General features: G+C 66.0%; 113 protein-coding genes, 1 tRNA gene, 2 pseudogenes and 1 other annotated feature (2 of these 117 only partly in view). Of the genes and pseudogenes, 95 read left to right on the forward strand and 21 right to left on the reverse strand.

All coding sequences use genetic code 11. The features are described from left to right. Nucleotides 1–105: the beginning of a transporter substrate-binding domain-containing protein gene (locus E3C22_RS16410; RefSeq protein ID WP_134763140.1), read on the reverse strand. 1,053 nt of this gene lie to the left of the window's left edge; 105 of the gene's 1,158 nt are visible here — the first part of the coding sequence; its start codon is at nt 103–105; its stop codon lies beyond the left edge, outside the window. Nucleotides 106–393: 288 nt separating this feature from the next. Here E3C22_RS16410 and E3C22_RS16415 point away from each other — a divergent pair, with 288 nt between their 5' ends. Further along, entirely contained in the window at nt 394–1,155 is a 762-nt protein-coding gene (locus E3C22_RS16415; protein ID WP_134763141.1) for an SDR family NAD(P)-dependent oxidoreductase, read from the forward strand. 19 nt (nt 1,156–1,174) lie between these two features. Here E3C22_RS16415 and E3C22_RS16420 read toward each other — a convergent pair whose 3' ends face one another. Further along, nucleotides 1,175–1,675, reverse strand: a complete 501-nt coding sequence (locus E3C22_RS16420; RefSeq protein WP_134763142.1) for a tRNA (cytidine(34)-2'-O)-methyltransferase — start codon at nt 1,673–1,675, stop codon at nt 1,175–1,177. Nucleotides 1,676–2,110: 435 nt separating this feature from the next. Between E3C22_RS16420 and E3C22_RS16425 the strand changes: the two genes are divergently transcribed. Beyond that, complete coding sequence (locus E3C22_RS16425) at nt 2,111–3,178, forward strand: DUF6030 family protein (RefSeq protein WP_134763143.1); 1,068 nt, start codon at nt 2,111–2,113, stop codon at nt 3,176–3,178. On the opposite strand, the gene E3C22_RS16430 is transcribed toward E3C22_RS16425, so the two are convergent. Next, complete coding sequence (locus tag E3C22_RS16430; protein ID WP_167591803.1) at nt 3,143–4,180, reverse strand: hypothetical protein; 1,038 nt, start codon at nt 4,178–4,180, stop codon at nt 3,143–3,145. The two genes, E3C22_RS16425 and E3C22_RS16430, sit on opposite strands and share 36 nt — an antisense overlap. A 267-nt stretch (nt 4,181–4,447) precedes the next feature. Between E3C22_RS16430 and E3C22_RS16435 the strand changes: the two genes are divergently transcribed. Continuing rightward, nucleotides 4,448–4,666, forward strand: a complete 219-nt coding sequence (locus E3C22_RS16435; protein WP_134763145.1) for a hypothetical protein — start codon at nt 4,448–4,450, stop codon at nt 4,664–4,666. A gap of 76 nt (nt 4,667–4,742) precedes the next feature. Here E3C22_RS16435 and E3C22_RS16440 read toward each other — a convergent pair whose 3' ends face one another. From E3C22_RS16440 to E3C22_RS16450, 3 genes are all read right to left on the reverse strand, one after another. Further along, nucleotides 4,743–5,378, reverse strand: coding sequence for a DUF1254 domain-containing protein (locus E3C22_RS16440; protein ID WP_134763146.1), 636 nt, complete (start codon nt 5,376–5,378; stop codon nt 4,743–4,745). After that, nucleotides 5,371–5,955 (reverse strand): DUF1214 domain-containing protein, encoded by a 585-nt coding sequence (locus tag E3C22_RS16445; RefSeq protein WP_134763147.1) that lies wholly within the window; start codon nt 5,953–5,955, stop codon nt 5,371–5,373. Before E3C22_RS16445 ends, E3C22_RS16440 begins: the two co-directional genes overlap by 8 nt. Before the next feature lie 231 nt (nt 5,956–6,186). Then, on the reverse strand, nt 6,187–8,352 hold the full coding sequence (locus E3C22_RS16450) for a transglycosylase domain-containing protein (protein ID WP_134763148.1): 2,166 nt from the start codon (nt 8,350–8,352) through the stop codon (nt 6,187–6,189). Nucleotides 8,353–8,536: 184 nt separating this feature from the next. Between E3C22_RS16450 and E3C22_RS16455 the strand changes: the two genes are divergently transcribed. From E3C22_RS16455 to E3C22_RS16470, 4 genes are all read left to right on the forward strand, one after another. Then, complete coding sequence (locus E3C22_RS16455; RefSeq protein WP_134763149.1) at nt 8,537–9,061, forward strand: YcgN family cysteine cluster protein; 525 nt, start codon at nt 8,537–8,539, stop codon at nt 9,059–9,061. 156 nt (nt 9,062–9,217) lie between these two features. Next, nucleotides 9,218–9,823: a hypothetical protein gene (locus E3C22_RS16460; RefSeq protein ID WP_134763150.1), complete on the forward strand. Its 606-nt coding sequence runs from the start codon at nt 9,218–9,220 to the stop codon at nt 9,821–9,823. Continuing rightward, nucleotides 9,810–11,252 (forward strand): DNA-packaging protein, encoded by a 1,443-nt coding sequence (locus E3C22_RS16465; protein ID WP_134763151.1) that lies wholly within the window; start codon nt 9,810–9,812, stop codon nt 11,250–11,252. Before E3C22_RS16460 ends, E3C22_RS16465 begins: the two co-directional genes overlap by 14 nt. Before the next feature lie 305 nt (nt 11,253–11,557). Continuing rightward, complete coding sequence (locus E3C22_RS16470) at nt 11,558–12,376, forward strand: phage portal protein (protein ID WP_134763152.1); 819 nt, start codon at nt 11,558–11,560, stop codon at nt 12,374–12,376. Nucleotides 12,377–12,620: 244 nt separating this feature from the next. Here E3C22_RS16470 and E3C22_RS16475 read toward each other — a convergent pair whose 3' ends face one another. From E3C22_RS16475 to E3C22_RS16485, 3 genes are all read right to left on the reverse strand, one after another. Further along, nucleotides 12,621–13,727: a DUF2971 domain-containing protein gene (locus tag E3C22_RS16475; RefSeq protein ID WP_134763153.1), complete on the reverse strand. Its 1,107-nt coding sequence runs from the start codon at nt 13,725–13,727 to the stop codon at nt 12,621–12,623. 207 nt (nt 13,728–13,934) lie between these two features. Further along, nucleotides 13,935–14,180, reverse strand: coding sequence for a hypothetical protein (locus E3C22_RS16480; RefSeq protein ID WP_134763154.1), 246 nt, complete (start codon nt 14,178–14,180; stop codon nt 13,935–13,937). Nucleotides 14,181–14,190: 10 nt separating this feature from the next. After that, nucleotides 14,191–14,883 carry an XRE family transcriptional regulator gene (locus E3C22_RS16485; protein WP_167591804.1) on the reverse strand — a complete coding sequence of 231 codons (693 nt, stop codon included), beginning with the start codon at nt 14,881–14,883 and terminating at the stop codon, nt 14,191–14,193. 270 nt (nt 14,884–15,153) lie between these two features. Between E3C22_RS16485 and E3C22_RS16490 the strand changes: the two genes are divergently transcribed. The 22 genes from E3C22_RS16490 to E3C22_RS16590 all read left to right on the forward strand — a co-directional run bounded on the left by E3C22_RS16490 (nt 15,154) and on the right by E3C22_RS16590 (nt 28,305). Next, complete coding sequence (locus E3C22_RS16490; protein WP_134763156.1) at nt 15,154–15,477, forward strand: helix-turn-helix domain-containing protein; 324 nt, start codon at nt 15,154–15,156, stop codon at nt 15,475–15,477. A gap of 112 nt (nt 15,478–15,589) precedes the next feature. Continuing rightward, nucleotides 15,590–15,841 (forward strand): hypothetical protein, encoded by a 252-nt coding sequence (locus E3C22_RS16495; RefSeq protein WP_134763157.1) that lies wholly within the window; start codon nt 15,590–15,592, stop codon nt 15,839–15,841. Next, complete coding sequence (locus E3C22_RS16500) at nt 15,838–16,683, forward strand: ParB/RepB/Spo0J family partition protein (RefSeq protein WP_134763158.1); 846 nt, start codon at nt 15,838–15,840, stop codon at nt 16,681–16,683. Before E3C22_RS16495 ends, E3C22_RS16500 begins: the two co-directional genes overlap by 4 nt. Next, nucleotides 16,683–17,147 carry a hypothetical protein gene (locus E3C22_RS16505; protein ID WP_134763159.1) on the forward strand — a complete coding sequence of 155 codons (465 nt, stop codon included), beginning with the start codon at nt 16,683–16,685 and terminating at the stop codon, nt 17,145–17,147. Before E3C22_RS16500 ends, E3C22_RS16505 begins: the two co-directional genes overlap by 1 nt. Further along, nucleotides 17,144–19,408, forward strand: a complete 2,265-nt coding sequence (locus E3C22_RS16510) for a DDE-type integrase/transposase/recombinase (RefSeq protein WP_134763160.1) — start codon at nt 17,144–17,146, stop codon at nt 19,406–19,408. Before E3C22_RS16505 ends, E3C22_RS16510 begins: the two co-directional genes overlap by 4 nt. Nucleotides 19,409–19,491: 83 nt before the next feature. Further along, nucleotides 19,492–20,250 carry an AAA family ATPase gene (locus tag E3C22_RS16515; protein ID WP_245515043.1) on the forward strand — a complete coding sequence of 253 codons (759 nt, stop codon included), beginning with the start codon at nt 19,492–19,494 and terminating at the stop codon, nt 20,248–20,250. Next, a complete protein-coding gene (locus tag E3C22_RS16520) occupies nt 20,247–20,864 on the forward strand; it encodes a hypothetical protein (protein WP_134763162.1) in 618 nt (205 codons plus the stop codon). The genes E3C22_RS16515 and E3C22_RS16520 overlap by 4 nt, the downstream gene beginning before the upstream one ends. Continuing rightward, complete coding sequence (locus tag E3C22_RS16525; protein WP_134763163.1) at nt 20,861–21,247, forward strand: transcriptional regulator; 387 nt, start codon at nt 20,861–20,863, stop codon at nt 21,245–21,247. Before E3C22_RS16520 ends, E3C22_RS16525 begins: the two co-directional genes overlap by 4 nt. After that, entirely contained in the window at nt 21,240–21,491 is a 252-nt protein-coding gene (locus E3C22_RS16530; RefSeq protein WP_134763164.1) for a hypothetical protein, read from the forward strand. Before E3C22_RS16525 ends, E3C22_RS16530 begins: the two co-directional genes overlap by 8 nt. Before the next feature lie 74 nt (nt 21,492–21,565). Continuing rightward, on the forward strand, nt 21,566–21,715 hold the full coding sequence (locus E3C22_RS24515; protein ID WP_167591805.1) for a hypothetical protein: 150 nt from the start codon (nt 21,566–21,568) through the stop codon (nt 21,713–21,715). Further along, nucleotides 21,712–22,416: a helix-turn-helix domain-containing protein gene (locus tag E3C22_RS24965; protein WP_134763165.1), complete on the forward strand. Its 705-nt coding sequence runs from the start codon at nt 21,712–21,714 to the stop codon at nt 22,414–22,416. The genes E3C22_RS24515 and E3C22_RS24965 overlap by 4 nt, the downstream gene beginning before the upstream one ends. Continuing rightward, nucleotides 22,413–23,084, forward strand: coding sequence for a DUF3164 family protein (locus tag E3C22_RS16540; RefSeq protein WP_134763166.1), 672 nt, complete (start codon nt 22,413–22,415; stop codon nt 23,082–23,084). Before E3C22_RS24965 ends, E3C22_RS16540 begins: the two co-directional genes overlap by 4 nt. 5 nt (nt 23,085–23,089) lie before the next feature. Further along, the gene (locus tag E3C22_RS16545) at nt 23,090–23,362 is read left to right on the forward strand and encodes a hypothetical protein (protein WP_134763167.1); all 273 of its coding nucleotides are present in this window, start codon (nt 23,090–23,092) and stop codon (nt 23,360–23,362) included. Beyond that, on the forward strand, nt 23,359–24,000 hold the full coding sequence (locus E3C22_RS16550; RefSeq protein WP_134763168.1) for a gp16 family protein: 642 nt from the start codon (nt 23,359–23,361) through the stop codon (nt 23,998–24,000). The genes E3C22_RS16545 and E3C22_RS16550 overlap by 4 nt, the downstream gene beginning before the upstream one ends. After that, the gene (locus E3C22_RS16555) at nt 24,000–24,227 is read left to right on the forward strand and encodes a hypothetical protein (RefSeq protein ID WP_134763169.1); all 228 of its coding nucleotides are present in this window, start codon (nt 24,000–24,002) and stop codon (nt 24,225–24,227) included. Before E3C22_RS16550 ends, E3C22_RS16555 begins: the two co-directional genes overlap by 1 nt. Continuing rightward, the gene (locus E3C22_RS16560; protein WP_134763170.1) at nt 24,224–24,937 is read left to right on the forward strand and encodes an N-6 DNA methylase family protein; all 714 of its coding nucleotides are present in this window, start codon (nt 24,224–24,226) and stop codon (nt 24,935–24,937) included. Before E3C22_RS16555 ends, E3C22_RS16560 begins: the two co-directional genes overlap by 4 nt. Further along, nucleotides 24,934–25,305, forward strand: a complete 372-nt coding sequence (locus E3C22_RS16565) for a response regulator transcription factor (RefSeq protein WP_134763171.1) — start codon at nt 24,934–24,936, stop codon at nt 25,303–25,305. The genes E3C22_RS16560 and E3C22_RS16565 overlap by 4 nt, the downstream gene beginning before the upstream one ends. 93 nt (nt 25,306–25,398) lie before the next feature. Further along, on the forward strand, nt 25,399–26,139 hold the full coding sequence (locus tag E3C22_RS16570) for a peptidoglycan-binding protein (protein ID WP_134763172.1): 741 nt from the start codon (nt 25,399–25,401) through the stop codon (nt 26,137–26,139). 42 nt (nt 26,140–26,181) lie between these two features. Then, nucleotides 26,182–26,832: a hypothetical protein gene (locus tag E3C22_RS16575; RefSeq protein WP_134763173.1), complete on the forward strand. Its 651-nt coding sequence runs from the start codon at nt 26,182–26,184 to the stop codon at nt 26,830–26,832. A gap of 15 nt (nt 26,833–26,847) precedes the next feature. Then, entirely contained in the window at nt 26,848–27,444 is a 597-nt protein-coding gene (locus E3C22_RS16580) for a hypothetical protein (RefSeq protein ID WP_134763174.1), read from the forward strand. After that, nucleotides 27,444–27,737, forward strand: coding sequence for a VpaChn25_0724 family phage protein (locus E3C22_RS16585; protein ID WP_134763175.1), 294 nt, complete (start codon nt 27,444–27,446; stop codon nt 27,735–27,737). The genes E3C22_RS16580 and E3C22_RS16585 overlap by 1 nt, the downstream gene beginning before the upstream one ends. A 1-nt stretch (nt 27,738) precedes the next feature. Next, nucleotides 27,739–28,305, forward strand: a complete 567-nt coding sequence (locus tag E3C22_RS16590) for a DUF3486 family protein (RefSeq protein ID WP_134763176.1) — start codon at nt 27,739–27,741, stop codon at nt 28,303–28,305. A 20-nt stretch (nt 28,306–28,325) separates the two neighbouring features. Here E3C22_RS16590 and E3C22_RS16595 read toward each other — a convergent pair whose 3' ends face one another. After that, the gene (locus E3C22_RS16595; protein WP_134763177.1) at nt 28,326–29,489 is read right to left on the reverse strand and encodes a pentapeptide repeat-containing protein; all 1,164 of its coding nucleotides are present in this window, start codon (nt 29,487–29,489) and stop codon (nt 28,326–28,328) included. 68 nt (nt 29,490–29,557) lie between these two features. On the opposite strand from E3C22_RS16595, the gene E3C22_RS16600 reads away from it, so the two are divergent. The 21 genes from E3C22_RS16600 (at nt 29,558) to E3C22_RS16700 (ending at nt 46,793) form a co-directional block, all read left to right on the forward strand. Continuing rightward, complete coding sequence (locus E3C22_RS16600; protein ID WP_206026984.1) at nt 29,558–31,165, forward strand: hypothetical protein; 1,608 nt, start codon at nt 29,558–29,560, stop codon at nt 31,163–31,165. After that, nucleotides 31,159–32,772 carry a DUF935 domain-containing protein gene (locus E3C22_RS16605; RefSeq protein WP_134763178.1) on the forward strand — a complete coding sequence of 538 codons (1,614 nt, stop codon included), beginning with the start codon at nt 31,159–31,161 and terminating at the stop codon, nt 32,770–32,772. The genes E3C22_RS16600 and E3C22_RS16605 overlap by 7 nt, the downstream gene beginning before the upstream one ends. A gap of 4 nt (nt 32,773–32,776) precedes the next feature. Next, on the forward strand, nt 32,777–33,988 hold the full coding sequence (locus E3C22_RS16610; protein WP_134763179.1) for a phage head morphogenesis protein: 1,212 nt from the start codon (nt 32,777–32,779) through the stop codon (nt 33,986–33,988). Nucleotides 33,989–34,137: 149 nt separating this feature from the next. Beyond that, nucleotides 34,138–34,461 carry a hypothetical protein gene (locus E3C22_RS16615; RefSeq protein WP_134763180.1) on the forward strand — a complete coding sequence of 108 codons (324 nt, stop codon included), beginning with the start codon at nt 34,138–34,140 and terminating at the stop codon, nt 34,459–34,461. Nucleotides 34,462–34,688: 227 nt separating this feature from the next. Then, complete coding sequence (locus tag E3C22_RS16620; RefSeq protein ID WP_167591806.1) at nt 34,689–35,822, forward strand: phage protease; 1,134 nt, start codon at nt 34,689–34,691, stop codon at nt 35,820–35,822. Then, nucleotides 35,819–36,199, forward strand: a complete 381-nt coding sequence (locus tag E3C22_RS16625; RefSeq protein ID WP_134763182.1) for a hypothetical protein — start codon at nt 35,819–35,821, stop codon at nt 36,197–36,199. The genes E3C22_RS16620 and E3C22_RS16625 overlap by 4 nt, the downstream gene beginning before the upstream one ends. A gap of 80 nt (nt 36,200–36,279) precedes the next feature. Beyond that, nucleotides 36,280–37,251: a capsid protein gene (locus tag E3C22_RS16630; RefSeq protein WP_134763183.1), complete on the forward strand. Its 972-nt coding sequence runs from the start codon at nt 36,280–36,282 to the stop codon at nt 37,249–37,251. A 74-nt stretch (nt 37,252–37,325) separates the two neighbouring features. After that, nucleotides 37,326–37,910, forward strand: a complete 585-nt coding sequence (locus tag E3C22_RS16635; protein WP_134763184.1) for a hypothetical protein — start codon at nt 37,326–37,328, stop codon at nt 37,908–37,910. After that, nucleotides 37,901–37,972, forward strand: a tRNA-Ile gene (locus tag E3C22_RS16640). Before E3C22_RS16635 ends, E3C22_RS16640 begins: the two co-directional genes overlap by 10 nt. Nucleotides 37,973–38,266: 294 nt before the next feature. After that, nucleotides 38,267–38,518 carry an acyl carrier protein gene (locus E3C22_RS16645; RefSeq protein ID WP_134763185.1) on the forward strand — a complete coding sequence of 84 codons (252 nt, stop codon included), beginning with the start codon at nt 38,267–38,269 and terminating at the stop codon, nt 38,516–38,518. Beyond that, entirely contained in the window at nt 38,515–38,949 is a 435-nt protein-coding gene (locus E3C22_RS16650; protein WP_134763186.1) for a gp436 family protein, read from the forward strand. Before E3C22_RS16645 ends, E3C22_RS16650 begins: the two co-directional genes overlap by 4 nt. Nucleotides 38,950–38,951: 2 nt before the next feature. Next, the gene (locus E3C22_RS16655) at nt 38,952–39,536 is read left to right on the forward strand and encodes a phage virion morphogenesis protein (protein ID WP_134763187.1); all 585 of its coding nucleotides are present in this window, start codon (nt 38,952–38,954) and stop codon (nt 39,534–39,536) included. Continuing rightward, the gene (locus tag E3C22_RS16660; RefSeq protein ID WP_134763188.1) at nt 39,533–39,961 is read left to right on the forward strand and encodes a phage tail terminator protein; all 429 of its coding nucleotides are present in this window, start codon (nt 39,533–39,535) and stop codon (nt 39,959–39,961) included. Before E3C22_RS16655 ends, E3C22_RS16660 begins: the two co-directional genes overlap by 4 nt. Before the next feature lies 1 nt (nt 39,962). Beyond that, nucleotides 39,963–40,199, forward strand: a complete 237-nt coding sequence (locus tag E3C22_RS16665) for a hypothetical protein (protein WP_134763189.1) — start codon at nt 39,963–39,965, stop codon at nt 40,197–40,199. A 3-nt stretch (nt 40,200–40,202) separates the two neighbouring features. Continuing rightward, a complete protein-coding gene (locus E3C22_RS16670; protein WP_134763190.1) occupies nt 40,203–41,132 on the forward strand; it encodes a phage tail tube protein in 930 nt (309 codons plus the stop codon). Between the two features lie 66 nt (nt 41,133–41,198). Continuing rightward, nucleotides 41,199–41,573: a hypothetical protein gene (locus E3C22_RS16675; RefSeq protein ID WP_134763191.1), complete on the forward strand. Its 375-nt coding sequence runs from the start codon at nt 41,199–41,201 to the stop codon at nt 41,571–41,573. A 77-nt stretch (nt 41,574–41,650) separates the two neighbouring features. Then, on the forward strand, nt 41,651–41,950 hold the full coding sequence (locus E3C22_RS16680; protein ID WP_134763192.1) for a DUF1799 domain-containing protein: 300 nt from the start codon (nt 41,651–41,653) through the stop codon (nt 41,948–41,950). Then, entirely contained in the window at nt 41,950–45,714 is a 3,765-nt protein-coding gene (locus E3C22_RS16685) for a phage tail length tape measure family protein (protein WP_134763193.1), read from the forward strand. Before E3C22_RS16680 ends, E3C22_RS16685 begins: the two co-directional genes overlap by 1 nt. Further along, entirely contained in the window at nt 45,711–46,064 is a 354-nt protein-coding gene (locus tag E3C22_RS16690) for a hypothetical protein (protein ID WP_134763194.1), read from the forward strand. Before E3C22_RS16685 ends, E3C22_RS16690 begins: the two co-directional genes overlap by 4 nt. After that, entirely contained in the window at nt 46,061–46,573 is a 513-nt protein-coding gene (locus E3C22_RS16695) for a DUF1833 family protein (protein WP_134763195.1), read from the forward strand. The genes E3C22_RS16690 and E3C22_RS16695 overlap by 4 nt, the downstream gene beginning before the upstream one ends. A gap of 25 nt (nt 46,574–46,598) precedes the next feature. Next, nucleotides 46,599–46,793, forward strand: a complete 195-nt coding sequence (locus E3C22_RS16700) for a hypothetical protein (protein ID WP_134763196.1) — start codon at nt 46,599–46,601, stop codon at nt 46,791–46,793. Between the two features lie 226 nt (nt 46,794–47,019). Here E3C22_RS16700 and E3C22_RS16705 read toward each other — a convergent pair whose 3' ends face one another. Beyond that, nucleotides 47,020–47,292, reverse strand: coding sequence for a hypothetical protein (locus tag E3C22_RS16705; RefSeq protein WP_134763197.1), 273 nt, complete (start codon nt 47,290–47,292; stop codon nt 47,020–47,022). A 26-nt stretch (nt 47,293–47,318) separates the two neighbouring features. Here E3C22_RS16705 and E3C22_RS16710 point away from each other — a divergent pair, with 26 nt between their 5' ends. The 36 genes and pseudogenes from E3C22_RS16710 to E3C22_RS16885 all read left to right on the forward strand — a co-directional run bounded on the left by E3C22_RS16710 (nt 47,319) and on the right by E3C22_RS16885 (nt 88,775). After that, nucleotides 47,319–47,663: a hypothetical protein gene (locus E3C22_RS16710; RefSeq protein ID WP_134763198.1), complete on the forward strand. Its 345-nt coding sequence runs from the start codon at nt 47,319–47,321 to the stop codon at nt 47,661–47,663. Nucleotides 47,664–47,673: 10 nt separating this feature from the next. Continuing rightward, complete coding sequence (locus E3C22_RS16715) at nt 47,674–47,925, forward strand: hypothetical protein (protein ID WP_134763199.1); 252 nt, start codon at nt 47,674–47,676, stop codon at nt 47,923–47,925. Beyond that, nucleotides 47,925–48,299: an NlpC/P60 family protein gene (locus tag E3C22_RS16720; RefSeq protein WP_134763200.1), complete on the forward strand. Its 375-nt coding sequence runs from the start codon at nt 47,925–47,927 to the stop codon at nt 48,297–48,299. Before E3C22_RS16715 ends, E3C22_RS16720 begins: the two co-directional genes overlap by 1 nt. 124 nt (nt 48,300–48,423) lie before the next feature. Beyond that, nucleotides 48,424–58,266: a host specificity factor TipJ family phage tail protein gene (locus E3C22_RS16725; protein ID WP_167591807.1), complete on the forward strand. Its 9,843-nt coding sequence runs from the start codon at nt 48,424–48,426 to the stop codon at nt 58,264–58,266. Then, nucleotides 58,263–58,664, forward strand: a complete 402-nt coding sequence (locus E3C22_RS16730; protein WP_134763202.1) for a hypothetical protein — start codon at nt 58,263–58,265, stop codon at nt 58,662–58,664. The genes E3C22_RS16725 and E3C22_RS16730 overlap by 4 nt, the downstream gene beginning before the upstream one ends. Before the next feature lies 1 nt (nt 58,665). Then, nucleotides 58,666–59,094, forward strand: coding sequence for a DUF4376 domain-containing protein (locus E3C22_RS16735; RefSeq protein WP_134763203.1), 429 nt, complete (start codon nt 58,666–58,668; stop codon nt 59,092–59,094). Continuing rightward, nucleotides 59,091–59,438 (forward strand): DUF1353 domain-containing protein, encoded by a 348-nt coding sequence (locus tag E3C22_RS16740; protein ID WP_167591808.1) that lies wholly within the window; start codon nt 59,091–59,093, stop codon nt 59,436–59,438. Before E3C22_RS16735 ends, E3C22_RS16740 begins: the two co-directional genes overlap by 4 nt. Nucleotides 59,439–59,574: 136 nt before the next feature. Next, nucleotides 59,575–61,179 (forward strand): hypothetical protein, encoded by a 1,605-nt coding sequence (locus E3C22_RS16745; protein WP_134763205.1) that lies wholly within the window; start codon nt 59,575–59,577, stop codon nt 61,177–61,179. A gap of 367 nt (nt 61,180–61,546) precedes the next feature. After that, nucleotides 61,547–61,981: pseudogene (locus E3C22_RS16750) on the forward strand (phage portal protein); the annotation flags it as partial. After that, nucleotides 61,965–62,462: an HK97 family phage prohead protease gene (locus E3C22_RS16755; protein WP_245515044.1), complete on the forward strand. Its 498-nt coding sequence runs from the start codon at nt 61,965–61,967 to the stop codon at nt 62,460–62,462. The pseudogene E3C22_RS16750 and the gene E3C22_RS16755, both read left to right, overlap by 17 nt. 41 nt (nt 62,463–62,503) lie before the next feature. After that, on the forward strand, nt 62,504–63,754 hold the full coding sequence (locus E3C22_RS16760) for a phage major capsid protein (protein WP_134763206.1): 1,251 nt from the start codon (nt 62,504–62,506) through the stop codon (nt 63,752–63,754). A gap of 71 nt (nt 63,755–63,825) precedes the next feature. Beyond that, nucleotides 63,826–64,383: a head-tail connector protein gene (locus E3C22_RS16765; RefSeq protein WP_134763207.1), complete on the forward strand. Its 558-nt coding sequence runs from the start codon at nt 63,826–63,828 to the stop codon at nt 64,381–64,383. Then, complete coding sequence (locus E3C22_RS16770; RefSeq protein WP_134763208.1) at nt 64,383–64,715, forward strand: phage head closure protein; 333 nt, start codon at nt 64,383–64,385, stop codon at nt 64,713–64,715. The genes E3C22_RS16765 and E3C22_RS16770 overlap by 1 nt, the downstream gene beginning before the upstream one ends. Before the next feature lie 3 nt (nt 64,716–64,718). Then, nucleotides 64,719–64,946, forward strand: a complete 228-nt coding sequence (locus E3C22_RS16775) for a hypothetical protein (protein ID WP_134763209.1) — start codon at nt 64,719–64,721, stop codon at nt 64,944–64,946. A gap of 110 nt (nt 64,947–65,056) precedes the next feature. Further along, nucleotides 65,057–65,467, forward strand: coding sequence for a DUF3168 domain-containing protein (locus tag E3C22_RS16780; RefSeq protein WP_134763210.1), 411 nt, complete (start codon nt 65,057–65,059; stop codon nt 65,465–65,467). Between the two features lies 1 nt (nt 65,468). Beyond that, nucleotides 65,469–65,822: a DUF2200 domain-containing protein gene (locus tag E3C22_RS16785; protein ID WP_134763211.1), complete on the forward strand. Its 354-nt coding sequence runs from the start codon at nt 65,469–65,471 to the stop codon at nt 65,820–65,822. A gap of 269 nt (nt 65,823–66,091) precedes the next feature. Next, nucleotides 66,092–66,505 carry a phage major tail protein, TP901-1 family gene (locus E3C22_RS16790; RefSeq protein WP_134763212.1) on the forward strand — a complete coding sequence of 138 codons (414 nt, stop codon included), beginning with the start codon at nt 66,092–66,094 and terminating at the stop codon, nt 66,503–66,505. Nucleotides 66,506–66,507: 2 nt separating this feature from the next. Then, nucleotides 66,508–66,873 carry a gene transfer agent family protein gene (locus E3C22_RS16795; RefSeq protein WP_134763213.1) on the forward strand — a complete coding sequence of 122 codons (366 nt, stop codon included), beginning with the start codon at nt 66,508–66,510 and terminating at the stop codon, nt 66,871–66,873. Nucleotides 66,874–66,917: 44 nt separating this feature from the next. Further along, on the forward strand, nt 66,918–67,112 hold the full coding sequence (locus E3C22_RS16800; RefSeq protein ID WP_134763333.1) for a rcc01693 family protein: 195 nt from the start codon (nt 66,918–66,920) through the stop codon (nt 67,110–67,112). 33 nt (nt 67,113–67,145) lie between these two features. Further along, nucleotides 67,146–67,715 carry a phage tail tape measure protein gene (locus E3C22_RS16805; RefSeq protein WP_134763214.1) on the forward strand — a complete coding sequence of 190 codons (570 nt, stop codon included), beginning with the start codon at nt 67,146–67,148 and terminating at the stop codon, nt 67,713–67,715. Between the two features lie 2 nt (nt 67,716–67,717). Continuing rightward, nucleotides 67,718–68,347 (forward strand): DUF2460 domain-containing protein, encoded by a 630-nt coding sequence (locus E3C22_RS16810; protein WP_134763215.1) that lies wholly within the window; start codon nt 67,718–67,720, stop codon nt 68,345–68,347. Next, on the forward strand, nt 68,344–69,234 hold the full coding sequence (locus E3C22_RS16815) for a DUF2163 domain-containing protein (RefSeq protein WP_134763216.1): 891 nt from the start codon (nt 68,344–68,346) through the stop codon (nt 69,232–69,234). The genes E3C22_RS16810 and E3C22_RS16815 overlap by 4 nt, the downstream gene beginning before the upstream one ends. Further along, a complete protein-coding gene (locus tag E3C22_RS16820) occupies nt 69,231–69,677 on the forward strand; it encodes an NlpC/P60 family protein (protein WP_134763217.1) in 447 nt (148 codons plus the stop codon). The genes E3C22_RS16815 and E3C22_RS16820 overlap by 4 nt, the downstream gene beginning before the upstream one ends. 3 nt (nt 69,678–69,680) lie before the next feature. Continuing rightward, the gene (locus E3C22_RS16825) at nt 69,681–73,562 is read left to right on the forward strand and encodes a baseplate multidomain protein megatron (protein WP_134763218.1); all 3,882 of its coding nucleotides are present in this window, start codon (nt 69,681–69,683) and stop codon (nt 73,560–73,562) included. Between the two features lie 389 nt (nt 73,563–73,951). Then, nucleotides 73,952–74,281: a hypothetical protein gene (locus tag E3C22_RS16830; protein WP_245515046.1), complete on the forward strand. Its 330-nt coding sequence runs from the start codon at nt 73,952–73,954 to the stop codon at nt 74,279–74,281. A gap of 79 nt (nt 74,282–74,360) precedes the next feature. Continuing rightward, complete coding sequence (locus E3C22_RS16835) at nt 74,361–75,032, forward strand: response regulator transcription factor (RefSeq protein WP_134763219.1); 672 nt, start codon at nt 74,361–74,363, stop codon at nt 75,030–75,032. Nucleotides 75,033–75,109: 77 nt separating this feature from the next. Then, nucleotides 75,110–76,471 (forward strand): ATP-binding protein, encoded by a 1,362-nt coding sequence (locus E3C22_RS16840; protein WP_245515062.1) that lies wholly within the window; start codon nt 75,110–75,112, stop codon nt 76,469–76,471. A gap of 297 nt (nt 76,472–76,768) precedes the next feature. Beyond that, nucleotides 76,769–77,167, forward strand: coding sequence for a hypothetical protein (locus tag E3C22_RS16845; RefSeq protein WP_134763220.1), 399 nt, complete (start codon nt 76,769–76,771; stop codon nt 77,165–77,167). A gap of 266 nt (nt 77,168–77,433) precedes the next feature. Next, on the forward strand, nt 77,434–78,669 hold the full coding sequence (gene ccmI, locus E3C22_RS16850) for a c-type cytochrome biogenesis protein CcmI (RefSeq protein ID WP_134763221.1): 1,236 nt from the start codon (nt 77,434–77,436) through the stop codon (nt 78,667–78,669). Continuing rightward, nucleotides 78,666–79,160 (forward strand): cytochrome c maturation protein CcmE, encoded by a 495-nt coding sequence (ccmE, locus tag E3C22_RS16855; RefSeq protein ID WP_134763222.1) that lies wholly within the window; start codon nt 78,666–78,668, stop codon nt 79,158–79,160. Before ccmI ends, ccmE begins: the two co-directional genes overlap by 4 nt. Then, nucleotides 79,157–81,142 (forward strand): heme lyase CcmF/NrfE family subunit, encoded by a 1,986-nt coding sequence (locus E3C22_RS16860; protein WP_134763223.1) that lies wholly within the window; start codon nt 79,157–79,159, stop codon nt 81,140–81,142. Before ccmE ends, E3C22_RS16860 begins: the two co-directional genes overlap by 4 nt. 4 nt (nt 81,143–81,146) lie before the next feature. Then, nucleotides 81,147–81,644 (forward strand): cytochrome c-type biogenesis protein, encoded by a 498-nt coding sequence (locus E3C22_RS16865; RefSeq protein ID WP_134763224.1) that lies wholly within the window; start codon nt 81,147–81,149, stop codon nt 81,642–81,644. Nucleotides 81,645–81,900: 256 nt separating this feature from the next. Continuing rightward, nucleotides 81,901–83,433, forward strand: a complete 1,533-nt coding sequence (locus E3C22_RS16870; RefSeq protein ID WP_134763225.1) for a Do family serine endopeptidase — start codon at nt 81,901–81,903, stop codon at nt 83,431–83,433. Between the two features lie 168 nt (nt 83,434–83,601). After that, a complete protein-coding gene (locus tag E3C22_RS16875; RefSeq protein ID WP_134763226.1) occupies nt 83,602–84,318 on the forward strand; it encodes a response regulator transcription factor in 717 nt (238 codons plus the stop codon). 76 nt (nt 84,319–84,394) lie between these two features. Then, on the forward strand, nt 84,395–85,813 hold the full coding sequence (locus E3C22_RS16880; RefSeq protein WP_134763227.1) for a sensor histidine kinase: 1,419 nt from the start codon (nt 84,395–84,397) through the stop codon (nt 85,811–85,813). Beyond that, nucleotides 85,806–88,775: a bifunctional [glutamine synthetase] adenylyltransferase/[glutamine synthetase]-adenylyl-L-tyrosine phosphorylase gene (locus E3C22_RS16885; RefSeq protein WP_134763228.1), complete on the forward strand. Its 2,970-nt coding sequence runs from the start codon at nt 85,806–85,808 to the stop codon at nt 88,773–88,775. Before E3C22_RS16880 ends, E3C22_RS16885 begins: the two co-directional genes overlap by 8 nt. 51 nt (nt 88,776–88,826) lie before the next feature. On the opposite strand, the gene E3C22_RS16890 is transcribed toward E3C22_RS16885, so the two are convergent. Continuing rightward, nucleotides 88,827–91,088, reverse strand: a complete 2,262-nt coding sequence (locus tag E3C22_RS16890) for a sensor histidine kinase (RefSeq protein ID WP_245515047.1) — start codon at nt 91,086–91,088, stop codon at nt 88,827–88,829. A 278-nt stretch (nt 91,089–91,366) separates the two neighbouring features. After that, on the reverse strand, nt 91,367–94,021 hold the full coding sequence (gene pepN, locus E3C22_RS16895; RefSeq protein WP_134763230.1) for an aminopeptidase N: 2,655 nt from the start codon (nt 94,019–94,021) through the stop codon (nt 91,367–91,369). 284 nt (nt 94,022–94,305) lie between these two features. Here pepN and E3C22_RS16900 point away from each other — a divergent pair, with 284 nt between their 5' ends. The 7 genes from E3C22_RS16900 (at nt 94,306) to E3C22_RS16930 (ending at nt 102,614) form a co-directional block, all read left to right on the forward strand. Further along, a complete protein-coding gene (locus tag E3C22_RS16900) occupies nt 94,306–96,612 on the forward strand; it encodes a xanthine dehydrogenase family protein molybdopterin-binding subunit (protein ID WP_134763231.1) in 2,307 nt (768 codons plus the stop codon). Nucleotides 96,613–96,826: 214 nt separating this feature from the next. After that, on the forward strand, nt 96,827–97,777 hold the full coding sequence (locus E3C22_RS16905) for a DMT family transporter (protein WP_245515048.1): 951 nt from the start codon (nt 96,827–96,829) through the stop codon (nt 97,775–97,777). 160 nt (nt 97,778–97,937) lie between these two features. Further along, on the forward strand, nt 97,938–99,512 hold the full coding sequence (locus E3C22_RS16910) for an alkaline phosphatase (RefSeq protein ID WP_134763232.1): 1,575 nt from the start codon (nt 97,938–97,940) through the stop codon (nt 99,510–99,512). Nucleotides 99,513–99,630: 118 nt separating this feature from the next. Then, nucleotides 99,631–100,056, forward strand: a complete 426-nt coding sequence (locus tag E3C22_RS16915; protein WP_134763233.1) for a hypothetical protein — start codon at nt 99,631–99,633, stop codon at nt 100,054–100,056. A 1-nt stretch (nt 100,057) separates the two neighbouring features. After that, nucleotides 100,058–100,726, forward strand: coding sequence for an ABC transporter ATP-binding protein (locus tag E3C22_RS16920; protein ID WP_245515049.1), 669 nt, complete (start codon nt 100,058–100,060; stop codon nt 100,724–100,726). A 32-nt stretch (nt 100,727–100,758) separates the two neighbouring features. Then, on the forward strand, nt 100,759–102,084 hold the full coding sequence (locus tag E3C22_RS16925; protein ID WP_134763235.1) for an ABC transporter permease: 1,326 nt from the start codon (nt 100,759–100,761) through the stop codon (nt 102,082–102,084). 14 nt (nt 102,085–102,098) lie between these two features. Next, complete coding sequence (locus E3C22_RS16930; RefSeq protein WP_134763236.1) at nt 102,099–102,614, forward strand: copper chaperone PCu(A)C; 516 nt, start codon at nt 102,099–102,101, stop codon at nt 102,612–102,614. Between the two features lie 57 nt (nt 102,615–102,671). Here the strand turns inward: E3C22_RS16930 and E3C22_RS16935 are convergent, their stop codons facing one another. From E3C22_RS16935 to E3C22_RS16955, 5 genes and pseudogenes are all read right to left on the reverse strand, one after another. Continuing rightward, the gene (locus E3C22_RS16935) at nt 102,672–103,202 is read right to left on the reverse strand and encodes a TlpA family protein disulfide reductase (protein WP_134763237.1); all 531 of its coding nucleotides are present in this window, start codon (nt 103,200–103,202) and stop codon (nt 102,672–102,674) included. Between the two features lie 51 nt (nt 103,203–103,253). Beyond that, complete coding sequence (locus E3C22_RS16940) at nt 103,254–104,108, reverse strand: universal stress protein (protein WP_134763238.1); 855 nt, start codon at nt 104,106–104,108, stop codon at nt 103,254–103,256. Nucleotides 104,109–104,223: 115 nt separating this feature from the next. Beyond that, nucleotides 104,224–105,708 (reverse strand): annotated as a pseudogene (locus tag E3C22_RS16945) (SulP family inorganic anion transporter). Nucleotides 105,709–105,769: 61 nt separating this feature from the next. Next, nucleotides 105,770–105,822, reverse strand: a sequence feature (sul1 is cis-regulatory element that is thought to sense ions involved in sulfur or methionine metabolism; They are found in Alphaproteobacteria). A gap of 233 nt (nt 105,823–106,055) precedes the next feature. Beyond that, nucleotides 106,056–106,265 (reverse strand): tautomerase family protein, encoded by a 210-nt coding sequence (locus tag E3C22_RS16950; RefSeq protein ID WP_134763239.1) that lies wholly within the window; start codon nt 106,263–106,265, stop codon nt 106,056–106,058. A gap of 54 nt (nt 106,266–106,319) precedes the next feature. Beyond that, entirely contained in the window at nt 106,320–107,060 is a 741-nt protein-coding gene (locus E3C22_RS16955) for an SDR family oxidoreductase (RefSeq protein WP_134763240.1), read from the reverse strand. 104 nt (nt 107,061–107,164) lie between these two features. Here E3C22_RS16955 and E3C22_RS16960 point away from each other — a divergent pair, with 104 nt between their 5' ends. After that, nucleotides 107,165–108,058, forward strand: coding sequence for a LysR family transcriptional regulator (locus tag E3C22_RS16960; RefSeq protein ID WP_134763241.1), 894 nt, complete (start codon nt 107,165–107,167; stop codon nt 108,056–108,058). Nucleotides 108,059–108,101: 43 nt separating this feature from the next. On the opposite strand, the gene E3C22_RS16965 is transcribed toward E3C22_RS16960, so the two are convergent. The 3 genes from E3C22_RS16965 to E3C22_RS16975 all read right to left on the reverse strand — a co-directional run bounded on the left by E3C22_RS16965 (nt 108,102) and on the right by E3C22_RS16975 (nt 111,040). After that, nucleotides 108,102–109,412: an MFS transporter gene (locus E3C22_RS16965; RefSeq protein ID WP_134763242.1), complete on the reverse strand. Its 1,311-nt coding sequence runs from the start codon at nt 109,410–109,412 to the stop codon at nt 108,102–108,104. A 306-nt stretch (nt 109,413–109,718) separates the two neighbouring features. Then, a complete protein-coding gene (locus E3C22_RS16970) occupies nt 109,719–110,657 on the reverse strand; it encodes a uracil-DNA glycosylase (RefSeq protein WP_134763243.1) in 939 nt (312 codons plus the stop codon). Nucleotides 110,658–110,710: 53 nt separating this feature from the next. After that, nucleotides 110,711–111,040 (reverse strand): DMT family transporter, encoded by a 330-nt coding sequence (locus E3C22_RS16975; protein ID WP_134763244.1) that lies wholly within the window; start codon nt 111,038–111,040, stop codon nt 110,711–110,713. A 232-nt stretch (nt 111,041–111,272) separates the two neighbouring features. Here E3C22_RS16975 and E3C22_RS16980 point away from each other — a divergent pair, with 232 nt between their 5' ends. Then, nucleotides 111,273–112,379, forward strand: partial view of an electron transfer flavoprotein-ubiquinone oxidoreductase gene (locus tag E3C22_RS16980; protein ID WP_134763245.1) — the 5' portion only. It continues 564 nt past the right edge of the window; 1,107 of the gene's 1,671 nt are visible here — the first part of the coding sequence; the start codon lies at nt 111,273–111,275; its stop codon lies beyond the right edge, outside the window.

The following is a 112,379-nucleotide window of genomic DNA, read 5'->3' on the forward strand; positions in this document are numbered from 1 at the left end:
TTCCCGGCAGGCCATCAGCGCGCCGTGCAGCATGGTCCGCCCGACGGTGCCGTAGGAGCCGCTCGTCGAGAACAGGATGCCGATCGGGAAGCGGGGTTTCACCAAGCCAGTTCCTCAACGCAAATAGCCCGTCAGCACGGTGGGGTGCTGTCCGGGCGGCACTGCCGAAAGATGCGGGAAAACGTCACATTGGGCGCAATCTGAGCAACGCTGCTCTGCGCACAGGAAATAGGCTGACGGGTTTCCCGCAGCTTGTCAAGCGGCCGTCATTTGCCGATTCGAATTCCGCAAAACCCGCTTGCCAGACGCCGGGAAAGCTGTCCCGCTATACGCGTGTGGGCGTGCGACGAGCCGCCCGTTTCGCCGAGGCGCAACGACAGGAAAGGGCGTGACATGGACCTCAAGTTGCAGGGAAAGAAGGCCGTCGTCACCGGCGGCACCAAGGGCATCGGGCTGGCGATCGTCCAGGCGCTCGTTGCCGAAGGAGCCGCCGTGGCGTTCTGCGCCCGCAGCAAGGACGGTGTCGAGGCAGCAGTCGCCGGGCTGAAGGCTCAGGGAGCCACGGCCTATGGCGAGGCGGTCGACGTTTCCGACAAGGCGGCGCTCGCCGGTTTCGTCGAGAATGCCGCCAAGGCCCTCGGCGGGATCGACATCGTGGTCGCCAATGTCAGCGCGCTCGCGGTCGGCGGCGACGAGGAGAGCTGGAAGGCCGGCTTCCAGACCGACATGATGGGCACCGTGCGGCTCGTCGACGCTGCGATGCCCTACCTCGAAAAAAGTGGGGCGGCGTCCATCATCACCATTTCGAGCGTCTCGGGCCGCGAGATCGACTTTGCCGCAGGACCCTATGGGGCGTTCAAGGCGGCGATCATCCACTACACGCAGGGGTTGGCCTATCAACTTGCCGGCAAGAACATCCGCGCCAATAGCGTCTCGCCCGGCAACACCTATTTCGAAGGCGGGGTGTGGAACCAGATCGAGACCGGCAATCCCGACCTCTACAAGGATTCGCTGGCGCTCAATCCGACCGGCCGCATGGCGACGCCGCAGGAGATCGCCAATGGCGCGGTGTTCCTCGCGAGCCCTGCCGCGAGCTTCATCACCGGGACCAACCTCGTCATCGACGGGGCGCTGACCCGCGGCGTGCAGTTCTGAGTGGCATCGCCGCGGCGGCTCAGGGCGTGGGGGCGGCCCGTAGTTGCCGCAGCGCCTCCGCTGCGACGATGCCGGCGGCGACGGCGAGATTGAGCGATCTCGCGCCCTCGACCATCGGGATTTTCAGCCTTGCATCGGCGAGCGCGTGGACCTGTTCCCGCACGCCGGCGCTCTCGCGGCCGAACAGCAGACGGTCCGAGGGGCGGAAGGTGAAATCCGTATAGGCGGTCTCGGCCCGCGTGGTGAGCAGCACGATGCGCCCCGGGCGATCCTGTCGATCGGACAGGAAGGCGCTGAAATCCGCGTGGCGGCGGAGCGATGCCATGGCGAGATAGTCCATGCCGGCACGCTTCAGCGCGCGGTCGGAGGCGTCGAAGCCGGCGGGCTCGACGAGCTCCACCGTGATGCCGAGGCAGGCGGCGAGCCTGAGGACGGTGCCGGTGTTGCCGGCGATGTCCGGCTGATAGAGGACGATCGACGGCCGGCTCGCGGCTGATGCCCTTTCCCCTTCGAATTTCATGGATTTTGCCATAATCTGCCGTCAGAGCATACGACACGGTTGCGGACAGACGAACGATCATCCGACATGCCCTTCGCGGCTTTTTTCGGCAAGGCAGGATTTGATCCGGCGCGCGCAAAGCGGGCGCTGGCGACAGCTTGGCAGGTCGTCGTCGCTAGGGCGGCTCGGCCTGCTGCCGGCGCCGTCACCGGCCTGGCCGGCCGGGCTGCGGGAAGAGCCAGAACGCTGCGGCAGAGGCTGACCGCCGTGTCGGCGCACCGGCGGGCCGGCCAAGCGCCACGACGTGGCGGGAGCGAGGGTGCTCGGCCTCGCCGGCTGACGAAGGTCCTGATCGCTGCTCGCGGGCAGGTCTCGCGTGGTGCCGCCAGTGCCCGAACGGCTGGCGCCGTGACCGCTGTCGCCATCCGAGCCAGGCTCGCTGCGGCGAGGCGATGGGTGCCCCGTCCGAGAGGGCGCCCGCGCTTCGATGTTGCCAGATGGTTCAAGCGATCGTCGCGGGCGCCTCAGCTTGCCGGGCCCGCCTGGGAGGCCCCCGAAGCAGCGGCGCGCAAAGCTTCGACCGGCAAGGGACAAGGGTCCGGCTTTGCCGGGGCGCTGGGGCTCGCCACACGGCTCGGCCTCGTCGCTTTGTTCGTCGGCGGCGGGCTGGTCGCGATCTTCCTCAACACCGATGCCGGCGAAACGCTCGGCGAGCGGCTGAAGCGGGCGGCGGAGACCGGCGCCGTCTTCGGCGAGCCTTTTGCGGAGCGCTTTGGCAACGCGGCGCCAGCCGCAGATGAGGGCCAAGGCGGGGCAGGCGAGATCGGCAACAAGACACCGGCAGTGGCGCCGATCGCCTCGTCGCGGCTGCTGACACCGCCTTCGCCGGCGACGGCCGAGGATTTCGTGCGGCTGGCGATGGTCAGTCCGAAGCGGCTCTGCAAGGCGATCGACCCCGGCGAGGACTTCATGGCCTGGCGCCAGAGCACGCTCCTTCAGGGCCAGTGGGAATGCTTTGCGACGGCGACAGCGGCCGGCGAGCGGGTGGAGCGCCAGCCCGACCTCGAGGACGGTGCCGTCACCGAGGAGGACCCGGATGCGGTCGTCGAGCCGGCACTGCCGGACGCGCCGCAGCTCTTCGTGATGGCACGGGGTCTCGATCGCGACGCACTGACGACGGTGCGGATCAAGCTGGTCGCCAATGGCGAGGCGAAGGCGAAACGGGGCGGCAAGCGGCTCGCCGAGCTGACCGCTGCGCTGTTTTCGGCGCTGCAATGGAGCCCGCCGGCGGGCCTCCTCGACAAGCTTCAGGCACTTCAGGATTTCGACATCGTCCAGGCCGGGACGCGGCTTCGCTTCAAGCGCGAACTCAGCGACGGCTGGCAGTACAATCTGATCGTGATGTTCCCGAACTACCGGAAATATCGCGAGGCCTCGAGCTTCCGCGAGCCGGAGGCGGCGCGGCCGGAGCCGACGAATCCCGGCCCGTCAGAGGCGGCCGCCACCGCTGTCGGCGAGCCGTGACGGAGCATTGCGGCGCCGCCCGAAGGTGACCTGCCGGGCCGGGCTCTCGGACCGGTAGCCGGCGCCCTCGGCGTGCAGCGGGCGATGCTGCGGCCTTCCAAGGGGCTGGTTCGCAACGGCTCGGGGCGCCGGCTCGATGCCGAGGAGAGACCGGCACTCATCCGGTGACGCCGCATCGAAAAAACCGGTCAGCCTGTCGAAAACCGTGACGTCTCGGCCAGCGGTTTCGTGGACCATCAGGACCACGGTCATTGCATCGGCGCGGGAATGGCCGAGCAGCTTGAGCGCGGCGACGAGAGGGCGCCCATCAGCCTCGGCCGACAGCCCTGCCGCAATGTCGGGGGCAAGGCCGAGTGCTGCCGCGATGATGTCGAGGGCGCGGACCGGCCGACCCCGGCGCGCTTCCTGCAGCGCCGCCGCGGCGGGCGAGGCAGGGGCGGCGTCCGTGACGGGCGGAATCACCGCTTCGGCAATCCGGGAGGGTGCGCGGCGGGAGCCGGGGCGGGCGAGGGCGCGGAGGGCGTCGCGGGCAGCCGCTGCACTCTTGATCGGCGGTTCCGACGGGCCGCCCTCGGCACGGCGCGCGGGCCGAAAGTGCTGCGGCGCTTCGTCGCGCTGCGGATGCTGCTGAAGCTCGGCGGCGGTGTCCTGCGGGGCCTGTTCCTCGCGCGCTGCGAGGCGGACGGCATCCTCACGCGTGATGCAGGGGCTGGAAAACAGGAAGGGGGCGGAAATCTCGGTGGAGGACGAAAGGAGAAGCTCGACCAGCGGGCGCGGCACATGCGGCGTGGTGGACAAGGAGAGGGCGAGCTGGCGCTTCGCTTCGAGGGAAAGCCGCGACCACATCGACGCGACAAGCCGGGAAAAATCAGCGGAATGAGCTGCGGACGGCCGGGATATCCGGAGAAAATCCGCGACGGCCGCCTCGACGATGGTGTCGAAGGCATTCTGCCCGTTGCGGGTCTCGAGGGATCGGAAGATGCGCGGCATCCGGTCGGCCATGGGCTCCGCTGACATTGTTTCGACGCTTGCCGTGGCGCGGCCCAAACCGGTCGCCGATCCTGCCGGACCGCCGCCGTCTGATGACGGTAACCTGGATGTACCGAGCGTGACCGCTGTGTCACGAAAGGACGATTTCGAAGACTTTGGATAGGTTTACGCAAGATTTCTTAGCAAGCTGTTAACCCTCGGACAGTGTTCTCTGAGCATGTTGGATCCGCAGCCGGTTTCGACGCCGGACGGCTTTGAGAGAGGGGGAAGTGTGTCAAAATGGGAACGGTGGTGGGTTTCGATCCGCGGCGACGACGGGTCGGTTCTTGGCGGCGGCAGGACGCCTTCGCTGAGGTCGCAGATAATGTCGTGATCCTGCCCTGCGTGCGCTACGAGCGCAGCGAAACGCGCATGGAAACGACGGGCGAGACGGTAGCGCGGACTGCGAAACCGCTCGGCCGGGCCGGTCGTATCGAGGGCGACAAGGCCGTCGGCTGAGGCCCAAGGTTCGCGGCTGGTGGCCATGGGCCGCTGGTCGAAGCAGGCGCTCCGTCGGACCCTGAGCCCGGGGAAGTCAGCCGCCCTGGCGGCTCGCCCCGCCCGCGATCGAATTGGTCGACACGGCGTCATCCACCGGCGAGGGCTGGCATTTCATCGAGGAGACGAAGGCGTCGACATTCGGCCGCTTGCTCTCCTCGTCGACCAGAACGCGGATGGTCATGTAGCCCTCGGTCATCTCGACCTCGACCGGGATCTGGGTTTCTGGCGCATCCTCGGCAGCGGACTTATCGACCAGCTGGTCGTGGGTTCCGACGAGAAGGTCGAAGGCGTTGGCGACGGCCGAGCGGTCGTTGATGCTGTACAGATTGTCGCCGCGACGATTGTAGATCGATGCCGACCAGAAGGCCGGATCGTTCTGTGTCGCATGGATGCGCACCGGGCCTTCGGTGAGCGAGAAGCGGCATCCGGCGGTGACGAAAGCGGGATCGACGAAGGCAAATTCGCCGGCCGCCGCATCGGCCGAGGCGAGCACCGAATCCGGCGTGCTGTCGAGCGCCTCGACCCGCACCAGTTCGGTCGGCTTGCCGAGATCCGCAAGCCGGCTCCAGCCGTTGCGCCGCGCGACGTCCGGCATGGCGAAGATGACGGCGATATGGACGAGGCCGGCCCCGACGACGCCGATCATCAGGGCGAGAAAGAGCCTAGCCATTGTCGCAGGACTCCCGCCGGACGGTCGGAAGGGAGAGGCTCGAGGCGCCGCTCGCAGCGCTCGCCGGCGTATCGTAGAGCGACAGGACGAGGGTCATGCGGCCGCTACCGGAGGTCGCCAGCCAGTTGCCGGATCTCGCCCGCGAACCGACGGTGATCTCGAAGGAATTGTCGTCCTGGCGCATGAGATTGTTGGAGGTCAGCCAGCCGGGCCGGCCGGCGCTCGGCCGCAGAAGCTGGCCTTCGGGGAGATAGGCGGCAAGGGTGAAGATGCGGGCCGGCGGCGTGGTACCCTCGATCACATAGGTGCATTCGCGGCGCAGCGGCCGGCCGGCACCGTCGCTGTCGCTGCGGAACTGGATGCCTTCGCCGATGCCGAGAGTGAGGTTGCCGAGCATCGCCAGCCGCGCCTTGGAATAGGGATCGGCGTCGGGTGCGCCGGCAAAGGGCGTCGCCTGCCATTGCCCGACGACGACGGTGCCGATCTCCGAGGAGTGCTCGACCGCCCATCTGGCAGACCAGCCACCGAGATAAAGGGCGATGCCGACCGCAATCATAACGAGAACTGTGAAACGCATCGGTCGGGCTTCAACCGGCTGTGGATGCGGCGTGGAACGGGATGCGTTCGGGCCGATCGGGCCGGATTTTCTCCATCTTGATTGGCAGCGACTTTCCGGAAGGACCCGATGCCATCATTTGCGACCTTGCGCCAGAGCGGGAGCGCCCGGGAACGAAATTCGTCGTCGCACGAAGGCCTTGGCAAAGGGCGGTCGCGGCGCACGACCCGATCTCGCAGCGTGCCTCACCCGTTATCGGCTGCGCCCCGCAGTGGCGTCGGCGGCGGCCGCCGAGGCCTCTGCCGAGGCCAGCTGCTCCGGCTCCAGCGGCTTCATCGCCTCCAGCCGGTCGGCAATGTCGTTGAGGACGTCCTGGGTCTTCCTGTTGAGCGTTTCGGGCGCCGCCGGCCGGGTGCCGTCATCGTTGGCCGCCGCCACCTTGCCGCTCGAAGCCGGGAAGGGATCGTCGATATAGGGGATCGGCTTCAGCTCGATATTGTGATGGGCGGCTTCCATGAAGCGCTGCCAGGTGAGCGCCGGGAGCGAGCCGCCGGTCAGCCGGTTGGTCGGCTTGAAGCTGTCATTGCCGAACCAGACGGCGCCGACATAGTTGCCGGTGAAGCCGACGAACCAGCCGTCGCGATAGGACTGGGTGGTGCCGGTCTTGCCGCCGACCCGGGTCATCGACAGCTGCGCCTTGCGAGCCGTGCCGTGCTCGGAGACGCCGACCAGCATCTCGTTCATGGATTTGGTCGCCTCTTCGGACAGCACGCGGTGGCGCTCCGGCATGTCGCGGCGGGCATCCCACTCGATCTTGCCATCGGCATCCATCAGTTGCTGGATGGCATGGCGGTTGGAGTTCATGCCGCCATTGGCAAAGACGGTGTAGGCCGTCGCCTGGTCGAGAACGGTGACCTCGCTGGTGCCGAGCGCCATGGTCTTGTCGCCGCGAAGGGGCGACTCGATGCCCATCGCCTTGGCGGTCTTCACCGTGTTTTCGAAGCCGACCTTCACATAGAGCTTGACCGCGGGGACGTTGAGCGAGCGGGCGAGGGCGTTGGCGAGGGTGACGCGGCCGGCGAAGGAACGGCCGTAATTCTGCGGCGACCAGCGGCCGATGGTGATCGGGCTGTCGACGATGGTGTCCGTCGGCTTCATGCCCTGCTGCATCGCCGTCGCATAGACATAGACCTTGAAGGACGAGCCCGGCTGGCGCAGTGCCCGCGTCGCGCGGTTGAACTGCGAGACGCCGTAGTCGCGCCCGCCGACGATGGCGCGCACGCTGCCGTCGGAGGAAAGCACGACCATCGCGGCTTCGCCGACATTGTAGGTCTTGCCGAACTGGCGGAGATTGTATTCGACGGCCTCGTCGGCGAGCTTCTGCAGATCGAGGTCGATGGTCGTGCGGGCGACGAAATTGTGCTGTTTCAGCCCCTTCTGCTCGGCGATGCGCTGCACCTCGTCGAAGGCATAGTCGAGGAAGTAGTCCGGGGAGGGGGTGGACGAACGGTCGATCGCCGTCGCCGGATTGCGCCTCGCGGCAATCACCTGGCCCTCAGTGAGGAAATTCGCCTGCACCATGTTGGTGAGGACCTCGTTGGCGCGGGCACGCGCCGCCGGCAGGTTGATGTGCGGGGCGTATTTCGCCGGCGCCTTGAACAGGCCGGCGAGCATCGCCGCCTCAGCCAGCGAGACGTCGCGGATGTTCTTGCCGAAATAGAATTCCGCGGCGGCCGCCGCGCCGAATGTGCCGCCGCCCATATAGGCGCGGTCGAGATACATCGCGAGGATCTGGCGCTTGGTGTAGTGCGACTCCAGCCACAGCGACAGGAAGGCTTCCTTGATCTTGCGGTCGAGGCTGCGCTCGTTGGACAGGAAGATGTTCTTGGCGAGCTGCTGGGTGAGCGTCGAGCCACCCTGGACGACGCCGCCGGCCTGCGCGTTCACCGTCAACGCGCGGACGAGGCCGAGGAAGTCGATGCCGAAATGGTCGAAGAAGCGGCGGTCCTCGGTGGCAAGCAGCGCCTTGATGAAACTGTCGGGCATCTCGTCGATCGGGACGGCGGCGGCCCGCAGGATGCCGCGCCGACCGATCTCCTCGCCATGCTTGTCGAGGAACAGCACCGAATAGTCGCTCTCCTGCGGCAGGCCATGCCGCGTCATCTTGATCGCCGGCTGGGCGAGGGCGAAGAGCAGAATGAAGCCCGCAAGGCCGAGGGTCAGCCCCTCGCAGGCAAGCTCCACCAGCACCCGGTTGAAGCCACGGGCGCGGAATTTCCGCGAGACGATGGTGACGCTTTCCCACCAGGCGAGAAAGGCGTGATAGGCGCGCCAGAGGCTCGAATCGATCCAGGCGTCGACCTCGATGAGGCGGGAAGGCTGCCGGCGCTTGCGGGGTTGATTCGTGTCGTTCTGCAAAGGGCCAGCCCATCATCGCGCGCCACGCCAGCGGAACGGTCGGCCGAGCCTCTCCCTTCCCCGGTCGATGTGGCAATCCTGGCCGCGACTTGTGCGGCCATCCGTGACATCTTACGTCGTCCCCGGCGGCCCTTATAGTTCGAGAGGGCGAAAAAATCTTCAAAAATCACGTCATGGTTTCTTCATGGCCGAGCAGATCCCCGATCACGATACCGTGCCCTACTGGAAGGCGAAGAGCCTGGAGGAGCTCTCGCCCGAGGAGTGGGAGCGTCTCTGCGACGGTTGCGGCCGCTGCTGCCTCAACAAGCTGGAGGATTGGGACACCGGCGAGATCGCCTGGACCAACGTCGCCTGCCAACTGCTGGACGGCGAGGCCTGCCGGTGCCGGCAATATGAGACCCGCCACGAAGTGGTGCCGGACTGCGTCGGCCTGACGCCGGAGGCGGTCAGAACGCTCACCTGGCTGCCGCCGAGCTGCGCCTATCGGCTGGTCGCGGAAGGACGCGACCTCTACTGGTGGCATCATCTCGTCTCCGGCGATCGCGACACGGTGCATCAGGCGGGCGTTTCGGTGCGCGGCCGCACGGTGAGCGAGGTCGGCATGGAGCTGGAGGACTACGAGGATCATCTCGTCGACTGGCCGGGCGAGGATCCGGGCGGTGTCGACGCGACGGAAGAGACGGCAAAATGGTCGGTCTGGAAAAAATAAGAAAAAATTCCTTGACTGCGTGACGGTCGTCCTGTAGGGTTCAGTCATCATCGAAATTCTGTCGGCGGCGCCGGGCGACCGGGGCCGCCTTTTTGTTTCCACAAGCTCTTTGCCGAAAGGTCGGAGCGAGAGGGACAGGCGCGGCTCGGGGGGCGGATGGCGAGGCTGTTGTCGGACCGGCTCTTCGCTCTCCTCTCGCGCGAGGTCGAGCGGCTCGAAACGACCGATGAGGACAGAAGTCCTGAGGCGGGCAAGGCGATCGACACGGCTGGCGACGGCAAGCCGGCGGCGAGGGCGGACGGCGCCGGCGTGGACGCCGCAGGCGGAACCGACGTTGCTGCCGGGAGTGCAGCAGCCCGCGGCGCGCCGGGACGCGGCAGGGCGGCCGGAAAGGCGGCTGATCGCGGCACACGCCGAAGGACGGCTACCGGGTCGAAGGCGCCGACCGCTCGCGGCGGTTTCAAGGAGCGGGCCGATGCGCTGATCCTCCTCGCCCGCACTTTGGAGAAACTTTTAGAGCTGCGATCGCTAGAATCGGCGGCTGGTCAGGACGACGAGGCCGAGACGCTGCGGCTTCGCGACGACTTCATGCGCCGGCTGCGGGAACTCGACGCGAGGCGGATCGGCGGGCCCCGGCTGTTCGCTCCATCGTCGGGGTTGGACGGGGCGCCTCGCGACGCCGACACCGCGGCGCATGTGCAGGAGGACGCGAACGAGCCTTGCCGCTCTGCGGCCGGCCGGAGTGCCGATGGCGGAGGATGACAAGGAGATCGTTGCTATCGCGGAGATTGGCGCGGCACCTTCCGGTCTCCCGGCGGGGGATCAGGCGGCCGGCGTTGCAGCTGCCGACGACCCGGCTGGCGGTGATGGTGCGCTGGAGGGAAAAACGCAGCGGCTGACCGACCCGCAATTCTGGGGCGAGGCGGACAATCTCGTCGTCAAGCAACCGGGGCCGGTGCTCGATCGCTCCGGCATCGCCTGGCTGTCCGCCGCCCGTCCGGCACAACTGCCGCCGCCGGGCAACTGGCGGCAGTGGCTGATCGTCGGGGGGCGCGGCTCCGGCAAGACGCGGGCCGGCGCCGAGTGGGTGAAGGCGATGGCGACGGGCGAGCCACCGCTGGCGGCCCGCGCCCACGGCCGGATCGGGCTCGTCGCCGAGACGCTCGCCGATGCCCGCGAGGTGATGATCGACGGGGAGAGCGGGCTTCTCGCCGTCGCCGGCCGGCCGCGCCCGGTCTTCGAGGCCAGCCGGCGGCGGCTGGTCTTTGCCAATGGCGCGATCGCCCAGATCTTTTCCTCGGAGGACCCGGATGCGCTGCGCGGCTATCAGTTCGATCTCGCCTGGGGCGACGAGCTGGCAAAATGGGTGCATGGCGAGGCCTGTTTCGACAATCTCCAGCTGGCCTTGCGGCTCGGGGAGAATCCGCGGGCGCTGTTCACCACGACGCCGCGGCCGATCCCGCTTCTGAAGCGGCTGGTCGCCGACCCGCAGACCGTCGCGACGCACATGACGACGGCGGAAAACACCGCCCATCTCGCGCCGGGGTTTCTGGCAGCGATGACCGAGCGCTACGGCGGCACCCGGCTAGGTCGCCAGGAACTTATGGGCGAGATCCTCTCGCTGCGCGATGACGCGCTGTTCGACATCGCCAAGATCGAGCGCCAGCGCTGCGCGGCCCCTCCGGACCTGCAGCGGATCGTCGTGGCGGTGGACCCGCCGGCGACCTCGACCTCCCGCTCGGACGCCTGCGGTATCGTCGCGGCTGGGCGCGGGGCGGACGGGACGATCTACGTTCTCTACGACGCGAGCCGGCGGCGGGCGAAACCGCATGAATGGGCGGAGGCGGCGATCGCGCTCTATCAGGCGCTCCAGGCCGACAGGATCGTCGCCGAGGTGAACCAGGGCGGCGACATGGTCGAGGCGGTGATCCGCGCCGCGGCGCCGGACACGCCGTTCCAGGCGGTGCGGGCGAGCCGCGGCAAGTGGCTGCGCGCCGAGCCGGTCGCCGCGCTCTACGAACGCGGCCGGGTGCTTCATGCCGGGCGGTTTCCCGAACTCGAGGACGAGATGGCCGATTTCGGCCCGGACGGATTGTCGGGCGGTCGGTCGCCGGACCGGCTCGACGCGCTGGTCTGGGCGGTGAACGCTCTGGCCGGGAGAGGTGATGCCCCGCGGATCAGGGGATTGTGAGGGGCGCGCGAGTGAGCGGCCCTTACCGGTGAGGCCGGAGCGAGGCACCCCCCTCTGCCCTGCCGGGCATCTCCCCCTCAAGGGGGGAGATCGGTCTCGCTCTGGCTTCGCCGCCCGATCGTCCGGCTTGGCGAGTTGCACAGGCGTTTGAGTGAGGGGCCAAGCGGCGACGCCGCCGATTTCTCCCTTGAGGGGGAGATGCCGGCAGGCAGAGGGGGCTTCGAAGGGCGGGAGACCTTGAAAAGCTCAGGTCCTCCGCATCACGGCAGACCTGCCGAACGCATTCCACAACATCGGAGCGAGACATGGGACTTGCGCGATCGATCGCCGGCTGGCTCGGCGCCGCGGCGCGGCCGCCGGACGCTGCAGCCGCAGTCCGTGAAAGCGGCATTGAACCGGCAAGCAGCACAGGGCCAAGCGAGCGGAAGTCCGCCGCCACCGTCGCCGGCACGCTGGTCTTTGCCGGCAGCGGCGAGGGCGTCTGGACCGAGCGGTCCTATGCGGCATTGTCGCGCAGCGGCTTCATGCAGAACCCCGTCGCCTACCGCTCGGTACGGCTGATCAGCGAGGCGGCGGCGGCGATCCCGCCGGTGCTCTACGACGGTCCCGACGAGTTGAGCGAACACCGGCTGCTCGACCTCCTGAAGCGGCCGAACCCGATGATGGACGGGGCCGCCTTCGTCGAGGCGATCTGCGGCCACCTTCTTCTTTCCGGCAACGCCTATGTGGAGGCAAGCTTCCTCGACGGTGCGCTGCGCGCGCTGCACCTCCTGCGGCCGGATCGGATCCGGCTGATCGAAGGCGGCGACGGCTGGCCGGAAGCCTACGAATACCGGGCGGGAACGCGGGTGAGGCGTATCGCCGCCGAAGGGCCGGGCGGCGGGCCGGGGACGCTGCTGCAGCTGACGCTGTTTCATCCGCTCGCGGACCATGAGGGCTATCCGCCGCTCGGTGCGGCGCAGAACGCGCTCGACCTGCACAACGCCGCGGCGCGCTGGAACCGCGCCTTGATCGACAATTCGGCGCGGCCCTCAGGGGCGCTGATCTACAAGGCCGAAGGCGGCGGCAACCTTTCGCCGGACCAGTTCGACCGGCTGAAGGCCGAGCTCGAAAGCGACTTGTAATACGCAATAACATCTGGCGGATGGCGGGATCTGCTGGAAATAAGCGGGATTGAAAGGAATAACCGAACAGCCACGGGGAGTTGAGAGGCATCAATGCCCGCTTAGCCTGAAGTGGCGCGCAAGATCAAAATGGCGGCATATCGCCGAACACCGTAGTTTCGAGCGCAAGAACAAGATGGCGGCGGCTCAGGGAAACAAAGAGAGGACGGCGTGATTTGCTTAATTGCAAAGCGTCGAACCGTCACTAGCCTCGAAACGGTGTCTCTGACCTCCTCACAGGCACCTCTGTATACCCGTTTTCATCAAGTGCCTCTCTAATGCCCGCGGCTAATATTTCCGCTACGGAGCAGGGGCCGACCACGACTTCGCTGATCGGAAGTTTTTCTGGATAATCTCGAGCAATATCTTTTGTGGTCACATAAGGAACGATTGTCTGTCCAACAGTACGGAATCGGCGAGGAGAAAGCGGTTGCCCCAGACTGGACATGACTTCAGCGTTTTCCGAATGGACAAGCCTTACTTCGCGCTCATCTTCGAAGTGCCCATCTTTAAAGAACGCCGCAATATCTAGTATTCTATCCGATCCATCGCCGTAAAGAGCTTCAGCCTTGCTCGAAAATTCATATCGGTCATGAGGCCATGCCGATGCGGTAAGATGAGCCATAAGATCTAGAAGGCATATTTGTGTTTCTAGATCATAAATTACAGGACGCATAACACTTGTATTGGAGTAGCCGAACCCAGGATATTTGGTCGAGAAGCCGATAGCAATATTTCCATACCCCCTCCATTGGCTTAGGCTGTCACCATTAAGCGAAAATGAGGCAATACAGACGCGGTGCCGAGTAATGTCTGGACTGCCCAATGCATTCAGTACAGCTGCGGCGTCTTGCCGGAAACGTGCCGCTTTTTCGAAACTTGATCGAGCTAGAGATAGGCCATGACGAAGTTCTGAGGCATCATTGAGGTAGGCGTAGTCTGTCAGCCACAACTCAGACGACGAGATTATGCCAAGAAGGCCGCTTGCCGTCGTATACTGATAAACTGTCGAATGACTGTTAGCATGTGATGGGACAATAGAAAGGCGTTCTGCCTCTCTCCAAAGTATATTCGGAATCGAAAACCAACGCGGCGAATGGTTATTCCACGAATACGAAGTTGAACCTACGTGATCGACCCAACTAATTCTTTTATAGGTAATCTCTTTTCCGAAAGGAAGTGTAGTTAAAAATTCATCCTCCTCGATCCCGTTCGTACAGTTTGGAAATGGACAAACCAGATCGCGACTGCAATGTTTTTTGCAGATAAAGTCTGCGCTTATTCGGAAAGGTATTCTTCTGAGAGTTGTCATATCGAGTGTGATGACCTGTCAGGTAGCCCGGCGGCGCATAAATCTCGCGTTGGATCGAAGCTGACGAAGCTCGCGGCTGCTTGTGTCGCGTTTGGATTCGCGGGCGCCATTGAACTGTCGCAGCATGGTCGGTTTGTATGAGGTGATGAGTAGATTAGAAGCAATGGGCTCACGACTGGTAGGATTCCCGTCGACGGTAGCTTGACATCAATCTGTGTCGAAATCAGCAGGCAATTGCCCGAAAGTAAAAAGCAGTTTGGGCTCGTCGAGGGTCTCGCCCGTTTCGTCATCCGCGAGCTGTTCGAACGCAACAGCACCGGCAAAGCGAACGGATATCCGCGTCGCCTTTGCTATCGCGGCTTCGGCGGACCTTTCCTGAAAGGTCTGGCCTGACGCCAGCTTGCGGCCGTCCTTTACGAAGCCTTGGGCGATGAAATAGTGCTTTGCAGTCATAGGCCTATCCTCACATGTAGCGCAGATGCGCTTTGACCCTGCCGACGATATGCAGGTTCGATAGTTCATGCGGTTCGACGCGTTCGTCGAGATAGCCGGCTGCCTTGTTGTCGCTGGACAGGATTACCGATCCATCGCGCATCAGTTGCACGCGCTTCACGAGGACCGACTCGTTGTAAACGACTGCATAAAGGGCGTTGTCGACGACATGGTCGATCGAGGTATCGATCAAAACCTGATCCTGATCGGTCAGGGTTGGATGCATGGAATCCCCGGAGACTGGCAGGATTCGGGCGAAGCGCGGATTGACCCCCATCGTCCGTAGGTAAGCGTCCTGGAAGGCCACGAAGGCATCAACGTTTTCGGATTGAGCGATCAGCCCCGAGCCTGCTGAAGCGCGCGCCTCCATCCGCGGAATAAGGACGAAGGCTCCCTCCTGAAGGTCCTCCGTATCAACGATCTGCAGCATTGGCGGCCCGTTTTGTTCCTGCTGTGTTCTTCCCGGACCATGACTCGAAATTGCAGAAGAGTCACGCGTTGATTCGGATCCCTTCCCTGTTGCGAGCCAATCGACGGAGACGTTCGCCGCTCGGCACAGTTCTGCCAGGGCGAAAAAATCCGGTCGCGAGCGGCCGAATTTCCAATTCGTCAGGGTGTCGACTGAGTATCCGGTAATTTCGGCGGCTTGGTTCTGGTCCGCCATCCGAGAAATTACGGATTCCATCCTCTCGCCGAAGCCGTCCGTGAAAGTGGGAACTCGCTTCCCAGTTTCTTTTCGCGGGCGTGCCATCAATTAACATCCTGTTATTTAACGGAATTCCGAGACAATCCGCACATATTCGGAAATCTCGAACTGGGAAGCGGATTACCCCGTTGCCAATCCGAATAATCTCGGTTAACTCTGTAACACCAACCGTTCACCACACCCCGAAAGAAAGCCGGCCTGCCAGCCGGCCTTCGCTGAGGAGCCCGAATGAAGCGAGATGCCGCCAAACCGCCTGCACAATGGGACCGCCATTCCATCAAAGCGGAGATCCATCGTCGCGGCATGTCGCTCTCGGGGATCGCGCGTGATGCGGGCCTTCCGGAAAGCGCCTGCCGGCTCGCCCTGATGGGCATGAACCGGAAAGGCGCGGACGCCATCGCGGCCGCTCTCGGAATTCCCTTCGACACGCTCTTCCCCGCGGACATGTTTGTCCGCTCGCGTTCGAGCCACGCCAAACCTAACCCAAAAGGCACGGCGACGTCGCGGCAAAAGCGCAAGGTCGCTGCTGCCAGCGAAAGGGCCTCGGCGTGACCTGGCTGTCGGAATTCACCTTGGCCGCTGCCAGACCCGAAATTGCCATGCTGGCCATCATCTACGGGTGCGCGGCGATTGCCCTCAGCCTCACACTGCGGCGAGGGCGGTGATGACCGCTGGCGAGTTCCTCCTGGCTTGCTCCGCCTTCGCCCGCCGGCATCCGGCTGCGGTGCTCGAGATGGCCGCACCGGAACTTGCCGTAGATCACAGGGCACCCGCCCATCACGTCCACACGACAGTACTCCAGGCCCGCAAGCGGATGCTGACGACCGCGAAGCTGACCCTTCGCACAGCAGCGATCGCCGCCGGCGGCCCGACCGATCCCGACCTCTTTACTACGCCAGAGAGACTGACCGCATGACATCCTATTCCATGATCCCGCTTTCCTCGATCGACACTGGCGCGAGGCTTCGCGCCGCCGATCCTGCCTGGGTCGCGTTCCTCGCGGAGGAAATCGCGGCGGACGGACAGATCGAACCGATCCGCGTCGTGATCCGCGGCAACGGCTACAAACTCGTCGATGGGGCAAGGCGCATCGCTGCTTTCATCGACCTTGGCCGCGGAGAAATCGAGGCCCGGATCGAGCCTGAGCAGGCGCTCGCCGACGACATTGCCGTCCGGTTGGCGGAGATCAAAGGGCACCTTTTACGCGGGGCCCTCACAGCGCTCGAGCATGCAATTTCCGTCTCCGCCTGGTGCGACGTCTTCCAAGACGTCAACGGTGCACCGAAGCGCGGCCGAAAGCCGAAATCCCCCGATCTCAACTCGCAAGAAGAAATTGGTGTCGCGTGTGACACTAATTGGAGCGCTGCTGCGCAGGAAGCTTTGGGCATCAGCCGTTCGGTGCTTTTTCGGTGCATCAAGATCGCGCGTATCGACGCTGACATCCGGTCGCGGATCGCGCTCCATCCGATCGCCGAGGTACAGCGCGAGCTGCTGTTGCTCTCAGAGCTGACGCCGGTTCGCCAGAAGGCGGTGGTCGATCTCCTGACCAGCGAGCCGGCAGAAGCCGCGACCGTCACCGAGGCACTGGCACTCCTTGATCATGCGCCGGGCGCCAAGCCGGTGCCGGCTTACGAGCGGCTCTATGACAGATTCACGCGGCTGAAGGCGCCCGAGAAAGAGGCATTCTTCGACCTCAACGCCGACGCAATCGACGCCTGGATCGCCAAGCGCGCAGCCAAGAACCGGCGGGCTGCCTGATGAGCCGTCGGCGCGATCCCCATACGCGCGACCTCTTCGCGTCTCCCGAGCCCGTCTCAGTCGGTTTCGATCCTGAGGTTATCGGGCGCGGCTCCCTCGCCTCGCAGATCGCCAGGGTGGTCAGCCGAACGACGCAAGACGCACGCGAGGAACTCGGGATCACCCGCCGGCAGCTGGCGGAGCGTCTCACCGACCGTCTTGGCCGCTCCGTCTCGGAGACGACAATCGAAAAATGGGCTTCGGAATCGGCGGAAGAGCATCGGATCCCACTCGACGCCTTTGTTGCTCTCATCGCCGAGACCAAAGGCTACGAGGCGCTTGGCTTCATTCCCTCGCTGTTCGGCTACGCGGTGGTCGAAGAGAAGTACGTCGAGATCATCGAGATGAAGCAGATCGAGGATCACAAGCGCCTCCTAGATGCTCGGATGGCGACGCTTCAGGCCAAGGCAAGGGCTCGGCAATGAAGCAGTGGCTCACGGCACAAGAACTCGCTGCCCAGGCTCTTCCGCACCTTCCTTCCACGAAGCGCGGAATCAACGATCTGGCGATCCGTGAGTGTTGGAACGAGCATCCAACCTTCGTGCGACGGCGATCGGGCCGTGGCGGGGGAATGGAGTATCACTTCCACATTCTGCCGACGCTGGCGCAGATCGAGTATTCACGCCGCCACCTCAAGGTCGGTATCCCCGCCTTGCCGCCTGTAGCGAACGATGAGACGGCTGTCGTGCCCGCCAATCCCATTGGCGCGAAGGCGGCGAAGCGTCGGGATGCGCGGCTGGCCATCGTCCAGCGGTTCAATTCCTTCCGTAAGGGGCTGACGCTCGGCCACTACGGTGCTCACGACCAGTTCGTCCGCAAGTACAACAACCGTTCTCTTGCCATCGACGAGTGGGTCGTCGACTTGGTGCCAAAGCTTTCTCAGCGCTCTCTCGAGCGATGGCAGGCCGAAGCGAAGAATGGCGGAGCCAAACTCGCTGTTGACCGGGCAGCTGCGCGGAAAGGCAAAGGCGTGCTCGATACCGCCAATGGTGGCGCAGTCCGCACGACGATTCTCGCTCTCCTCGCCGACAATCAGCACTTCACGGCCGAGCATATCCGTGACGTGGTGGCGTCTGAATACGGGAACACGCTTATTGTCCCGGGACGAGACTGTGAGAAGGCGGTGCCGCTGCCGCCAATCCGGACCTTCCAGCACTTTTTGAAGGGTCTTCGAAGCTCGCACGCCGTAACGCTGATGCGAGTGCAGAACCCCGATCGCTTCCGCTCCACGATGGCGCCCAGAGGCCTCGGGACGCTGTCCCATGTCACCGAGCCCAACCAGCTTTGGCAAATCGACGCCTCGCCCGTCGACGCGCTCTGCACGGATGGCCGACACGCGATCTACGTCTGCCTCGATATCGCGACACGGCGCATGGTCCTGTTCATTTCGAAGACGCCTCGGGCATCCGCTGTGGCGCTTCTCATTCGAAAGGCCATTCTCGCCTGGGGTGTCGCCGACAAGATCAAAACCGACAACGGCTCGGATTTCACCGCTCAAGACACAAAACGTCTATTCGCCTTCCTCGATATCGAAATCGAGCTTTCCGACGCCTACACGCCCACGCAGAAGGCGCATGTTGAGCGGGCGATCGGCGACTTTCAGAAAGACTGCGCGACCATGCTGCCCGGCTTCGTCGGCCACAGCGTCGCGGACCGAAAGGCGATCGAGGAGCGCAGAAGTTTCGCGGCGCGACTCGGCACAAGTGACGAGGAGGTCTTCGGCGTCGCGCTTTCTGGCGACGCACTGCAGGCCGAGGTCGATCGATGGGCGTCGCTGCGCGAACACGAGCCCCATGCCGGTCTCAAGGGAGAAACACCGTTCGCGGTCGCTGCGCGATCGACAAAGCCCCCCCGGCATGTCGACGAGCGCGCTCTCGATCTCCTCCTGATGACCGTGCCGCAGGGCGGCACGCGCCGCGTGACGTCGAGCGGCATCCGGGTCGACGGCAACCACTACATGACGCCGTCGATCCTGCCTGGGACAGAGGTGCTGGTACGCATGGACAGCGCCGATCTCGGTGTCGTCTACGCCTTCGCACCGGACGGCGGTGACTTCCTCGGGGCGGGTATCTGCCCGCAACTTTCCGGCATCGACCCCGCGGACGCTGCCCGGGCGCTGAAAGCGATGCAGAACGAGATCACCCAGAAGGGCGCAGCGGCAATCAAGGCCGAAATCCGGCGTCTGAAGAAGGGCGGCGCCTGGCACGAACGCATCCTCGGTGTCCGAGAAGCGCGCGCGCCGAACGTCGTCGCCATGCCGAAGCGAGGCGAGACCCATGTCACGCCGCAGATCGCGGCTGCACTCGAGGCCATGGATGCCGCCGACGATCGGCGGAGACCTGTGCCTACGGATCCACGCGTAGCGGAAGAGCAGCGCCGTTTGATTGCAGAAATGACGGCCGCCGACGAGCGGGCGCTGTGGGAGCGCGGCCGCGAGAGTTCGCGCCGGCGCGAGGCGGAGATCGAGGCCGAACGGACGGCCCATCTACCAGTCACCGTCCGAGCGCTGCCGGAATCGCCGCGGGCAAAATACGTCCGCATGGAGCTTTTGCGCCGCCGCATCGAGGCCGGCGAACAGGTCGATGTCGAGGATGCGATCCTGCTCGGCCGATACCAGGAAACCCCCGAATTCAAAGGCCAGCGCGACATGCACGAGGTCTACGGGGACGAATACCTGGCGCTCTGACGCGCCGAACGAAAAAGACCCGGCCACGAGAGCCGGGTCCGAAAAGACGGCCAAAAGGCCGCATGTCCAATGAGGAGAGCATGATGAACATGACGGTCTCGGTCAATCCCCCCGTCAACAAACCGGCACCACTGAGGAATGTGGCTGCCTTCACCAGCCTGATCAATCGCGTCGTCGATCGTCGACCAGGCCTGCCGGGCCTTGCCTGCTTCTACGGGCACTCCGGACTCGGAAAGACCAAGAGCGCGATCTTCGGCGCCAACCGGCACCGCGCCGCATATGTCGAGTGCGGACAGATGACGACCGCCAGGTCGCTTCTGGTGTCGATCCTGATGGAACTTGGACTGCCGAAGCCGAAGGGCACGGCGACCGACATGCTCAACGAGATCGTCGAGATACTCGCCCGCGATCCCAGGCGGCCGCTGATCATCGACGAGGCGCATCACATCGCTCACAAGGCCTTCGTCGATGTCGTGCGCGAGCTGCACGACAAGAGCGACGCACCGATCGTGCTGATCGGCGAAGAGACGCTTCCGAAGCATCTCGAAGCCTATGAGCGCGTTCACAATCGGATGCTCGACTGGGTGGCTGCGGTGCCTTGCGACGCCGAGGACTTCGCGATGTTGGCTCGGACCGTGGCGCCACGGCTTTCCATTGGCGCTGATCTTGCATCGGAGATGCTGGACGTCACCGCCGGAAATACCCGCCGCATCGTCGTGAACCTGGCGAAGGCCGAGGAGATCGCCGCCCGCGACGGCCTGGACACGATCGGTCTCGACCAGTTCGGCGGGCGCGAAGCCATCCTCGGCCTGCGCGCGCCGATGCCGAGGGCAGCCCGATGACGGCCGCGCGTGAATCGAAAGACCTTCGCGCCCGTGTCGAGATCTCGCTTCCCAAGGGCGAGGAAGCGATCTGGGCAATGATCCAGAAGCTCGATCGCGAAGGCTGCTGGTCGACGTCGGATGTGAGCTGCTTCGTCGGCCACAAGACGAAGGTGATTGCCAACTACGTCGCCCGGCTCGAGTCGGCGGGGTACGTCAGGCGGGTCGGGCGCTCGAAGGTGCGCGGGGAGCCGACGCTCTATGAGATTGCCCGGCCGAGCATCTTCGCGCCGCGGATATCCAGCAGCGGCGACGACCTGCCAGAGCTGGTCATCGAGACACTCTGGCGGACAATGCGGATGCTCAAGGTTTTCCGGGCCGAGGACCTTGCCGCCTACCTCGCCGAAACGGGGCGAGCCCCGAATGTGAAGTCGATCCGGGTCTATCTCTGGCGGCTGCACGGCGCAGGGCTCCTCGCATTCGCCGGCAAACGAGGGCAGCGCCAGGAGCAACGCTTCAGGCTGGTTCGAATTCCCGGCCCCCGAGCCCCGAAGGTCCTCACCGCCAACGTCGTCTGGGATCCGAACCGCGGCGAGCCGCTCGGAACCGCCCAGGCGGAGGAGGCGGGTCTATGAACCAGCGGCAGACCTTCGAGGACAAGACTGCCCTCGCATGGGGCAACTCCCGGCCCGACTGGATCATCGAGCTTGCCCGCCTGGCGGACGCGGAAGGCTTGTCCGGCGCCGAAAAGCGCGTCGGGCGAGCTGCCTCGACCCTCAGCCAGACCCTGTCGAACACCTATCGCGGCGACGTCGGAAAGATCGAAGAGCGGGTCCGTGGCGCGCTGATGGCTCTCACCGTCGAGTGCCCGGTCCTAGGCGAGATCGGCCGGGACCGCTGCCTCGACGAACAGGGCAAGGACTTCGTCGCGACGAGCGCCATGCGCGCTCAGCTCTATCGGGCCTGCCGCTCCGGCTGCCCTCACTCCAAGCACACGAAAGGGAAAGATCATGTCTGAGCTACGCTCCTCTCAGCGCCTGTCGGCACGCATCCGTCAGCTGCGCAGGTTCTTCAGCGAATACGACCGCTCCGGCCTCGCCATGAACGGCACGGCCGTCGATGCGCTCGCCGAACGTCTGCGGAGCTTCGAGATCGACGCCGCAGACCTCGAGATTGGCGCCCGGCCCGCGAAAATCATGGCGCGCTCGATGCCGGAGATCGCCCGTCGGTACGCTTCGAGTGAGGCAGGAGCTGCCCGATGATCCCGTCTCAAGCACAACCGCTCATCCGGCCCGCTGTCGATCGCATGCTCGCGGCCGAAGAAACGATCCGCGTGATGCGGCGCCTGATCATCGGCGGTCGCCGCGATGTCGGCTCCGACGAGGCATCGACCGCGATCGACGCGGCGATCGCCGAACTCATCGCCGCCCGGGCTGAGATCAACGCCGGCAATCTGAAGCGGGCAAGCGAACGGGTGGCGTCATGAACGCCATCCGAACGATCGCCGAAGCCGTCGCCGAGATCCGGCACATCACCTTTGCAGATCTCGTTTCCGACCGCCGACATCGCGAGTTGATCGGTCCAAGGCATGAGGCGATGTATCTGGCCAAGACCCTGACGCCGGCCTCACTGCCGGCGATCGGACGGCGCCTTGGCGGTCGGGACCACACGACGGTCCTGCACGCCGTCCGAAAGATTGAGGACCGGATCGCGCGCGAAGCGGGCTACGGCGACGAGATCGAGGCGATGGGCGCAGCGATTTCCAAGCGTCTGCCTGGCGAGGGTAAGTTCGAGCTCGTGCCGGCTGAAGACGTCGATGCCTCTGATCTCGCTCGCCGCGTCGAGGAGGCGGTCATATCCGGTGGCCGGATCTCGGTCTTCGCCGATGAGGTTGCCGCCCTCGCAACGGCAGTGATCCAGCTCGAGCAGCGCCTTAAGGCGCTCGCAAAGCAGACGGCGCGACGCGAGGCCGGGCTCGCCAGACGGCTGGACGCCGCGGAGGCTCGCTTGTCGGCCGCGCAGCCGCATCAGTTCATCCCTGCCGCGCTTGTGACCCCCGTCATCGAGGCCTTTCGCCAACTCGAAAGCGATCGTTTCAGCGGTCGCGAGCGCTTCTCGCAGGAGCGGCTCGACCGGGCTTTGAAAGAACTTAGAGACATCGTCGAACGGAAGGAATTTGCAGCATGAGTGCGACCACCCAGACACTGCCGGCGAACGAAGCACCGAGCCTGCCACCAGGCGCGGTCGAGGTCGGAGGGCGGCTGTACCTGCCGGACTCCAAAGGCAATCTCGTGCCGCTCGATCTCGTGAAGGCGGAAGACCGGCTCGAGGACGAGATGGTACGCAAGTGCCTCTCCTTCGCCGAGGACCTGTCGGCGCAGATCGGCCGCTTCCGCGGTCATACGATGGAGGACATCGGCGCCTTCCAGGCAATCCTCGACCAGGAATACGGCGCCAAGCGGGGCGGTGCGAAGGGCAACGCCACCTTCATGAGCTTCGACGGGATGATGAAGGTCCAGGTCCAGCAGGCCGACCTCATCGAGTTCGGCGCCCAGCTGCAGACCGCCAAGAAGCTGATCGACGAATATCTGACGGCGCTGACGGCAGATGCCTCGGCGGAGATCCAGGTCTTCGTCAACCGGGCCTTCGACGTCGACAAGGAAGGTCAGGTGAACCGGTCTGAGCTGTTTCGGCTGCGGCGGCTTCAGATCGACGACAAGCGGTGGCAGGACGCTATGCGGGCGATCTCGGAGGCCATCCGGGTCGTCGGATCAAAGGAATATGTCCGGTTTTACAAACGCGACAGCCATGATGGCGCTTGGCAGGCGGTCACCATCGATCTGGCGAAAGCGTGAGGGCCATGACCGCGCTCCTCGAAGCCCGGATCATCGCCGAGGTGCCGCTTGCAAAGGGCGGCGGCACCCGCGCCATCGCCGTCGACAATAACTGCGTCTGTCACGTCTTCACTGTCAGCGGCGGAATGGAGCGGCTAGCTCCCCAGCAGAGCTTCACGCCAGAGACGGCGCGCGAGATTGCCCGGAGGGTGCTGGCCGGCGACGAGCGGATTCAGACTGCCCACAACACCTTGCGGATCCTTGCTGCGGCGGTGCTGACAGATGGAGTGACGGGGTGACGGTGCTCGCGATGATGCACGTCGCCAAGCGCGACCTCGGTCTCGACGACGACACCTATCGGGCCGTGCTCGTCCGGGTGACGGGCAAACGCTCGTCGAAGGAGATGACCGATCGCGAGCGCCAGGCGGTGCTCGACGAGTTCCGCCGGCAGGGTTTCAAACCCGCTTCGAAGAGCAGCGGAAAGGCGACCAAGCCTTTGTCCGGCCCCTACGCCAAGAAGGCGCAGGCATTGTGGATTGCGCTGTGGAACCTCGGCGCGGTCGAGGACAGGCGGGATTCCGCGTTGCTCGCCTTCGTCTGCCGGCAGACCGGCATCGAGCGAACCGAGTGGATCCTCGACGCCAAGCACGGTCGCGCGGTGATCGAGGCGTTGAAGGCGTGGTGCCAGCGCGAGGGCGTCGACTGGGAGGTCGGGACGATGGCACCTGACCATGGTAAGCGGCACGGATTTCAGATTGCCTTAGCGCAGTGGGAAAAGCTGCGGCCGCACGAGGTGCGGACGATGCCCGCCTTCTGGGCCGACGTCGGCTTTGTCCTGCGGCGGGCCGTCATCATCGATAAGCCGACTGACGCCGAGTGGATCACGGTGATGAACGCCTTCGGCAAGCGGATCCGCGCCGGAAAGGCGGGTGTCTGATGGCCCGCCGCCGCAAGCTGCGCATCGTCGACCTGACGGCCGAGAAGGCCGCGGTGATCGCCGCGCATCTCGATCTCGTTGGCCTTACCGAAGGCTACGAGCTGCAGAGTCCTTGCCGCTTCTGGGAGCGCAAGGACGGAAGCTGGACGGGGCGGTTCGTCTATACACACCCTGACGATCCGAAGGACAGGATCGTCCTCACCTCGAAGGGCCTGCGGTTCGCATGACGCAGGCGGCGATTCCCCGCTCGATCAATGGCCCGCGCATCGAGGCGGCGAATTCGCTCGACTATTTTCCGACACCACCCTGGGCGACGCGCGCACTGTTTGCCGAGATCCTCGGCACGAAGGCGTTCCGCGATCTCATCGTCGAGGACCCCGCCTGCGGCGAAGGGCACATGGCCTATGTCTTGCAGGAGGTCTTCGGCACGGTCTGGGCGAGCGACGTCTACGATCACGGCTATCGTCTGAATGGCGGCTTCGCCTTGCGCGACTTCCTGGAGCCCGCCGCCTTCGACGACCTCAAGCGACCCGACTGGATCATCACCAACCCGCCTTTCGGCACGAAACTGCTCGCCTTCGTGCGCCGGGCGCTCGCAAGGGCGAGGACCGGCGTCGCCATCTACATGCCGACGGTGAAGCTCGACGGAATCAACCGCCACCGCTTCGTCTACGGTCCCAGGCCGCCGCATACGATCGCCCAGTTCGTCGAGCGGGCGCCCTGCCACAAGGGGCGCTGGGAGCCCGACGGCGACACTTTTACGGCCTATTGCTGGATGATCTGGCGGCTCGATCGCCGCGTGAAAGATCCGGTTTTCCGCTGGATTCCGCCATGCCGATCGCGGCTGACCTTTCAACGCGACATCGACCTGTTCGGGACGTCGTCTGCCCCGCCCTTAAGCTCATCGCGGGGCTCGTCGCTGACGGGGGCCCCGTGACCGACCGGCTGGAGGACGAACTGGTCGCGCTTCTCGGAGCCGAAGACTTCATCCGTCTCGCCGAGGCGCATGGCGGCGAGCGGCGCTACATCCCGAAATCCGAGAGCGGGACGGAGATCGCCGAGGGGCTCGGTACGACGATCGCGGCGAAGCTCGCCCGGCGGTATGGCGGCGACGCCCTCGATATCCCTCTTGCCCGGCGGCTGCGGGCGAGACACTATCGCGCCGCGGGCCTCAGCAACCGGCACATCGCCAAGCGACTGGGGATCTCCGTCAACGGCGTCGAAAAACTGTTCCGCCGATCGCCGACACCGCGGCCGCCGCGCAGGCGCGAAGTCGACCCCAGACAGTCGGACCTCTTCAGCTGATCTAGCACCGTCCCGGGACATGTCCGGGCTAATTCCGGGATAGGTGATCCCGCATGGTCGAGCCTCACTCGTGACAGGCGATGAGGCTTTCCGATGACCGCACCGATCCCATTCGCACAGTGGCTGCAGATGCGTCTGACGACGCACGGCTTTGCCTGCGGCGCGATCGACGGCATCGTTGGGCCGATCACCACGGCCGCGATCAAGGCGTTCGAGAAGGCGCATGGCCTGCCGGTGGACGGGATGGCCGACGACGCCGTCGTCACGGCGCTGCGCTCCTCGTCAAGTGTGGTCGACGCAGAGACCGCCAAGACGGTCGAGCACCGCGATCCGCCCGAGGAAGAGATCCAGAAAATCGCCCTCGTCAGCAACACTTGGCCACGGCAGAGCGGAGTCTCCGCATTCTACGGCGGGGTGGGGACGAACCAGACGACGATCGAGATCCCGTTCGACATGTGGATCGCCTGGTCGAAATCGACCCGCGCTCGCAAGATGACGCTTCACAAGAAGGTCGCGCCGTCGGCTCTGCGCGTCCTTCAGCGTGTCGCTCAGATCTACTCTGCCAAGGAAATGCACGAGCTCGGTATCGATCTCTTTGGCGGGTCTCTGAACGTCCGCAGGATGCGCGGCGGGACGTCCTACTCGATGCATAGCTGGGGCATCGCGATCGACTTCGACCCGGAGCGCAATCAGTTGAGCTGGCACTCCCCGAAGTCGCGGCTGTCGAATTCCGATGCACTGCCGTTCTGGCAGGCCTGGGAGGCCGAAGGCTGGCTCTCGCTTGGCCGTGCGCGGAACTATGACTGGATGCACGTCCAAGCCGCCCGGCTCTAGCTCTTCATCGTCCTGTCAAAGCTGCTTTCGAAAGGGTTCTCCATGCGCTTTCTTTCACAGGTCCTAGGCGGCATCGCCTTCGGCTTTGCCGGGCTCCTCGCGCTGTTTGGACCGGCACCCATAATGCCACGGCCGATCGTGGCAGAGGCGCTTGAAGACTCGCCCGCCTGGCGTTGGGTGGCCGCGGCCGTCACATGGTTCATGGCCTTCGGTCTACTGGCTTTACTGGCGCTGTTGATGTTGGCCGGCATCGCCCACGCCGCCGAGGCGGCGCCGACGGCGATCGATCTCGGCCCGATCGCCGCCAGCCTGATCGAGATCCTCGCCCCGATCGTCCTCGCCGGGCTTTCGGCGATCGCCGCGTGGGCCTTCGCGCTGTTCCGCAAGAAGACGGGCTGGCAGATCGACCAAAGCGTCGGACTGATCGTCGATCAGGGGCTGCAAAAGGCTGTCGACTTCGCGGCTTCGCGGCTTCGCGACCGGGTCGCCGGCGGCATCCCACTGCATCTTCGCAATGAGGCGATCAGGATCGCCGCTGGCTACGCCACTCAGAAGCTTCCGGGGGCGCTGAAGCACTTCAAGATCGATCCGGCCAATCCGGAGGATCCGAAGCTAACCCAGATGATCGAGGCTCGTCTCGAGGAGTGGCTCGTCGATCCGGAGACGGAACGCTCCGCGTCCGCCGCGGTCTGAAGCCGGCGTGACCTGATGGAATGGTACGACGTCGTCCTCAAAATCCTGTCTCCACTCGTGGCGCTTGCGGCACTTGGCTTTACCGTCCATTCGACCCGGTCGCGGGCGTCGAAAGAGGAGAGCGACAAGCTCGATGACCGTCTGTCGGCGCTGGAGCGGACGGCGATTAAGCGCGAGGACGTCGACGGGCTGAAATCCAGCCTCAGCGAGCTTTCTGAGATCGTTCGTGATCTCAAGGCGATCGGCAGAGAGGCCGAAGAGGCAAGCGAGCGATCCCAACGTAACGAAGGCCGGGTCATGGCGCTGGAGCGGGACGCCCATCGCTGGAGCGAGATCGAGGGCCAGGTCGACCGGATCAGCGAGGACCGCCTGAAGGTCGCGCAGATCCACCAGGCGACGTTCGAGCAGCTGCGCGACCGGATCGGCCGGGTCGAGGAGACTATCAAGCATTCCCCCAGTGCCCACCAGGTCGCAGATCTCAGGACGCTGGTCGAGAAGATGGGCGGTGACATCCGCGTGTTGTCAGAGGGCATGCGGCCGCTGGCTGCGAGCGTCGGCCGGATCGACGATTTCCTGATGGGGCAGAGCGCCAAGCGAATCGAGGGGCGGTGATGGATTACGCGGAACACCAGCGGCAGGACGGGCGGCTCGCCATGCTGCGGGCGCTCTACGAGCAGGACGACGATCGGTTGAACGAGACGATCCTGATGAAGGTGCTGGAAACCTACGGCTATCGGAAAACCAAGGAGTGGCTGCGCACCGAACTGCGCGTCATGGAGGATCTCGGCGCCGTCCGACTTTACCGCGCCGGTGAATTTCTCACGGCGGAGATCACGGCAGCTGGGGCTGGCCACGTCGAGCGCACCAGCATCATCGAGGGCATCGCACGCCCGTCGCGGAGGTAACATGTCGCGTACCTCGCGAGGCCGGCTTTCCTCTATCGACCTCCTGCCGCCGGAGGCCGATCCGATCGTCCAGTGGGCCGTCGAGGAGTTGCAGGCACGCGAGCGGACCCAGGCCGATATCCTCTTCGAGATGAACGATCGGCTTGAAGCGATCGGCTGCGAGGCGATCTCGTCCAGCGCCTTCAACCGATATTCGACGCGGCTCGCCGCGACGACGCGCCGGCTCCAGGAAACCCGGGACATCGCCAAGGCGGTGACCGAGCGGCTCGGGCCCGACCGTGCCGACGACATCACGATCATGCTCGTCGAGATGATCAAGAGTTCGGTCTATTCGATCCTCGAAACCGGCAATGTCGACACGCAAGGCGTGATGTTCCTGGCGAACGCCGTGAAGTCGGCGCTGGCGGCGCAGAAGGTATCCGCCGACGCCCGACGGATCGCGCATTCCGAGATGCAGAAGAAGCTCGACGAGGCAGCGAAGGCCGTCGAGGAAGTCGGTGGGGAAAAGGGCTTTTCGGCTGAAACCGTCGAAGCCATCAAGGCTCGAATCCTGGGGGTGAGCCTTTGAATTCTAAAACTCAAACACCGTCAGAAAGGTTCGCAATCGATGAATACAGCATTCTCATCGCCTTGGGTAATCGTGACTCTATTCGAGAAGGAATAGGCCACGGACATCGTTTTTTCGTACCAATCAGGGCGACTGGAAGAGGGGCAGACATACATCTGACTGTGGTTGAAGTCGGACCTTTTGAGCGGTCGCATGACGATTGGACCGCCCGTAACCAGGCGATCAAAATCTGTGGTTTCTGGAATTTCATCGGACCAAAACCAAGCGCCCTCGAAGTCCGCAGACTCGTCCAGTGCAATGTAAGAAGGGGAAATCCTCGTATTAGAGATATTTGCGTTTGCCAGCGACGAAACCTCCCGTGTGGGGGCGAGGTCGAGCGTCGAGCCCGAAAGCTTAGCGCCGCTCAGGTCGATATCACCAGTAGAAAAGTCTATTTCGGCGTTAACGATTTCAAGAAATCTCAATGGAACGTTCAGAAATTGATAGCGCGGTATGCGCTTAAATTTTACTCCCCGGAATTTCACGCTTCCTCCATCGATCGACACACCTTCCAAATCGATCTGCGATCCGCTTATCGTCAGATCGACGTCGGTGAATTTGCATCCATTGAGTTTAGCGCCGCTGATTTCAAGTGTAACTTCAAGAGGACCCGCAAACAGGCAGTCTCTCATATCAGCGTCATGAACGTTCGCATCGAATGCTCGCTTGACGTTGCTCGAGTTGATCATCTTGAGGCCGCGAAGATAGGTTCCTTGTCCGGGTATGCATGTGTCCTGATTTGTCATCGCCTTGCACGACAAATCGAGGCCAACAAGGTTTTGATGATTGGCGAAAAGCCATTCGATAGCTTCGACTTTGCCGCTATTGCCGGAGGCATGCGTGGTCAGGAGTTGCCAGTAGCGCGCGGCTTGTTCGGACTTCAGGTCGTTGAGTTGGACGTTCGTCGCCTCCAGAGTTTGTCTAGTTGCATACAACGTGAAGAGGAAAGCGGCAGCTGCGACGAGCTTAGTCAAGGGATGATCCTCAACACGTCGCAACCAGTCAAATCGCCACACGGCCGCGCCACAACCTTTAGCGGCCGCCCACGCTCTGACCGGGCAGATAAGCGCCCGTGCCTTGCCGTATCGGCGAGCAGAGCCCGCTTCATCCCCTGCGGCAGAATTCGTCGTGGGAAGAAGCGCCATTTCCAAGAACCCTTTAGTCAGATGCGACAAAAGCCTACCGGACTTGGCGCTTGCGGTGCGAGCGGAAAATGAGAGAACCAATTCTCCAAACAGAATGGGCAGAGCTGCGTCGTGAGGCGATGGCGGTGATGCCGTCCGAGGTCTCTGGCCTCCCGGACGTTCTCCTCACCTATCAGCAGGAGCTGGTCGCCTCAGTCTCCAACTTCGCTTTGACCGTCACAGACAAGTCCCGGCGAATTGGCGCGACTTGGGGCGTCGGCGCGGCGGCTGTGCTCACCTCCGGCGCCAAGCGCTCCGCCGGCGGGATGGACACGCTCTATCTCGGCTACAATCTCGACATGGCGCGGGAGTTCATCGACACCTGCGCCATGTGGGCGCGGGCATTCAACCAGGCCTGCTCGAAGGTCCAGGAATATCTCTTCACCGAAGAAGGCGAGAAGGGCGAGGACCGGGCCATCCAGGCGTTCCGGATCACGTTCGCTTCCGGTTTTGAGATCGCCGCGCTCTCCTCGAAGCCCCGCAGCTTGCGCGGCCGCCAGGGCTTCGTCATCCTCGACGAGTTCGCCTTTCACGACGATGCCGAGGAGCTGCTCAAGGCGGCGATGGCGCTGCTCATCTGGGGCGGCAAGGTGCTGGTGATCTCGACCCACAACGGCGTCGACAATCCCTTCAACCTGCTCATTCAGGAGATCCGCGAACAGCGTCGGCCCGGGAACGTCGTGCGATGCACTTTCGACGACGCCCTGGCGCAGGGCCTCTATCAGCGGATCTGTCTTATCCGCGGCCGCGAATGGTCGCCGGAAGCCGAGGCGAAATTCCGGGACGAGATCCGGGCGTTCTATGGCGACGGCGCGGCCGAGGAACTCGACTGTATCCCGAGCCAAGGTTCCGGCGTCTATCTGACGTCGGCCCAGATCGAGGCGGTGATGACACCGGACACGCCGGTCTTTCGGCTGGCTTGTCCGCAAGGCTTCGAGCTGAAGCCTGACATCGAACGCGCGGCCTACGTCCAGGCATGGCTCGAGCTTATGGTCTCGCCGTGCCTTGAGACGCTCGATCGGCGCTTGCGCCACCACTATGGCTTTGACTTCGGACGGTCGGGCGACCTCTCCGTCCTCGTGCCGATCGCCGAGCAGCGCAACCTCGTCCGGCGCGTGCCCTTCGTCGTCGAGCTGCGCAACGTGCCGTTCCGCCAGCAGGAACAGATCCTCTTCTGGATCGCGGATCGCCTCCCACGATTCGGCAACGGCCGCCATGACGCCCGCGGCAACGGCCAGTTCCTCGCCGAATACGCGATCCAGCGCTACGGCGCCCTGGCGATCGAAGCGGTGATGCTCTCCCAGGCCTGGTATCTGGAGAACATGCCGCCGATGAAGGCGGCGATCGAGGACCGGACGCTGCTGATTGCCCGCGACGCCGACCATAAGACCGATCTTCGCCAGATCCAGATGGTGCGCGGCATCCCGATGGTGCCGAACGACGCCCGCACGAAAGGCGCCGATGGGGGCCAGCGGCACGGCGACTTTGCCGTCGCGCTCTGCCTCGCCCATCAGGCCGCGAAGGCGGAGGTGATGGAATACGGCTACACGCCCGCCTCCGCACTCGATGAAACGGGTGGCCTTGGATTTGCGAGCGGCGGGGGCAGCCTCAATACGGGAGACCGAACGCTATGGTGAAGGCCGCGATCGTCCGCTTCCAGGATCGCTGGGGCCGCTCGCCGGAAGCTTCGAGCCTCGGCTCGGAATTCGCAACGCCGCAGGAATGGGGGCCCCGTCGTGTGATCGGCGACGCCGTCGTCTCGGGGCTCGGTCCGGAGCGGCTTGCCGCAATCCTCCGCCAGTCGGCCGACGGCGATACGCGGTCCTATCTGACGCTCGCGATGGAGATGGATGAGCGCTACCTCCACTATGCGTCGCAGCTGCAGACCCGGCGCCTGGCCATCGAAGGCATCCCGGTCACGATCGAGCACGATGACAAGGTGCCGAAAAAGATCGTCGACGCGGTGAACGACCTGGTCGAGGATACCCGCTTCGAGGAGATGGCCGGGACGCTGACCGATGCGATCGGCAAGGGCTATGCGGTCTCCGAGATCATCTGGGACTATGAGCGCGGTTTCCTTCGACCCGTCGACTACCGCTGGCGCGACCAGCGCTTCTTCCAATACGACGAGGCCACCCGGACAGAACTGCGGCTCCGCGACAATGGCGACCCCCGCAATGGTCTGGCGCTGCCGGCGGCGAAGTTCCTCATCCATGAGCCGCGCACCCGGATGGGGCTGCCGATCCGCCGCGGCATGGCCCGGCCTGCGGCCTGGGCGTTCCTGATCCAGAGTTTTGCCCTCAAGGACTGGGCGAGTTTCGCCGAGATCTACGGCGTGCCGCTCCGCGTCGGCAAGTTCGGGCCGAACGCCTCGGAGGCAGACAAGCGGATCCTCCTGCAGGCGGTCCGCGCCATTGCCAACGACGCGGCCGCGATCATCCCGGCCGGAATGGAAATGGAATTCGCCAAGGTCGAAGGGCAGCACGGTGCCGGCGTGTTCGGTGGGCTGATCGACTATGTCGACAAGCAGGTCTCCAAACTCGTGCTCGGCCAGACGATGACCTCGGACGATGGTTCGTCGAAGGCTCAGGCGACAGTCCACAACGACGTGCGTCTCGATATCCAGATGGCGGACGGCAAGCAGCTCGGCCAGACAATCACGCGAGATCTCGTCGTGCCCTTCGTCGCGCTGAATTTCGGGCCGCAGGAGCTTTATCCGCGAGCCGTCTACCAGGTCGCTGCGCCGGAGGACCTCGAAGGGCTGAAGAATTACGTTACCTCTCTCGTTCCGCTGGGGCTGAAGGTTTCCCAGCGAGAGATGCGGGAGCGCGGCGGGCTTTCGGAGCCGGAGGATGGCGAGGAGCTGCTGAGGCCGGCAACGCTGCCAACGGAGGGCGGCGAGAAGGACAAAAAGCCGGAGGGACCGGCAGGCGATCCGGCGAAAGGGGACGCGTCGAGGACGGCAAGACTCGCGGCCGTTGGTGCACCAGCTGGCGACGCGATCGACCAGGCGGTGGCGGAGGTGCTCGGCGAAGAGGATTGGGAGCCTCTCGTCGCACCGATGATCGCGGGGCTCGAGGCAAAGCTCTCCGCTGCGGCCGACCTCGATGAAGCGAGGGCGATCCTCGCAGCCCACCTGGCGGCGATGGATCCGAGCGCGCTGGCGGAAAAGCTCACCCAGGCGGTCTTCGCCGCGCGGATCGCCGGGGAGGCGGAAGAGCCTCTGATCGACGGCGGAGCCTGACGGCGTGGCGACCGAACTCCAGGCCCTGCCGTTCGCGGAGGCGATCGCCGCGCTTCAGCGGCGCGGCAAGCTCCTCAAATCGCAGTTCGCCTGGCAAGACGACTGGCAGGCAGACCATGCCGCAATGTTCACCGTTGCCAAGTCGACCGGCTTCGACATCCTTGGCGATGTCTTCGAAGGGCTTTCGAAGGCGGTAGCCGAGGGGCGGACGGTCGCCGAATTCTCGAAAGAGCTGCGGCCGCTCCTCGAGGCAAAGGGATGGTGGGGCCAGCAGCGTGTGGTCGACCCGCTGAGCGGCGAGGAGACGATCGCCCAGCTCGGCTCGACGCGCCGGCTGCAGTTCATCTTCGACGTCAATATGCGCGTCTCCTACGCGGCCCGTCACTGGTCAAGCTTCGAGCGCAACAAGAGGGCGCGGCCCTATCTCCGCTACGTCCACCTGGAAGGCCAGGAACACCCGCGGCTGCAGCATCAGGCCTGGCACAACATCGTGCTGCCGGTCGATCATCCCTGGTGGAATACCCATGCCTGCCCGAACGGCTGGGGCTGTCACTGCACCCTGCAGAGCCTTTCCCAGCGCGACGTCGACCGGCTGATGGCGCAAGGCGTGCCTCTGAAGTTCGCGGCGCCGGCGACGACGTCCCGCGACTGGATCAACAAGCGGACCGGCGAGATCCTCAAGGTGCCGGACGGCATCGACCCGGGCTGGGCTTACAATCCGGGCAAGGCCGGTCGTGACGCCGTCGTGCGGGATGCTCTTTCCGCAAAGGTTGCCGAGGCGCCGGAAGAGCTGCGGCGATCGGCCATTGCAGACGTCGTTGCATCGGACGAGTTCGCGCGCTTCCTCGAGGATCCGCAAGGCAGTCTGCCGGTGATGGCGATCGGGAGGGAAATTGCGGACGCCCTCGGCGCTGACACGACGGTTGCCCTCCTGTCGGCCGACACCGTCGTCAAGCAGAAACAGCGCCATCCCGAGCTGACCATCGAGGACTATCGGCGGCTGCCCGCCATCGGCATCGATCCGACCCTCGTCGTCCAGGACGGCGAGACCACCATGGTCTACGTCAAAGAGGACGACGATCGCTGGCTGCACGCGGCCGTGAAAGTGACCAGGTCCCGAAAGGCCGCCTTCCTGACGAGCTTCCGTTTTACCGGTGCGTCGAACATCCGCAGCCTCTTCAGGCGCGGTATCAGGGTTCTGCTGGATAGAAGGTAGGTGCGCGGTGGGGCCTCCCAGGAACCCCACATGGCGGTCCCGCCCTTTCGGACGGTCCTACGGCCGGGAGAATTGCACCGTGTCACGCGCCCGGCCAATATGCGGCCGATCCGTTTTCGATTCAATGAACCTCATTTCATCAGGCCCGCATGACCGACGTCGCTCCGGAGTTTCAGCCGACCCTCAAATGGCGACGGACCTTGCCGGATCAGACCAGGGACGACTTCGTTGCCCTGTCTGACGGCTTCGAGGTCTGTCGCTTCTACCGCTATCGGGTGTCGTCCGAGCTCCAGGGACAATGGTTCTGGACGGTCTTTGCCTTCCACCGCACGCCGAACGCAGAGACCGGCGCGATGCAGGGCTTCGTGCGCGGATCGGCCCGCGACGCCGCGAAGGTGGCAGAAGCGGCATTCGAGCGGGCGAAAGCCGTCTGGGGCATTCCCGATGTCGTCCGTTTCGCCACAGCCGAATAGCGGGCCGCTGACACGCGACGACGCTGTCCGACGCTTCCTGCCACGGCCGATTGGCACGAATCGCGCCCACGGCCTTTGAAACCCCTTTGACGGCGATCCTCGTTCGGACCATTGTCCGGCTTCGACGTCGTCGGCGCCGATTCCCGGCCCGCGGCCTCTATGTCGCATCCTTCGTCGGGACATGTCCCGACTGAAACGCTTTGTCCGGGCCTGCAATGGTCCGGTCCATGACAAGCACCGCAGCCCCATCCCTTTCTCCCGTCGCAACGGGCCAGGCAGGCATCGCCGTTTCGACCGGCGACGTCGTCGTCGCCCTGGCTGCGGCTGCGGCGACGAGTGCGACGCCGGATTGGATCAAGATCGCGCCGCGCGGCCGGGTTTCGACCCGGGACGGCCGTTCCTATGCGTTCGATCCCGAAGCCCTGGCCGCTCGCTTCCAGGCGGACGAGGTCAAAGTCCCGATCGACTTCGAACACGCGACCGGCCATCTCGCGGCCAAGGGGCAGCGGGTCGATGCTGTCGGCTGGATTGAAGAGTTGCAGGCCCGTACCGACGGTCTCTACGGCCGTGTCGATTGGCTCGACACCGGCCGCGCCGCGCTGACCGCTCGCACCCACCGCTACCTCTCGCCGTCTTTCCCGCATGACGCCGCCGGCAATGCCGCGTGGATCCATCACGTGTCGCTGGTGACCGCGCCGGCGCTCTCGAACATGCCGGCGCTTGCCGGTGCTCACCTCCAGCAAACCGCAACGGACAATGTCATGAGCGACAAGATCGCGGCCGCCCTCGGGCTTGCCGCAGGAACCAGCGAGACCGCTCTTCTGTCGGCGATCGACGGCATGAAGAAGAAGCTCGACGAGGGCAAGATCACCACCGCCCTCGGCCTTTCGGCCGGTGCGGGCGAGACCGCGGTGCTTTCGGCGATCGCCGATCTGCAGAAGAAGCCGGAGGCGAATGGCGAGATCGCCACGCTCCAGGCGGCGCTCTCGACGACGCAGACCGAACTCGCTGCCTTGCAGGCGACGATGCGCAAGGGCGTGATCGATACCCTGCTCGACACCGCGCTGAAGGAAAAGCGCATCGTCCCCGCCCAGCGTGAGTCCTATGCCGCGCTCTGCGCGAGCGATGACGGGCTGAAGCAGGTGACGGCGCTGCTTGCCGCGACGCCGGCGGCGCTCGGCGCGTCCGGTCTCGACGGCAGGTCACCTGGCGAGGGCGGAGAGAAGGTCGTCGACCCCGTCGCGCTCGCCGCCAGGGCCAACGCCTACCTCTCGGCCCAGACGTCCGCCGGGAACGCGATCAGCTACATCGACGCCTTCGCCCATGTGCAGGCCGAAGCCGAAAAGGAGGCCGGCAAATGAGCTACGCCCTCAATCGCGACATCCGTTCTTTCGAAGCCGCCAGCGCGATCGGCGGCTACCTGATCGTCGCCGCCTCCGGCACGGCCGGTGCCATCGCGGCCGCCGTCGCCAAAAAGGGCTTCGGCGTTGCCGAGCGTGTCGGATCCGAGGCCGGCCAGATGTGCGACGTGACTGTCGCCGGCATGACCGAGGTGATCGCGGGCGGCGATCTCGACTTCGACGATCCGGTCACCGCCGATGACTCCGGCCGCGCCGTCAAGGCGGTCGCCGTCGCCGGCGAGACGGTCCGCATCGTCGGCTTCATCCGCGCCGAGGGGACGACGGGAGACATCCTGCCGATCCAGGTCGCGCCGAGCCTCCTCGTCACGCCGGCCTGACGGCTGGCGGTCCGCTTCACCCTTAAGCTCCTCGCGCAGCTCTTCGCTGGTGGAGCCTCGAAGAACAGGAATTCCGCCCGATGGCACCGAACCGTCCGTTTCCCGTCGATCCGACCCTGACCGCCTTTGCGATCGGCTACCGCAACCCGGCCTATGCCTTCATCGCCGACGACGTCCTGCCGCGGACGCCGGTGATGGGGGAGCGCTTCTCCTGGACCGAGTATCCGCTCGAGGAAGGGTTCCGCGTCGTCGACAACCGTGTCGGCCGGACCGGACGGGTTCCGCGGGTCGAGTTCACCGGCTCGCGCAAGGACTCCTCGGTCGAGGACTTCGGATTGGAGGCGCCGATCCCGAACTCGGACATCCGCGAGGCCGAACGGATGAAGGCGCAGGGCCTCGGCAACTTCGACCCGCGTCAGCGCGCCGTGATGGGGATCGAAGACTACAACCAGATCAATCGCGAGATCCGCGTCGCAACCCTCGTCCAGAGCCCTGCGAGCTACCCGACCTCGCAGAAGATGGCTTTGTCGGGGACCGACCAGTTCTCCGACTACGACAATTCCGATCCGATCGGCGTCCTCAAGGACGTTCTGGACTCCACGCTCGTCTTCCGACCGAACCAGGTGACGATGGGCCATCGCGACTGGACGATCCTGTCCTCGCACCCGAAGCTGATCAACGCCGTGAAGGGCGGACTGACGACGGAAGGAATGATCACCCGTCAGCAGTTCGCCGATCTGTTCGAGCTGAAGAAAGTGCTCGTCGGCGAGGCCTACATGGACGCCGCGAAATACGGCCATGCCGCCGACATCAAGCGGGTCTGGGGCGGCAACATGGTCTTCCAGTTCGTCAACCCGTCGGCCGACGTCAACGCGGGCACGATCACCCACGGCTTTACCGCCACCTACGGCACCAAGATCTCCGGCTCTCTGCCCGATCCGAACGTCGGCCTCGAGGGCGGCGAGACGGTGCGCTCAGGCGAGCGGATCAAGGAGCTGATCGTCGCGCCCGGGGTGAGCTTCCTGCTCCAGGACGTCGTCGCTCCGGCCTGATCCTGCGGACGTAGAGCCGGCCACGGCGGCGAGCCGCCGGCGCCCTTAGCGAGTTTCCTGAAAGGCTTTGAACGATGGTGAAAGACACCTCCAAGACCAGGACGGCCAACACCCTGCTGGCATCCACCACCGCGGCTTCGAACCCGCCTCCTGCTTCGCCGGCGACGCCCGCGGCGGCAAATCCCGCCGTCACCGGGACGCCTCCGGCCGATGCGCCAGCGGTGAAGGTCACCACCGAGGCTGCAACGCAGCCGGTGCTCGAATCCGTCCAGACATCCACTGGTCCCACCGGCGAGCCGCGGTCGGCTGAGATCGAGCCGCAGCTGCCTCGCTCCGCGGCGTTCCGGGCCCGGGCTGATGCCAGCTTCGATCCTGAATTCTCCGCCACCGGGCGTTCGACCTATGCCGGCACGCTCCCCGCCAAGACGCGGGTCCTGGCGAGCGGCGAGCGGATCGAGATCTCGGCGGTGGCGCCCGACACCGAGACCCGAAAGTTCACCGCGGCAATCCGGATCCTGAAATCGAAGGTGCTCTACGAGCCCGGCGCCAAGGTGCCGCTGACGCGGATCGACTTCGAGGCCAAGCGCTCGCGGGGATCGATCCTCGAGCGCTTCTTCGAGGACGGCGAGGAAGCCGGCGAGACGGCTTCGGCGGGGTAGCTCAGAGGTAGAGCGCCGGACTCATAATCCGGTGGGCGCAGGTTCGATTCCTGCCCCCGCAACCGAACCGCCGGTGGACGGTGCTTGGTGCCGCCGGCAACCGGCGCGGCCCGATATCCCAGGGCCGCGCCACCCGGATACCCGAGCGCGCTCGTCGACAGGCGCGAAACGGACGGACGGCTGCAGCGACGAGGCGGCCCTCCAGCGACGCGGATCGCTCAAGGCCTCCGGCCATCCGCTCCGATACCCAGGACCGGTCCGGTACGGCTCGCAAGGCTCCCGGCACCCGATGGGGACCTTCGAAGGTAGGGGCGCAGCCCGCCGGTCAATCATTCATTTCGCCAGGAGCAGCCCCCGTGTCCGCCGACATCGCCGACAAGATCTGCGCAGTCATCGCCAGACACCTCGCCATCGAGCGCGACGAGGTGAGCGAAGGTGCGCGGCTCGTTGAAACCTTGGGCGCCGACAGCCTCGACATCGTCGAACTGGCGATCGAGCTCGAGGAGGAGTTCGGCGTTGAACTCAAGGACGAGGCGGTCGAGCACATCGTCACCGTCTCCGACGTCGTCACCGCGGTCGAGGATGCGATCGCGAGGCGCGCGGCATGACCAACTTTGCGACCCAGCAGGATCTCGTCGACCGCTTCGGTTCGACCGAACTCGTCCAGCTTACCGACCGGGTCAACCGGCCCCCCACGACGATCGAGGCCACGGCTGTCTCGCAGGCGCTCGCGGACGCGTCGGCCCTCGCATCGGGCTATGTCGGCAAGTTCTACAAGCTTCCGATGGCGTCGGTCCCGCAGGCGCTCGTCCGGGCGACGGCCGACATTGCCCGCTTCTACCTCTGGGGCTCCAAGGCCGAGACCGACGGTGAAGTCGAACGCAACTTCAAGATCGCGGTCGCCTGGCTGAAAGACATCTCGCGCGGTGTCGTCCAACTCGACGTCGAGGGTGTCGCGCCGGCGCAGCCCGAAGGCGGCTCTGTGCAGATCTCTGCACCGGAGCGTCGCTTCTCCCGCGCCAGCATGCGGGGGCTTTAACGATGGCGGCAGCCGGTATTCGGATCACCGTCGACGACGCGGCCGTCATGGGCGCGCTTTCGCGGCTGGAAACGCGCGAGCGCGGTGACGCGATGAACGCGATCGGCGCCTATCTGGTGACGGCGACCCAGCAACGCTTCGAGCGGGAGCAGGGGCCCGACGGCAAGCCCTGGCAGCGGCTTTCGCCGCGCACTGCCAACAAGCGGATCGGCAGGAGCCGTCGCGGCTACGAGCACATCCTCCGGGTCAAGAGCCGGCTCTATTCGAGCATCACCTATCGTGCCGATGCGGCCAGCCTGGCTGTCGGAACGAACGTCAAATACGCCGCGATCCAGCAGCTCGGCGGTACGATGGAGCAGTCGGCGCGACGGCAGACGATCTACCAGCGCTACGACCCCAAGAGCGGCGAGATCGACCAGCGCTTCGTCAAGCGCTCGCGGTCCAATTTCGCCCGCGAGGTCGACGTCAAGGCACACACGATCACGATCCCGGCGCGGCCCTATCTCGGCATTTCCGACGAAGACCGTGCCGAGCTCCTCGAGATCATTGCCGACACCGAGCGCCGGGCGCTGGGAGGTGGCCGATGATCGTTGCCGAGATCGAGCAGCGGCTCGTCGAACGCTGCCAAGCCCACTTCGCGATCATCGCCGGCGCGATCGACCTTGCGACCGTCAAGGATCGGCCGCCGGCTTCGCCTGCCGCCTATGTCGTGCCGCTGCGCGACGTCAGCGCCGACAACAGCCGGATGTCCGACGTGCTGCAGCGGACCGAGATGGACGTCGGCGTCGTCATCATCGTCGAGAACGTCTCGGACGCGACCGGTGCGGCGGCCGGGCAGGATCTCGAAGTGCTGAAGACCGCGGTTCGCAAAGCGCTCATCGGCTGGCAGCCGGCGAGTGCCGAGGATGTCGTCACCCACGTCTCTGGCGAGCTGACCAGCGCCAAGGGCGGCACTGTCTGGTGGGAAGAGCAATTCGCGACCGCCTACTACCAAGAGAGCGAGGAGAGCTGAGATGCCGGTGAGAGAGGGCGGGCGGTTTGTCCGCGACCCGAAGTCCGGGACGGAAAAGCGCGAGGGCGGGACCCGGCAGGATCTGAACGAGGCGGAGATCCCCAAGGGCCATCCGGCCGAGGCTCGGCTTGCGGAGATCGCCGACGATCAGAGCGGCACGGCTGAAGTGGAGCCGCCGGTCAGTGAGCCGCCGAAGACCAAAGGCGGCCCGCCCGCCGGGACCAAAGGAAAGGACTGATCGATGGCGAAGCGCTACTATCGCAAGCTTGCGGTCCTGGGGAAGCTCGAAGCCACCTATGGCGTTGACGCCGCGCCCACCGGCGCAGCCAACGCCATGCGGATGACCGACGTTCAGTTTTCCCCGATGGAAGGGCAGGAGGTTCCGCACGAATCCCTGTTGCCCTATCTCGGCCATCAGGGCGTCGAGCTTGCCGGTCTCTACGCCAGGCTCGAGGGCTCGATCGAAGTCGCCGGCGCCGGTGCTGCCGGGACCGCTCCGGCCTACGGCCCGCTGCTTCGGGCCTGCGGCATGGCAGAGACGATCACCGCCGCCACCAAGGTCTCCTACGACCCGGTCTCGACAGGCTTCGAGGCGGCATCGCTCTACTTCAACGCCGACGGCGTCAGGCATGTGCTCCTCGGCGCGCGCGGGACCTGCACCGTCAATCTCACGCCAAACCAGATCCCGCGGTTCCGATTCAACCTGATGGGCCTTCTCGGAACGATCTCCGACCAGGCACTGCCGACGGTCGACCACGCCGGCTTCGTCAAGGCGAGCGTCGTCAACAAGCAGAACACGGTGATGTCGCTGCATGGTTGGACGGCGATCGCCGAGAGCCTGGCGCTCGATCTCGGCAACCAGGTCGAGATGAGGTTCCTCGTCGGCGACGAGGGGGTCGAGATCGTCGATCGCCAGTCGACCGGCACCTTCGTCGTCGAGGCAAAGAGCCTCGCCACCAAGAACTGGTTCTCAATCGCTAAGGCTCGCACCCGCGGTGCCTTGTCGGCCGTTCACGGAACGACCGCAGGCAACATCGTCGAGTTCAATGCCAACCAGGTCGAGATCGGCCGCCCGAACCAAGGCCAGACCCAGGGCATCCTCAATTATTCGCTGCCGCTGATGCTGTGCTCGGGCACCGGCGACGACGAGATGTCGATCGTCGTCCGCTGACGGCGCACGCACCACGCCGTCAGGCGTGGTGCCCCGACCATTCAAACGCCCTTCGAAGGATCTTCCATGGCTCAGTTCGTTCTCGCCGAGACCTATCGCTACCCCTGGCCGGTCACGGTCCACGTCCCCGATCCGGCAAAGGCCGGGGCGACGATCGAGCAGACCTTCGAGGCCTTGTTCGAGGCGGTGTCCCTGGACGAAGCCGAAGCCATGAATGCCGACTATCTCGCGCTGAAAACCGACGCCGAGCGGTCTGCACATCAGCACGATTTCCTCAAACGCGCCCTCAAGGGCTGGAGCGGCGTCCAAGGGCCCGGGGGCGCCGAGGTGCCGTTCACGGATGAGACTTTCGCGACGGCGCTGCAGCACGCCTGGTTCCGGCAGGGCGTCTACCGCGCCTATTCGCAGTCTCTCTCCGGTGAGGCCCGAACGGGAAACTGAGGGCGGCGGCCCGCGCCGCCGCCTTCGCCTGGGCCGGACGTGCCGATCCGTCCCTATCGGCACGGATCGACGACGACATGCAGCGGCAGTTCGCGGCGCTCGGCGTCGCGGTGGAACTCGAAGAAGCAGATGACGGGGAGAATAACGACGTGGCGGTGTGGGTGGTCAATTGGCGGACGGTGCTGGCGTTCCTCGCCTGCGCGACGTGCTGGCGGTTTGCCGCCGGCATGTCGGGCATGATCCGCCTCGGCCTCGACTATGCCGGCGTCGACGTCATGCTCCGCCGCCGCGGCTATGACGACGTCGACTTTGCCGACATGCAGCTGATGGAAGAGGCGGCACTGGAAGCCTTCGGCGAAGTGGCGGAGGCAGCCTGATGGTTCAGCCGCTGCAGTTCTCGATGGTCATGACCCTCGACGCCAAGGGCGTCGGGCAGGGCGCACGCGAAGCGCGGCAGGAGATCTCGGCGACTGGCCAGGCCGCGAAGTCCGCCGGCGGCGACCTCGGGACGATGACGACGGCCATGCAGGCCGAGGCCGCAGCCGCGCGCCAGGTCAAAGACGCTCTGACCGGCGCTACGGGGGCCGAGGCGGCCTATCGCCAGGAGCTGCAGCGGCGAGTTGGCGCGAACCAGAACCTCTCCGGCAGGGCTCCAACGCCCGCTGCGGGTGGCGGAGCCGGTGCAGGGGGACTGCCGCCGACGAACCAGACGGCGATGCTCGACCAGGTCCGCGAGCGCTACAATCCGCTCTACAAGATCGGCCAGGATTACAAGCGCACGCTGGGCGAGATCGCCGCTGCCGAGCGCACGGCCGGTCTCGCGGTGTCCGAGGCGAATGTCTATCGCCGCCAGGCGGCCGAACTTGCCGAGCGCCAGATGCGGGCGCTGATGCGGGGCGAGCGCAACCAACCGACTTCGGGTGGCTTTCTCAGCCGCGTCGGGTTCCGGCCCGACCAGGGCATGAACCTCCTTCGGCAGGGCGGCGACGTCGGCACCATGGCGCTGATGGGCGCCTCGGCGAGCCAGATTCTGACGAGCCAGGGCTTTCAGATCGCCGAAGTTTTCGCCGACGCCGAGGGTGGCGCAAAGAAGGCACTGAAGGGAATCGGCCAGGAGCTTCTTGGACTGACGCGGTTCGTCAATCCGCTGACGATCGGCCTGACAGCCGCCGGGGGTGCAGTCCTTTATTTTGCCACCCGCTCTTCGGCGGCTGAACGCTCGGTCGAAGCATCAACGAAGGCTACAGCCGCTTATGTCGAGGCGCTGAAGGACGTGAAGATGGCCGCAGGTGACGCGGCTGAAGGCGCTGGACGGATCTTCGAGCGAGAGACTCGCGTGTCCGAGACCACAGCGCGTGCGCAAATGGACGCCGCGTTAAAGGCCCAGCGCGATGCCCGCCAGGCGGCGGTGGAGGCAGCTGGCTCTCGCCTGAGCCGGGATCTCCTCGGCTCCATGGGCGGCCTTGGCGATAACAACCGGCAGCGCCAGTTCGCTCTGCTCGACAATGCCATTACGCGTCTCGAAGACGGAACTATCACCGCAAAGCAGTTTCGCGAGGAGATTTCCGCGATACGCGTCGACGGAAATCTGAGCCGACCTTTTCGGGATGTTGCCGACGCCCTCGAGCAGGATGCGAAGGCAGCCGTTGAGGCGGAAGCGCGCGTCGATTCGCTGAAAGGCGCCGTCGAGGAACTCCACCGCGTCGCCGCACAGCGGCGGCTCGGCGATGCCATGGAGGCTCTGCGCGGTTATGTGCCCGATCTGAGGACGCCCCGGCAGAGAATCGCGGAAGACTATAGCCGCGCGATCGGTGCAATCGACTCCATCCCACGCTTCGACAATGCCCGTGGTGGCGAAGGCGAGCGAGCGGCGGCCGATGCACAACGGCAAAAAGCGCTGGAAGAACTCACCCGACAGGAGGAGATTCGCCGGCGCGGCGTGCTGCTGGATATTGCGGCGACCGGCGCGCGAACGACGGCCGAGCGCGCGGCGATCGAAAGCGCTAGGGCCTTCAACCAGGCGCTGGCCGATCCAAGCCTCGAAGACCACGAGCGGCAGCTGAGGGCCAACGAGGCGGCGTTGCGCGTCTACGCCGAGGCGCAGCGGGAAGCGACCGACGCGCTGCAAGGTGCGGTGGACGATCTCGCGCTTGCCGGCCTCGAAGGGGCCGCTCGTGAACTCGCAGCGATCAATCAGGAAGTCACCCGGCAGATCGCGCTCAATCCGCAGGCGGCCGACAGCTGGCGGGCCTATGGCGAGGCGCGGCGCGCGGCGCTGGAGATCGAGACCAACCGGAACCTCTTCCGCCCGCAGGAGGAGGAGCGCGCCGAGATCGAAGCGCTGGCGGCGGCGCTCGGCAAGAGCACGGCCGAGCGCCGCAGGATCATGACGGATCTCAAGTCCGAGCAGGAGCTGCGCCGCGCCGGCATCGATCTGACCAGCCGCGAGGCCGAGGCCTACCGCCGCAATGCGCGAGCGCTCGCTGACTGGCGCGCGAACGTTGAGAAGTCAGGAAAGGCGCTCGATGATCTCCAGGCGACGGGGCTCGACGCGATCGACAAGCTTGTCGACGGCATCACGGATCTCGACGAGAAGGCAGACTTCGAAGCGATCTTTGGCGACATCGCCAAGGACTTCGCCAAACAGTTCATCGACCTGTCTGTCCGCAATCCGCTGAAGAACCTCGCCGGCGGAGATCTTCCAACGCTGTCGGATATTGGCGGCTTCGAGGGCCTTTGGGCGACGATCACTGGCAAGGCGGTGCCGAAACCGCAGGCGCCGACCATCGCACTCGCGGAGCGCGGCGCGACGCCGTTCAATCCGCTATTCGTCTCGCTGGTCGGGTCGGGACTACCTGGTTCGATCGGTGGCGGCCTTCTGGCTCCCGCCGGCGCTAGTGCCGCGACTGTCGGCGGGGTCACTCGCGGTGGGGCACTGGCGCCTGTCACCGCCCTCGATCCTGCGAGCCGGCGGGTGGCCGAGGCCTTTTCAGTGACGGCGCCCGCCGCGGACGGACTCGTCCCGATTGACCAGATGGCCGATTACATCCGCCAGGCGGCAGCCGCCCGCGGCATCGATCCGGAGACCGCGCTGCGCGTCGCGAGATCCGAAGGGCTGGGCGAAGGCATCTGGCAGTCGAACTATCGGCGCGGCAGCTACAGAGAACCGTCCTATGGTCCTTTCCAGCTCCTGAAGGGGGGACCCGGAACCGGCTTCGGACAGGGCCTCGGCAATGCCTTCATGCGGGAGACCGGTCTTGATCCGGCCGATCCGCGGAATGCCTATTCGGGCGTCGACTACGCCCTCAACCGGGCTGCTCGAAATGGCTGGAGTGACTGGTACGGTGCGGCGAAGGTAGGGGTCGGCCGTTGGGATGGACTTGCAGGAGCCCAGGCCCTGCCGTTCGACCAGGCGGCAATCCAGAAGCAGATCGAGGCTTCGCCCTCGGCCCTGTCTCGAAGCGCAGAAGCGCTCGCCCCTGCCGCGACCCAGTTTCAAACCGGCTTCGACGGCGCCTTGAACCAGCAGCTGCTCGGCGGCCTCGGTTCGGCTGTCGATCAGTTCCTGCCGGGCTGGGGTGGCATCCTGCAGAAACTGCTGTCTCAGATGGGGGGTGGGGGCGGCCTCGGGGCTTTGTTCGGCGGCGACCTGGGCTTGCCCGCCATGCCGGCCTATACGGGGCCGGGACCTGCCGGCTTCTACGACACCGGCGGCTATACCGGCCCAGGCCCCCGGCACAAGGTTTCGGGTTACGTCCATGCCGGCGAGGTCGTCTGGAACCAGGACGACGTGGCAGCCGCCGGCGGCCCGGCCGCGGCCGAGGCCATCCGGATCGGCATGCGCGCGGGGGCGGGATACGAGCGAGGCGGCGTCGTGGCGAAAGCTGTCGCGCCCTCCTCGTCGCGTCTGCGAGAGGCGGCGCAGTCCAGCGCTTCAGGGGGCCCGTCCAAGACAGTCGTGAACGTCAACAACTACGGGAAGGATGGAGCCGAGGTCTCGGAGCGCACCGATTCCAACGGTGACCGGATCATCGATGTCACGATCAGGCGCGTCGCGCGAGACGAAGTGACCAGGCGAGGCACGCCGACCAATCGCGCGCTTCGGGCCGGTGGGCTGCAGATGCCGGTGACAATTCGATGAAAGCCTGGCCCGCGACGCTTCCGCAGAATTTTGACCGGCCCGACTATCTCGACACGATAGGCGACAATCGCCTGTTGACCGAGCAGGAGAGCGGCGCCGTCAAAGGCCGGCCACGCTTCTCCTACATCCCCGATCCGTTCCAGGGGTCGATGCGCATGACCAGTGCGCAGTATGAGATATTGCGGACGTTCTGGAAGGACGTGGGCGGCGTTCTGCCTTTCAGCATGCCGGAGCCTGGAAAGACCGGCGCTACCTGGATCGTTCAGTTCGGGCGAAAGCCGTTCTCCAGGACCAATCTTGGCGGCGATCGCTGGCGCGTGCAGCTCGACATGGTGAGGCTGCCGCAATGAGGACCGTCTCGGCAAATTTTCGCCAGGCCATGTTCGATGAGAACACCACCGAGATCCCGGTGCTGCTTCTGACGATCAGCCATCCGGACCTCGAGAATGGCGACCTCTTCCTGTCCACCGACAACGCCGACCTTCTCGACTTCGAAACGCAGCGGCGCGGCACGGTCAGCCGAGGACTGAATTTCGAATTCCTTCCGATGCAGCTGTCGCTCCCGGAGGACGCCGAAGACGCTTCGCCGATGCTGCAGCTCAGTATGAGCGACATCGATCAGGAGGCGAGCACGATCCTCCGGTCGACCGTGACCCCGGCCTACGTGACGATCGAGGTCGTGCTCGCCTCGGATCCCGATTTCGTTGAAATGGAGTTCGTCTCGTTCGAGCTCTCTTCAGCGGATGTGACGGCAGAGAGCGTCTCGCTCAACCTGACCGTCGATACCCTGGCTTCCGAGCCATACCCCGCAGACACGTTCACGCCCGGCCGCTTCGGCGGCCTGTGGACGGAATACTGATCAACCATCCCTCAGGAGAAGAGCAGTGGCGACCACACCGAATTTCAAACTCGTCTCGATGCCCACCGACCCGGTGCAGAAGTCGCTTTCGGCGACCTTCCAGAACCAGGAAAACGCGAGCCAGTCCGTGAATGTCCATTTGTCCGGCGCGACTGGCGATGCCAAGGCCAACATCAAAGCCGCCCTCGAGGCCTGCCTGAAGGGCCTGGAGGCGATCTGATGGAACGGCGCGGCTTTCTTCGCGCACTTGCCGGCCTGCCGCTTGCGGCGGCCGGTGCCGCGCTCGCCGGCGGGCAGGCAGCTGCGTCAGGCCTGATCTTCGACGGATCGATTACGGCTCGCCGGATCACGGCAACCAAGATCTATCCCGGAAAAATCATGGTCCAAGGATCGACCATTCGTTCCATCGACGCAGGATCGTTCCCTCGCGGCACTATCAGGTCTAATCATCCTGATCTCCGGACATCGACGATGGAACCGACCAGCTCGGAGACGTAGCTGGTCGCGACCGCCCGCATATAGCTGTCGGTCGCTTCGTTGGCGCCGGGATAAAGCGGCCGATCGAGTGCCGCAGTCACCGCCTCTTCGAATGTCACGAGACGCCTGCGGGTCTCCTCCGGATCGTCGGCCACATAGACGTCGGCGATCAGCCGCAGCACCACCTCACGAAGGGCTGCGAAGATCGCCAGGTCGCCGGCGCGTCGCTCATCATCAGTCATCTCGAAGCTTTCAAGGAACAACTCTCATGCGACTTTTCATGCTCACCCAGACGCTGGTGATGGACCTCGACCAGATGAACGTTTCGCCTTCCATCGTGCAGCTCACCGAAGAGACCGGCAAGGGCAAGGCGAAAAAGACCGAGCAGACCGGCTGGGCGCTGCAGGTGCCGCAGAAAGACAGCAACCCGGTCTACGTGAAGTCGGACTGCGCGCCCGAGGACAGGCCGACGGATCTTCACCGCATCATCGAGCGCATCGTCCGAGCGACCTGGAACGGCGTCGAAGAGGCCATCGTGCCGATGATCCCGCTGCCCGCAACGCCGCCGCTGCCCGGCGTCGATGGGCCGGGAGAGAACGACACGGTCCAGTGAGGGTAGCGCAATGCGCGACAAACCGTCGATGACGCAAGCGGAGGTCGTCGCCTGGCTGAGCCAGGTCAACCTGCGGATGGCCGATCTTCGCAGAACGCTGAACGCCAGCCCGAACAGCAGGAAGACCGCCTGTTGGACGGAAGGCCTGGACGCTCATGCGCTGAACAGGTTCATCTATCAGATCGAAGACGCTCGTCTGGGCATTGTCGGCCTCACGCACGAGCTGCTTGCTCGTCACGAGACGGGTGACTTTTCGGTCTGATGTCGCCCTTCGACCCCTTTGTCGGTCTTCCCTATGGCGTGCGCAGTCGCGGGCCGACGGCATACGACTGCTGGGGCCTGGTCGTCGAGGTCTATCGCCAAGCGCTCGGCATCCATCTTCCCCTCTTTGGCGATGCAGCCTCGGGCGCCGACGAAGACCGGCTATTCCGCGAGGAGCGCGATTTCGTGCGCCCGGTTGAGCGGGCCGAGCTCTTCGACCTCGTCCTGATCCGCGAGCGCCCTTGGCATATCGGCCTCTGGGCAGGGCGAGCCTCGATCCTTCACATGCCCTTCGAAGGCACTTCGATCATCGAGCCGGTGACCCGCTTTGGCCGCCGGATCGAAGGATATTATCGCCATGTCGAGCGTCTTTGATCTTGATCGACCCACGCGCCCCGTCGCCAAAAGGCGGCTGGATCTCAACGGGGAGGTTCTGACCCCGGAAGACGCTGTGCTGGTCACAGCGGCAATGCACCCGCTGAAGACAGCCCACGAATTCGTGGCCGTCCGGACTGGCTCGAGCGTCGCCGAACTTGTGCATGAATGCGAGCGCGGCTGTGGCTCGCCCCGCATGGGTGCCAATGCCCATGTCACGATCAACGGCCTCGTTATTGCCAGGAGCGATTGGGACGACATCCGCGTCCTCAAGCGCGACCAGGTCGTCGTGCGAGCGGTTCCCGGCAAGGGAATGGGCAACATCCTGCGGTCGCTTCTGCAGATCGCCCTGGTCGTGCTCGCCGCAGCGATCGTCGGTCCGGCTGGTCTCGGGATCGCAGGAACCGCCATCGGGACGATCGTCACCGGTGCCATAGTTATCGGCGGCTCGTTCCTTCTCAACAGCCTCTTCCCGCCATCACAGCAGAAGGCGCAGGACGAGGAGAAGTTCTATTCAATCTCGTCGAGGCAAAACACCTCGGCGAAGTGGCAGCCGATCCCGCTGATGCACGGCAAGCAGCGCATCGCGCCGAAATACGCCTCGAGTCCCTACACGAGCTTCGTTGGCAACGACCAATATGTGACGATGCTCTTCGTCTGGGGGCATGGTCCGCTCGACGTCAACGACTTCAAGATCCGGCAGACCTCCCTCGATCTCTACGACGACGTCGAGATCCAGCATCGCGCCGGCTATCCGGACGACGAGCCACAGACGCTCTATCCGACGGAGGTCGTGCAAGAAGAGCCCAATATCGAGACGTCGAAGGATTTCGGTCCTCATGAAGTGACCGGCGCCGCAAACAGCGTGCGGGACGAGATCGACTTCATTGCACCGGGCGGGATCTACGAGGTCGTCGAGGGTGAATATGACGAGCAGAACGTCGACTTCGACATCTACAAGCGCGCTGCAGGCAGCAGCGACCCTTGGGTGTTCGAGCAGTATGTGAACCTCGTCGGCGACGACAGCAAGCCGATCCGCAAGACAGTCACGATCGACAAGGATGCTGCCGTTCAACAGGAATACCAGATCAGACGTCTCACCCGTGACGACGACGATACGCTGCACTCGCTCAGCGTCACGCTGACGGCCATTCGGTCCTTCCGCGCTGGGGATCCGCCGATCGAATACGATGGGCCGTTGGCTTACACCGCGATCCGCATCCGCGGGACGAAGCAGCTGAACGGCATCATCACCGATCTCACCGGTGTCGCGACCAGTCGCGTGAAATCGTGGAATGGGACCGAGTGGGTCGACGATCAGCCGTCCCGCAACAACGCTGATCACTTCCGGCATATCCTGCAGGGGCCGGGCAACAAGCGGCCGGTTCCGAATTCGCGGATAGACCTTCCGACCATCGAGGCATGGGCAGAGTTTTGCACGTCGAAGGGGTTTACCTTCGACATGTACTGCGACTTCAAATCGAGCGTCCGCGAAACCCTCGCCGCCTGCTGTGCGGCGGGCCGCGCCGTCCCGGTCTTCCGCGATGGCCGGTGGTCCGTGGCGATGGAGGACGAATATCAGCCGGTCGTCCAGCATTTCACGCCACGCAACAGCCGGGATTTTTCCTGGTCGCAGGTCTACGCGGAGCAGCCTCATGCACTGCGCGTCAAGTTCGTCAACGAACGGAAGGATTGGGCCGAGGACGAATTCCTCGTCTACAATGACGGCTATTCCCGACTGAATGCGACACTCTTCGAGCAGGTCGAGTTCCCCGGCATCACCAATCCGGAGGTCATCTTCAAGATGGCCCGCTACCGGCTGGCGGAGAGAAAGCTCCGTCCGGCGACCTACAAGCTGACGACCGATTTAGAGCATCTCATCTGCACGCGCGGCGACAGGGTTCATGTCTCCCACGACGTGATCAAGAAGGGCCTGTCGTCAGGCCGCGTCGTTTCGGTGGTCAATCGTGCGGTGACCCTCGACGAGCCCGTCACAATCCAGGACAGCCTCAACTATGGTCTGAGGATCCGCTCGAACGACGGCACGTCGCGGGTCGTGAACGTCGTCCGAACGATCGGCACCTCGAAGACGATCACGATCGCGAGCGGGTTCACACCGCCAGCTGTCGGCGAGCTGGTGATGTTCGGACTCCGTGGCCAGGAGGCTGGCACTTACCGGATCCTCGCGATCCAGCCTGGCTATGAACTGTCCGCCGACATCACGCTCGTCGACGACGCCCCCGGCATCTCCATCGCCGATACCGGCCCGATCATCGGCGACCCTGTCGTTCAACCGCCGACGCCACTCGATCAGCTGAAGCCGCGAAACCTGCGAGTGGTGTCGCAGGTCATCACCGAGGGCGGGGCGGTCTCGCGGATCCACCGCCTCTACTGGACAATGCCGTTCGGGCCCGATGTCGCTTCCTTCGAAGTGTCGGCCGTGAAGACCAACAAGTCGATCCTCGTCACCGTGGATGCCGGACAGCTCTATGCCGACTTTTCGGATCTTTCCGCCGGCGACTGGACCTTCGCCGTCCGCGCCAAGCTGACGGACGGCAAATGGACCCCTCCCGCCATTCGTGCCGAGACGATCACCAGCGTCAGCAACCCGCTGGGTATCGTCGCCGATCTGGCGCTGGCGACAGGCGGGGTGACCTTTACGGGTACCGATGCCGAGTTCGTCTGGTCGCACGTCTTTCCGGGGCAGGAGCGTGCCCTCTACGCCCGCAACCTCGTGCGGGTCTATGACACCGCCACGAACACGCTGTTGCGCGAGACATCGACGACCGAGCCGCGCTTCGTCTACACGATCGCCGCCAATCGGCTGGACAACGCACCATTCGGCCGGGCAGCCAGTCGCGCCTTCCGCGTCGAGGTCGCCGTCGTCGACGTCTACGGCAACCTTTCCCCGTACCTTGCGCTCGCTGTTTCCAACCCGGCGCCGGCGGCGATCACGCCGAACGTCATCCAGAGCTATGGGAACGTCACGGTCACCTGGACGCTGCCAAGCGAGCCGGACATCCAGGGCGCCTATCTCTGGGCCAGTCCAACCAACGGCTTCGACCCGCTCGTCACGGTGCCGTTCTACGACGGCAACGCCAATCTCTCCATCGTGCCGGTGCCGATCGGTGAGAAGCGATACATCCGTATTGCAGCCTACGATGCCTTCTCGCGGTCGGGCTTGGCGATCAGCCAGCAGATCGAGGTCACATCGCTCAATCCGGACAATGTCGACCTTACGCCGCCGGCGGTGCCGACCGGTCTCACGATCATTTCGGTGCTGGACACGGACGGCACGGCTCTCGTCACCGCGGGCGTCGATGCCAATACGACCGACGACGATTTCGCGTCGTTCGAATTCGAGCTATCGATCGCTGGCGGCAATTTCGTTTCCTACCCCGGTTATCGGAACACCCGGCAGTGGCGGCTTGCGCCAGGCAGCGCGATCGCCGTGCAAGTCCTCGCCCGGGACACCCACGGCAATCCCTCGGATTATTGCATACCCAAGCTCCACACGGTCATTCGGGACTTGGTCGCGCCGGCCAAACCGACATGGCCCGATGCCGGCGCCGTATCGACCTCTTCGGGCGCCGTCTGGCTGGACTGGGACGACAATGTCGAGACCGACTTTGCCAAGTACGAGGTCTATGAGAGCGACAGCGCAACGACGCCGGACGCCGCCGCCAAGCCGATCGCCGTGGTGCTTGCATCGTCTTTCGTCCGGACCGGTCTTCCGGCCGAGACGACGAAGAACTATTGGGTCAAGGCCGTCGACACCTCGGGAAACAAGTCCGCGTTCTCTGCCCGCAAGGTTGCGACAACGCCGGTGGCTTTTGCGGTCACGGCAGCTGCGATCGACGCCGCCATCAATCAGACAGCCTACGCGAACTCGATCGCTGCCCCGAAGATCGCCACCAGCGCCCCCGGAGCCGCCACGAGCGGCGATCCGAGCTATGTCAGCTACAACGGGCGCCTCTATCAAAAGAACGCTGCCGGCAGCGCTTATGTCGCTCTCAACGACGCCTCGCAGATCGGCGGCATCATTCAGGCCGCACAGATTGCCGGGATAGCTGCTTCGCAGGTCACTGGACAGCTGACGAATGCGCAGCTGGCAGCGATCGACGCGGCCAAGGTCTCCGGGCAACTGACCGCGGCGCAGATCGCATCTGTCAATGCGGCCGCGGTGGCAGGGCAGCTTACCGCCTCGCAGATTGCCTCGATCGCTGCGACGCAGGTCACCGGCCAGATCGTCGCCGCACAGATTGCGGATGCAGCGCTCACGGCGGCGAAATTCGCAGCATCGATCAGGCCGGTGGAGATCGTCTCTTCACTGCCCTCGAGCGCCAACACAGTCGGGCGCGTCGTGATGCTCACGAGCGACGGCAAGCTCTATCGTTACACGTCCGCCGGCTGGAGTTCGGCGACCGCGGCAGGCGACATTTCGGGACAGCTTTCGGCGGCGCAGATCGCCTCCCTGGCAGCCTCGCAGGTCACCGGACAACTCTCGGACGCTCAACTCGGCGCCATTTCAGCCGCCAAGGTTTCGGGACAGCTCTCCGACGCGCAACTCGCAAGCATCTCGGCGACCAAGCTGACCGGGCAGATCGTCGCAACGCAGATCGCCGATGCCACCCTCACCGCGAACAAACTCGCTGCGGGGCTGAAGCCCGTTGAGATCGTTTCGGCTCTTCCGTCATCGGGCAATGCGCCGGGGCGGGTCGCCTTTCTGTCGAGCGACAACAAGCTCTATCGCTACACGTCCTCGGGCTGGAGCGCGGCGACTGCCGCGCCAGACATATCAGGGCAGCTTGCGGCAGCGCAGATCGCCTCCCTGACGGCTTCTCAGATCACCGGTCAATTGTCCGACGGCCAGCTAGCGGCGATTTCAGCAGCCAAGGTGTCAGGTCAATTGACCGCGTCGCAGATCGCATCGGTGAACGCCGCCGCGGTTTCGGGGCAGCTGACCAACGCACAGATATCCGACATTGCAGCCTCGAAACTGACCGGCACGATCGCTTCCGGGCAGATCGCCGACGCTGCGATCACCGCGGCGAAGTTCGCTTCCGGACTTCGGCCGGTCGAGATTGTTTCGTCGCTGCCCTCGAGCGGCAACCTCGAGGGGCGCGTCGTCGTCATGGGCGGCGTGCTATATCGCTACACGTCCGGCGCCTGGACGAAGTCCGTCGCATCGAGCGACATCTCGGGACAGATTGCCGCCGCACAGATCGCATCGGTCGCTGCTTCTCAGGTCACGGGACAATTGTCGGCCGCGCAGATCGCCTCGGTCGCCGCAGCCCAGGTGACCGGCCAGATTGTCGCGACACAGATCACCGACGGCGCTGTCACGACTGCGAAGGTTGCCGCAGGTGCGATCACCGCCAATGAAGTTGCTGCCGGCGCGATCGTTGCCGGCAAGATCGCTGCCGCGGCTGTAACCACTGCCAATCTCCAGGCGGGTGCGGTCACTGCCACGGAGCTGGCCGCCGGCGCCGTGGTCGCGGGCAAGATCGCCGCCGGCGCTGTCACGGCCGGAACGATCGTTGCAGGCTCGATCACCGGCGATCGCCTGGCAGCCAATACGGTCACAGCGGCGCAGATCGCGGCGAATACCATCACTGCCGCCCAGATCGCCGCAGGGGCCATCTCGGCGACCGAGATCGCCTCCAACGCGATCACGGCCAAGCAGCTCGTCATCACCGATTTCGAGAACCTCGTCCCGAACGGCAATTTCTCGCAGGCCGGCATCCTCGCCGACATGTTCCTGGCGAGCGCCGGCGTGGCGGAAACCACCACCGCCTATCAGGGCGGCAACGCGGTCTTCATGCCGGCGCAGGGCGGCTATGCCGTCCAGACGCGCGACTACATCCCGGTCATTGCCGGCTCGGCCTACTACGTCGAGATGGCGATCAAGGCCGCGACGGCGACCGTCACGGCGAATGGCCAGACCATGCGGCTGTTCTGGTTCGATGCGTCGAAGAGCCCGCTCACCCCGAACTCGACCGATCCGATCTCCAATGCTCCCTCGACGACGTCCTGGGCGCTGCAGACGAACAAGGTCACCGTCCCGGCAGCCGCCGCGTTCTGCCGGATCGCCGTCTACAACACCCAGAACAGCGGCGGCGTCATTCTCGGCCGCCTGGGCATGCGCAGGGCAAATGCGGCCTCGCTGATCCTCGACGGCTCGCTGACGGCGAACATGATCCTGGCCGGCTCGATCACCGCCGACCGGCTCGCGGCCAACTCGATCACGGCGGCCCAGATCGCGGCGGCGACCATCACCGGCACCCAGATGGCAGCGAACGCCATCACTGCCCGGGAGATCGCGGCCGAGGCGATCGTCGGTGGGCATATCGCGGCGGGCGTGATCACCGGCGGCAAGATCGCCGCGCAGACGATCAGCGGCAACAACCTCGTCGCCAACACGATCACCGCGGCGCAGATCGCGGCGAACACCATCACAGCCGCGCAGATTGCCGCCGGAACGATTACCTCCGCCCAGATCGCCGCGGGGACCATCCTCGCCTCGAACATCGCCGCGGGAACCATCACCGGCGATCGCATCGCGGCCAACACCATTGCGACGCGCGAGCTGGCCGCAAATGCGGTGACCGCCAACGAGATCCTGGCAGGCACCATCACCGGGGCAAAGATCGCCGCGCAAACGATCGCGGCTTCCAACCTCGTTGCAAATACGATCACCGCCGCCCAAATCGCGGCGGCGACCATCACCGGTACCCAGATGGCAGCGAACGCCATCACCGCCCGGGAGATCGCGGCCGAGGCGATCGTCGGCGGGCATATCGCGGCGGGCGTGATCACCGGCGGCAAGATCGCTGCGCAGACGATCAGCGGCAACAACCTCGTCGCCAATACCATCACCGCGGCGCAGATCGCGGCGGGTGCGGTCACTGCCACGGAGCTGGCCGCCGGCGCCGTGGTCGCGGGCAAGATCGCCGCCGGCGCTGTCACGGCCGGAACGATCGTTGCAGGCTCGATCACCGGCGATCGCCTGGCAGCCAATACGGTCACAGCGGCGCAGATCGCGGCGAATACCATCACTGCCGCCCAGATCGCCGCAGGGGCCATCTCGGCGACCGAGATCGCCTCCAACGCGATCACGGCCAAGCAGCTCGTCATCACCGATTTCGAGAACCTCGTCCCGAACGGCAATTTCTCGCAGGCCGGCATCCTCGCCGACATGTTCCTGGCGAGCGCCGGCGTGGCGGAAACCACCACCGCCTATCAGGGCGGCAACGCGGTCTTCATGCCGGCGCAGGGCGGCTATGCCGTCCAGACGCGCGACTACATCCCGGTCATTGCCGGCTCGGCCTACTACGTCGAGATGGCGATCAAGGCCGCGACGGCGACCGTCACGGCGAATGGCCAGACCATGCGGCTGTTCTGGTTCGATGCGTCGAAGAGCCCGCTCACCCCGAACTCGACCGATCCGATCTCCAATGCTCCCTCGACGACGTCCTGGGCGCTGCAGACGAACAAGGTCACCGTCCCGGCAGCCGCCGCGTTCTGCCGGATCGCCGTCTACAACACCCAGAACAGCGGCGGCGTCATTCTCGGCCGCCTGGGCATGCGCAGGGCAAATGCGGCCTCGCTGATCCTCGACGGCTCGCTGACGGCGAACATGATCCTGGCCGGCTCGATCACCGCCGACCGGCTCGCGGCCAACTCGATCACGGCGGCCCAGATCGCGGCGGCGACCATCACCGGCACCCAGATGGCAGCGAACGCCATCACTGCCCGGGAGATCGCGGCCGAGGCGATCGTCGGTGGGCATATCGCGGCGGGCGTGATCACCGGCGGCAAAATCGCCGCGCAGACGATCAGCGGCAACAACCTCGTCGCCAACACGATCACCGCGGCGCAGATCGCGGCGAACACCATCACGGCCGCGCAGATTGCCGCCGGAACGATTACCTCCGCCCAGATCGCCGCCGGGACCATCCTCGCCTCGAACATCGCCGCAGGAACCATCACCGGCGATCGCATCGCGGCCAACACCATCGGCGCGGACCGGCTCATCGCCAACTCGATCACGGCCAGCCAGATCGCCGCCGGTGCCATCGGCGCTTCGCAAATCGCCGCCGGAGCAATTACCACGGCGCATCTGACGATCGCCGAGTTCTCGAACCTCGTCGGGTCCGATTTCACCGGTGGGGACTTGTCCGGCTGGACGCTCGCTTCGGGCGCCATCTACAGCTATTCGGCCGGGGACGCCGCGGCAGCGCAGGGTGCGCACCGACTGCGCGGCAATGGCAACATCATCGGTACCTCGCGCTTCATCAGCGTCCAGCCGAACGATGCCTATTATCTCTCGACCTGGGTCTTCGACCAGGCGGCGACGACGAACGCCCGCCTTTATGTCCAGTCGACGGACAGTATCGGCGGCAACGTCCAGAACACCCCGATCGCGCTCAACCCCAGCCGGTCGACATGGAACAAGCTATCCGACACCTACATCGTCCCGCCGGGTGTCTCGCAGATCGCTCTGATGCTTGTTCAGGCAAACGGCACAGGCTCAGAAAACTCCTTCTGGGCCAAGCCGGTGCTCCGGCGTGCAGCGAGCGCCGAGGTCATCGTCGACGGCTCGATCTCGGCCGCCAAGCTGGTCGCCAACGCGGCAGTGATCACCGGTACGATCCAGATTGCCGACGCGATCATTACTGACTCCAAGGTCGCAAACCTATCAGCTGCCAAGCTGATCGCCGGCACCGCCTTGGCCAACACGATCACGGTCTCAGGTGACACGCTGGGCACGATCCAGTCGCGCGCTGCCGACCCTGCGGCTCAAATCAATGTCGCTCTGACAAAGGTCGACCCCGGCAAGATCCTGGTCAGTGGCGGCTCGACCCAGACCCTGGCAGGCATGGCCTCGGCGATCACGATGGGCGGAGACTTCACGCTCATCAACGGCGGCGCGATCTCGGCGAACACGATCGACACCAACAAGCTGAGGATCGGCAACCGCAACGTCTCCCTGGACGGGATCGTCTTCGAGCACAATTCGCCGAGCGCCAACAGCGTCAGTTGGAGCGGCGGCGGCTCCATCAGCTACATCAACAATTCCGGCGTGTCCGTCTCGACGGCCATCAGCGCCGGCAACGCGCCCTGGACGAGCGGAACCCTCTACCTCTACTGGACACAGGGTGCCTCGACCATCTCGGCAACCACGTCCATCTCGACGGCGAACGGGCCGAACAATGTCGTCCTCGCCTCTTATCGGGGTGGCACGCTTCTCCGCTCCGTCGGTCAAGCCGTCATCGATGGCTCACTTCTCAAGATCAACTCTGTCGACACCGCCCAGCTCAAGGCGGACTCCGTCACGGCGGCCGTTGTCGCAGCCGGTGCGATCACGGCCACGCATCTTGCCGCGAATTCGGTAACCGCCGTCAGCATCCAGAGCGGGGCCGTCACCGCTGACAAGATCAATGTCGCCAACCTTGCGGCCCTCAACATCACCGTCGTCAACGCCGATATCGCGAACCTCACGATCGGCGGCGAAAAGCTCCAGAACGGCGCAGTCTCCGACGTCTATCTCGATATCTCCGCCGTCACGACGGCAGGTATCAGCGCGATCACGACGCTGTGCACGAGGACGCTGTCGCTTCAGCCTTACGAGCGGCTTGTGATCAATGGGAACGCGCTCTTCAGCGCGACCGCCGGGTACAACCCCGACTTCGCCTACATCGGGGATGTCGAAATCGTCGTTGCAGGGACCGTGATCACGACAGTGCCTCTGGTCGGCATCGTCATCGAGAACTTCGGCACCATGCAGGGCTCGCCGTCGGCATCGTTCACCAACGGAGCGGCAGCTCAGTCCGTCACGATCGTCCTGCGCGTCAACATGGGGTCCGGCGGATCCGCCAAGCAGATGAACAAGAACCTCAACAAGCTGCAGAACCCGCCGAACGTTCTTGCCGGCGCGATTACCACCATCCGGGCGAAGAAATGATCTGGTTCCTGCTTCATCGAGAGGGCGTACCGACACAGCAGGGTAATGCGGCGACTGCCGTCGAGGCCCTGCTGCAGGGCGGCGAGATGGGCAATGTCGTCATCATCTCCAGCCCGATCTCAGATCTCTCGAAGGTGTATGTCGGTGACGGCGTCGTGCAGGTGCGGCCGCAGCCGGCAATCTCTCTATCGAAGACGCAGATCATGGCTGACGGCGTGGACGCCGCGCAGATCAGCAATCTGCCGGCAAACTGTTCGCTTCTCGTCGACGGCGTCGCAGTCCCGGTGTCAGGCGGCACAGCGACGCTCAAAAGCCGCGTCGCCAGGGTCTACAGCCTGAGGGTCGAGGCATGGCCTGCGCTCCCCTGGTCAGCGACCGTCACAGCAAAGGCACCATGAGATGCCCGAAATCTTCCTGGACGACACTATCCCGCCGGTGACCGGTGAGCAGGTGAATGCCGAGCGGGACCGGCGCATCAACAGCGGCGTCATCTTCAACGGCAAGCACTACCAGACCGGTCAGGATGATCGCGAGAACATCGCAGGGAAGTCTCTGGCCGCCTTCATGGCGATCGTCGGAGGCGCCCAGCCGGGCGACATCTACTGGAGCGGCAAGAAGGACGCTGCCGGCACCCCCATCCCATTCGTGTGGATCGCCACCGACAACAGCTACAACCCGATGGACGCCCAAACGATGGTGGCGTTCGGGACGGCCGTCGCCGATCGAAAAGAGCTGCTGATCTTCAGGGCCTCGGCCATGAAAAAACAGAACCCCATCCCGCTTGACTACAAGAGCGACGTCCATTGGCCGGAAGGACTGGATCCGTGAGCGCCTACACCGATTGGGAAGGAGAATTCCTCCTCGAGGACGGCCGCTACCGCGCGACCCTGCCGCTGCCCTGGGACGTTGGCTGCAAAGGGTCTGGCGTGTCGGTCACGGTGCCCGCGGAATTCCGGCACAATGTTTCTGTGCCGGCGCCGCTCCGCTGGGCGTTCCCTCCCGACGAGCCTGAGTTTCAGCGCGGAGCGCGTCTCCACGATTTCCTGCTCGCCGCCGGCTGGTCGCCACCCGAGGCCGCCGGCGTCTTCCACGCCGCTCTGAAGGCTGACGGCGTCTCGAGCTGGCGCCGCCTCTGCATGTTCGTCGGCGTAGCACTTTGGCACTGGCGATAGAGGATGGCTGAAAGGCACAGCTGAGCATGCGACGGGGGCAGGCGCCTCGAGCAAATCTCTATGCAAAATAGCAATCCGACGCGTTTCCAATCAAATTGCTTAGGGTTAGAAAAAGTGTGTCGTGAATCCGCGGGGAATGAACATGAAGAGTCGACGGCCGCCGTTGGGAAATGATCTTCAGCGCATCGGCGACATCGGCGAAAACAAATTCAAGGACCTATGCGACAAAGCGGGATTGCACTGCAGTAAACCCGTGCCCGATCGGACAGGGAAAGACTGGTTAGTCGAGTTCCCACTGGAGGGCTTCGATATTTTGATGCCTTACGACAAACGTCCCGCGGCTAAATGCGTCGTCGTTCAGGTGAAGACCGTCACTTCAACCAAACGCCCCGTCACGATGAAGCTGTCAGCCGCAGAACGTTTGGCCAAGGATCTGAAGCCTGCCGTCGTGTGCATGATGGTTTACGATCGAGATGAAGGCGAGGTCATTGAAGCGAGGTTTGTGCACATTCTTGGTGACAACCTCGCGAGCATTCTAAAGCGGCTTCGGAAGGGGCAGAAGCGCATGGAGGACGCGCTTCACAAACTGACAATCGGGTTCGGCGCGGATAAGGGCTTTGAAGTTCCTCTAACCAAGGAAGGATTCTACGACGCGCTCTCAGCCGTGGCGGCGCCTTCGATGGACCGTTATGCGGCGGAGAAGCAGCGCCAAATTGACACGGTTGGTTATGGTTTTGACCGGTTAAGCGGCAAGCTTAAATTTTTTGAAATGAGCCGTGAGGATCTCGCCGACGTGTTCCTTGGGATCAAGCAAGTGCCACTACGAGAGCTTCAGATTTCCGAAAAGCGCTTCGACATAGAACTGCCCTTCCTCTCAATCTCGGAAAACGTCGAAGGCGCGATGGTCAGCATCGAACCCGAGCCAGTCACCGAATGCATTTTGTCGACTGTTGATCCAGATAGCCAAGAAATCAAGGCGGTGCCTAGCAAGCTCTACGCTGTTGAAGCCGCAATTTTGGGTGACGGACCGGCCGCTCTGTATAGGTGGGCGATGGGGGAAATAAAGGTCGATTTCGCGACCCGGAAACTAACGGTCAAGCTTCAGGTCAAGGCTGATGGCGAACGACCAATAGCGGAGTGGTTAAGCGAATTTGGCTTCATCAACGAACTCTTATCTGGAGAACGCGTCGTGACTGCAGCCAGTGACCGAGGGCAGGTCGAGGTTGGCAAGCTCAATATGAACGGCGTGGATGAGCCGGATTGGTTTCGTCCGGTTCTGCAGATGTTGGAAAAATATGACGGTGTGTTTCGCGAGGCTGGCGGCTGTCAAACGTCGTTTTCGCTGCAGAGCCTGATCGAAGATCGCAATCGGATGGCGGCGATCTCCCTTATGGACGAAAGAACTCTGCGCGTTGAAGCGAACGTGTCAGAGATCGATGGTGATATCGGCGAGGAGGGTGTTGCCGGGCTGTTTATCGCAGCCGTGTGTTTGGCGGGACAATGGGTTTCGATAGCTGCGCCGACGCGCGTGTGGGGCGAACGTGACAACGACTCTTGGAAGCTGAGAGCATTCTCATGCGCTCGGCCTACAATCGAGCTCCTGCAAAGCGACGACAACGATGAATTCCACACTTATGTTGAGCGCTGCAGAAAGCTGAGGGGTGCGGAATGCGTCATCGTCCAAGAACCCGGCAAATTCTTAGCTTCCGAGTGCGTGCTGGTTCGAACTGACCTTCAATGAGCCGTAGGCGGCGCTAGCACGCACCGCGCTGGTATCTTCTCGACGCCGTCATTGCAGCGCAACTCGTGCGATCGTCAAACCTATCGCAGTATGGTCTTTGGCGGCCCGCCATTGGCCTTGCGCGTCACACTTTCGAACATGCTTTGAACGGGCGAAACCCGCCCGGAATTTGATCCCATTTGAAATGTCGCGTCGTCTCATTTGAAATCGCGCGCTACATGAGGTTCCTGAAGTGCCTCTTAAGCTATAACCGGGCCGACCCACCTTCAGCAATTATCGGCAGCCGCTTTGACGGTGTTGTTTGTCTCCCAAACTGCCGCCGTTTGATCTTGCGCGGCCCGCCATTTGGTTTTGCGCGCTACACGACTATTCCGGCGCGTCGCGGGCCGGCAGGCCGCTGCTCCTGGAAGGCGGCCTCGACTGGAAGACGATGGCGCTGTCGCCGAAGGACATGGACTTCATCGAGGCGAAGAACGGCGCTGCGCGGGACATCGCGCTCGCCTTCGGGGTGCCGCCCATGCTCGTCGGCATTCCGGGCGACCTCACCTATGCCAACTATGCCGAAGCGAATCGGGCGCTCTACCGGCTGACCGTCCTGCCGATCGTCAAGCGCATCCTCGGTGCCCTCGGCGGCTGGCTGGGAAGCCATCTCGGCGAACCGGAGCTGCGGCTTTCGATCGACCTCGACGCTGTCGAAGGGCTTTCGGCCGAGCGCGAGGCGCTGTGGTCGAGGGTCGGCAGCGCCGACTTCCTGACACGGGACGAGAAGCGGGAGGCCGTCGGCTATGGCCTCGGGGCTTGAGACGCGCGGTGCCACCGCGGTGGCGGACTTTCGCAACGCGGCGCCATTGCCGCGGGACGGCATGCCGCCGCCGGGACGTTTCATCGGCTATGCGGCGATCTTCGGTTCGACCGACCTGGCCGGCGACCGGATCGAGCCTGGCGCCTTCGCCGCCTCGCTGATCGGCCGGAGGGCAGGCGACGTGCGCATGCTCTGGCAGCACGATCCGGCAAGGCCGATCGGCCGCTGGCTGGAAATCGTGGAGGACCGCACCGGGCTGCGGGTCGCCGGCGAATTCGCCCTCGACACCAAGGGCGGACGCGAGGCCGCGGCGCTCGCTGCGGCCGGCGCCATCGACGGGCTGTCGATCGGCTTTCGCACCCGCCTGGCGCGGCGCGAGCCGGGCGGCGCCAGCCGCCGGCTGGTGACCATCGATCTCTGGGAGATTTCGCTCGTCACCTTCCCGATGCAGGAACTGGCCCGGCTCACGGTCGTCGCCTGAGGCGCTGCCTTCGATCAATCCGGAAACACAGGAGACAGGACATGGACGAAACCGCGCTTGCCGGCTTCGAAACGAAGACGGTCACCCCCGAACTCCGCGGTCTGCAGGACGAGATGCGGCGGACCTTCGAGAGCTTTCGCGAGGCGAACGACACCCGGCTGGACGAACTGGAAAAGCGCATGGGCGGCGACGTCGTCACTGCCGAGAAGGTGGACAGGATCGCCGCGGCGCTCGACGCCCAGAACCAGCGCATCGAGCGCCTGGCGCTGAAGGAGATGCGCCCGGCGCTCGGTCAGGAGAGGGCGGTTCGCGGCGAGCCGGCGAGCGAACACAAGAGTGCCTTCGAGCGCTATGTGCGCGGCGGCGACGAGGCGCCGCTCCGCCGCTTCGAGGCAAAGGCCATGTCCAGCCTGACCGGCGCCGATGGCGGCTTCCTCGTCCCGGACGAGACCGAAACGGAGATCGGCCGGCGGCTCGCGGCGATCTCGCCGATCCGTTCGATCGCCGCAGTCAGGACCGTCTCGACGGCGGTCCTGAAAAAGCCCTTCGCGATCTCCGGCGCCGAGAGCGGCTGGGTGAGCGAGACCGCCGACCGCGACCAGACCGCCGCGCCGCAGCTCGCCGAACTGACCTTCCCGACCATGGAACTCTACGCCATGCCGGCAGCAACGGCGGCGCTGCTCGACGATGCGGCGGTCGATATCGACCGCTGGATCGGCGAGGAGGTCGAACAGGCGTTCGCCGCGCAGGAGGGGGCTGCCTTCGTCAATGGCGACGGACTGACCCAGCCGAAGGGCTTCATGACCTATCCGAAGGTCGACGAAAGCGCCTGGACATGGGGCAAGGTCGGAACGGTGGCGAGCGGCGAGGACGGCGGCTTTGCCGACGGCGAGGCGGCCGATGCGCTGATCGAACTCGTCTATGAGCTGAAGGCGGGCTACCGGCAGAATGCCAGCTTCGTCATGAACCGGCGCAGCCAGGCCGCGGTCCGCAAGCTGAAGGACAATGACGGCAACTATCTCTGGCTGCCGCCCGCCTCGGCCGGCGCCCGGGCGACGCTGATGGGCTTTCCGCTGGTCGAGGCGGAGGAGATGCCGGACATCGCCACCGGCAACTGCGCCATCGCCTTCGGCGATTTCGCACGGTTCTATCTCGTCGTCGACCGCCAGGGTGTCCGAGTGCTGCGCGATCCCTACACCGCCAAGCCCTACGTCCTGTTCTATACGACCAAGCGTGTCGGCGGCGGAATCCAGGACTTCGACGCGGCCAAGCTGCTCGACTTCTCGGCCTGAGGCTTTCGGCGGGCGGGTATCGCAGCTGGCCCGGCCGTTGCGGCCGGGCCCATCCATTTCAGGAGACGACGATGACGACGATCGACCTCGGTCTTGCCGCCGAGCCGCTTTCGCTCGCCGAGGCGAAAGCCTGGGCGCGCATCGAGCGGGACGACGAGGACGCGCTGATCGCCGAACTGATCCGCGCCGCGCGCGAGGCGATCGAGCGGGAGACCGGGTTGGCGCTGTCCTCCCGCAGTTTCCAGCTCGTCCTCGACCCGGCACCACGGGACGGCTGGGTGGAGGCGACGCGCCATCCGCTCGTCTCGATCGACGGCGTCACCGCCTATGATGCAGCGGGCAATCCGGTCGTCTTTGCCGCAGATCAGGCGATCGCCGAGCGGCCCCGCGGCGGCGAGGGCTTCCGGCTCTCGGCGGCGGTGATCGAACAGGCCGCGAACGGCATCGAGATCGAGCTTTCGGCAGGCTTCGGAGACGCGGACCGCCCGGCCGATCTGATGCTCGCTTTGAAGGTGATCGTCGCCGCAAGCTACGAGGCGCGGGCGCTCGTCGAGCCCGGTATGCAGCCGGCGCTTCGGCCGGCGCTTGCCGAGCGGCTGATCGCACCTTACCGGCGGGTGCGGCTCTGATGGCGCCGTTGTTTCTCGATCCCGGCCTGTTCAGCCGCCGCGTCGCCCTGGACGAACCCGTGATCGTGCCTGACGGGGCAGGCGGCGGCGAAACCGGATGGCAGGAGGTTCGCAATCTCTCGGTGCGCATCGAGCCGCTGTCCGTCGAGGCGCGGGAGCGCTTCGACCAGCGCGAGGCGCTGGTGACGCACCGGGTGCTGTTGCGCAAGACGGTCTCTGTCGAGCGGGGCATGTCGTTCCGCATCGGTGGCCGGCGGCTGGTCATCCTCTCCGTCCACGACCCGGACGAGAGCGGGCGCTATCTCGTCTGCCGCTGCGAAGAGGAGCGCTGAGCGATGCAGCTCAAGGTCGCGGTGAAGCGCGTGAGGCTGGCGGCAAGCCTCCGCAAGGTCATCGAGGAGGCATTACTCAAACGGGGCAAGCCAGGGCGCGACCGGAACGCCGGCCGGCTTCCCGCGACCTCGCGCCTCGCAAAAGCCCCTGAAATCGATGCGATTTTCAAAGCCCCGTTCGAAGATGGCGGCGGCTCGCAAGGGTCGGGGACGGCGCAGACGGTAAGGTAGCGAAAAAGTTAAAATCGCGGCGTTGAACTTGGTGCAGGTCAAACCATTTCCAGTTATGTTTCATCGCAGCAATCATCGTGAACGAGGCATCCTGAACGAGGGCGACGGCGATGGCGCATCCAAGCACTGACCTGCAGGAATCGATCTTTTCCGCTCTGACCTCCGACCCGTCGCTGACGGCACTGCTCGGCGGGCCGAAAGTCTTCGACCGGCGCCCGGAGCGGGCGAGCTTTCCCTATCTCACCCTTGGCCGCACGGCGGTGGTCGATTGGTCGACCGGCACCGAGGACGGCGCCGAGCACATCCTGACCCTGCATGTCTGGGCGAAGGGCGGCGGCAAGGCCGAGACCTACGAGATCATGGACAAGGTCGCCGGCAAGCTGAACGACGCCGCGCTGCAGCTCGAGGGCCACCATCTGGTGAATCTGCGGCTGCAATTTGCCGAGGCGCGGCGGGAGGCGGATTCGTCCGCCTATCACGGCATTCTCAGGTTTCGGGCGGTGACCGAACCGCTGGCGTGACGTGGTCAAGCACCGAATCTTCACGACGAGCGTTTCGTCCGTCTATCCTCTCTACGTCGCCAAAGCAGAGAGGAAGGGGCGCGAGAAAGACGAGGTCGACCAGATTATCCGCTGGCTGACGGGTTACAGCCAGGAAGAGTTGGAGGCCCACCTCCAGGACAAGACGGATTTCGAGACGTTCTTCGCGATTGCTCCTCAACTCAATCCGAACCGCGCCTTGATCAAGGGCGTGATCTGCGGGGTCCGGGTGGAGGACATCGAGGATCCGACGATGCGGGAAATCCGCTACCTCGACAAGCTGGTCGACGAACTTGCGAGAGGGAAGAAGCTGGAGACGATCTTGCGGACGTCGTGACGCTTCAGAGCTGCTCGTGTTTGCTTCATCTGCGTTGCAGACATTCGAGACAGCTCCGTGACACGGCACCGGCAACGCCGCCCGACCCGCTGGAAAAACCGGTGGTGGCCATCCTTGCCGCGGTCGCAAGGAGCGTCCGAGCTTGGCAATACCGGAAAGGCGTGTTGCCTCGAGTTTCAAGAGAGTTGGTGAGGGCGGTCCTTGGGGCCGCCCTTTTTCGTTTGCGGCAGGCGATCGCCGCCGGTTCGACGCGAGCAAGGGATGGATCGATGAGCGCGCAGAAAGGCAAGGATCTCCTCCTCAAGATCGACGAGGATGGGGACGGCAGCTTCACCACCATCGCGGGCCTGCGCAGCCGCCGGATCGCCTTCAACGCCGAGGTCGTCGACGTCACGGACTCCGAGAGCGCCGGGCGATGGCGCGAACTCCTCGGCGGAGCCGGGGTGCAGCGTGCCTCGCTGTCGGGCTCCGGCATCTTCAAGGATGCGGCGTCGGACGCGGCGTTGCGGCAAGTGTTCTTCGAGTCCCGTGTCGCGGCCTTTCAGGCGGTGATCCCGGACTTCGGCAGGGTGACCGGCCCGTTCCAGGTGACGGCGCTCGAATATGGCGGCGAGCATGACGGCGAGGTGACCTTCGAGGCGACGCTGGAATCGGCCGGCGCGCTCTCCTTCGAGGCGATCTGACCATGCCGGCGAACCGCAGGCGGGGCGAGGTCTCCGCGATCATCGACGGTCATGAGATGAGGCTTTGCCTGACCCTCGGGGCGTTGGCGGAACTCGAGGATGCCTTCGCGGCCGACAATCTCTCCGACCTTGCCGAGCGGTTTCGCGGCGGCAGGCTGTCGGCGCGGGACCTGACGCGGATCATCGCAGCAGGGCTGCGCGGCACCGGCGCGGAGGTGACCGACGGCGACGTCGCCGCCATGCGCATCGACGGTGGCGCGGCCGGCGCCGCGGCGCTCGCCGTCGCGCTGCTGACGGCCGCATTCGGCGGCGCAGACGGGGAGGCGGCCGGGACAGGCAACGCAAACCCTTCGCCGGCGGGGATCTGAGCGGCGACGCTCGAAATCGCCCCCCCAGGGGCGAGGCGGGTGGCCTGGAGCCTGCGGCCTTTCCCTGGGACGAGGCGATGGCCGTCGGCTTCGGCCTGCTGCGGCTCTCATCCGACGCCTTCTGGAAGCTGACGCCGCGCGAACTGGCGAGCGCCATCGCCCCGGCGCGGGGCCGCGCCGCGCCGTCGCCTGGGGAGCTCGCCGGGCTGATGCGCCGCTTTCCCGATGCCCGGCGCTGACGCGCCAACATCCTTCCGACACGGGACGAGACCATGGACGAGGACGAGACCTTCACCGTCGCGATCGAGGCCGACACCACCAGTCTCGATCGGGCGCTGGCGGACCTTTCCGACCGCGCCGACAGGTTCGGCTCGGCGCTGACGTCGGCCTTCGCCGGCGCCGTGACCGGCAGCCGGTCCCTCGACAGCGCCCTGAAACAGCTCGCGACGCGGCTTTCGGCGATTGCGCTCGATGCGGCGTTGAAGCCGCTCGGCGATTTTGCATCGAGCGCCATCGGCCAGCTCTTTTCGGCGGTTGCCGGAGCTGCCGGCGGGGGAGGCGGTGCCGTGATGCCCTTCGCCAAGGGCGGCGTCGTCGCTGCGCCGAGCTATTTTCCGGCCGGCGGCAGGGTGGGGCTGATGGGCGAGGCGGGGGCGGAAGCGATCCTGCCTCTGTCGCGCGGCGCCGACGGCACACTGGGCGTCGCGGCCCCCGCCGGACGGGAGGGACAGACGATCGTCTTCAACGTCACCACGCCTGACGCGCCGAGCTTCAAGCGGGCCGAGGCGCAGATCCAGGCAATGCTGACCCGGGCGGCAGCGCGCGGGCGCAGGGGCGTCTGACCATGGCGATCGAGGCCTTCAGCGAGGAGCGATTTCCGCTGCGCATCGCCTTCGGCACCAGCGGCGGGCCGGAGCGGCGCACCGACATCGTCCGGCTTTCAACGGGGTTCGAGGCGCGCAACCAGCGCCAGGCCCGCTCGATGCGCCGCTACGATGCGGGCTCGGGCCTGAAGAGCCTCGCGGATCTCGCAGCCGTCCTCGAATTCTTCGAGGCGATGCGCGGGCGGCTGACGGCATTCCGCTTTCGCGATCCGCTCGACCATGCGTCGGCGCGCCTCGGTCAGCCGATCACGCCGCTCGACCAACGGATCGGCACCGGCGACGGCGAAACCCGGGAATTTCCGCTGGCCAAGCTCTATGGCAGCGGCGAAGGCGCCTATCGACGACCGATCGAAAAGCCCGTCGCCGGCAGCGTCCGCATCGCGATCGCGGGGGCGGAGACCGTCGCGTCCGTCGATGCGACGACCGGTCTCGTCGGCTTCGAGGTGGCCCCTGCACTGGGCGCGGCAATCACCGCCGGCTTCGAATTCGACGTGCCGGTTCGCTTCGACACCGACCAGATCGCCATCAACATCGCCGCCTTCGAGGCCGGCGACATCCCGACCATTCCGCTGATCGAGGTGCGGCCATGAGGACGCTTCCGCCGGAGCTTGCAGCGGCGATCGAGCGGCCGGTGACGACGCTCGCCAATTGCTGGCGCCTGACGAGGCGCGACGGGATGGTGTTCGGCTTCACCGACCATGACGAGGCGATCAGCTTCGACGACACGCGCTTCGAGGCGGCGACGGGGCTTTCCGCCAGCGAGGCCGAGGCGGCCCTCGGGCTCGGTGCGACGACCGGCGAGGTCGAAGGCGCGCTCTCCGCCGCCGCGATCGACGAGGCCGACATCGCCGCCGGCCGCTTCGACGGCGCTAGGATCGAGACCTTCGTCGTCGACTGGCAGAACGTCTCTGCCCATGTCAGGGTCGACGTGTCGGATCTCGGCGAGGTTCGGCGCGGCGAGACCGCCTTCACCGCCGAGCTGAGGAGCATCGTCGCACGTCTCGAGGCAGTGCGCGGCAGGCTCTATCGCCGGCGCTGCGACGCCGTGCTCGGCGACGCCCGCTGCCGCGTCGACCTCTCCGCGCCGCCCTTCACGGTCGATTGCGAGGTTCATGCTGCCGGCGACGGCTGGGTCGAGACCGCGACCGGGCTTGGCGCGGCGCCCGATCGCTACGCCTTCGGGCGGTTGACGATGCACGGCGGGGAGGCGGCCGGTCTCGCCGCGGACATCGCCTCGGCCGTCGCGCTCGCCACGGGACGGGTGCGGTTCACGCTTGCCGAGACGATCGTCGCGAGGATCGCGGCCGGCGACCCTTTCCGCATCGTCCAGGGCTGCGACAAGCGCTTTGCGACCTGTCGGGATCGCTTCGCCAACCAGCTGAACTTTCGCGGCTTTCCTCATATTCCCGGCACCGATGCCGGGCTGGCGATCGCCAAGACCGGCGGGCGCAACGACGGCTCGCCGGTGGTGCGATGAGCAAGGATAACCGCCTGCGCGCCCTCGGGATCGCGCGAAGCTGGCTCGGCACCCCCTACCGGCACCAGGGCTCGACGAAAGGCATCGGATGCGACTGCCTCGGCCTGCTTCGCGGCGTCTGGCGCGAGCTTTGCGGCGCCGAGCCCGAGGAGCCGGGCGCCTATGCCAGGTCCTGGAGCCTGCGGGCCGGGCCGGACAGGCTGATGGACGCGGCGCAGCAGCACCTTGTGCCGGTTGAGCCGGACAGTGCGATGCCGGGCGATGTCCTGTTGTTTCGCTGGCGAAGCGGCGCGCCGGCCACCCATTGTGCCATCCTCGACGAGGGCGGCCGGATCATCCACGCCTATCAGGGCGCCGCCGTCGTCTCGACGGCGCTGCCGAAAAGCTGGCGGGGGCGGATCGCCGGCGCCTTCCGTTACCCGTCCAGCCAGCTTGTGGAGTGAACCTTGGCGACCATCGTTCTGCAGGCGGCGGGCGCGGCGCTCGGCAGCTTTCTCGGCGGCCCGATCGGCGCGGTGATCGGCCGGGCGGCCGGCGCGCTCGCCGGCTCGGCCATCGACCGCCAGCTGTTCGCCGAGACCCGGCGCTTCGAGGGGCCGCGGCTCGAGACCGCGCGGATCATGACGGCCGACGAGGGCGGCGGCATCGCCCGCGTCTACGGCACGGCGCGGGTGGCCGGGCAGGTGATCTGGACGACCCGCTTCGAGGAGGAGAAGGAAACCGAACGGCAGGGCGGCAAGGGCGGCGAGCCCGCCACCGAAGTCACCACCTACAGCTATTTCGGCAATGTCGCCGTCGGGCTCTGCGAAGGGCCGGTGGCGGCGATCCGGCGGATCTGGGCAGATGGCGAGGAGATCGACCTCTCCGAAATTGACGTCCGCTTCTATCCGGGCGACGAGGACCAGCTGCCGGACCCGCTGATCGAGGTGAAGCAGGGCGCCGGCAATGCGCCTGCCTATCGCGGGCTCGCCTATCTCGTCTTCGAGCGCCTGCCGCTCGAAAGCTGGGGCAACCGCATCCCGCAGATCGCCTGCGAGGTGCTGCGGCCGATCGGCGAGCTCGAAGAGCGGCTGCGTGCCGTCACCATCATCCCCGGTGCCAGCGAGCACGGGCTCGATCCGAAACCCGTCCGCGAGCGGCTGGCGGAAGGCGAGGACCGGCTGATCAACCGCAATATCCTCTTCGGCGACAGCGACCTCGTCGCCTCCATCGACGAACTGGTCGCGCTCTGCCCCGATCTGGAACGGGCGGCGCTGGTCGTCTCGTGGTTCGGCGACGACCTTCGCGCCGGCACCTGCAGGATCCGCCCGAAGGTCGAAACCGCCCGGCGCGACGAGAGCGAGGACTGGCGGGTCAGCGGCCTCCGGCGCGGCGATGCCGCAACGGTCTCCAGCCTCGATGGCAGCCCGGCCTATGGCGGCACGCCGAGCGATGCCGGCGTCATCCGCGCCATCGCGGCGCTGAAGGACCGCGGACTGAAGGTCACCTTCTACCCGTTTCTGCTGATGGACATCCCCGCCGGCAACGGCCTGCCGGACCCTTATGGCGACACGGAACAGGCCGCCTTTCCCTGGCGCGGGAGGATCAGTCTCGACGTCGCCGTCGGCCGGGCGGGCAGCGCTGACGGAACCGCGGCGGCGCGGGACGCGATCGCGGCCTTTCTCGGCAATGCCGCGCCCGGCGACTTCACGATCGACGGCAGCCGCATCAACTATTCCGGCCCGGCCGAATGGTCCTATCGGCGGATGATCTTCCACCAGGCGCATCTTGCCGCGCGCGGCGGCGCCGACGCCTTCGTCATCGGCTCGGAGCTGCATGGCCTCACCCGCATCCGCGACGAGGCGGGACGCTTTCCCTTCGTCGAGGGGCTGATCGCCATTGCCGAAGGCGTGAGACAGATCCTGCCGGACGCGACCATCACCTATGCCGCCGACTGGAGCGAGTATTTCGGCTATCATCCCGAGGACGGCTCGGGCGACGTCTTCTTCAATCTCGATCCGCTCTGGGCCTTTTCGGCAATCGATGCCATCGGGATCGACAACTATCTGCCGATCGCCGACTGGCGCGACGGCGATCCAGAGCCCGAGGCGCCCTCCATCCACGATCGCGCCGGGCTCGCCGCCGGCATCGCCGCGGGCGAATATTTCGACTGGTACTATGAAAGCGAGGCCGACCGGGCGGAGAAGCAGCGCAAGCCGATCTCCGACGGGGCCCATGGCAAGCCCTGGGTCTTCCGGCCGAAGGATCTCGTCTCCTGGTGGTCGAACGAACATTTCGAGCGCCGCGGCGGCTTAGAGCTTGCCGAACCGACCGCCTATGTGCCGATGGCAAAGCCGCTCTGGCTGACCGAACTCGGCTGTCCGGCGATCGACAAGGGGCCGAACCAGCCCAACCTCTTCGTTGATCCGAAGTCCTCCGAAAGCGCCTTTCCGCATTTTTCGACCGGCGGGCGCGACGACCTTGTCCAGCGGCGGTTTCTCGCGGCGCATCTCGGCCACTGGACGCCCGGCCACGCCGGATTTTCCGATGCGGCGAACCCGCTCTCGCCGCTCTATGGCGGGCGGATGGTCGATCCGGCGGCGATCCATCTCTGGACCTTCGACGCGCGGCCGTTTCCCGCCTTTCCCGGACGCAACGACGTCTGGAGCGACGGCGAGAACTGGCGGCTCGGCCACTGGCTGACCGGCCGGCTCGCCGATGCGCCGCTCGACCGGCTGGTCGCCGCGATCCTCGAAGGTCATGGCATCTCCGACTACGACCTGACGGGGCTCGACGCCGTGCTCGGCGGCTGGGTGGAGACCGGCCCGGCCTCGGCGCGCGACAGCCTCGAAAGCCTGTTCCAGCTTGTCGGCGCCGTCGGCCATGTCGAAGACGGCAGGCTCGTCGCGCACTCGCTGCAGCGGCTGCGTGCCGGCAGCGCGGTCACCGCTTTCGTCGACGCCGACGACGAGCCCTATGTCGAATTGCGCCGGGCGGAGGCGGCAGAGACCGTCGATGCCGTGGCGCTGTCCTTCCTCGATCCGTGGCGCGACTATCAGGCGGGCAGCGCCGAGGCGATGCGGGCGAGCGTCGGCTCGCCGCGCCGCCAGATCGTCAGCGTGCCGGCGGTGCTCGGCGAGAGCGAGGCGATCAGCCTTGCAGCGGGGATCCTCGCCGAAAGCGGCGCCGTCTCCGAAACGGCAAGCTTCGCGGTGCCGGCGAGCCTTCTGTCGCTCAGCGTCGGCGACGTCCTCTCGCTCGGCGGTCATGGCGGCGAATGGCTGGTGACGCGGATCGAGACGGGGCTGTCCCAGCGGGTGACGGCCCGGCGCCTGCCTGCATGGCGCGGCAGCGTCCCCGGCGGCGATGCGATCGTCACCACCACGCCCACCCGGCCGAACCTTGCCTCGCGCCCCTTCGCGGCCTTCCTCGACCTGCCGCTGCCGCCGGGCGAAAGCGGGTTCGACGGTGCCAGGGTCGCCGTCGGGGCCTCGCCCTTCGCCGGATACGAGGTCGCGAGCCTTTCCAACGATGGCGTGCTGAAACCGCGTGCGCGCGTCTCACGGCCTGCCATCCTCGGCCGGCTGACCTCCGACCTCCTGCCCGGCCCCGAAGGGCGGGTCGACCCCGCCAACGCCTTCACCGTGTCGCTGCCACGGGGCGCGCTTGCCTCGGTCTCGCCGGCATCGCTCTTTGCGGGCGGCAATGTCTGTGCCGTCGAATGCGCCGATGGCGGGTTCGAGGTGCTGCAGTTCGAGAGCGCCGCGGAAATCGCGCCGGGAGAATTCCGGCTGAGCCGCCTCCTCAGGGCGCAGGGCGGGACCGAGGATGCGATGGCGGCGGGCGCTCTGACCGGCGCGTTGTTCGCCCTTCTCGACGGGTCGAGCGAGGCGTTAAGTGTCACCGCCGGCGAGATCGGCCGCGTCCTCGACTATCGCGTGCAGCCGCTCGGCCGCAGCCGAAGCGACGCGGCGGTCGTCTCGCAGAGCCACGCCATCGGTGCGCGGTCGGTGCGGCCGCTCTCGCCGGTGCATCTCTCCGCCGATTTTGCCGGCGACGGAGCGATTTCGCTCGCCTGGATCCGGCGCACGCGCATCGGTGGCGACAACTGGGCGGCGAACGAGGTGCCGCTCGGCGAAGAGGCGGAACGCTACCGGGTCGAGATCGGCGACGGCGCGGGGAGCAATCTGACCGTAGAGACCGTCGAGCCCCGTTACAACCTTTCGACGGCAGCCCAGATCGACCGCTTCGGCGCGCTGCCGGCGGCGCTCGACATCGCCGTCGCCCAGCTCAGCCCGGTCTGGGGCGCCGGCACGGTGCGGCGTGCCCGCTTCCTTCGGCCGCTGTGAGAAGGGAAGGGTCGACGTCGGAAGATGGAGGCGCCGGGACGTGGCAGGTGAAAAATCGCCGCAGGAGCCGGGCCGAATGTCTGCGGCGCCCTGTTCGGCCGGACGAAGCTTGCCTATTGTCCCCTGGCAATCTGCCACCTGCGGGAGGCATTCATTCGTCATTCAGCCGGCCGCTGATAGAAGCGGGGTGTCGAGGTGCCCCGATCGGCCGGAATCTCGATTGGACCAGTGGAATGGAATCGATGTTGGCGTCCCGACCGAAGCGACTGCCCGGCAGCGACGGCGACGAGGGCCATCCCACCGGAAACAGGAACACGCCAGCGCTCCCCGGGCATTGCAGCCTACCAGGGATGGCCAGGGCATGCAGATGTCGGGATTGGACCACACGGATGACCGTCCTTCGCACGATCATGGCGCTCGCAGTGACGCTCGGCCTTGCCGCCGGGCCGGCCTCTGCCTATCCGGGCGAGGATGCGCTTGCGGCCGGGATCGCGACTGGTTCAGGACACCAAGGGAGCGAGGCCAGCCAGCCGGGGGTCCTCGTCGCGGCCGCCGACTGTTCCAGCGCGGCGAGCCGCGCGGCGCGGCAGACCGGCGGGCAGGTGCTCTCCGTCTCGACCCAGAACCAGGGTGGCCAGACCGTCTGCGTCGTCACCGTGCTCGTGCCGGGCAAGGGCAACCAGCGGCCGCGCAAGCAGACAGTCACCATCAAGCCGTAAGCCGCTCGCCGTGAAATCGCCGGCAAAGGCTGGGACGGAGCTTTGATGGCCAAACGCCGGAAGCAGTGAGTCGACAGCGATGCGCATTCTGATCGTCGAGGACGACGAGACCCTGAACCGCCAGCTCACCGAGGCGCTGACCGGCGCCGGCTACGTCGTCGACCGCGCCTTCGACGGCGAGGAAGGGCATTTCCTCGGCGATACAGAGCCCTACGACCTCGTGGTCCTCGACATCGGCCTGCCGCAGATGGACGGGATCAGCGTGCTCGAACGCTGGCGCCGCGAGGGCCGGTCGATGCCGGTGCTGATCCTCACCGCCCGCGACCGCTGGAGCGACAAGGTCGCCGGCATCGACGCCGGCGCCGACGACTACGTCACCAAGCCGTTCCACGTCGAGGAGGTGCTCGCCCGGGTGCGGGCGCTGATCCGCCGCGCCGCCGGCCATGCCTCGTCGGAAATCCTCTGCGGCCCGGTCCGCCTCGACACGCGCACGGCACGGGTGACCGTTTCGGGCATGCCGCTGAAGCTCACCTCGCACGAACACCGGCTGCTCGACTATCTCATGCACCATCAGGGCGCCGTCGTTTCGCGCACCGAGCTGATCGAGCATCTCTACGACCAGGACTTCGACCGCGACTCCAACACCATCGAGGTGTTTGTCGGACGGCTTCGCAAGAAGCTCGGCGCCGATCTGATCGAGACGGTGCGCGGCCAGGGCTACCGCATGCAGGATACGGGAGGCGAGGGCTGAGCGCTTCGCGCTCCCTCCGCCTCGGGAGCGGCCTGTCACGTCGCGCATCGAGCGTGCGCAGCGCCACCGCGACACTCCTGCAGCCGCGCTCGCTGACCGCCCGGGTGATCCTCCTCACCAGCATCTGGGCGATCCTCGCGCTGTTCGTCGTCGGCGTCCTCATCTCCACCCTCTACGAACGCACGGCCCGCCAGGGCTTCGAGAATCTCCTCGGCGCCCAGCTCTACAATCTCGTCAATGCCGTCAGCGTCGATGACGACGGCCGGCTGCAGGGCAATCCCGACCTCGGCGACCTTCGCTATGCCCGCCCGCTCTCCGGCTGGTACTGGGAGGTGCTGCCGGCGTCCGACAACACCTCTGGCCGGCTGACCTCCGCCTCCCTCGTCCTCCTGACGATCCCGCAGGCGCCTGTCGCCGACTTCCCCTTCGACCAGATGTATCGTCGCTCCTACGAGCAGGCGGGCCTCAACGGCGAGATGCTGGAAGTGCTGGAGACCGAGGTGGTGCTCGATTCGGAGAACCACACGGCGCGTTTCCGCGTCATGGGCAGCCTTTCCTCGGTGGCCGACGACATCCGGGCCTTCGACCGGACGCTGCTCTACTATCTCGGCACGGTCGGCCTCGGCACGGTGCTCGTCAACGCCGTCGTGCTGCTCGTCGCGCTGCGCCCGCTCGCCCGTGTCCGCGCCTCCCTCGCCGAAGTCCGCGAAGGCCGCTCGGAGCGGCTGCGCACCGGCTTTCCGGCAGAGATCGAGCCGCTGGCGGTCGAGATGAACGCGCTGATCGACAACAACCGGCGGATCGTCGAGCGCTCGCGCACCCAGGTCGGCAATCTCGCCCATTCGCTGAAGACGCCGATCGCCATCCTCACCAACGAGGCCGCGACGATCGGCGGCGAGAAGGGGCGGGTGGTCGATGAGCAGGCGGTGCGGATGAAGAGCCAGGTGCAACACTATCTCGACCGCGCCAGGATGGCCGCGCAGACCCAGAGCGTCGTCTTCCGCGCCCCGGTCCGCGAGGTGCTGGAGCGCATCGTCAGGGTCGTCGCCAAGCTCAATCCGGATCTTAACGTCGCCTTCGACGCGACGACGACCGGCGATCTGGTCTTTGCCGGCGAGCGGCAGGATCTCGAGGAAGTCGTCGGCAATCTTCTCGACAATGCCGGCAAGTGGGCACGCAGCAAGATCTCTCTCAGCTGCCGGGCGGAGGGGGCCGACCGCCTCGCCGTCATCGTCGAGGACGACGGGCCGGGGCTCTCGATCGACGAGATCCGTGAGGCCCTGAAGCGCGGTCGCCGTCTCGACGAGGCGACCCCCGGCAGCGGCCTCGGCCTGTCGATCGTCCGCGACATCACCGCGGAATATCGCGGCATGCTCGAACTCACCCGCTCCGAACTCGGCGGCCTCGCGGCGAAGGTGGTGCTGCCGCGGATCGGCTGAGGCTCATCCACTTTTCGCCGTGACGCCGCCGCGAGCATCGGCAGACTGTGACCCTGCTGCCGCAGCGGGCGGATTTGGTCAGCCGCCCCGGGGCCCGAAATCGGCGATGGAGGGCCTGTTTCGCCATCTCTCGACAGCCGCGAAAGCCTTGCCATCCCGGCGGGTTGCGCTCATGATTGCGAGTGACAACCTTCCCGTTTGTGTATCGCATGGTCTCCTTGACATCGGCGGTCCGAGGGAGAAATCGAAGGCGTCGATGCTTCGACCGACCCGTTCCTCCCGCTGCGGACCCACAAGATGAGACTGGCAACGGCGATTCCCGTCCTCCTTTCGATCCTGCCGATGAGCGGCTGCGCGGTCTTCGGCCCGGCGAGCCAGAGCGCCTTTTCCTCCGGTGCCGTGGCACTGAACGGCGGCCTTGTCGGCCAGACGGCTTTCGCGGCCGAGATGCCGGACCGGGTGAGGACCAAGGCGCTCGAAGCGGAATTCCAGGCGCTGCAGTTCAGCCCGGCGGGCCAGGCTGTGCGCTGGAGCGAGGACGGCTACAGCGGCGAGGTGGTGCCGACGCAGGTCTACCGGGTCGGCTCGCAGGACTGCCGCGCCTATACGCATGTGCTGTCGGCCGGCTCGAAGCCGGTGAAGACCACCGGCGTCGCCTGCAAGACCGAGAGCGGCCTCTGGAAGCCGGTCGCCTGAGCATCCGGACCGACGCGCCGCCTGCCGGTCAGATGTCTTCTTCGGGGCGATCCTGGCGCCACGCCCTCCGGACGAATTGAATGGGCTTCGACCCGTCAGTCTGTTAGGTCGCGACGGGCCCCTGTCGGAGCGAGCTCGGTCGTGCCGGTCTGGTCGGTCGCTCGATCGCACGGCGCACCGCTCGAGCCGGCGGCGCGGCCCGAAAGGGTCGAAACGAGGAAGCGACCGCCATTGTTCGGCGGGCAGCGCGCGGATAGATGTAGCGCATGATTTTCTGGATCGTTGCAGCCGCGATGACGGCCGTCGTCACCCTGGCCATCGTCTGGCCGCTGCTGCGCGGGAAGGGCGGTTCGGCCGATTTGGCAGCCGAGCACGACGTCGAGGTCTATGCCGCCCAGCTGCGGGAGCTCGAGGGAGACCGTGATCGCGGCGCCATCGCCGAGGCGGAAGCGGCTTCGGCACGGGCCGAGATCGGCCGCCGTCTGCTGCGGGCGTCCGAACGGGCGCAGGCTTCGAGCGCCGCCTCCGGCCGCTCCCTCGGCAGGCCGATCGCGCTTGCCGCCAGCCTGTTCACCGCCATCGCCGTCCCGGTCCTCGCCTTCGTGCTCTATCACGAGGTGGGCGATCCGAAGCTGCCGGACCAGCCACTGGCCTTTCGCGAGCAGCCGAAGCCGCAGGGCGACGATTTCGATCTCGCCAGCCTCGTCCAGAAGGCCGAGGCCCGGCTGAAGACCAACCCCGAGGACGGCAATGGCTGGGAAGTCCTGGCACCGATCTATCTGAGGATGAACCGGCCGGCCGATGCGGTCACCGCCTATCGCAAGGCGATCGAGCTCAACGGACCTTCGGCGAGCCGCTTCGGCGGTCTTGGCGAGGCGATCACCGAGACTGCCAGCGGCGAGGTCACCGACACGGCTAAGGCGGCCTTCGAGCGGGCCCTGCAACTCAACCCGTCCTACCTGCCGGCGAAGTTCTTCCTCGCCCTCGACGCCTCGCAGGAGCAGCGGGCCGGCGATGCCGAGACCCGCTGGAGCGAGCTGATCTCGCAAAGCCCGAAGAACGCGCCCTGGCTGCAGATCGCCCAGGCCGGGCTCGCCGATGCGCAGCAGCGTCTCGGCAAGCCAGCGGCGTCGGCCAGCGCGCCTGCGGCCCCCGCGGCGGGCAAACCGGACGAAAGCGCCGGCGAGGGCACCGACGGCTTCAAGGGCCCCGACGCCGCCGCCATGGCCGCAGCATCCGAAATGTCGGCGGGCGACCGCCAGTCGATGATCGAGGGCATGGTCGCCAACCTTGCCGCCCGGCTGAAGGACAACCCGGACGATGTCGAGGGCTGGAAGCGGCTGATCCGCTCCTATACGGTGCTCGGCAAGACCGAGGAGGCGAAGACGGCGCTCGGCGAGGCCCGTCGCAGCTTCCCGGCGGATTCGGCCGCGGCCCGCGAAATCGCCGCTTTTGCCGACGAAATCGGTCTCACCACCGGAGCGGAGGCGACCTCCCGATGACCCGCAAGGCCAAGCGACTCTATTCGATCGGCGCGATGCTTCTGGTCGTCGGCGGTGCCCTCGGGCTGGTGCTCACGGCGCTGTCGAGTTCGGTCGCCTATTTCCAGTCGCCGACCGAACTCGTCAAGAATGCCCCCGGGCCGGCCCAGCGGATCCGCCTCGGCGGGCTGGTGGAGGACGGGTCGGTGAAGCGCGACGGCTCCTCCCATGTCAGCTTCCGGGTGACGGACACGGTGGACAGCGTGCCGGTCACCTATACCGGCATCCTGCCGGATCTCTTCCGCGAGGGGCAGGGGGTGATTGCCGAGGGCACGCTCGGCCCGGACCGCGTCTTCGTCGCCGACACGGTGCTCGCCAAGCACGACGAGAACTACATGCCGAAGGAGGTCGTCGACGACCTGAAGGCCCGCGGTCTCTGGGAAGACGGCAAAGGCCTCGTCGACAAGTCCGACAAGACGGTCTCCGCGGCGCCGATGGGAGCCGGCTCATGATCGTCGAGATCGGACATTTCGCCCTCGTCCTGTCGCTGTCCGTGGCGCTGGTCCAGTCGGTGCTGCCGCTGATCGGCGCAAGGACCGGCGACCAGCGGCTGATGGAAACCGGCACCATCGCCGCGACCGGCGGCTTCGTCCTCATCGCCATCGCCTTCGCGTCGCTGATGACCTCCTATGTCACCTCCGACTTCTCGGTCCTCAACGTCTTCCAGAATTCCAACTCGCAGCAGCCGCTCCTTTACAAGTTCACCTCGACCTGGGGGAACCACGAGGGCTCGATGCTGCTCTGGGTGCTGATCCTCGCCTTCTTCGGCTCTCTCGTCGCCTTGTTCGGGCGCGACCTGCCGGCGACGCTGAAGGCCAACGTACTGTCGGTCCAGGCGTGGATCCTGACCGCCTTCCTGTTCTTCATCCTCCTCACCTCGAACCCGTTCGAGCGGCTCGACCCGGCGCCGATGGAGGGGCAGGACCTCAACCCGATCCTCCAGGACATCGGCCTCGCGATCCATCCGCCGCTCCTCTATCTCGGCTATGTCGGCTTCTCGATCGCCTTCTCCTTCGCCATCGCGGCGCTGATCGACGGGCGCATCGACGCCGCCTGGGCCCGCTGGATCAGGCCCTGGACGCTGATCGCCTGGATCTTCCTCACCCTCGGCATCGCCATGGGCTCCTACTGGGCCTATTACGAGCTCGGCTGGGGCGGCTGGTGGTTCTGGGATCCGGTCGAGAACGCCTCCTTCATGCCCTGGCTGGCGGGCACCGCGCTGCTGCATTCGGCGCTGGTGATGGAGAAGCGGGCGGCCCTGAAGATCTGGACGATCCTCCTTGCCATCCTTACCTTCTCCCTGTCGCTGCTCGGCACCTTCCTGGTCCGCTCCGGCGTCCTCACATCGGTGCATGCCTTCGCCACCGATCCGACCCGCGGCGTCTTCATTCTCTGCATCCTCTGCCTGTTCATCGGCGGGGCGCTGTTTCTCTTCGCCCTCAGGGCCCAGTCGCTGGAAGGCGGCGGCCTGTTCGCGCCGATCAGCCGCGAGGGTGCGCTGGTCTTCAACAACCTGTTCCTGACGACGGCGGCGGCGACGGTGCTCGTCGGCACGCTCTATCCGCTGTTCCTCGAGGTCGTCGCCGGCAAGAAGATCTCGGTCGGCGCGCCGTTCTTCGACCTCACCTTCGGGCCGCTGATGGTGCCGCTGCTCTTCGCCGTGCCGTTCGGCCCGCTGCTCGGCTGGAAGCGCGGCGATCTCCTCGGCGCCGCCCAGAGGCTCTATTTCGCCGCCGGCTGTGCGCTTGCGGCGCTTGTCTGCGTCCTTGCCTTCACCGGCGGTACGCGGGTGCTCACCGCCTTCGGTTTCGCGCTGGCCTTCTGGCTGCTCGCCGGCAGCCTCACCGATCTCTTCCTGAAGGCGGCCTTCATCAAGGCCGGCTGGCGCACCGGCCTGTCGCGCCTCCTCGGCCTGCCGCGCTCCGCCTTCGGGACGACGCTCGCCCATTTCGGCCTCGGCGTGACGCTGCTCGGCATCGTCTCGGTGTCGAGCTTCCAGCAGGAAGTCATCACCACCATGGCGCCCGGCAAGACGATCGAGATCGCCGGCTATACGCTCTCCTTCGACCGGATCGACCAGCGCGCCGGGCCGAATTTCGAGGCCCAGGCCGCGACATTCTCGGTGCGCAGCGGCGGCGTCGAGGTGGCACGGATCGAAAGCTCCAAGCGTTTCTTCCCGGCCCGGCAGATGACCACCACGGAATCCGGCATCTGGACCACCTGGTTCTCGCAGCTCTACCTGTCGCTCGGCGACCCGTCCGAGGACAAGCAGTCGATCGTCGTGCGCGCCTGGTGGAAGCCGCTGGTGACGCTGATCTGGGTCGGGGCTTTGATCATGGGCATCGGCGGCATGGTGTCGCTGGCCGACCGGCGGCTGCGGGTCGGCGCTCCGACCAGGAGCCGGCAGCGCGCCGCTCTGGCGGCCGGAGCCTGACGGCATGGCGGTTCGGCGCTTCTTCCTGCTGATCGCGTCGCTGGCGCTGATCCTCGCAGCGGTGCCGGCTGGCGTCGTCGTGACGCCCGCCTTCGCCGTCAATCCGGACGAGATGCTGGCCGATCCAGCACTCGAGGCGAGGGCCCGCAAGCTCTCCGAGGGGCTGCGCTGCCTCGTCTGCCAGAATGAGTCGATCGACGATTCCAACGCCGATCTCGCGCGGGACCTCAGGCTTCTCGTCCGCCAGCGCATCGAGGCGGGCGATACCGACGAGGAAGTGATCGACTACCTCGTCTCGCGCTACGGCGAATTCGTGCTTTTGCGGCCGCGCTTCGACTGGGCGAATCTGGCGCTGTGGGCGACGCCGCTGGTCGTGCTGCTCGCAGGCCTCGTGCTCGCCGTCGTCACCGTCTCGGGCCGGCGGAAGCGCAAGGCCCCGGCCGAGCTCTCCTCCGCCGAGGAGGCGACGATCGCAAGGATCACCGGCGAGCGGCGGTTGTAGCCGGCGCGCCGGGGGGCGCGGGCCGGAAACGGCGAACACTCAGCCATCACAGATGTTTGAGTCCGCTCTTTTGCCCCTTCGCCCATCTTCCGCTGAGCTTTGGCCCGAGTCTTTCAAAACCTTACCGAGTTTTCACGCGCCAGATAAACTCTCGTAAGATGTGCCTCCCTAACTTGCTATGGACAGCAGGGGGTGGCGTGACCATCTCGCGGCTTCCGGCTTCGAAATTCTTAAAGGTCGCTTGAAAGGAACCAAGATGCAGCAGGATCAACAGCCCCGCACCAAGCGCAGCCGGCTTCTCGCCGGTGCCCTGGCGGCCGGCGTCGCCGGCGCGGCTCTCGCCGGCGGCATGGTCGCCAACACGCTCCCGGTCTTCGCCGATCCGGTGCATGTCGACGCGCCGCAGCAGAGCTTCGGCTTTGCCGACGTCGTCTCCAAGGTCTCGCCGGCCGTCGTGTCCGTGCGGGTCGACGAGGACATCAAGCCGGCGGCCGACGACGAGGACGACCAGGCGCAGAACCCCTTCGACAACCTGCCGCGGGATCATCCGCTCCGGCGCTTCTTCGACATCCCGGGCGGCCCCGGCGGTCAGGGTTTCCCGGGAATGCCGCACGGCCGGCAGGCACCGCGCCACGCGGTCGCCCAGGGCTCGGGCTTCTTCATCTCCGACGACGGCTACCTCGTCACCAACAACCACGTCGTCGACGGCGGCTCCAAGTACACTGTGGTGATGGATGATGGCAAGGAGTACAACGCCAAGCTGATCGGCACCGACAAGCGCACCGACCTCGCGCTGCTGAAGGTCGATGGCGGCGACCGCAAGTTCACCTACGTGGCCTGGGGCGACGACGACAAGGTCCGCATCGGCGACTGGGTGGTGGCCGTCGGCAATCCGTTCGGCCTCGGCGGCACGGTGACGGCCGGCATCGTCTCGGCCCGCGGCCGCGACATCGGCGCCGGCCCCTATGACGACTTCCTGCAGATCGACGCGGCGGTCAATCGCGGCAATTCCGGCGGCCCCGACTTCAATCTCGAAGGCCAGGTCATCGGCATCAACACCGCGATCTTCTCGCCGTCGGGCGGCAATGTCGGCATCGCCTTCGCCATCCCGGCATCGGTCGCCAAGGACGTGATCCAGTCGCTGAAGGACAACGGCTCGGTCGAGCGCGGCTGGCTCGGCGTCCAGATCGCGCCGGTGACCGACGACATCGCCGAGGCGGTCGGCCTTGCCGACGCCAAGGGCGCCATCGTCACCCTGCCGGACAACGAGACGCCGGCTTCCAAGTCGGGGATCAAGACCGGCGACGTGATCACCGCCGTCAACGGCGAGACCGTCGAGGGTCCGCGCGAACTCGCCCGGCTGATCGGCAACGACCGTCCCGGGTCGAAGGTCGAGGTCACGGTCTGGCGCAACAACAAGGCGGAGACCATCAACGTCACTCTCGGCAACCTGTCGGCCCTCGACGAGGCGGCCTCGGCAAATGGCGGCAACAGCCAGCGGGTGCCGACCAATCCGTCCTCGCTGTCCGGCTATGGCCTGACGCTGACCCCGTCCGAGGACGGCGACGGCGTCGTGGTGACGGACATCGACCCGGATTCCACCGCCGCCGAAAAGGGCATGCAGCCCGGCGACGTGATCGTCTCGGTCAACGGCAAGTCGGTGACCAGCCGCCGCGACGTGTCCGATGCGCTCTCCGATGCTGCGAAGTCGGGCCGCAAGGCGGCACTGTTCCAGCTGCGCCAGGGCGATCAGAACCGCTTCGTCGCCCTGCCGCTCTCCAAGGGCTGACGAAACCGCCGACTGGGGAGGGCGGGCTGTCCGCAGGCCCGCTCTCTTACACCGCAAGGCGGGCGCCGATCCCCCGCGGCGCCCGCCCCCTTTGGCGGCCACAAGAATGAACCACCCCGCCGCCCGCATTGATTTCAGACCCGATGTCGTCGATTTAGGTGAGTATCCATGATCGAAGCCCCAACCGCCCCCACATCGACGAAGTCCATGCGCATCCTCATCATCGAAGACGACCGCGAGGCCGCCTCCTATCTGGTCAAGGCGCTGAAGGAATCCGGCCATGTGGCCGATCATGCCGCCGACGGCGAGGAGGGGCTCTACGCCGCCGAGACGCGCGACTACGACGTCCTCATCGTCGACCGCATGCTGCCGAAGCTCGACGGCCTGTCGATCATCTCCAGGCTGCGCGAGAGCGGCCAGTCGACGCCGGTCCTCATCCTCTCGGCGCTCGGCCAGGTCGACGACCGAGTGAAGGGGCTTCGGGCGGGCGGCGACGACTATCTGTCGAAGCCGTTTGCGATTTCCGAGCTTCTCGCCCGGGTCGAGGTGCTCGGCCGGCGACGCGGCGCCAAGGACGTCGAGACCTCCTACCGGGTCGGCGATCTCGAACTCGACCGGCTGTCCCACGAGGTGCGCCGGGCCGGCAAGCCCATCGTTCTGCAGCCGCGCGAGTTCCGCCTGCTCGAATATCTGATGAAGAACGCCAATCAGGTGGTGACGCGCACCATGCTGCTCGAAAATGTCTGGGACTATCACTTCGATCCCCAGACCAATGTCATCGATGTCCATATCTCGCGGCTGCGATCGAAGATCGAGCGCGATTTCGGCTCGCCGATCCTTCATACGGTGCGCGGCGCCGGCTACATTATCCGCGCCGACGACTGACCGTTTCGCCGCCGGCCTCTGCGGTCAAAGCCGCCGGGGCATGGCCTTCAGGCGCCGCAAACCGTATCTCCGCCCCATGGGACGTTTCCGCTCACTGATGCGCATGACCGCCGTCCGGCTCTCGGCGGTCTATTTCCTGCTGTTCGCCATCTGCGCGGTGGTGCTGGTCGTCTATGTCACCGCCACCGCCTCGACCATCGTCGAGGACCAGAGCCGCCAGGCGATCTCGGAAGAACTCGCCGATCTCGCCCAGGTCTACCAGCAGAACGGCATCATCGGGTTGGTGCGCACCATCGACCGGCGCTCCCGCCAGCCCGGCGCCTCGCTCTATCTCGTCACCGACGCCACCGGCCGGATCATCGCCGGCAATGTCGAGAGCCTGCAGGCAGGCGTTCTCGACGATGCCGGCCCGACGCCGGACGCCTTTTCCTACGAGCGCTATGCCGACGACCACGGCCAGCGCTACCATCTCGCCATCGCCGAGGTCGTCAGCCTGCCCAACGGCATGCGCATCCTGGTCGGGCGCGACCAGAGCGAACAGGTGCGCTTTCGCGGCGTCGTCCAGAGCGCGCTGATCCTCGCTCTGGCGCTGATGGGCGTTGCGGCGCTGATCACCTGGTTCTTCATCGGCCGCAGCGCGCTGAAGCGGCTCGACGGCGTCACCGCGGCGAGCGCCCGCATCCTCTCCGGCGACCTCTCCGAACGGCTGCCGGTCACCGGCGCCGGCGACGAGTTCGACCGGCTGTCGGCCAATCTCAACACGCTGCTCGCCCGCATCTCGCTCCTGCAGGAGGGGCTGCAGCAGGTCTCCGACAACATCGCCCACGACCTGCGCACGCCGCTGACGAGGCTGAGAACCCGCGCCGAGGGCGCGCTGTCCGCCCCGCCTGACGTCGGCGAGGCGCGCGAGGTGATGGAACAGATGATCGCCGAATGCGACCAGATGATCCGCACCTTCGACGCGCTCCTGATGATCTCTCGGGTGGAGGCAGGCTCCGACCAGGTGATCAAGTCGGAGATCGACCTCGCCGCCATCGCCGCCGACGTCGTCGACCTCTACGAGCCGCTCGCCGAGGACGCCAATGGCGAACTCGTGCTCGAGGCGCCGGAACGGCTGACCGTCTTCGCCAGCCGCGAACTGATCGCCCAGGCGCTCTCGAATCTCATCGACAATGCGCTGAAATATGCGACCGGCGAGGAGCGGAAGGTGACGATCCGCGTTCGTCTTTCGGAAGAGGCGGGCTGGTGGCGGCTGTCCGTCAGCGACGATGGCCCCGGCATCCCGGCCGAAAAGCGCGACCGCGTGCTCGAGCGCTTCTATCGGCTCGACCAGAGCCGGTCGCTTCCCGGCTCCGGGCTCGGCCTGTCGCTGGTGCAGGCGATCGCGCGGGTGCATGGTGGCCGTCTGGTGCTTGAGGATGCCGGTCCCGGCTTGACCGTCCGCCTGGAAGTGCCACGGGAGGAACGACCGGCAGGCGAGCGAGGCGATGGCTGATGGGAAAGACGCGGCAGATGGCGGGCTGCTGATCGGCGGCGACTGGCGGCCATTGCCGCTCGACGAGGCGGCGGCGACGGAGCGCCGGGCCGATCTCGAAATCCTCGCGAAGGAACGCGAGCTGCTGCGGCTCGCCGCGCTTCTCGCTGGCGACCATCCCGACGCTGCCCGGCTCTCGGCCGTGCTCGACCTGTCGCCGCACCTCCAGTCGATCGTCTTCAAGAACCCGGAATGGCTGGAAGAGCTGACCCTTCGGTCAGCCGCGGATCTCGCCGCCGCGACCATCGCCGACGTCGCCGGGCTGCCGGGGCCGGAAGACGACGAGAAGTCGCTGATGGCGACGCTCCGCATCGCGCGGCGCCGGGTCGCGCTGTTTCTCGCCCTCGCCGACATTTTCGGCGCCCGGACTCCGACCGAGACGACGGGCGCGCTGTCGGATTTCGCCGAGGCCGCCGTCGCCGCGGCGCTGCGCTTCTGCCTGCGCGACCTTCATTCCCGCGGCAAGATCGCCCTGCCGCAACCGGATGAGCCTGAAAAGGAGTCCGGCGTCTTCGTCCTCGGCATGGGCAAGCTGGGCGGACAAGAGCTCAACTATTCCAGCGACATCGACATCATCGTCATCTACGACGAGACCCGGCCGCTGACCAAAGACCCGCTGGATACGCCGGAAACCCTGTCGCGGCTCGTCCGCCGGCTGACCCGCATCCTCGCCGAGCGGACCGGCGAGGGTTATGTCGCCCGCACCGATCTGAGGCTGCGGCCGGACCCCAGCGCCATGCCGCTGGCGATCTCCACCGCCATGGCGCTGACCTACTACGAGAGTTCCGGGCGGGACTGGGAGCGGGCGGCGATGATCAAGGCGCGGCCGATCGCCGGCGACCGCCGGGCGGGCGAGAGCTTCCTGAAGGAACTCACCCCCTTCGTCTGGCGGAAATATCTCGACTTCTCGGCCGTCGCCGCGATTCAAGACATGAAGCAGCGGATCGACCGCCACCGCGGCTTCGACGCGATCGCGATCGCCGGCCACAACGTCAAGCTCGGCCGTGGCGGCATCCGCGAGATCGAGTTCTTCGCCCAGGCCCAGCAGCTGATTGCCGGCGGCCGCGCTCCGCAGCTGCGCCAGCGCCGCACCGAGGACGCGCTGCGCGAGCTTGCCGCGGGCGGCTGGATCGACCCTGCGACGGAGAGCGAGCTCACCGCCGACTACTGGCTGCTGCGCCGCATCGAACATGCGGTCCAGATGGTCGCCGACGAGCAGACCCACACGCTGCCCGAGGATGCCGCAAAGCTGCGCAGTGTGGCGCGGCTCGCCGGCTTTGCCGACGAGGCGGCGCTCGGCGATGTGCTGCTGCCCTGCCTCAAGCGGGTCGACCGGCATTACGGCCGGCTGTTCAGCGAGGCGAGGGGACCCTCCGGCGAGCAGCCGGAAGAGGCGGCGCTGAAGCGCGTCTCGCTTTCTCCCGACGATGCCGAAGCGATCGAGGCGATCGCGGCGCTCGGCTATGCGCGGGCGCCGGATGTCGCCCGCATCGTCCATGGCTGGACCCTCGGGCGCTATCGTTCGACCCGCAACGCCGCGGCGCGGGGACGGCTCGCCGGTGCCCTGCCGACGCTTTTGGCCGCCTTCGGCAAGGCGCATGATCCCGACGCAGCGCTCGTCGCCTTCGACCGCTTCCTCGCCGGCCTGCCGTCGGGCATCCAGTTCTTTTCGCTGATCGCCTCGAACCCCAAGGTGCTCGAGCTTCTCGCCGACATCATCACCGCCGCCCCGGCGCTGCGAGAGACGATCGCCGCAAGGCCGCATGTCTTCGACGCGCTTCTCGACCCGGCCTTTCTCGGCGAGCTGCCAAACAGGGAGCTACTGCGCGAGCATCTCTCGGTCTTCATGGGACTGTCCCGCGACTACGAGGACGCCCTCGGCCGGCTGCGGATCTTCGCCTCGGAACAGCGCTTTCTCGTCGGTGCCCGGATGCTCGGCGGCATCGTCGATGCGGCGGATGCGGGTGTCGCCTTTTCCAACATCGCCGACGTCGTCCTCGAAGCAACGCTCGCCGCCGTCGAGGCGGAGTTCGCGCTGACCCACGGCCGGGTCCCCGGCAGCCGCATGGCGCTGATCGGCATGGGAAGGCTCGGCAGCCGGGAACTCACCGCCGGCTCCGACATCGACCTAATCCTGTTCTACGATCACCACGAGGCGGCCGAAGCCTCGAACGGCGCCCGGCCGCTCGCAGCGAGCGCCTGGTTCGCGCGGCTGACCCAGCGGCTGATCGCGGCGATGACCGCGCCGATGCGCGAGGGCATCCTCTACGACGTCGATTTTCGCCTCCGACCCTCCGGCAACAAGGGGCCGCTCGCCACCCATCTCGACGCCTTCCGCCGCTATCAGGCGAAGGAGGCCTGGACCTGGGAGCGCATGGCGCTGACGCGGTCCCGACCGGTGGCGGGCGATCCCGGTCTGATGGAAGAGGTCGGCGAGACGATCAGGGCGATCGTCGCGGAGCCCCGCGACGAGGCGGAGGTGAGCGCGGACGTCGCGGCGATGCGACAGCGCATCGAGGCGGCCAAGCCGGCCGGCGGGCCGCTTGATCTGAAGCTGCGGCCCGGCGGCCTGATCGATCTCGAATTCCTGGCGCAGTGGGCGCTGTTGAGCGGGCGTGCCGATCTCGACCTCTGCGGTGCGCCGACCGCGACGGTGCTGGAAGCCGCCGATTTCGGCGAGGCGGCGGAGGGCGGCTCGCTCGCCGCGGCAATGAACCACTTCACCGAGGTCATCCAGCTGCTCCGCCTCGGGCCGGGTGAGGTTCGCCAGAGCGCCGACCTGCCGTCGGGCCTTGCCCGGGCCATCGCCGAAACGCTCGGCGTCGAAGATGGGGCGGCGCTGGAAGAGCTTCTCGAAACCGAGGCGAGCAAGGTCCGGGCGGCGTTCGAGCGCGTGCTCGGGACAGCGCCGGCGACGTCTTGATCCTTATGGCGAGGGGCTGGAGGGCAGGGCGGGGGCCGACGCCCCGGCCCTTCAGGCAGCGGCGCGTGAGGGACGTGCCGAGGTGCGGCGCGTGACCCGCTTGGGCGGCTGGGCCCGGACCCGCTGGGCCGTCTCCGCCGCGATCGGGGCGCTGACCGGCAGCCGCAGGCAGACCAGCGTTCCGCGGCCGACCCGCGAGCCGATGCGCAGGCGCCCGCCGTGGAGATGGACGAGGGCCCGCGCAATGGGAATGCCGAGACCGGTTCCGTGGCCGTTCGAGCGGACCTGGGCATCGCCGGCCTGGGCGAAGGGCAGCCCGAGCGAGGCGAGCGCGGATTTCGGAATGCCGGGGCCGTCGTCGAGGATCGACAGCGACGCCGCGTCGCCGACCTGGCGCAGCCGCAGCCGCACTTCGCCGCCCTGCGGGGTGAACTTCACGGCATTGGACAAGAGGTTGAGCACGACCTGCGAGGCGGCCCGCCGATCGGACATCACCGCCAGCATGTCCGGCGCCTCGATGGCGAGGCTGATGCCCTTTTCGCGCGCCAGCGGCTCGATCATCGCGGCGCTGTCACGGACGATCTGGCTGAACTCGACCTCTTCGGAGGAGAGCTCCAGACGGCCGGATTCGATCATCGCCATCTGCAGCACGTCCTCGATCATCGTCAGGAGGTGGCTGCCGCTCGTGTGGATGTCGTCGACATATTCGCCGTATCGCTCGCCGATATCGCCGAAGGTGCGCTGGCGGATGATGTCGGAGAAGCCGAGAATGGCGTTCAGCGGCGTGCGCAGCTCATGCGACATGTTGGCGAGGAAGGCGGTCTTCGCCCGCGAGGCCATCTCGGCGCGTTCCTTCTCCGCGACATAGCGAAGGTTCAACTCGCTCAGCTGGTCGGCCTTGCGCTCGGCATCGGCCGTCGCCGCCTCGAGCTTGGCGATGGTGGCGAGCAGCTTCTGGCGGGAATCCTTGGTCAGGGTCTTGTGATGCTTGATCTGGGTGATGTCGGTGCCGACCCAGACGGTGCCGCCGTCGGCGGTGCGGCGCTCGGAGATCAGCAGCCAGCGGCCGTCCGGCATCTGCGCCTCGACGGCGCTCTCGCCCTCGGCCAGCGTCTCGCTTTCGAGGGTGATCGAGCGGATCGGCAGGCGAGCCTTGCGCAGCAGCCGGTCGAGCGGCGTGCCAGCGAGGACGTCCGCTTCCTTGAGCCCGAAGGTCTTGCGATAGACCGAGTTGCAGATCACCACCCGCTTCTCGCGGTCGCAAAGCAGGAAGGTCTCCGAAATGTGTTCGATGGTGTTCTTCAGCCGGTGATTGGCCTCGTCGGTCTGGCGCAGCAGCTCCTTCTGCTCGCTGACGTCGGCGGCGATGCCGATGAGGTGGATGTCGCCGTCGGCGCCCGTCGAGATGTTGGCGCGGCCGCGGATCCAGACATAGTCGCCGTCGGCCCGGCGCATGCGGAAGACCTGGTCGAGATGCTCGATGCGGCCCTCGGCGACGCTGCGGGCGATGTGGAACAGGCCGCCGTCGTCGGGATGCATCAGCGGCGCGACCTCAGCGAAGGAGACGACGCCGTCCTTCGGTTCCATGCCGAGGATCTCGTACATGGAGCGCGACCAGTACATCTGGCCGCGGGCGATGTCCCAGTCCCACAGGCCGCAGCGGCCGCGCGACAAGGCGATCTCGACGCGCTCATGGGTCTCGGCGCAAAGCCCGCTGAAGTCCTCGGCGCGGCGAGACTGGCGGAAATAGGCCTTCAGGACGAGAAGCAGGATGGCGCCGGTCAGGGCGAAGAGCGAGACGCTGACGGCGGTCTTTTCCCGCCATTTGGCGAGGAAGTCGGTCTCCGGCCAGAACAGGCTGATCTTGCCGCCGTCGCGCGGCAGGTCGGCGGTCGCGGCGATGGCGCTGCCGCCCAGGAAGCCGATGTCGAGGATCCTGTCCGTCGCGTCCGCGGCGAGCAGCTCGCGCGGGTCCGAGACGAGACTGTAGACGCTGGTGCCGATCCGGCTGTCGTCGCGCGGGATCGCCGAAAGGATGGTGCCGTCGCGATCGGTGACGAAGAGCAGCGCATCGGCCGGAAGGACGTTTCCGGCAACGAGGCTCTCGAGGAAGGTCTCGTGGTCGAAATCCGCGCCGCTCGCCTCGAGCAGCTTCAGGCTGGTGGTGAGGAGGGCGGTGACGGTCGCAAGGTTCTTGTGGGCGTTGTCGACGTAGAACGTCCGGTCGCCGATCGTCATCGTCAGCCGCGCCGCGGCAAGCGTCAGCAGAAAGAGCAGGACGAGCGCCGGAACCACACGGCGCGAGAACAGCATCGCGGGGGCGCGCCATTCGTCTCTGTCGGTACCGTCATCCTGCTGCCAGGGGGCGGGCTCGGCTCCGCTTCGCCATGCCCGTCGCAATGCACCTGGCCATACAAACGCACCTTCCCCGTTCGGTGCGCTGGACGCGTCCGCTCGCATCAAAAAACCCTCGTTGCCGCATCAACGACCCGGTATCCGCTTTACCGAATCGCAATGAATTGAACAGACACGAATCGGCTTGTCCATAGCTGGCGGACTCGAACGGATAAATTTTTCAATAAATCGGACGATTATTTTAGCGAACGATCCACAATATCTTGCAGGTCTTTCGAAAGCCCTTTGATTTCAGAGAGTTGCCGCAATGTTTCGGCGAGTTTGGTGCGCCGGGATGCTTCAAAGCTCCGCCAGGCCCGGAAGGTGGTGGCGATTCGCGCGGCGATCTGCGGGTTGATCCGGTCGAGCTCGGCGAGCTTGTCGGCGACGAAGTGGTAGCCGGCTCCGTCGGCGCGATGGAAGCCGACCTGGTTGCCCGCCGCAAAGGTGCCGACGAGGGCGCGCACGCGGTTCGGGTTGCGCATGGTGAAGCGGGGATGTTCGGCGAGCCGCGCGACGGTTTCGACGGCGCCGTGATAGGGCGCCGCCGCCTGCAGCGCGAACCACTTGTCGAGGACGAGGTCGTCCGCCTCGAACCGCCGATAGAAATCGCCGAGCGCCGCCTCGGTGCCCTCGGCACCGGGAAAGCGGTGAACGAGGATCGCCAGGGCGCCGAGCCTGTCGGTCATGTTGCCCGCCGTCTCGTATTGGGCAAGCGCGTCCGACGGCTCACCCCGAGCCGCGGAGAGATAGCCGAGAGCGGCATTGGCAAGCGCCCGCCGCCCGGCACTCGCCGCATCGGGCGAGAAGGCCGCGTCGGGGGCGAGGCTGCCGCGCAGCCGCTCGAAGATCGCAAGACCCTTCGTGCCGATGGCGAGGCGCGCCGCCTCGACCACCTCATGCACCCTGTCCGGATCGACATTCTCGGCGATCTGACGGGCGATGTCGGCTTCGCCGGGCATCGCCAGGGCCTGGGCGCGGAATGCCGGGTCGAGGCTGTCGTCGCCGGCCGAGGCCAGCAGCGCCTCGATGACCGGCGCGCCGAGCGGCGGCGTCGCGTCGCCGAGCGGCCGCCGTCCCGCCTCGGTGAGGCCGTTGGCGAGAAGGTCGTCGAGCGCCCGCCAGCGGTTGAAGAGGTTCGGGTCGAGCCGGGCGAGGGCGATCCGCGCCGCTTCGCTCTGCTCGTGGGCGAGCGTCACCGGGGCGGAGAAATCGCGCAGCACCGACAGATAGGGGCGGTCGGCAAGGCCGGTGAAGGTCACCGTCGCTTCGGTTCCGTTAAGGACGATGAGGTCGTCCTTCAGCTCGGCTCCGCCGGTGACATGGCCCTCGGCATCGCTGTCCTCGCCATTGCCGCCGACGAGACCGAAGCGCAGGGGCAGCACCATCGGCTCGGTGCCGGTCCCGGCAGCGCCTTTCGAAAGGCTCTGGCGGAGCGTCACGGCGTGCCGCCGCTGGTCGGCATCCCACTGCTCGGTGACGGTCAGCGTCGGCGTTCCGGCCTGCGAATACCAGAGCGCGAACTGCGACAGATCGGTGCCGGTGGCATCCTCGAAACAGGCGACGAAGGCCTCGATCGTCGCCGCCTCGCCGTCGTGGCGGTCGAAATAGAGATCCATGCCGGCCCGAAAGCCCGCCTCGCCAAGGAGCGTTGCGATCATCCGGACGAGCTCGGCGCCCTTGTCGTAGACCGTCGCGGTGTAGAAGTTGTTGATCTCGCGGTATTCCGACGGCCGCACGGGATGCTGCAGTGGCCCCTGGTCCTCGGGAAACTGATGCGCCTTCAGCCGCCGCACCGAGCCGATCCGCTGCACCGTCCGCTCACGCTCGTCGGCCGAGAACTCCTGGTCGCGATAGACCGTCAGGCCTTCCTTCAGGCAGAGCTGGAACCAGTCGCGGCAGGTGATGCGGTTGCCGGTCCAGTTGTGGAAATACTCGTGCGCGATCACCGTCTCGACACCGGCATAGTCGGTGTCGGTGGCGATGTCCGGGTCGAGCAGGACGTATTTGTGATTGAAGACGTTGAGGCCCTTGTTCTCCATCGCGCCCATGTTGAAATCGGCGATGGCGACGACGTTGAAGACGTCGAGGTCGTATTCGCGGCCGAAGCGCCGCTCGTCCCAGGCCATCGAGCGCTTCAGCGCATCCATGGCATAGGCCGCCTGAGCGGCGCGGCCCTTCTCCGTGTAGATGCCGAGCGTCACCGTCCGCCCGCTCATGGTGACGAACTCGTCCGGCAGGAGGTCGAGATCGCCGGCGACGACGGCGAAGAGATAGGACGGCTTGTTGAAGGGATCGTCCCAGACGGCGTAGTGCCGGCCGCCTTCGAGATCGCCGCTGTCGACCGGGTTGCCGTTGGAGAGGAGCACCGGCGCGGCCGCCTTGTCCGCCTCGATGCGCACGAGGTAGGGGGCGAGAACGTCCGGCCGGTCGAGGAAATAGGTGATGCGGCGAAAGCCTTCGGCCTCGCATTGGGTGCACCAGATGCCGTTCGACCGGTAGAGCCCCATCAGCTTGGAGTTCTGCTCCGGCACGATGCGGGTCTCGATCGCGAGCTCGAACGGTCCGACCTCGGGCAGTCCGGTCACCTTCAGCGACTCGGGCGTCGCCTCGTAGCGCGAGGGCTCCAGCGTCAGGCCATCGACCGCGATGCTTTCGAGAACCAGCTCGTCGCCATCGAGATTGAGCGGTGCATCGGCGAGGACGCCTTGGCGGCGCTCCAGTGTCAGCCGGGTGGAGACGTCGGCGTAGCCCTCGAACAGCATCAGCGTCATCTTAACGCCGCGAAGGATGAAGTCCGTCGGCTGGTAGTCGGCGAGCTTCACGGTCTGGCCGTCTTCGGTGCGCTGCATGGTCAAGTCCCTTTCGTGCCGCTCGCCCTGTCCTGCCTTCCGCAATGGGCCCCGGCGCCAAGAAGCGCAAGCCCGTAGCGCGCTTCGAAGCGCCGGGATGCATGTGTCGGATGGCCGCCAGGGCGCATCTTCGGCGACGAGCGCACTCGACGCGACTCGCCTGTCGCAATAAGTGTTGCTCTCTGCATTGATCGAAGCGCGTTCGCCTGCTTCGATCGGCGATCTCGCCGCGCCGATCCTTGGCTGCGGAGCATCGCTGGGTTCGTCGCCGGGGAGTTGCGCGCATGACCGTCATGACACCGAAATTTGGCCTTGGCGCGTCGGTGCTGCGCCTCGAGGACGATCGCCTGATCCGCGGCGCGGGCCAGTATACCGACGACGAGACCCGGCCGAACATGCTGCATGCGGCGGTCGTCCGCTCGCCCCATGCCAGCGCCCGCTTCACCCTTGCCGATATCGAGGCGGCGAAGGCCGCCCCCGGCGTGCGCCTGGTGCTGACCCATGCCGACGTCGCCGAACTCGGCGATATCCCCTGCCTTGCCAATCCCGGCATGGCCGACGGCAAGCCCTTCGCCGCCCGCAACGCGCCGGTGCTCTGCGCCGACACCGTCCGGCATGTCGGCGATGCCGTCGCCTTCGTCGTTGCCGACACGGCGGTTCAGGCGAAGGACGCCGCCGAACTCGTCGAGGTGGACTACGAGCCTCTCGACGCAGTCGCCGATCTGAACGCCGTCATGGGCGAGGGCGCGCCGCTGGTCTGGCCGGACGCCGGCAGCAATCTCGCCGGCAAGATGCAGGTGGGCGACAGGGCCGCGACGGACGCGGCGTTCGAGAATGCTGCCCGGACGGTGACGATCGACCTCGTCCAGAACCGCCTCGTCTGCAATTACATGGAAGTGCGCTCGGCCGTCGGCGAGTTCTCCGAGGAAGAGGATCGCTACCTCCTCACCTCCGGCAGCCAGGGCGTCCACGGGATGCGCGATACGCTGGCGAATGCGGTTTTCAAGGTCGACCCGTCGAAGATCCGTGTCGTCACCCACGACGTCGGCGGCGGCTTCGGCACCAAGGCATTTCTCTATCGTGAATACGCACTGGTATTGTTCGCCGCGAAGCGCCTTGGCCGGCCGGTGAAGTGGACGTCCGACCGCGGCGAGCATTTTGTCACCGATACCCATGGCCGCGACAATCTCGTCACCGGCGAGATGGCGATCGACGACAATGGCCGCTTCACCGGCCTCAGGATCGCCATTGCCGCCAATCTCGGCGCCTATTCCTCGCAATACGGGCCGATGATCCCCTGGTTCGGCATGTCGATGGCGACCGGCCTCTACGACATTCCGGCGATCGACGTCTCCTGCGACCTCTATTTCACCAACACCGTGCCGGTCGATGCGTATCGCGGGGCGGGGCGGCCGGAGGCGGCCTATCTCATCGAGCGGCTGGTCGATCAGTGCGCCGTGGAACTCGGTGTCGGCCGCGACGAGATCCGGCGCCAGAACTTCATCAAGCCCGAACAGCTGCCCTACAGGACGGCGTTCGGCCGGCTCTACGACACCGGCGACTTCGCCGGCCATATGGCCGAGGCGATGCGCCGCGCCGACTGGGCGGGCTTCGAGGCACGGCGCGCCGCGGCCAAGAGCAAGGGCAGGCTGCTCGGCATCGGCATGGCGACCTATGTCGAGGCCTGCGCCTTTCCGGGCTCCGAGCCCGCTTACACCGAATTGACCTCGGACGGCCGGGTGACGGTGAAGATCGGCACCCAGTCGAACGGCCAGGGCCATGCGACGGCCTACGCCCAGTTCGTCGCCGAGGCGCTGAAGCTCGACTACGACCGCATCGAGGTGCGCCAGGGCGACACCGACGAGACGCCGACCGGCGGCGGCACCGGCGGATCGCGGTCGATTCCCCTCGGCGCCGTCTCGGTCCGGCGGGCGAGCCAGGCGCTCGCCGAAAAGCTGAAGAAGCTCGCCTCCAACGAACTCGAGGCTGCCGCCGCCGACATCGAGATCGAGGGCGGCTTTGCCCGCGTCGCCGGTACCGACCGGGCCATCGACTTCGCGGCGCTCGCCGCCGCGGCGAAGAGCGCCGACGACCTCAAGGCGAGCGGCGAGTTCACGCAGGACGAGTGCACCTATCCGAACGGCACCCACATCTGCGAGGTCTCGGTCGATGGCGAGACGGGGGCGGTCGAGGTGACGCGCTATACGATCGTCGACGATTTCGGCGTGACGGTGAACCCGGCGCTGCTCGCCGGCCAGATCCATGGTGGCGTCGTGCAGGGGCTCGGCCAGGCGCTGCTCGAGGACGCGGTCTATGCGCCGGACGGCCAGCTCGTCTCGGCAAGCTTCATGGACTATGCGATGCCCCGGGCCTGGGACCTGCCGATGTTCGACTTCAAGACCCGCAACGTCCCTTCGACCACCAACGCCCTCGGGATCAAGGGTGCCGGCGAAGCGGGGACGATCGGTGCGGCGCCCTCGGTGATGAACGCCGTTGCCGACGCGCTGCGGCCGGCCGGCGTTGCCCGGATCGACATGCCGGCGACGCCCTCGCGGGTTTGGAAGGCCCTGCATGCGGCGGGAGCCGCCTGAGCCGGGCCGAAGGTCCGGCAAACACGATGGAGCGCGGCGCTGCCCCGACTTTCGGCGGCGCGCTTCGACGATGGCAACGAATTCTTAGAAGATTGCGTGCAGCTAGCTTCTATCGCCCGGCATTGATGACCCTTCACGCGCCCGCCGGGCGGCGTCCTTCCGACTGATGAGAGGTGTCTGCGGGCGGTGAATCGCCGCGGACAGAGACGATACCATGGCGATGTCGCCACCGGACGACCCGAACCCCAGCCTGGGGATCGGCCTGAAGTGCATGTCGGTGGTGGTCTTCGTCGCCATGCAGACGCTCATCAAGTCGGTCGGTGAGGCGATCCCGGCCGGCGAGGTGGTGTTCTTCCGTTCGTTCTTCGCCCTCATTCCGGTGATCCTCTATCTCGCCTGGCTCGGCGATCTGAAGCACTCGCTGGCGACCGACGATCTGACCGGCCATGTGGTCCGGGGCATCGTCGGCGTCGGCTCGATGATCCTCTCCTTCTTCTCGCTGGCGCGGCTGCCCTATCCGGAGTGGATCTCGATCTCCTACGGCGCGCCGCTTCTGACCGTCGTCTTCGCGGCGGTCTTCCTGAAGGAAACTGTGCGGGCCTATCGCTGGACGGCGGTGGCGATCGGCCTTCTCGGCGTGTCGGTGGTGACGGCGCCGAATCTGACGCTGTTCTCCGAAGGCGGCCTCGGCGGGGCGGAAGCGATCGGCGCGCTCGGCGCCCTAGGCTCGGCGTGTTTTGCTGCCGTGGCGATGATCCAGATCCGCCGGCTGGTACAGAAGGAAAAGACCGCGACCATCGTCGTCTATTTTTCGCTCACCTCGTCGCTGATCGCACTGTTCACGCTGCCCTTCGGCTGGGTGCTGCCATCCTTCGAGAACGCCGCCTGCCTCGTCGTTGCGGGACTCTTCGGCGGCGTCGGCCAGCTGCTTCTGACGGCGAGCTACCGCTATGCCGACACCTCCACGATCGCGCCCTTCGAATACACCTCGCTGATCCTCGCCATCGCCATCGGCGTCTTCCTGTTCGGCGATACGCTGCAATGGATGACCGTGCTCGGCGGGACGATCGTCGTCTCGGCCGGCATCTTCATCATCTGGCGCGAGCATCGCCTCGGCATCGAGCGCCGGCGGGCAAGGCGGGTCGCGCCTCCCGGTGGCAGCTGAGGCGAGGCGGGCGAGGGGGCGCGGCGCACGTCCTCCGGGGTGCCGGCGGCATTCGCCGGCGCCTCCGATGGCCAATCATTACAATTCTGTCATGTGAGATCGCTACGAGAGCGGGTGGAAGGGGTGTTGGTCACCCCCCGCCCGACAGGAGAGGTCCCCCATGCTCAAGACACTGCTTCTTGCGAGCGTCGCCGCGCTCGTTTCCACCGCCGCGATCGCGCAGGAATCGCTGCCGCAGGAATCCAGCCAGTGGTTCACCGACGCCCAGGCGAAGATCAAGGAAGTGATGGCGCGCCAGCCCAACACCAAGCGCGCCAAGAACGTCATCCTGCTGATCGCCGACGGCAACGGCGTCACCACCAACTACGCCACGCGCCTCTGGATGGGCCAGCAAGAAGGCGGCATGGGTGACGATTTCGTCCAGCCGCAGGAAGCCTTCCCCTATCTCGCCCTCGCCAAAACCTACAACATCAACGCCCAGACGCCGGACTCCGCGCCGACCGCCGGCTCGATGAACACCGGCGTCAAGCAGCTGTTCAACACCATCAACGTCTCCGACAAGGCCGTCTTCGAGGATTGCGCCTCCGTCAAGGGCAACGAGCTCGAGACCTTCGCCGAGATGGTTTCGAAGGACGGCAAGTCGGTCGGCGTCCTCACCACCGCGCGCCTGACCCATGCCACGCCGGCCGCCGTCTACGCCAAGACCGCCGCCCGCGACTGGGAAGATGCCGTTCCCGAGGGCTGCACCGCCCAGAAGGACATCGCCGCCCAGCTCGTCGACCAGATGAAGGCCGGCGTCATCGACCTCGCCATGGGCGGCGGCCGCCGCCATTTCATCGACAAGTCGATCACGCTGTCCGAGGAAGAGAACACCAAGGGCAAGCGCACCGACGGCAAGAACCTCATCGACGAGGCCAAGGCCGCCGGCGCCGAATATGCCTGGAACACCGAGACCTTCAAGAACCTCAAGCTCGACGGCAAAACCCCCGTCCTCGGCCTTTTCGAGGACAGCCACATGAAGTACGAGGCCGACCGCACCGATGAAGACGAGCCCTCGCTCGCCGACATGACCAAGGCGGCGATCGAGTATCTCTCCAAGAACGACAAGGGCTATTATCTCGAGATCGAGGGCGGCCGCGTCGACCACGCCAACCATGACGGCAACGCCTATCGCGCCGTCACCGACGGCGCCGCCTTCTCGGCCGCCGTCGCCATGGCCGACGAGATGACCGACGACGAGGACACCCTCATCATCGTCACCGCCGACCACGAGCACTCGATCGCCCTCAACGGCTATTGCGGCCGCGGCTCGCCGATCCTCGGCCTGTGCTACGAGGTCAACACCGCCACCGGCGAAGGCAACATGAAGCATGCCGACACGCCGAATCTCGGTGCAGACAACAAACCCTACACCGTCATCGGCTACCTCAACGGCGCCGGTTCGGTGCTGAAGGAACAGTCCGACAAGAGCTATTCCGGTTCGCGTCCCGACCTCACCGACGAAGAGGCGCAGGACAAGGAATATCTCCAGCAGGCGCTGGTCCCGATGAGCTCCGAGACCCATTCGGGCGTCGACGTCGCGATCTACGCCAAAGGCCCGTGGTCGCATCTCTTCGACGGCACCGTCGAGCAGAACTACATCTTCCACGTGATGAACCAGGCGGTTCACGGCGATGGCATGGATGCGGCCGAAAATGGCGGCGCCATGGAAGCAACGCCCGCTTCGGCCAACTGATCGAGGCGCATGGCGAGAAGGTCAGGCGCCAGCGTCTGGCCTTTCCGTCGTGATCGCCGCGAAAGATCCGACCGGCGGCCGATCGCGGCCGCTGGTCGCAGCCATCAGGAGACGCTCGATGCAGCGACGCCAGTTTCTCGCGGCCGCCGGGGCCGCGCTACTCCTTCCCGCCGGTGCGAGAGCCGAAGATGGCCCGGTGCGCATGCGCGATCTCTACAACAAGGATCTCTCCTTCTCCGATTACGCCAAGGCGATGGAAGGCCGGAGGATCGCCGTCCAGGGCTTCATGGCGCCGCCGCTGAAAGCCGAATCGACCTTCTTCGTCCTCACCAAGCGGCCGATGGCCGTCTGCCCGTTCTGCGAGAGCGAGGCGGAGTGGCCGGACGACATCCTCGCCGTCTATGCCAGCCGGGTGATCGACACGGTGCCGTTCAACGTCAAGATCGTCACCAGCGGCACGCTCGAACTCGGCACATACGAGGATCCCGACCTCGGCTTCGTCAGCCGGGTGCGCCTGTCCAATGCCGTCTACGAGCGCAGCTGAGGTGAGCCTCGATCTGGTGGTCCGCGACCTGGTGGTGAAGGCGCGCGAGGGGCGCGAGCTTCTCTCCGTTGAACGTCTCGACATTCCCGCCGGCTCGCGGATCGGTATCCGGGGCCCGTCCGGCGCCGGCAAGTCGACGCTGCTCTTTGCGATTGCCGGGCTGCTGCGCCCGTCCTCAGGCACCGTCGCCTGGGGCGATCAGAGGATCTCGGAGATGAGCCCCGGCGATCGCGCCCGCTTCCGGCGCGAGAATGTCGGTCTGGTGTTCCAGGATTTCCTCCTGTTCGAGGAGCTGTCTGCCCTCGGCAATGCGGCGATCGCCGCGCGCTATGCCAGCCGCTCCTCCCGCCGCGCCATCATCGCCGCGGCCGGCGCGGGCCTTGAAAGACTGGGGCTGAAAAAGCTCGGCGGCCGGCGGGTCGAGAGCTTTTCAGGCGGCGAACGCCAGCGCGTCGCCATGGCCCGGGCGCTGGCCAATGATCCCGGCATCATCCTTGCCGACGAGCCGACGGCGAGCCTCGACCGGACCTCCGCCGACCGGCTGATCGAGGATCTTTCGGCGCTGTCCGGCGGCTCCGGCCGCACCCTGATCGCCGTCAGCCATGACGCGGCGCTGCACGCGCGCATGGACCGTGTGATCGATGTCGTCGACGGGCGCCCGCTCGTCTGAGTTCCGTCCGCCTTTGGAAGAGGCCTGTCTGCGTGGTTCCCGAGTTCTGGAACGAATTCTGGTATGGGCTGCCGGTGACGGTGCAGGATGCGATCTGGTTCGCCCTGCTGCTCCTGCCGGCGACGCTCGTCGGGATCGTCGTCGTCTGGTCCTACCGGCCGTTCTCGCTCGTTTCGGCGATGATCTGGCGCTATCGCTGGACCAATGCGCTCTTCGTCGTCTTGATCGCCATCTCGGTCGGCCTCGGTGTCGGGCTGATCGCGCAGGAGCGCGGCATCCGCAAGGGCACCGCCCGGGCGGCGGAAAAATTCGACCTCGTCGTCACCGCGCCCGGCTCGGAAGTGCAGATGATGCTCGCCACCGTCTATCTGCAGCCGGTGGACGTTCCGCTCCTCGACGGCCGGACCTATGACGCCATCGCGGCGAACGAGAACGTCGCGCTGGCCGCGCCGATCGCCTATGGCGATTCCTTCGGCGATTCCTCGGTGATCGGAACGACGGCGGCCTTCGTCACGCATCTCGCCGGCGACCTTGCCGACGGGCGGATGTTTGCCGGGCTCGACGAGGCTGTCGTCGGCGCGCGCGCCGGGCTCGACCTCGGCGCCTCCTTCACTCCCGCTCACGGGGTCGGCGACGCGGCGGAAGAGGACGTCCACGAGAGCGTCTCGCTGACGGTCGTCGGCCGGATGGCCGCGACCGGCAGCCCCTGGGACCGGGCGATCCTCGTTCCGGTCGAGAGCGTCTGGAAGGTCCATGGCCTGCCGCTCGGCCACGCGCCCGGGCGCGAGGGGCAGATCGGTCCGCCTTTCGACCCGGCCTACTTCCCCGGCACGCCGGCGATCCTCGTGCGGGCCGACCAGCTCTGGGCGAACTATGCGCTGCGCTCCGAGTTCACCACCGAGCGGACCATGGCGTTCTTTCCCGGCGCCGTCCTTTCGCAGCTCCACGGCCTCCTCGGCGACGTCCGGCAGGTGATGTCGGTGATGGCGGTGGTCACGCAGGTGCTGGTCACTGCCGGCGTCCTGGCCGGCCTCGCGGTGCTCATCCGCCTCTATGCGCGGCGGCTTGCCCTCCTGCGCGCCCTCGGCGCGCCGGACCGCTTCGTCTTCTCGGTCGTCTGGACCTACGCCGCGACGCTGATCGGAACCGGCGCCGTCGCCGGCATCGCCGTCGGTCTTGCCGCCGTCGGCGTGATCTCCGGCATCGTCACCGCCCGCACCGACATCCTCGTCGAAGCGACGCTCGGCTGGCCGGAATTCGACCTCGTCGCCGGCTTCGTCAGCATCACCGTCCTCATGGCGCTGCTTCCCGCCTTCGTCGCCCTGTCCCGCGACGTCATCACCGATCTTCGTTCCTGAGTCGGAAGAAACCGATGCCGAAACTCGTCACCGTTCTTGCAGCCGTCCTGGTCGGTTTTGCCGGCGTCGCGATCGCCCACGACGTGGCGGGAGAACACGGCCGCGAAGAAGAGGACGCGCATCATCACCTTGCCGAGGCGAACGGGGTGAGGGCGCTGCATGCCTGGACCCGGGCGACGGACGAGAAGACCGCGCTGGTCTTCGTGACGATCGAGAATGCGTCGGGTGCCGAGATCCGCCTCGAAGGCGCCGAGAGCGGCGTCGCTGCACGGGCCGAACTCGTCGGCTTCCGGCTGAAGGACGGCGAGCCGGACTTCGCCCGGCTGCCCTTCGTGCCGGTGAAGCCCGGCCATGTGCTCATCCTGCAGCCGCGGGGCCTGGCGATCCGGCTGAGCGATCTCGACCATCCGCTCGCCAAGGGCGAGGAGATCGAGCTGGAGTTTCACTTCGACAGCGGCCACCTGCCGATGCACGTCCAGGTCGAGGCCACCGACGCGGCGCAGCACAGCCACGCCGGGCACCAGCATTAGCCGTTCCGATCGTCATGCGCCGGCTCGATTTCCCGCTGCACGATCATCTAGTCTAACCTATCTGCGCTCTAGAAACTTAGTCATCTCCGCCCTGACCTCCGCATCGTCCCAGTCGATCGGGCCCGCAAGGCGCCGGGCGACGCTGCCGTCGGGTTGCAGAACAAGGGTCGCGGGATAGCCGAAGATCCGGAACGCCGTGCCCGCATTGCCGCTCGCGACCTGCCAGGCGCGGAGGTGCGTCGCGCCGATCTCTTTCAGGAACCCCGCGACGCCGTCGTGAGGGCGGGTGTCGACCGAGATCACGAGCAGCCTGTCGCCATCCCCTTTCGTTGCGAGTTCGGCGGCGAAGGCGTCGAGTTTCGGCAGTTCGTCGCGGCAGGGAACGCACCAGGTGGCCCAGAAATGCAGGATCACCGGCTTGTCAGAGACAAGGTCGGCGAGGGGGCGGGGCGCGCTCCCGCCATCCCGGACCAGAACAGCGGCGAGATCGACGGTCTCGGCGACCGCGAGTGCGGGAGGCGCAAGAATGGCGAGCAGCAGTGCCAGGCTGGCTGCTTTCCCCAGGCGATATCCCATTCGGCCCGTCATGGCGCCGTCTCCTCCGGCGAATTGCCACCGCAGGCTCGCACGCCGCGATGACTAGCGGATGATCAGCGCCGGCACCGTGCAGCGGCGGATGATCTCGGTCGTCGTCGAGCCGACGATGAAGGAGCGGATGCGCGAGTGGCCATAGGCGCCCATGACGACGAGATCGATGCCGTCACGCTCGACCTTCCTGGCGATCTTCTCCTCGGCGTCGCCCTCCTCGGTATAGACCGAGACCTTGTAGCCGGCGTTGCGCAGCCGCTTTTCCGCCTCGTGCAGCCGGCCGCCCGCATCGCCGCTCGGCTCGCCGACCATGAAGAGCTGGCAGGGAACGTCCTTCAGAAGCGGGCTGACGAACAGCCGCTCGACGATCTGCCCGGCACTCTTGCCGCCATCGAAGGCGACCAGGAACTTCTCGATCGGCTTGAAGGCGCGCGAGGCGACGAGGAGCGGGCGCTTCGCCGAGCGGGCGACGCGCTCGAGATTGGAGCCGAGATGGCCCTTGGCAAAATCCGCCGCCTCGCCGCGCTTGCCGACGACGACCAGGCGCGCCTCGTCCGAGAGCTCGGCCAGCGTATCGGCGATGTCACCGTGGCGCAGCTTCTCGCCGACCTCGCCGACGCCCTCGGCCTTCAGCCGCTCGACCGCCTCGGAGATCAGCACCCGGCCGCGCTTCATGGCGATCTTCGCCCGCTTCTCGTCGAGATCGGCAAGCTCGGTCATCAGCGCGCTGCGCTCGTCGAGATCGAGATTGCCCGACATGTCCATGGCGCCGCCACCGGCCTCGCGCCGGCCGATCGCATGGACCACCTCGACGGGCAGCGACAGGCGCTTCGCTGCCCATGCCGCATGGGCGGTGACGCTGGTGCCGTAGGCCGAGCCGTCGACGCAGGCCAGGATCTTTTCCATCACTTCCTCCCCTTGGAGCGACCGTCGCTGCGGTCGGTCTTGGTCGCTTCGGCCGTGCCGGCTCGTCTTTTGCTGCAAAGATTAGCAGACGGGCAGGCAGGCTGTCCCGCCCGGCTCAATGGGCGGCGAGCGGATCCAGCGCGCCCGGCTTGTCGTGGACCGCGATACTGTCGACGAGGGTCGCGCTCGCCTCGTTCATGCCGCGGATTTCGACCTCGGCGCCCTCGCGGCGGAACTTCAGCACAACCCGGTCCAGCGCACCGACGCCAGACAGGTCCCAGATATGCGCGGCTGAGACGTCGATGACGACCCTGTCGAGCGCTTCCTTGAAGTCGAAGGCTTTGGCGAAACGTTCGGTCGAGGCGAAGAAGACCTGACCCTCCACGCGATAGGTGCGGGTGCGCCCATCCTCGGACAGCACCGAGGTGACGCGAAAGATCTGCGCCACCTTCCAGGCGAAGAACACGCCTGACAGCATCACACCGATGATGACGCCGATGGCGAGGTTGTGTGTCCAGACGACGGCTACGACGGTCGCCAGCATCACCACCGAGGAGCGGCGCGGATGGTCCTTCAGATTGCGGATCGACGACCAGGAAAAGGTGCCGATCGACACCATGATCATGACGGAGACCAGCGCCGCCATCGGGATGATCGCCACCCAGTCGCCGAGAACGACGATCAGGAACAGCAGGAAGATGCCGGCGCAGAAGGTCGACAGCCGGCCGCGGCCGCCAGACTTCACGTTGATGACCGACTGGCCGATCATCGCGCAGCCGGCCATGCCGCCGAAGAAGCCGGTGACAAAATTGGAGATGCCCTAGCCGACGCATTCGCGGTTCTTGTTCGAGCCGGTGTCGGTGAGGTCGTCGACGATCTGCGAGGTCATCAGCGACTCGAGCAGGCCGACGACGGCAATGCCCGCCGAATAGGGCAGGATGATCAGCAGCGTCTCGAGATTGAGCGGCACGTCCGGCAGGAGGAAGACGGGGATCGAATCCGGCAGTTCGCCCATGTCGCCGACGACCCTCAGATCCATGTCGAAGAGGAGCGAGATCGCCGTGAGGACGACGATGGTGACGAGCGGCGAGGGTATCGCGGTGGTGATCCGAGGGAACAGATAGATGATGGCAAGGCCGGCAGCGACCATCACATAGGTCATCGGCGGCACGTCGATCAGCTCCGGCAGCTGCGCCATGAAGATCAGGATGGCGAGGGCATTCACGAAGCCGGTCATTACCGAGCGCGAGACGAACTGCATGGCGTTGCCGAGCTTCAGGGCGCCGGCGATCATCTGCAGGATACCCGCAAGTATGGTGGCCGCGAACAGATATTGCAGGCCGTGGTCGCGCACTAGCGTGACCATCAGCACCGCGGTCGCCGCCGTTGCCGCGGAAATCATACCTGGGCGCCCGCCAGTGAAGGAGATCAGGACGGCGATCGAGAAGGAGGCATAGAGGCCGACCTTCGGATCGACGCCCGCGATGATCGAAAAGGCAATGGCTTCGGGAATGAGGGCGAGGGCGACGACGAGGCCGGCCAGCATGTCGGCACGCACGTTCCCGAACCACTCGCGGCGGAGCGTTTCAACAAAAGTCATCGATGTCTTCAGCTTGCGCGGAGAAACGGAGCCCCGATGGGGCCGGATAAGTTGTTCTCGAGGTTGGCCGAGGGATGGGCGCCCGGCATAGCCACCCAATCGAATGGGTCCTTTTGTGGCTTTTTCTTGCCATCTCGCAGATGCGAGATCAACCCCGGAGCGGCCGGCGACGGCCGCATGATGGTTTGGTGGGGCTCAAATGCGAAAAGGGGCGGACCGACGGCCCACCCCTTCTGCTTTCTTTGATTTCGGCCCGGCAATCGCAATCGCCGTGCCGGTTTTAACGAGAACTGTCTCGTTTGTCCTTCGCCCGCGCTCGTCGGGTGGGGCAGTGTCGGGCGCGCCTGCTATCCCGCACGCCAGGCCTCTGGCACCTCGTAGACCTCGTCGGCGCGGCCGTAGCCGCCGTCCTTGACCTCCTCGATCAGCACCATGGTGTAAGGCCGTACGGCCTCGCCGAAATACTCGGCGAACATCGCCGTCGTACGATGCACGATCTCTTCCTTCTGGGTCTTCGACAGTGCGCCCTCGGGCGTCTTGAAATTGGCGAAAGGCATGAGGGTTCTCCCCGTTTCGATGGTTTGTCTGGTCGGTGCCTCAGTGGGCCGGCCTCAGGCGACGCCGCCATTGGCGCGGATCGTCTGGCCATTGACCCAGCCGCCGTCGGGGCCGGCGAGGAAGGCGACGACGCCGGCGATGTCATCCGGCTGGCCAAGCCGCTTCAAAGGGTTCATCGCCGCCATTGCCGCCACCTGCTCGTCGCTCTTGCCGCCGAGAAACAGCTCGGTCGCGACCGGCCCCGGCCCGACGGCGTTGACGCGGATGCCGCGCGGCCCGAGCTCCTTGGCGAGGATGCGCGTCAGGGTCTCGATGGCCGCCTTGGTCGCCGCGTAGACACCGTATGTCGGCAGGTTCATCGCGACGACGCTGGTCGAGAAGCTGATGATGCGGCCATCGTCGCGCAGCCGGTTCGCCGCCTCGCGCATGCCCCGGAAGACGCCGCCGAGATTGACCGCGACCTGCTTGTCGAAGCTGTCGTCGTCGACACCGGCAAGCGGCGAAAGCGCCATGATGCCGGCATTGTTGACGAGAACGTCGACACCGCCGAAGCGCTCTTCTGCCGCATCGAACAGTTTGTGCATGCCGTCACGCGCACCGATGTCGGCCTGGACGGCGATGGCCTCGCCGCCGGCCGATCCGATCTCGCGGGCGATCTCGTCGGCCGCGCCGCTGCTCTGCGCATAGTTGACCACCACCGCGAAGCCGTCGGCGGCAAGGCGCCGAACGAGCGCCGCGCCGATGCCGCGCGAACCGCCGGTAACGATCGCGACCTTTTGGGGTGCTGCGGACATGATCCGTCTCCTTGTCTCTGCCCTTTGATGGGCGAGGAGATATACCGTCGATCGTCCGCTATAATCGCCGCTAAACCGCAATGACAATTCGGATATAGCGAACAATGGACCAGATCGACGGCATGCGCCTCTTCGTCCGGGTTGCCGAGACCCGCAGCTTCACCGTGGCCGCTGCCGACCTCGACCTCTCACGCTCCACCGCCACCGATCAGATCAAGAAGCTGGAAGCGCGGCTCGGCGCGCAGCTTCTCACCCGCACCACCCGCCATGTCTCGCTCACCCATGACGGTGAGGCCTACTACCGCCGCTGCCTGCAGATCCTCGACGAGGTCGACGACGCCGATCAGATGTTCGCGGCCGGCGGACCGAAGGGATTGCTGAGGATCGACGTCCATCCACGCATCGCGATGACCTTCATCCTGCCGCAGCTTCAGGGGTTCCTGGCCGCACATCCCGGCATCGAACTGTTCATCGGCGAGGGCGACAGGATGGTCGATCTCGTCCGCGAGGGGGTCGACTGCGTCCTGCGGGCCGGCGAACTGCCAGAGAGCAGCATGATCGCCCGCCGCCTCGCCTTCATCCGCGAGGTGACCGTCGCAAGCCCCGACTATCTCGCGAAGAAGAGCACGCCGGCTTCGATCGACGATCTTGCCGGCCACGAGATGGTCGGTTTCGTCTCATCGCGGACCGGGAGCACTCTGCCGCTGGAATTCACGGTGGAGGGGACGGTCCGCGAAGTCAGCCTGCCGGGGCGAATCAAGGTGACGGGCTCGGAAGTCATGGCGGATCTGGCGCGTCGCGGCTTCGGGCTGGTGCAGGCGCCGCGCTACCGCTTCGCCGAGGACCTCGAACGGGGCACGCTCGTCGAGGTTCTGCCCCGCTGCCCTCCGCCGCCGACACCGCTCTCGGTGCTCTATCCGCAGAACCGCCAGCTTTCCCGCCGGGTGCGGCTGTTCATCGACTTCGTCGCGACGCTGTTTCCGGGCGGCGAGATCTGACCCCGCGCCGCCAGACGCCGGGCCACCTGTCGAAGCGCCGGCTTCAGGCCGCCTGGCGGTCGGACTTGCCGGTGCGCGTGCCGGTGTCTTCCAGATCGTGGCCATCATCCGGCAGATCTTCGGAAGATATCTCGGCGCGCGGGTCGAGGGAGAAGCTCGCCGGCGTCTGGACCCTGGCGAAGGGAATGGTCTGGAAGTCCGGCCGCTCCTCGGCCGGGATCGCGACGCGGCGGAAGGTCCGGTAAAAGGCATAGGCGGCATAGAGCGCCATGGCCGAGCCCATCGCCTGGAACAGCCCCTCGGGTCCGATCGTCTCCATCAGGAAGGCGGTATAGATCGGACCGATCATCGTGCCGATGCCATAGAGGATGAGAAGGCCGCTCGAGATCTTCACGAAGTCGGCATCTGCGGCGTAGTCGTTGGCATGGGCGACGGCGAGAGAATAGGCCGGATAGATGATGCCGCCGAGGATGAAGGCGATGATGAACAGCGCCATCGGCCCCGACTGGCCGAGATAGACGCCGGCAACCGCCGCGCCGACGCCGATGATGCCGGCCGCCGTCATCACATAGCGCCGGTCGGTCTTGTCGGAGATGCGGCCGAGCGGGATCTGGAAGATCGCCCCGCCGAACATCGCCGAGACGGTGAGGGTGGCGATGTCCGTCGTCGAGAGGCCTGCCTGCTGGGCAAAGACCGGCGCCATGTTGCCCCAGCCGGCCGACAGGATGCCGGCGAGCAGGATACCCACCGCCGCGACCGGCGAATTGCGGAACAGCATCAGGACGTCGATCTTCACCGTCGCGATCGGCGCCGGCGACTGCGCCCGCGACAGCGAGGTCGGGATGACCGCCATGGCGAAGACGATGGCGCAGAGCATGAAGGGCGCGGCAAGTTCCGGCTTCGACAGCGGCATGACGTATTGCCCGCCCATCATCGCCGCCATGGTGACGATCATGTAGACCGAGAAGATCGTCCCGCGGCTCTCATTGGTGACCCGCTCGTTCAGCCAGCTCTCGATGACCATGTAGCTGCCGGCGAGCGCGAAGCCGGACAGCGCCCGGAACACCGCCCAGCCGATCGGATCGACGAAGAGGCCGCAGAGCAGGATCGAGATCGCCAGAAGCGCCGAGAGGCTTGAGAAGGTGCGCACATGGCCGGCGCTGTGGACGATCCGCGGGATCACCACGCAGCCGAAGGTGAAGGCCAGCGCATAGGCCGTGCCGAAGGCGCCGATCTCGTAGCTGGTCCAGCCCTCGATCGAGCCGCGCACCGGCAACAGGATGCCCATGAGCCCGGCACCGGCCATCAGGAAGAAGGTCGAGGTGAGGAGCGCTGCGATCGGCAGGAGATGCATTGGGGGGCTCGCGCGGCAGTGGGGGCTGGAGAATGGCGTCGGGGACGCGTTTCGTCCGGCGTGCCTTACGTCTTCGAAGTCGATTTGGCGAGAGCCTGTAGCCGCTGTTTGTTGCAGATTTCGGGCGCAAAATGTCGCCCGGGGAGCAATCGGAATCGAGCCGTTGCCGCGACGAGCCGATGCGTTGGTCGAGAGGAACGATGTGCGCGCCTCTCACCTGCCTTTGACAACCGTCGTCAGCTGTCTGGACGCACAGCGAAAACATCTGCAGAGCCGCGGCGCGGCGCCTCCCTGTCGGCCGGCGGACTATGCCTGGCTGAGCTCGTCGAGCTTGGCCTTCAGCGCCAGGAGATCGCGCCAGGCGAGCTTCTTCTGGGCCGGCTGGCGCAGAAGATAGGCCGGATGCAGCATGGCGATCGCCGGAATGGCGCTGCCGGGCGAGAGGTCGAAGCTGTAGCTCTGCCACTGGCCGCGGATGCGCAAAATGCCCTCGCCGGAGCCGAGGATCGCCTTGGCCGAGGGCGAGCCGAGGCATACGACGATCTTCGGACCGACCAGCTCGATCTGCCTCTGCACGAAGGGCAGGCAGATGCGGGTCTCGGCCGGCGTCGGGGGCCGGTTGCCGGGCGGGCGCCAGGGCACGGTGTTGGTCACCCGGACATTCTCGCGTTCCAGCCCGATCGCCGCCAGCATGCGGTTGAGCAACTGGCCGGAGCGGCCGACGAAGGGAACGCCAGCCATATCCTCGTCGCGGCCGGGCGCCTCGCCGATGAACATCAGATCCGCCGTGTCCGGACCGTCGCCGAAGACGGTGTGCTTGGCGGTGATCTTCAGATTGCAGCCGTCGAAGCCGTCGAGGAGTTCGCGCAGTTCTGCGAGCGAAGCGGCGCCCACGGCTCTTTCGCGGGCATCGGCGACGGCGACGTCGTCTGGAATGGCGACGCGGTTCGTCGGAAAGGCCGGCGCGGCGAGGCCATTTTGTGGCGGCTCACCTGTCGTGGGCCGCTCGGCGGGCCGCGCGTTCTCTGCGCGAGCCACCGGCGTCGCTGCCGCCTGTCCGCGCTCCCTGCCCGATGTTGGCAGTGTCGGAGGCGCCTTCGCCTTGCGACGCTCGGTCTCGGCCGCCGTCTCGGCGAATCGGTTTCGCGGCGCGTCGAGGAGCAGCGTGTCGATCCCGGCCTCGCGGTAGAAGGCAAGGAGCGCCATGGCGGCGTCTCGGCTGGGGTTGGTCGTCTCTTCGCGCATGGCGCCGACCTTATGCGATCCCGCCCGGCAATGCAGCCCGGTTCATGCGATCCTCAATGACCGACGGTGGAGGAAAACAGGTTGATGACGAGGACGCCGGCGACGATCAGCCCGAGCCCGAGGAAGCCTGCGGCATCGATATGGATGCGGAACCAGAAGAGATCGATCATCGCCAGCAGCGCGATGCCGCAGCCGGACCAGATCGCATAGACGATGCCGACCGGCATGGTCTTCAAGGGCAGCGACAGGAAGTAGAAGGCGAAGGCATAGAAGACGAGGGTGACGAGGGAGGGCCAGAGGCGGGTAAAGCCCATCGACGATTTCAGCGCGCTGGTGCCGACGATCTCGCAAACGATGGCGACGCCGAGATAGACCGCATTCATCCCACCAACTCCACACCCCCGGAACCGCGCCCTGACTACCATCTTTGCGGCCGGCAGCGTCAATCTGCCGGACCGTTCCGCCCGCCATCTGCGGCGATTCTCTTCGACCTTTCATGCGAAGGGACTAGAACGAATGGAAACCACCCGGTTATGAACGGGGAGCGCTCGCGTCCGGCTGGATGGCCAAGGCCGGGCGCGAAAGCCGAGTTCGAACGAGTTCGAGGGAGACGAAATGAGTGAAGCCGCCGAGACGTCGGAACGCCCGGAACGCGAATCCATGGAGTTCGACGTCGTCATCGTCGGCGCCGGCCCGGCGGGCCTTGCCGCGGCGATCCGGCTGAAGCAGCTCGATCCGGAGATCTCGGTCGTGGTCCTGGAAAAGGGCGCCGAAGTGGGCGCCCATGTCCTTTCCGGCAATGTGCTCGACCCGTCCGCGCTCGACCGGCTGCTGCCTGAATGGCGCGAAGAGGAGACGCCGATCAGGACGGCGGTCACCGAGGACCGCTTCTACTTCTATGGCGAGGGCGGATCGCTGCGCCTGCCGAATGTCCTGATGCCGAAGCTGATGTCGAACCACGGCAATTTCGTCGTCTCCCTCGGCCTCGTCTGCAAGTGGCTGGCGGAGAAGGCCGAGGCCCTCGGCGTCGAGATCTATCCGGGCTTTGCCGCCTCCGAGCTTCTGTTCGACGACGCCAATACCGTTATCGGCGTCGCCACTGGCGACATGGGCGTCACCCGCTCGGGCGAACCGGGCGGCATGTATCAGCGCGGCATGGCGCTGCTCGGCAAATATGTCTTCCTCGGCGAGGGCGTCCGCGGCTCGCTCGCCAAGGCTGCGATCAACGCCTATGGCCTCGACGAAGGCCGCGAGCCCGGCAAGTTCGGCCTCGGCATCAAGGAGCTCTGGGAAATTGCGCCGGAGAAGTCGAAGCCCGGCCGGATCGAGCATTCCTTCGGCTGGCCGCTCGGCGACAAGACCGGCGGCGGCTCGTTCCTCTACCATCTCGGCGAAAACCAGGTCTATGTCGGCTTCGTCGTCCATCTGAACTACAAGAACCCCTATCTCTCGCCTTTCGAGGAGTTCCAGCGCTTCAAGACCCATCCGGACGTCGTCGAACTTCTGAAGGGCGGCAAGCGCATCGCCTATGGCGCGCGGGCGATCACCGAGGGCGGCTATCAGTCGGTGCCGAAGCTGGTCTTTCCGGGCGGCGCGCTGATCGGCTGCTCGGCCGGCTTCGTCAACGTGCCGCGCATCAAGGGTGTCCACAACGCCATGACGTCGGGCATGCTGGCGGCGGAAAAGGCCGCCGAGGCGCTGAAGGCCGACAGATCCCACGAT

The sequence above is a fragment of the Jiella endophytica genome (assembly GCF_004519335.1).
GTDB lineage: Bacteria > Pseudomonadota > Alphaproteobacteria > Rhizobiales > Rhizobiaceae > Jiella > Jiella endophytica.

Coding starts and splice junctions, on each gene's coding strand:
- E3C22_RS16415 (WP_134763141.1), top strand. CDS start 394: ATGGACCTCAAGTTGCAGGGAAAGAAGGCCGTCGTCACCGGCGGCACC.
- E3C22_RS16420 (WP_134763142.1), bottom strand. CDS start 1,675: ATGAAATTCGAAGGGGAAAGGGCATCAGCCGCGAGCCGGCCGTCGATC.
- E3C22_RS16430 (WP_167591803.1), bottom strand. CDS start 4,180: ATGGCCGACCGGATGCCGCGCATCTTCCGATCCCTCGAGACCCGCAAC.
- E3C22_RS16435 (WP_134763145.1), top strand. CDS start 4,448: ATGGGAACGGTGGTGGGTTTCGATCCGCGGCGACGACGGGTCGGTTCT.
- E3C22_RS16440 (WP_134763146.1), bottom strand. CDS start 5,378: ATGGCTAGGCTCTTTCTCGCCCTGATGATCGGCGTCGTCGGGGCCGGC.
- E3C22_RS16445 (WP_134763147.1), bottom strand. CDS start 5,955: ATGCGTTTCACAGTTCTCGTTATGATTGCGGTCGGCATCGCCCTTTAT.
- E3C22_RS16455 (WP_134763149.1), top strand. CDS start 8,537: ATGGCCGAGCAGATCCCCGATCACGATACCGTGCCCTACTGGAAGGCG.
- E3C22_RS16460 (WP_134763150.1), top strand. CDS start 9,218: ATGGCGAGGCTGTTGTCGGACCGGCTCTTCGCTCTCCTCTCGCGCGAG.
- E3C22_RS16465 (WP_134763151.1), top strand. CDS start 9,810: ATGGCGGAGGATGACAAGGAGATCGTTGCTATCGCGGAGATTGGCGCG.
- E3C22_RS16470 (WP_134763152.1), top strand. CDS start 11,558: ATGGGACTTGCGCGATCGATCGCCGGCTGGCTCGGCGCCGCGGCGCGG.
- E3C22_RS16475 (WP_134763153.1), bottom strand. CDS start 13,727: ATGACAACTCTCAGAAGAATACCTTTCCGAATAAGCGCAGACTTTATC.
- E3C22_RS16480 (WP_134763154.1), bottom strand. CDS start 14,180: ATGACTGCAAAGCACTATTTCATCGCCCAAGGCTTCGTAAAGGACGGC.
- E3C22_RS16485 (WP_167591804.1), bottom strand. CDS start 14,883: ATGGCGGACCAGAACCAAGCCGCCGAAATTACCGGATACTCAGTCGAC.
- E3C22_RS16490 (WP_134763156.1), top strand. CDS start 15,154: ATGAAGCGAGATGCCGCCAAACCGCCTGCACAATGGGACCGCCATTCC.
- E3C22_RS16495 (WP_134763157.1), top strand. CDS start 15,590: ATGACCGCTGGCGAGTTCCTCCTGGCTTGCTCCGCCTTCGCCCGCCGG.
- E3C22_RS16500 (WP_134763158.1), top strand. CDS start 15,838: ATGACATCCTATTCCATGATCCCGCTTTCCTCGATCGACACTGGCGCG.
- E3C22_RS16505 (WP_134763159.1), top strand. CDS start 16,683: ATGAGCCGTCGGCGCGATCCCCATACGCGCGACCTCTTCGCGTCTCCC.
- E3C22_RS16510 (WP_134763160.1), top strand. CDS start 17,144: ATGAAGCAGTGGCTCACGGCACAAGAACTCGCTGCCCAGGCTCTTCCG.
- E3C22_RS16515 (WP_245515043.1), top strand. CDS start 19,492: ATGAACATGACGGTCTCGGTCAATCCCCCCGTCAACAAACCGGCACCA.
- E3C22_RS16520 (WP_134763162.1), top strand. CDS start 20,247: ATGACGGCCGCGCGTGAATCGAAAGACCTTCGCGCCCGTGTCGAGATC.
- E3C22_RS16525 (WP_134763163.1), top strand. CDS start 20,861: ATGAACCAGCGGCAGACCTTCGAGGACAAGACTGCCCTCGCATGGGGC.
- E3C22_RS16530 (WP_134763164.1), top strand. CDS start 21,240: ATGTCTGAGCTACGCTCCTCTCAGCGCCTGTCGGCACGCATCCGTCAG.
- E3C22_RS24515 (WP_167591805.1), top strand. CDS start 21,566: ATGCGGCGCCTGATCATCGGCGGTCGCCGCGATGTCGGCTCCGACGAG.
- E3C22_RS24965 (WP_134763165.1), top strand. CDS start 21,712: ATGAACGCCATCCGAACGATCGCCGAAGCCGTCGCCGAGATCCGGCAC.
- E3C22_RS16540 (WP_134763166.1), top strand. CDS start 22,413: ATGAGTGCGACCACCCAGACACTGCCGGCGAACGAAGCACCGAGCCTG.
- E3C22_RS16545 (WP_134763167.1), top strand. CDS start 23,090: ATGACCGCGCTCCTCGAAGCCCGGATCATCGCCGAGGTGCCGCTTGCA.
- E3C22_RS16555 (WP_134763169.1), top strand. CDS start 24,000: ATGGCCCGCCGCCGCAAGCTGCGCATCGTCGACCTGACGGCCGAGAAG.
- E3C22_RS16560 (WP_134763170.1), top strand. CDS start 24,224: ATGACGCAGGCGGCGATTCCCCGCTCGATCAATGGCCCGCGCATCGAG.
- E3C22_RS16570 (WP_134763172.1), top strand. CDS start 25,399: ATGACCGCACCGATCCCATTCGCACAGTGGCTGCAGATGCGTCTGACG.
- E3C22_RS16575 (WP_134763173.1), top strand. CDS start 26,182: ATGCGCTTTCTTTCACAGGTCCTAGGCGGCATCGCCTTCGGCTTTGCC.
- E3C22_RS16580 (WP_134763174.1), top strand. CDS start 26,848: ATGGAATGGTACGACGTCGTCCTCAAAATCCTGTCTCCACTCGTGGCG.
- E3C22_RS16585 (WP_134763175.1), top strand. CDS start 27,444: ATGGATTACGCGGAACACCAGCGGCAGGACGGGCGGCTCGCCATGCTG.
- E3C22_RS16590 (WP_134763176.1), top strand. CDS start 27,739: ATGTCGCGTACCTCGCGAGGCCGGCTTTCCTCTATCGACCTCCTGCCG.
- E3C22_RS16595 (WP_134763177.1), bottom strand. CDS start 29,489: ATGGCGCTTCTTCCCACGACGAATTCTGCCGCAGGGGATGAAGCGGGC.
- E3C22_RS16600 (WP_206026984.1), top strand. CDS start 29,558: ATGAGAGAACCAATTCTCCAAACAGAATGGGCAGAGCTGCGTCGTGAG.
- E3C22_RS16605 (WP_134763178.1), top strand. CDS start 31,159: ATGGTGAAGGCCGCGATCGTCCGCTTCCAGGATCGCTGGGGCCGCTCG.
- E3C22_RS16615 (WP_134763180.1), top strand. CDS start 34,138: ATGACCGACGTCGCTCCGGAGTTTCAGCCGACCCTCAAATGGCGACGG.
- E3C22_RS16620 (WP_167591806.1), top strand. CDS start 34,689: ATGACAAGCACCGCAGCCCCATCCCTTTCTCCCGTCGCAACGGGCCAG.
- E3C22_RS16625 (WP_134763182.1), top strand. CDS start 35,819: ATGAGCTACGCCCTCAATCGCGACATCCGTTCTTTCGAAGCCGCCAGC.
- E3C22_RS16630 (WP_134763183.1), top strand. CDS start 36,280: ATGGCACCGAACCGTCCGTTTCCCGTCGATCCGACCCTGACCGCCTTT.
- E3C22_RS16635 (WP_134763184.1), top strand. CDS start 37,326: ATGGTGAAAGACACCTCCAAGACCAGGACGGCCAACACCCTGCTGGCA.
- E3C22_RS16650 (WP_134763186.1), top strand. CDS start 38,515: ATGACCAACTTTGCGACCCAGCAGGATCTCGTCGACCGCTTCGGTTCG.
- E3C22_RS16655 (WP_134763187.1), top strand. CDS start 38,952: ATGGCGGCAGCCGGTATTCGGATCACCGTCGACGACGCGGCCGTCATG.
- E3C22_RS16660 (WP_134763188.1), top strand. CDS start 39,533: ATGATCGTTGCCGAGATCGAGCAGCGGCTCGTCGAACGCTGCCAAGCC.
- E3C22_RS16665 (WP_134763189.1), top strand. CDS start 39,963: ATGCCGGTGAGAGAGGGCGGGCGGTTTGTCCGCGACCCGAAGTCCGGG.
- E3C22_RS16670 (WP_134763190.1), top strand. CDS start 40,203: ATGGCGAAGCGCTACTATCGCAAGCTTGCGGTCCTGGGGAAGCTCGAA.
- E3C22_RS16675 (WP_134763191.1), top strand. CDS start 41,199: ATGGCTCAGTTCGTTCTCGCCGAGACCTATCGCTACCCCTGGCCGGTC.
- E3C22_RS16680 (WP_134763192.1), top strand. CDS start 41,651: ATGCAGCGGCAGTTCGCGGCGCTCGGCGTCGCGGTGGAACTCGAAGAA.
- E3C22_RS16685 (WP_134763193.1), top strand. CDS start 41,950: ATGGTTCAGCCGCTGCAGTTCTCGATGGTCATGACCCTCGACGCCAAG.
- E3C22_RS16690 (WP_134763194.1), top strand. CDS start 45,711: ATGAAAGCCTGGCCCGCGACGCTTCCGCAGAATTTTGACCGGCCCGAC.
- E3C22_RS16695 (WP_134763195.1), top strand. CDS start 46,061: ATGAGGACCGTCTCGGCAAATTTTCGCCAGGCCATGTTCGATGAGAAC.
- E3C22_RS16705 (WP_134763197.1), bottom strand. CDS start 47,292: ATGACTGATGATGAGCGACGCGCCGGCGACCTGGCGATCTTCGCAGCC.
- E3C22_RS16710 (WP_134763198.1), top strand. CDS start 47,319: ATGCGACTTTTCATGCTCACCCAGACGCTGGTGATGGACCTCGACCAG.
- E3C22_RS16715 (WP_134763199.1), top strand. CDS start 47,674: ATGCGCGACAAACCGTCGATGACGCAAGCGGAGGTCGTCGCCTGGCTG.
- E3C22_RS16720 (WP_134763200.1), top strand. CDS start 47,925: ATGTCGCCCTTCGACCCCTTTGTCGGTCTTCCCTATGGCGTGCGCAGT.
- E3C22_RS16730 (WP_134763202.1), top strand. CDS start 58,263: ATGATCTGGTTCCTGCTTCATCGAGAGGGCGTACCGACACAGCAGGGT.
- E3C22_RS16735 (WP_134763203.1), top strand. CDS start 58,666: ATGCCCGAAATCTTCCTGGACGACACTATCCCGCCGGTGACCGGTGAG.
- E3C22_RS16745 (WP_134763205.1), top strand. CDS start 59,575: ATGAACATGAAGAGTCGACGGCCGCCGTTGGGAAATGATCTTCAGCGC.
- E3C22_RS16755 (WP_245515044.1), top strand. CDS start 61,965: ATGGCCTCGGGGCTTGAGACGCGCGGTGCCACCGCGGTGGCGGACTTT.
- E3C22_RS16760 (WP_134763206.1), top strand. CDS start 62,504: ATGGACGAAACCGCGCTTGCCGGCTTCGAAACGAAGACGGTCACCCCC.
- E3C22_RS16765 (WP_134763207.1), top strand. CDS start 63,826: ATGACGACGATCGACCTCGGTCTTGCCGCCGAGCCGCTTTCGCTCGCC.
- E3C22_RS16770 (WP_134763208.1), top strand. CDS start 64,383: ATGGCGCCGTTGTTTCTCGATCCCGGCCTGTTCAGCCGCCGCGTCGCC.
- E3C22_RS16775 (WP_134763209.1), top strand. CDS start 64,719: ATGCAGCTCAAGGTCGCGGTGAAGCGCGTGAGGCTGGCGGCAAGCCTC.
- E3C22_RS16780 (WP_134763210.1), top strand. CDS start 65,057: ATGGCGCATCCAAGCACTGACCTGCAGGAATCGATCTTTTCCGCTCTG.
- E3C22_RS16790 (WP_134763212.1), top strand. CDS start 66,092: ATGAGCGCGCAGAAAGGCAAGGATCTCCTCCTCAAGATCGACGAGGAT.
- E3C22_RS16795 (WP_134763213.1), top strand. CDS start 66,508: ATGCCGGCGAACCGCAGGCGGGGCGAGGTCTCCGCGATCATCGACGGT.
- E3C22_RS16805 (WP_134763214.1), top strand. CDS start 67,146: ATGGACGAGGACGAGACCTTCACCGTCGCGATCGAGGCCGACACCACC.
- E3C22_RS16810 (WP_134763215.1), top strand. CDS start 67,718: ATGGCGATCGAGGCCTTCAGCGAGGAGCGATTTCCGCTGCGCATCGCC.
- E3C22_RS16815 (WP_134763216.1), top strand. CDS start 68,344: ATGAGGACGCTTCCGCCGGAGCTTGCAGCGGCGATCGAGCGGCCGGTG.
- E3C22_RS16820 (WP_134763217.1), top strand. CDS start 69,231: ATGAGCAAGGATAACCGCCTGCGCGCCCTCGGGATCGCGCGAAGCTGG.
- E3C22_RS16830 (WP_245515046.1), top strand. CDS start 73,952: ATGACCGTCCTTCGCACGATCATGGCGCTCGCAGTGACGCTCGGCCTT.
- E3C22_RS16835 (WP_134763219.1), top strand. CDS start 74,361: ATGCGCATTCTGATCGTCGAGGACGACGAGACCCTGAACCGCCAGCTC.
- E3C22_RS16845 (WP_134763220.1), top strand. CDS start 76,769: ATGAGACTGGCAACGGCGATTCCCGTCCTCCTTTCGATCCTGCCGATG.
- ccmI (WP_134763221.1), top strand. CDS start 77,434: ATGATTTTCTGGATCGTTGCAGCCGCGATGACGGCCGTCGTCACCCTG.
- ccmE (WP_134763222.1), top strand. CDS start 78,666: ATGACCCGCAAGGCCAAGCGACTCTATTCGATCGGCGCGATGCTTCTG.
- E3C22_RS16860 (WP_134763223.1), top strand. CDS start 79,157: ATGATCGTCGAGATCGGACATTTCGCCCTCGTCCTGTCGCTGTCCGTG.
- E3C22_RS16865 (WP_134763224.1), top strand. CDS start 81,147: ATGGCGGTTCGGCGCTTCTTCCTGCTGATCGCGTCGCTGGCGCTGATC.
- E3C22_RS16870 (WP_134763225.1), top strand. CDS start 81,901: ATGCAGCAGGATCAACAGCCCCGCACCAAGCGCAGCCGGCTTCTCGCC.
- E3C22_RS16875 (WP_134763226.1), top strand. CDS start 83,602: ATGATCGAAGCCCCAACCGCCCCCACATCGACGAAGTCCATGCGCATC.
- E3C22_RS16880 (WP_134763227.1), top strand. CDS start 84,395: ATGGGACGTTTCCGCTCACTGATGCGCATGACCGCCGTCCGGCTCTCG.
- E3C22_RS16885 (WP_134763228.1), top strand. CDS start 85,806: ATGGCTGATGGGAAAGACGCGGCAGATGGCGGGCTGCTGATCGGCGGC.
- E3C22_RS16890 (WP_245515047.1), bottom strand. CDS start 91,088: ATGCTGTTCTCGCGCCGTGTGGTTCCGGCGCTCGTCCTGCTCTTTCTG.
- pepN (WP_134763230.1), bottom strand. CDS start 94,021: ATGCAGCGCACCGAAGACGGCCAGACCGTGAAGCTCGCCGACTACCAG.
- E3C22_RS16900 (WP_134763231.1), top strand. CDS start 94,306: ATGACCGTCATGACACCGAAATTTGGCCTTGGCGCGTCGGTGCTGCGC.
- E3C22_RS16905 (WP_245515048.1), top strand. CDS start 96,827: ATGGCGATGTCGCCACCGGACGACCCGAACCCCAGCCTGGGGATCGGC.
- E3C22_RS16910 (WP_134763232.1), top strand. CDS start 97,938: ATGCTCAAGACACTGCTTCTTGCGAGCGTCGCCGCGCTCGTTTCCACC.
- E3C22_RS16915 (WP_134763233.1), top strand. CDS start 99,631: ATGCAGCGACGCCAGTTTCTCGCGGCCGCCGGGGCCGCGCTACTCCTT.
- E3C22_RS16930 (WP_134763236.1), top strand. CDS start 102,099: ATGCCGAAACTCGTCACCGTTCTTGCAGCCGTCCTGGTCGGTTTTGCC.
- E3C22_RS16935 (WP_134763237.1), bottom strand. CDS start 103,202: ATGACGGGCCGAATGGGATATCGCCTGGGGAAAGCAGCCAGCCTGGCA.
- E3C22_RS16940 (WP_134763238.1), bottom strand. CDS start 104,108: ATGGAAAAGATCCTGGCCTGCGTCGACGGCTCGGCCTACGGCACCAGC.
- E3C22_RS16950 (WP_134763239.1), bottom strand. CDS start 106,265: ATGCCTTTCGCCAATTTCAAGACGCCCGAGGGCGCACTGTCGAAGACC.
- E3C22_RS16955 (WP_134763240.1), bottom strand. CDS start 107,060: ATGTCCGCAGCACCCCAAAAGGTCGCGATCGTTACCGGCGGTTCGCGC.
- E3C22_RS16960 (WP_134763241.1), top strand. CDS start 107,165: ATGGACCAGATCGACGGCATGCGCCTCTTCGTCCGGGTTGCCGAGACC.
- E3C22_RS16965 (WP_134763242.1), bottom strand. CDS start 109,412: ATGCATCTCCTGCCGATCGCAGCGCTCCTCACCTCGACCTTCTTCCTG.
- E3C22_RS16970 (WP_134763243.1), bottom strand. CDS start 110,657: ATGCGCGAAGAGACGACCAACCCCAGCCGAGACGCCGCCATGGCGCTC.
- E3C22_RS16975 (WP_134763244.1), bottom strand. CDS start 111,040: ATGAATGCGGTCTATCTCGGCGTCGCCATCGTTTGCGAGATCGTCGGC.